Raw genomic sequence first — 96,028 nt, forward strand, 5'->3', positions numbered from 1 at the left:
CCATCCGTCAAACGTATAACCGGGGTTTGTCGTGGCTACTGGTGGTGTTGCCTTTTCATTAGGTGCAACATCTTGTGGGGCTACTGCTGTCCCTCCGTTTGCATTAAATGAAATTGTATAGATATACTTCGCATAAATAGTCATTGACCCAGGAACAGAATTATTCCAAGGGGTACTAAAAGCCTTCTCTAAAAACCATCCTTTAAATTTTGTACTCTCAGGATAGAAAGTAAGAATCGGATCAGGTAGAGTAAGAGTACCTTCAAATACCACAGTCTTTAATGGATTATTATAAAATGCTGGGCCATCAACTGTTTTTACATTTTTCGGAATTATGACGTTTTCTAATTCGTTAACGCTAAATATATTTTCTTCAATTGCGGTCAAATTTTCCGAAATCACTATGTCCTTTAATTTGTTGCGGCTAAATGCATGTCCACCTATAGTCGTTACACTATCTGGAATCGTTACATGCGTTAATTTGTTATTAGAAAATGCTCCGTAAGCAATAGTTGTTACACCATCTGGAATTGTCACGCTTTCTAAATCCTTACTAGCAAACACATTTATTCCAATTGATGTAACTTTTTTCCCACCTAACGTCTCCGGAATGTTTAAAGATTTCTCTGGACCAGTTGGACTAGTGTAGCCTGTAATCTTTACAGTCGTCCCATCTCCATTGTCATCATAGACAAACCCATTTTCAGTTGCAGCATTTACGGACAAGCTACTTAATAGTGCGGTTACTAATAATATCATGATCAAAAGAATACTTTCTTTCCGAAAAATACTACTTTTTATTTTTGACGCACAAACACTCCATTTACTTATCACTTTAATCTCTCCTCTAAACTATTCTCTGTTCGTAACCTCTCCATACACAACTTCCCTGAATTCATCTGTTCAAGCTTCTTTTATCCCCATCATTCGTCAAATAGTTGTTTCAAAGAAAGGTTAACATATGAAAATGAAAGAAAACTGAAAGAAAATAATAGACATGTGATAAATCTATTTGACGATACTATTTTTTATTAGAAATGGAAAAACGCTAAACATAATAGTTCAGCGTTTTCATCCCTCTTTATTTATTTTCTGTATCACTTGTAGATTGTAAGAAGCGGATCATTTCATCATAAGTATTTTCAGCCTGTGGGGTGTTCATAATAAACTGATATTCATGCCCTAGCTCCGCTTCCTCTTTCGAATAAAAAACAGCTTGTACAGGAACACCGATTTTCTCTAATTTTCTTTGCAATTCCATCCCTTGATCTTCAAACGAACCAACATTACCATCCGTTAAAAATGTACGCGGAAAATTACCCGAAATATGTTCAATGATAGAAGCATGATTGGCAGAATCGGATTCCAACCAGTTTTTATCATCTATATATGCCCAACCAACTCTCTTAAATATAAAACTAATAAGAAAATTATCACTAATTTCTCCAAAACGAGTTACATCATAAGGTCCACAAAATAGCAGTGCAGCTTTAATCGTTTCTGGCGGCACAACGCCTTTAATATCTACTAGCTTCGCGTAACTTTTATCCACTTGAATATTTACAAATTGACTAGCAATTTGAGCACCAGCAGAATCTCCTGCAAAGTAAATCTGCTCCATATCTATTCCATAATTCTTAGCTTCGCTCTTTATAAATGTATATACTTCATTTACTTGATGTAAAGGTGTTGGATAAGTAGCTCCTGGTGCTAGCTCATAATTCATATTAACGACTATATATCCTTTACTGGAAATTTGCACTGCGTACTCTGTAACATCTGCCTTATCTCCACCTAAAAAGGCTCCGCCATGCACCCAAAAAATGACTGGCAGTTCCCCTTCAAATTCCTTCGGTGTAATAATATCCAAATATCCTTCTTTATAATTAGATTCATAGGAAATATCCGTATATACCTTTGTCATGCGTTCTATTTCATCATAGTTATCCGGCTTCACCGCTACCCCTTTTTCAAATAATTTATGTATTAATAAAGCAGTCGGTTTTGGAGATACAACAAATAGCAAAATAGTTAATAGGATTAAAGATACTATGGAGATTGCTCCTATCTTTAATATTTTTTTCACCCCACCACACCTTTCTAAACAAGTACTTATCCCTCTACTGTATATCATTTAAGAGCACGAATTCAAAATTGTTTTAGAATCTGGTATTTACAATTACTCTTCCCTCACATCCTCAAAATCTTTGTAAACAATAAAATTTACTTTTGTCCCTTCGTTAGGCGCGCTTATGATTTGAAGACCTTTCCCAAATAGTCGTTTTAGACGAAGATCTGTATTCAACAAACCAATTCCTGATTGATTGCTTGGTGTTCTTTCCAGCAAACCTGTTAATACAGTTTCATCTATCCCGATGCCATCGTCTTCAACCGAAATTTCCACATATGTATCATAGTTTGAAATTCGGATTGTCAATTGACCGCCTGTTATACGCTTCATAATGCCATGACCTATAGCATTTTCGACCAATGGCTGAATCGTTAAGGAAGGAATCATTAGATCCAATCCCTCATCTATCTCCCATACCACACGCAAACGATCACCGAATCGCTCTTTCTCGATTAACAGATAAGCTTGAATTAGAGTTATTTCTTCTTCGATATGTGTAAGCTCATTCATATTATCAAACTGAAATTTCTTCCACAGCAAACGACTAAGAGCTTCCAAAACATTATTCATTCTTTTTAGATCGATTTCACTCAAAGCAATTACTGTATTCAATGTATTAAATAGGAAGTGGGGTTGGATTTGTGCTTGGAGCCAAGCTGCTTCCATTCGTAATCGCTCATGCATAGATCGTTTAACACTTGTCAAAGTACGAACTCTCGACCTTAATTCTAAAGCATCCACAGGTTTTGTTACATAATCATTGGCACCTGACAAAAAACCTTTTTCTATATCAGTTGACTGGCTTCTTGCAGTAAGCAAAAGTACCGGAAGTTCTGTCATTGAAAAAATTTTACGAATCTTTTGAGTTAGTTCATATCCAGACATTTGTGGCATCATGACATCTGAAATAACTAAATCCCATTCTTTTGCATGTAATGCCACCAATGCTTTTTCACCACTTGTTACTGTAAGAATTTCATAATGATCTGATGAAAGGATGCTGTTAATGACCTGCAAGTTAATCGGATCGTCATCTACAACCAGTATTCTTGGTAGATCGTCAACAAGTTCTTGTTGTGCTTCAAGTTGGCTTAAAGTCTCAGCGACTACCAATTTCACACTATCATCGGATGCGCTCACATCGTTAGCGATTGGTGCATCCGATATCGGTAAAGTAAAAGTAAATTCTGAGCCCGTCCCTAAAGTAGAGTGAGCTTGTAAAGTTCCCTCATGCAGTTCAACTAATTGTTTTGCAATGCCTAGTCCTAACCCAAGTCCTCCTTTAATCACTGATTCGCTGTGATGCCCTTGCTCATAAGGAGTGAACACATTTTGCATCGTTTCCTCATCCATGCCAATTCCTGTATCCAAAATAACAATGTGAGCATTCTTTCCTTTCACATACCCCTCGATTGTAATTTCACCTTCGTTTGTATATTTCACCGCATTATGAAGGAGGTTGAATACAATTTGGATTACCCGATTTTCATCCGCGAATAAAGGTGGAAAACTATCTGGAATACCATTGATAACTCGGATTGATTTTCCTTCCATCATAAATTGAAGCATATCTACTACACCCGAGATAACTGTCTGTATGAAAAAGGGCTTCAATTGTAGTTTAGGACCGCCTTCCTTTAGGCTCGTCGCATCGAGTAAATCATCTAACAAGAGTGACATGCGTCGCCCAACAGATAATACAACTTCCATATCACTTAAGCTTTTAGCTTCCAATGTCCCTCTCTCTCTTTCGAGCACTGCTTGCGACATATTCAATATGCCATGCAACGGATTGCGAAGCTCATGAGAGGTATTGGCAAGAAACTCATCTTTAAATTTATCTGCCTGCTGTAATTTCTTTGCCTGCTTTTTCGTTTCTACATGCAATTGATGATAATGCCTAAACCAAACGGCCGCTAAAAAAGCAACAGATAATATTAAGTCAATCGGATAGTACATTACTTTAATGCCTGTTACTGTAAAAATACCCGCCCATACAAAGTGATTGCCCATCGAAATAATGGACATTATCAATAAATAATTTCCATGATCAGTTGCAAAGGATACCCGGAGCAATGCGAACGCAGCGAGTAGCGCCGAAACTATCACGATTACAAAACACAAGCTTGAAATTTCAGAAAGGTAATGTAAAGGTAAAATAATAGTCAACAATGCCACTCCTCCGCAAAGAATAGCATGGTAATGAACATACTTGCGTAAAAGTGCTGGAAATTGAGGCTTCACACATTGGATGAGCGCATACGCCGAGGCTAGCATAGAAAGACAAGTTAGTTTAAATGCCCAATTATAACCAAGCGGAAGCCAGTCAAGTAGAATTTTTTCATCACTCGCCAATAGATAATAGAGCATCGTACCAACCGTTACTACGGCAAAGTAAAGTAATCTTTTATCCCTAAACCCTCCCAAGAATAACATACAGGCAAATAATGCATGCACTATAAATATGACAGATGTGATAAGTTGTAAGGTTTCAGAAAGCTTAACCTCTCGAGCAATTGCATCCTTCGTTCCAAATTTAACCGATCGAATCAGCCCACCTCTATCAGGTGCCTGAAAATTTGACGCTTGGATCACCACTTCAATCACACCATCATCGTTCATGAATAAAGACGAAGTGTAAGGGACATTCCATCCAACAGAATTTTCCTCACTCTCCCCGATTGTTCCCGACTTCTCTAGCAGCTGTCCGTTTGCATACAATTCTGATGCGCTTCGAACACTAGAAATCCGAATACCATAAATGGAATTACTCGCTGAATCAACGAGAATGCGTAAACGATATGAACCATAACCATATGTACTATGGTCTTCCGGGTTCAACAAAGTACCCCAATTTCCTGGAACGGTAATATACTGTGGATCTTTCGCATCGGTATCCTTGTTATCTATAAGCCATGTATAAGGTTGAAACTCCCATTCACCATCTAATGTGATCGATGGGTCATCTGAAAAATCCCAATTTCGCAAATCAAGTTCCCCATCAACAATTTGAGGTTGATCCGCATCTTCAAATGCTGCTATCCAAAATAAACGCAAAACCGTAAGTACCAAGACAAACAAAATTGCAATCACAAGTACTTTCCATATATAAATCGTATTTCTATTATATTCCAAAACAATCCAACTCCTAGTACCATCTCTTTATTTTTACTTTAGCATAAAGAGATTCGGGAGACTCCTTAAGTTTATATAAGAATACGACACCTGCTACATAAAAGTTTACTTTAAAAATGATATAATTCTAATAAGTATACTTTTAGATTTGGAGGATTATTTTGGAGATTGCACTCATTTTCATATGTATTATATTAGTAGCTTCTATATTGCAATCAAGCACAGGATTTGGTTTTTCTATAATGGCGACACCTTTTTTGTTAATGCTATTTCTACCTCAAGAAGCTATTCAAATAAACATTATTTTATCTCTAATTATTTCAGCGGCATTAATATGGAAAATACGAAATGATATCGATATCATTCTGTTAAAAAGAATTACTTTAGGCAGTATTGTAGGTGTACCATTAGGTATATTAATCTTTATATCGATTAACATTAATGTTTTAAAATTAGGAGTTAGTATACTTCTTTTACTATTAACTTTGTTATTAATATGCAATTTGAAGGTCAAATCCACGCCGTTCAGGGATTTCTTAGTTGGGGGAATTTCTGGAGTTTTGACGACCAGTATCGGTATGCCTGGTCCACCGTTATTGCTCTACTTTACAGGAACAGATACTGAAAAAGGAAAGTTAAGAGCAACTACTTTAGCTTTTTACCTCTTTATATATTTCATCAGCCTAGTAAGCCAAATCCTCTTCACTGGAACTAGCAAAATAATATGGCTATCAAGTCTCTACGCAATTCCCATCTTATTTATAGGTTTATTTACTGGCCAAATTATTTTCAAATGGATTAATCAACGGATGTTTAGAATCTTTACGTATATCCTTTTGATTTGTACAGGTTTTTTTCTTTTATTTGAAAGTTTAAGTTCTTTATAAATAATAGTGATGGCTATCGAATAAGGAAGTATTTTGAACGCAACTTTCTTTGTTTCAACTACTGATTGAATACTTAACGTCAGATAGAACTCATAGGTTAGATTGTCTTTATTTTTAAACCTTTATTTGCACTATAAGTGACTCATCCATACACTTTAAAAAAATACCCCTGTAATCATTAGTTGTTTCCAACGATTACAGGGGTAAAACATTTGTACTTATGAAGCAATTGATGTCTCGCAGCCTCTATTTTTCTTTACAAATAAATTCTAACTCTTCATTTCCCAAAATAACTTTCATATCAAATTCCTTCAAAAACCAGGAATTAACCTCATTAAAGTAAAAAGTAATTCCTTCAACTTCAGTCTTTACAGCGATGCTTCCTTCTTTTCCAACGGACATACCTAAAGAATAATTCGGATGTGCCGTCGGGATTCCACCGTAAAGTTGCATATAATATTGAACATAGTCGCCTTGTTCCAAATCCATTTCACTTTTATACCACTCAGCTGCTTCTTTACTTACCTCTAAATTCATCTTTTTTCCGCCTTTCCACTCTTACTTTTTATACGAAATGCCAATAGAAGACCTAAAATCCCTAGTACAGACGCCAACATAAACGAGTTTTGAATCCCTTCCATCGCTGCTTGTTTAGGCTCTAGAAGTGTTGTGTTTAAAGATGCATAACTCATGACAGAAATGAGTGTTGCAGTTCCAATCGATCCACCAACCATCCGAATGGTATTATTCATTGCTGTACCATGAGGAATGAGATGCGGAGGTAGTGCATTAATACCCGCTGTCATTAAAGGCATCATAATCATTGATATACCAACCATTAAAACAGCAAATATACTCGCAATCCATACAAGTGTTGCATCAAGTGACAAGTTAGCGTATAAAATCAATGCCGTCGTAATGAATGAAAAACCAGTGACTGCAAGCCATTTCCCACCAAATTTATCGAATATTTTACCGGTAACCGGTGACATAAAGCCCATGATCAGTGCCCCAGGAAGAAGCATTAATCCCGATTCAAGTGCAGTAAAGCTTGCGACATCCTGTGCGTAGATAGGTAATAATGTTTGAGTTCCTACCATAATGGCAAACACAAAGACGGACAATATCGTTGTAATCGTAAACATAGACGAGTTAAATACACGGAATTCCAACATTGGTTGTTTCAGTTTCAACTGTCTTGTGATAAATATAACTAATGCTACCAGTCCGACACTAATTGCGCCAATAGCTTGTCCGCTCGTCCAACCAGCTGTACCGGCAATACTAAATCCGTACAACAGACCTCCCCAACCAAAAGTCGAGAAAATGACAGATGCAAAATCTATTTTCACTTGCTTTTGTTCCGTTACGTTTTTCATTAAGAAAATTGCTAACACAAGAACGATTAAAGCAACTGGAAGTACCGTATAAAATAGAGAACGCCATGAATACTGAACAATAAGCCATCCTGCTAATGTCGGACCAATTGCAGGCGCAAAGCCTGTAACGAGACCAACCATCCCCATTGCAGATCCTCTTTTTTCAGGTGGAAAAAGAGTGAGCATAACCGTCTGCATTAACGGCATCATAATTCCTGCTCCCATACCTTGAATAATTCTTGCTACAAGTAACACAGAAAAACTTGGTGCGACTGCTCCAATGAGCGTCCCAATGGAAAAAACACTTAACGCTGCTATTAAAAGATGTTTACTCGAAAACCTTTCAATAAGAAATGCGGTGACTGGTATTAATATACCGTTCGTTAACATAAATGCTGTTGTCAGCCATTGAGCTTGGCTAGCATTAATGTGAAAATCATTCATAATAGGCGGAATCGCTATTATGATTAACGTTTGATTTAAAAGCGTAACAAAAGACGCTGATAATAAAATCCCAACAATAAGATTTCGATTAAATGATTTTTTTTCAGATAACATTTACTATAAACTCCTATCTATCTTACTTATTTTTTTAGTGCTTCACAAAATAATTGAATCGTATTAGTTAAAAAAGATTCTTCCCATTCATGCAAGAAATGGTCCTTCCACAAAGAGGTAGATGAAAAGTATCCATATAAAGTAGTTAAAAAAATAATTGCCTGCGCTTCTGCATTCGTCTCTTTCATTTGATTTTTCTCTTGCATAGAAGTGAAATAGGCGATGATTAAATTTTTAAGCTGCATCGTATTTTTAACAATCACATGATTTAGTTCTGGAAAATCACTTCTTTCTTGAATTGCAATTAAGAAAATGGCTCTATTTTTATTCATCGAATCGAAGTAAGACTTTGCGATTAATGTCAAATCCTTTTCCAAGTCCCAAACGATTTGATTGGAAAAAATTTCTTCAAAATATGGAATATAGGAAAATTTTTCTACCGCTGATTCAAAAACACCCATTTTCGTTTTAAAATGTCGAAAGACGGTCATTTCACTGACATCCGCCTGCTGCGCTATTTCCTTTATAGAAACCGCTTGAAAGCCTTTATCTTGCATTAATGTTAATGCTGCATGAAGTATTTTATCTGAAGTCTTTTGCATTCCGTTCCCTCCAATAGATCAATTAATGAGAGTTAGTGATAACTAACATTTTTACACAAAAAAATAGGAGTTATTCGTCGTAAATCCTATCCATATTAACAAAGGATGTATGATAGTTAAGCATACCTTTGATCCGTGTCACATGTATTCTTTCCCCTGCTAAATAACGATTAAAATCAAAGATAACCGGCATTTGATTGCCACCAATTGCAAACAAAGCTTTCCTATCTCTTGGAAGATAAGCAGATGTGTGTATAGTTCCAGCAGAAGCATCATATTTGTGAGCAAATATCTCTTTTTCTTTATCATTCAATAGCTGATATGCCGTGTATACATCTAAATTATCACTTCTCTGGCTCTCCAATTCTTTCTGCCTTCTTAACGAATCATCCGTTCGATAACGATTTTCTTCTGTTAATACTTCAAAATGGTTCGTACTAATATTCGACTTTCTCGCTATTACCTTTCTTGGTGAAGCTTCTACAACAAATGTTTCGCCACTCGAATCTATCAAAACATAACTAAATGATGTTCGATGAGGAATTTCCTTCAATAAAGCAATAGCTTCCTCTACATTAGCACAAGTTTCTAAAATAATTCGGCCAATCATATTACAAACAAATCCATTGTCTGATCCAACTCGATTAATAAAGTTATAGCCCATTGCAAGTCCTTTTTCATTCATCCCATCGGTACGTCCTGTTATTTGCATAGAAGGACCTATCGTTGCATATCCCGAATCCGTAGGTTGGTAAATCATATACCGCCCTTCATAATAACCTGGATGGCTATCATAATTTCGGATGATAAATTCAGAACCTGTTAAAATAGAGCATCCACTTTTCTCATACTCTACATAATAACCGCCAAATTCTCTTAGAGCATCCTCCATCGTCCAATTTAGCGCATCTGCCAACCCTTGCAGCTCATCCAACATACTCGGCATAAATCGAGAAAATAATTGAATCGCCTCTTGTGCATTAATCGTAAAATGACGTCGTCTTGTAATAGCCCATTGCTTTTCACGGTTAAATAAAATAGGAGACTCCTTTAACAGTTCACCTTGCCTATAACCGAAATCATAATGATTCCCTTTAAACTGAATAACATCGCTATAAACATGATTCATGTACTTATCCCCCTCACTAACCTCAACATCACTTTACCACTCAAATGATATATCCTCAACTAAATAGGCTTATATACTTTAGAAAAGAAAAAGAACCGATATATATGCCTTAGCACACGCACGGTTCAAATTATTTATCTTCGTCCAGCGAAAGCCCCCGCAGAACGGAGATAAAGCCTCCGGCGGATGTCACAGATTTTCAGAGGAGATTTTCGAGCAAGCTCGAAAAAATCTTGACGCAATTACGCCAATGCGTAATTGATTATGTTTTATGTTAATTGCATAGTTGTGACACACGTATTGTCACCTTTAAAAGTAGAGAGTTCAGATTCCACTGTTTTGCCGTCATAATCGATTTTTACTTGATATGTTCGATCACGCGGTAACCATAGATCGATAAAACCATTTTCAAAAGATGTAATCGTTTCATCCATCACTACATTGCCTTCTGCATCTTGAATATGCACATCAAAATCTTTTTCAACTAATTCTCCTTGGCATCCCGTCAAACTGTGGATACCACATTCATGCGTAGAGCTAACAAATGGTGCAATCGAAACAAAAAACTCGTCCTCTGGAAGATCGAAAGAAGTCTCTTTACCATTATCCGTCACAATCAATTCATGTGATGTAATAGAGGCAGTTACATCTTCAAAAGTACCAACACTATATGCATGAACCTTTTCTTTAATATCCTGTTTTCCCTCTTCATTTGGTGCGCTACTATCGCCGTTACAAGCTACTAAAACTAGACTTAGTACTAAGACAAATGCTAAAAACAAACCCTTTTTCATACATTATTCCACTCCAGTTTTTTTCTCATATTTACTAATCAAACTATTTTCATTTTATCATATCCCCACTTCAATAGTCCGTTTTCACCGAATGTTCACGAGTTTCTGAGCTTTGAAGCTCATTCATTTTTCACAAAATATCCACCATTAGATAAAAGTAACCCAAGCGTCCTTATACATTGTTTTATTTTAGATTCACTCTGAAACAAGGAAGTCCACCATGTAAAATAAGATAACAAACATAAAACGACCAAACCAATTCAAAAATGGTTTGGTCGTTTTTAACATTATGCTCTTGTAAGATTCGGCGAGCGTGAAAGCCCCAATTCGCAGACTTTTTTCAAGGTGCACATATTTTGGGTATCGTTTCCTACCTTATTTAATATAAAACCATCCCACCATCTACAAATAAAGTTGCTCCTGCAACATAACTTGCTTCTTGTGATAAAAGCCAGGCAACTGGTGCGGCAATTTCTTCCGAGTTACCAACTACACCACATGGAATTTTATCAATAATTTCTTTAGTGATTACTGGGTCTTCAAAAAACTCTGCATTCATCGGAGTAGCTATTGCATCGGGAGCAACACTATTTATTCGAATACCTTTACTTGCATATTCCCGTGCCAATGTTTCGGTCATCATTTTAATGCCCCCCTTTGAAGCAGCATAGTGTACAAAATTTGGTTTGGAAATTCTTTGATGAACACTAGATATATTGACGATACTTCCTTTTATATTATGCTTAAGCAAGTATTTAATCGTTTCTTGACATCCTAAGAATGCTCCACGCAAATTAATATTCATAATACGATCCCATTCATCTACCGGTAGGCTCTCAGACGAGTACTCAGATTGAATGCCTGCATTGTTAACAATCCCATGTAATGTCCCAAAATGGGAAACAGCTACGTCAACCAGTTTCTTTACTGTATCAACTTCACTAACATCCCCCCGACACGCCACAGCCTGTCCGCCAATTTCTTTTATAGCACTAACAACTTCATTTGCCAAAGATTCATTACTTTCGTCATGATAATCAACTACAACTTTACACTTTTCTTTGCCAAGACGAATTGCTATCGCTCGTCCAATTCCTTGCGTTGCACCCGTTACAATAAATACTTTGTCCTTCAAATCATTGTACATAAAAGAAAACCTCCTAATTTATTCGTTAAATTCATGTACTTTGCATTTCATCCATGACAATTTCATATCAAATGTTTTTGTTTCCTTAGCCTTAATTTCAATTGCTTCATCTTTTTGAATAGATTCCATTAACCCTTCGTGATGCGATGCGGAATTTGGTTCTACCCCCATAACATAGCAAGCTCCATAGAACGGATAGTTTTTAAGACCATTAAATTCTTGCCATAACCAAACATTAGGCATGATTTATTGATCCCACTCTACAACTACACTTAAATCCAATTGCCGATTGCTTATTGAATAGATTCCTCTATCTAAATCTTTTAAAATAGCAAAATCCGTCGCCTTATTTGAAGGTACAACACTTAGGTCACTAGATAGGTCTTCAATTGGCCAAGTATGCACACCCTTTTTTAAACGTGATAAAACTGCATCTTGTTCTGCAGACTCTATCGTTTTCGCTGGCATATCTAGTTCCTGGTCCAATAAATGGTTCACCGAAAGCAATATGCTGCCCCCACTCTACAAACAAATCTTGTTCACCATTATTTGTAATGCTTTCCTCCACACGAAGAGATTGCTCTGTCACATCTATCGTTACAATTCTTTCAATTGAATATGGAGTTTTATAAAGCCTTGTTGAAAACTTAATTACAACTATTAAATCCGTTTGATTAACAAATTCATACCTCCATGGAACTTGACATGCTTCGCCATGATAATTATAAGTAACACCATTATAAAAACTATCATCCCCAGCATTGGGAAACATAAGCTGCCAACCTCCTGGGTAATTCTGTAGCCAGCGCTCTTGAGATGTATGACAATAATTAGCGCGATTACCTAATTTCCAAATACCCAAGGACTTTCCCATTTATACAATCTCTCTATCTTAACTTTAGAATAAAGGTAACTTCTCAAATAAACTTAAATAAGAAAAGAAAAAACCATGATACATGCCTTTAGCACATTCACGGTTCAATTACTAGTTGGATTAAGTTAGCTGCATCGTTGCGATACATGCATTATCACCTTTAAAATTTGAAATTTCTGACTTCGCTATTTAATTTTTGGGTGCCAGGCACCCAAACAAAAATAGCCTACTGAATGTGTTTCCCATTCGGTAAGCTATTCGTGTATTCCCCTTTTGCTGGAAACCCCAAATTTAAAACTTCGCTTTGCGGCATACATGGCTTGGTCAGCATGATGCATAAGTGTTTGTCCATCCTCTCCGTCTTCAGGAAATTGACTGATACCAACGCTAAGCGAGATAGGTAAATCAGGATGGGTTGTTGTAATATGTTGTGAAAATGTTGATTGTAATTGTTCGATAAACTGATTCGTTAGCTGTTTGGAATGTACATCTCGTAGGAAAAGGACAAATTCATCCCCACCTAGTCGTGCAACATCTCCCGTATCCTTTACCGCATCTTGCAATATTTGTGCGGTAACTTGAAGCAATTCATCCCCTACTTGGTGACCATATGTATCATTTAAACTTTTGAAACTATCGATATCTATTAAAAGTAATGTAAGTGTTTGCTGTTCATTTCGACATGTTTCCATCGCTGCTTCTAATTGTATATTAAACAACCGCCGATTTGGTAAGCGTGTTAAGGTATCGTGGTAAGCGAGAAATTCGATTTCCCTTTGATATTGTTTTTGTAACGTTACGTCTTGGAGGATTAATAGAATATGCATTTGATTGTCCACCAATATATAATCTGCATTGACGAGCAATAAAAATTGAACATCATTATTTGAAATACTCAGAGCATAATCTTTAATTTCTTTTTCGGTTAAAAGCTGTTCCTTTAACATATCGTCTAGCAAAGCAAATAATTGCTCTTGTCGGAGATTCAAATTATCAAGCAATTTTGTTGCTGCAGGATTTGCATCATGAATGATCCCTTTAAAGTCAAGAAGCAGAATAGCGTCTGGATTTAAACGAAATAATTTTTCATAACGTTTATCGTACAAATTAAGAAAATCATGTTGTTTCATTATACGACGTAGGAAATAACACCAAACGATTCCAGCGTATATAAATAAATTGGGCGGTAGCATGTTTTCGTATGGAAAATAGCCCAATACAATATTTAATATAATCGCTACATAAACCGCTACTATCAGTTGCTGATAGATTGCCCGTTGTTCTTCCATTTTCGCCTTGGATTTTGCAATCAATAAAGGGATTAAGTAAAGAATATCTATGATAGTACCAACGGTAATGGCTATGTAATAGCTCTCATTATAGATTGGATATTTCCACATCCCCACTTCAAAAAAGTCCTGTGTAGAGACCAATTTACCACCAGTGAAAATATTTAAGATACCAAAAATCAGAGGTACATAAAATATATATGGATACAGAAAACGAGGCCAATTTGTATGAAGACCTGTAAATTTTATAAGAAAGTGAAAGCATAATCCAGGGATAATAAGACCTACACTAATTAGCCAAAGAGAAGAAAGCAGAGGACTATATTCTATCGAGACCTGATTTCTCACAAACTCTTCCGCAAATAGTAATAAAAAGCAAAAAGCAATAAGGCTTAGTAAAATGTGTTCCGTTTTTCTTTTATTGCGGAGAAGTAAATCCGCTGCCATATAAGTCAAAAATAAAATTGGCAGTCCGTGGGTCAACAGAAGTAGTAATGCCTCATTCAAGTCCATGCATCCATTGTCCTCCTTTCACAAGAAATGATATTTTCATAGTAACCTATCCCCGCAATTTATGTAAAGTACGAATGAGGACGTAAAGCAAGTCAAAAACGAGTGTTTTAGTATACAATGGTATTCATTTTTTCTTATTAGCACAAATTCAAAAAAAGGATAAACAACAGACGTGTTAAAAAGTGAAGAAAGAATTCTTCTAATGACTAGACTACCTCAAATGACGCCTTGGTAAAGTTTTACACATCCAAGCGAACTGCTCCCACGTTTCTTAATAATCGACTTGCAGAAATGAAAAAGTGGGACTGCCTATTGTCGAACACTCGATAATAGGTGGTCCCACTTTCTTAGACTGCTAAATTAATAACAGTCACTAGAGTCATGATGAACATTCACTTTGCGGTTTCTCGTCGAACAACCGGTGCCACTTCCGTCGCCAGCATTTCAATGCCTTCAGCGACCTTGGAAAACGGCAAACCTCCAATATCCATCTGTGCAATAAATCGTTGATGTCCAAATAATTCATGCTGGTGGAGAATCTTTTCGATAATTTGTTGGGGACTTCCGACAAATAGCCCAGTTTCGGGACTAGCCATATACTCGAAATCAGAACGGGACATCATCGTACCCATTCCTCGCTGTTTATTGATATATCCCCAATAATTTCCGTAATATGGATAAAATTCATCTTTTGCTTGTTGCGATGTTTTTGCGATAAATGTATGTCCTGTCACCGCTATTTTTAATACATCTTCCGCATGTCCTGCCTCTGCTCCAGCTTGGCGATACAAATCAACGAGAGGCTTGAATCGAATCGGATCCCCACCGAGTATGGCAAGAGCCAATCCTGTTCCTAGTCTCCCTGCCCGAATTGCACTTTCTGGCGTTCCTCCTACACCTACCCAAATCGGTAATTTCTCTTGGACTGGACGAGGCGCAATCATGGCATTATTTAGTGAAGAACGAAAAGATCCTTGCCAATTGACGATTTCATTGGTATTCAGTTGTTGAAGTAGCTGGATATTTTCCTCAAACAGCTCATCATAGTCGCTTAGATCATAGCCAAATAGCGGAAAAGATTCTACGAAAGCACCACGACCTGCAATAATTTCAGCACGGCCATTTGAAAGTAAATCAAGCGTCGCAAAGTCTTCAAATAAACGAACAGGATCAACCGTACTTAAAACGGTCGTTGCACTTGTCAATTTAATCCGTTTTGTATGTTGTGCAACAGCAGCAAGAACAACTGCCGGAGCCGACAATGCGTAGTCCAAGCGATGATGTTCGCCGACTCCAAAAATATCAAGCCCCACTTCATCTGCCAATTTCGCTGCCGCTACTACCTCTTGAAGACGTTGCTTAATTCCGATTTTCTTGCCGCTTTGAGGATCTGGACCAAGATCTCCAAACGTATAGATACCAATTTCAATACCTGATTTCTTTGTTTCATTTTGCATGAACATCATCTCCTAACTTCACATTATTTCACATTAATCAATTATGTCTCGGCTAAATAAAAATATGCCAAGAACCATCACAATTTTGAGTTGTGTTGGTACTTGGCAACAAAACAATTATCGCACAGTTTTTAAAGCTCCGCTCCAAGAAAGGACTTGGTCTATCATAGCGTTTGCGTTGTCCGCATGATAATCAGCAGGTTTGAACACGCTCATGTTTTCAAAGTCAGACATCAGGGAGAATGTAACTGCTGTACGTACGTCAGCAACTTGCAGCTCACCTAAGATCAGACGTAGGTTTTCATGTGCACGCGTGCCTCCCAAGCTACCATATCCAACAAATCCTGCTGCTTTATTGTTCAATTCTGGATTCAAGAAGTCTAGTGCATTTTTTAGTGCTCCACCAATTGCATGATTATATTCAGGTGTTATGAAAATATAGCCATCGAAAGAAGCCATTTTTTCTGACCAAGCTTTTATTTGTCCTTCCGCATCTGGGTGTGCGTATGCTGAACCTAAGAATGGAAGATTGTAGTTTGCAAGGTCTACAATTTCATACTCTGCATCATTGCGTTTTACCGCAAAATCATTTACCCATTTTGCTACAGCATCACCATTTCGTCCTTCACGCACACTACCTTGAACAATACCTATTCTTAATTTTTCATTTGTCATTGTATTTTCCTCCTCATTTGTTCTACCTAATAGTCTTTGTAAAAATCCCACTTTCATAACCACCTATACAATTTATTTCTTACTATGAAATTTTCTATTTAGCTTTTCCCATTAGTAGGAAATAATTTATTACCTAACGAGAAACGGGAACTGCTTGCAATAGAGAGAAAAATCGACATAGCGAGTAATGCTAGTTCCAATTCATACCCTGCCATTTGACCATTTCCAAGAAATCCTGCAGATATTTTTACTGAGAAAATTGCCCCTAGCATAATAACAGCAAACAATATGGAAATAATTCGTGTTCCAATACCAAGTATCAACAAGATACCGCCGATTAACTCTATAACTGCAACGACATAAGCTGTAAACCCTGGAATTCCAAGACTATCAAAAAAACCAACCGCGTTACTTAAGCCTCCTTGAAATTTAGATAATCCGTGAATGAAAAAAGTAAGACCTAAAATCACGCGTAAAATTACCGTACCTTCATCATTTTTATTCATTTTCTTTATTCTCCTCTACCTTCAATTACTTTACTTAAGTAACTATACTTCATTAAGTTACTTTATGTAAGCAACTATACCTTAGTAAGTTTTTATTGTCAAATAAGTTATTAGGTACTCATGATATTTGTCCCCGATTTGAAAAAGCCGTCCCTCTTTAAGTCAGCGCTGGACGGCTTTAATCATCTATCAATTATTATCAGGAACACACCGATTTTGTACTCTCCAATTCTCTATCGGAATTAGTGGAAAAGTTTTGTCTGAAAGCCTAAAAGATTTAGAACAGCAGGGAATTGTAAAACGAGATGTTATACCTGAAGTACCTGTTATTATCGAGTACTCCCTAACAGAAAAGAGTAGTTCATTATAACCAACATTGAAAGAAACAGGAAATTGGTCCCGGTCGTGGGTAGAGATAGAGAGCAAAGAAATATTAGGGAAAATTATGTTTTTATCTAACATAGAAACTCTTTTTAAAATTTTCCTGTTTTGATTTCTTCGGGAAGAACATTAAATTTTTATGTCTCAAGTTTTTATGATAAAAATATTCGGACTCAATTCTAAGTGATGTTAATTACTACTTATGAGATAATATAAGAACTAATGTTTCAATTACTGAAATCAAAGGGATGTTGTCATGAAACCGATCATCCTTGCTGAAAAACCTAGCCAGGAAAAAGCTTACGCAGATGCTTTTTCTGTTAAGCGACAAGATGGTTATCTAGAAATATTACCTTCTCCAATTTTCCCAGCTAGTGCCATATGTTTGACCCATGGGTATTCCACTAATTCTATTAATGCACTTAAATATTAGAGTGTACATAAACCTAAATTAGGACTTATAATTTTGTGCAATTTCAAAGTAAAAAGGGGTAGGAATTAAATTATTCCTACCCCATGTCCATTCTAGTTAAAAAACCTTAATAATAATTTTGATCGTATCTTCTTAAAACTTCAAGTGTAGATATTTGTACGAGATTTAGTCGAAATATCGAATCGAACCCATCCTATCATCAATTATAAATCCTTCTTTTAACAAAACCCTTCTTAACTGTAACTATTTAACAAATTCATTTACATTTTTAATGCTGATAGTCTTTTCCCCTATCATTCATACACGGTCACAATTACTCCATCCATATTGTTGCCTGAAATCTCATAATGGTGATTCACAGGTACCTTTATTGTCATTCCTTGATTTTCAGGATAATAGGAAACAATATATTTTTTCCCATCGACATTAACAGAAATGTCCTGTTCTTCTTTTAGGTAATCCAAGTATTCTTCCAAAACAAGTTTTTTTTCATACATAATTGCACTGTGTGGCAGACCGACATAGCGAATATGCCAAGGTTCATATTGTATTCCTGTAATATCAGTTTTATCTTTTGGATAACGTAAAATAAAGCCGTATTTCCAAGCATTTTTTGCTATCCACTTTCCTTCGGGAGCATCCTCCATTTTCATTTGAGTAGATCCTACATCAAGTGATAAACCTAAATTGTGTTCACTATAACCTGGCGGTAACGCACGGACAGAACCCATTTGTTGATAGAGCATATCTTGTTCCTCAAAACTACGAAATCCGCTTGTGGTGGCGAAAGCATGAAGTCCATCTTTTCCCGCGGCAGCAATCATGTCAGAGAATATACGTGCAATATCCTCTGACAAATAAATTTCACTCCCCAATAACACGTATCCCTCTGTCAATTCATTGTGACTAGATAAATTGACAACGTCCGATTTAATACTCTCTTCGTGAACTGGATATTCATTGTTGACCAAAAGTAAATTTCCTTGATAGATTTGCTCTTTTGTAATTTCTTGCTGTTGGATACTTTCGGAATCATCTTGATAATCTATAATGTCGTTTTCTTCCCGATCATATTGTTGAATCTCTACTTTGTCTTGAAAAATCGGTGTTATATAAATAAATGCAAAACCCAAACATGCTATCAAAAATAAAAAAAATCCCCACTTCTTCATTTATTGTTTCCTCCTTGATCTACTAATTCATAGAATAGGAAAAACTTCTTAAAAAGGAAGTGGGGTAAACTTTAAATTTTTCTTAAATTTATTGGAATTTTAAACTTGCTCGTTATTTGGTATATTATCATGCGGTAAACGGATTTCAAATATCGTACTTATTAGACTACTATCGGCAGAAATCGTTCCATTATGCTGCTCAACTATATTCTTTGCAATGAACAAGCCAAGACCTGTGCCATTTCCTTGCGAAGTTCTTGCTTTGTCTCCAGTATAGAACGCATTAAAGAGATGTGGGATTTCATCTGTAGGAATGCTATTTCCATAATTCACAACTTGAACTACCACTTCATCTGAATCGATAAAACCATTAATATCAACATACTGTCCATCGTCTCCATAACGAATTGCATTCATCATAAGATTTTCAAGCACACGTGCTATCAAATCTCCATCACCATAAATGGGTAGATGAGGCGTACTATTCACCCGTGCTATCAAATGATTTTCTTTTAATATAGGATACAATTCTTCCTTTAATTGATTAAGTAAGTTAGTTAAATTTATTCTCTTTTTTTCAATTTGTAGCATTCCATAGTTCATTTTTGTTATTTCGAATAATTCATCAATTAGACTTTCTAAACGTTGCGATTTAGTATACGCAATCGCTAAAAAATGTCTTTCTTGTTCTATAGTTAAACCCTCATCCTTTAGGATCAAATCCAAATATCCTAAAACAGAGGTAAGTGGAGTCCGCAAATCATGAGCTAAATTTACAACCAATTGATCCTTACTGCTTTCCGAAAAATCTCCTCGTTGAATCGCTTCTTTCAATTTCTCGCTTGCCAAATTAATGTCTTGCGCAATATCCCTAAATTCATCATTTGATTGGATATGTACCTTGTGTTTGAAGTCACCTCGGGCAAGGTAGTGAATTCCAGTTGAAATTTCATCAAAATAGGTAGAATAGGGCTTCGTTAGCAAATAAAAAAACAAGATTGCAAGCGGGATAAACAGCAACAAAAAGAAGTTAATGTCGCCTATGTTACGAATGAATATACGTAGTTGAGCCAACTGGTCCCCATAATCAACCGATGTCTGATAATACCATTGCATTCCTTTAAAGGTTAGATACGTTATGGCACCTGATAGAAGCATACTTAAACCAAATAAAAACACCATCTTTGAACGAAAACCGCGCATCATTTTAACCATTGAACGTATACCCTACTCCCCATACTGTCCTAATCCACTTGTCTTTTTGTTTATCTTCTGCAAGTTTTTTCCGAAGCGTACGTATGTGAACCATAACGGTATTACCATCTCCAAAGTATGATTCACCCCATACCTGCTGAAAAATATTTTCTACGCTGAAAACTTTCTTTGGATGACTTGCTAATAAATACAAAATATCAAACTCTTTCGGCGTTAGCTCAATGCTTTCATCAAATAGAGTAACTGTATGCTGATCAGGAGAAATAGCTAAACCACCATATTCCAAACATGTTTTATTTTCTGTATTTGTTTGATATTGATTTAGTTTCATAAAACGTCGGAGCTGAGCATTTACACGAGCAACCAATTCTATTGGGGCGAATGGTTTAGTCATATAATCATCTGCTCCAATTACCAATCCCTGCACTTTATCAAAATCAGATGTTTTAGCACTCAAAAATATGATAGGCATATTATGCTGTTCGCGTATGCGGCCGGTTACTTCATATCCATTCATTTTTGGCATCATAATATCCAAAATCAACAAATCAAACGATTGAGTCTCTACGGCACGAACAGCCTCTTGTCCATCCGATACTTTAATAACATGGTAGCCTTCCCTTTCTAAAAGGATGGCGATTAAATCAGCAATTTCCTCCTCATCTTCAGCAATTAATATCGAAATATCTCTCATTTTCCCACCCCTAAGTAAAGTTAAGTTAAATCCAATATATATCAAGCACTATCCGTTTTCTATTATTTCCTTTTTCAACAGGTTCGATTGTTATATTTTAAATCAAAATATCAAAGGTGACTAAAAATCATTATTCCCCTTAACCTTTCCCTTCAATTTATGCGATAATAATAGAACTAACGTTTCATCTCAAAAAGAAAAGAGGTGTGGTCATGAAACCGGTCATCCTAGCCGAAAAACCATCCCAAGCAAAGGCTTATGCGGATGCTTTTTCTGTCAAACGACATGAAGGTTATTTAGAAATCCTACCTTCCCCTATTTTCCCAGCTGGGGCGTATATTACATGGGGAATCGGTCATCTCGTTGAACTAAAAGAACCAAAAGCATATGATCCGAAATGGAATAGATGGTCACTTAAAAGCTTACCTATTTTGCCTGATCACTATGAATTTCAAATTGCAAAAGGAAAATTCAAGCAGTTTTCTATCGTGAAAAAGCTTATTCGAGAAGCAAGTACTGTCATTAACGCATGTGATGTGGACCGTGAAGGCTCGAATATTTTCTATAGTATATACAACCAAACGGGTGCAAAAGGAAAAACAATTAAACGATTGTGGATAAATTCACTCGAAGTCGAAGAAGTACGAAAAGGGTTTTCAAATTTACTAGATAACCAAAAAGACCTTCTCTTATACGAAGAAGCAAAAGCTCGCCAAATTAGTGACTGGCTTGTTGGTATGAACGGTTCACGATTGTATACATTGCTATTAAAAGAGCAAGGTATCCAAGAAGTGTTTCCAATTGGACGAGTGCAATCACCGACCATCTATCTAATCTATCAACGTCAATTAGAAATTGAGAACTTTGTATCAGAGCCATTTTTTGAAATTGAAAGCACTTTTACTGCAGAACGTGGTGTTTATAAAGGAAAAGCAAAGGAAAAAGAATCCAAAAGAGAAACGATTCGGGAACTGCTTGCCAAACATGAAATACTTCCTAATTCACCTGGAACGATTACTTCTGTGGAGCAATTAGATAAACGCATTCCACCTCCGCAGCTGCACTCGTTATCCACATTACAAGCAACAGCAAATCGCTTGTGGAAAACTAGTCCTGCAAATGTGTTAAAAACGATGCAAGTTCTTTATGAAAAGAAGCTAGTTACGTATCCACGTACTGATTCTAGACATATTACACCAAGTGAATTTGCATATTTAGCTGGACAAGTAAATGATTATCAACAACTTATTGGGCATAACTTTCCCGTTGCGTCACTCGCTCCAAAGAAACGTTATGTGGATAGCTCCAAAGTGCAAGAGCATTACGCCATCATTCCAACTAAAAAGATTCCTTCCGAGGCTATTTTAGGGAGACTATCTAGCATCGAAAGGAATATGTATGAGGAAATTGTTCGCACAACCCTTGCGATGTTTCATAGAGATTATGCATATACCGAAACGAAAGTGACAACTGACGTCAACGGACTTCCCTTCTTCACGACTGGAAAAACGGAGCGTGATAAAGGCTGGAAAGAATTATTTACAAAATCTGAAAAAGAGAAAGATGAACCGACACTTCCTCCACTTACAATGCAGGAAATAGTTCAAAGTGATATCTCAATAAAAGAAGGAAAAACACTCCCTCCAAAACCATACACAGAAGGTCAGCTTATCGCGATGATGAAGACCTGTGGAAAACTTGTGGATGATAAAAATGAAACCGAAATATTAAAAGAAGTAGAAGGGCTTGGAACCGAGGCAACTCGCAGTGGAATTATCGAAACGATTAAGCGCCACAGCTATATAGATGTTTCTAAAAACATTGTTTCCATTACAAATAAAGGACGTGTCCTTTGCCAAGCAATTGAAGGTAATCTACTTGCTAGTCCATCCATGACCGCAAAATGGGAAGCTTATTTAAGGAAAATTGGCAATGGAGAAGGTTCACAGGAACGTTTCCTTGGAAGTATCGCGAAATTTATCCACAGCTTATTAGAAGAAGTTCCGAAACAACTAGAGGCAAAAAAGATTACGATACAATTACCACCTTCTAAAAAAACTTCTTCCAAGTTTAATAGAGAGCCAATCGTACTTTGTCCACAATGCAAAAAAGGCTCTATCATTGCTCAAAAAAGTTTTTATGGTTGCACAGAATATAAAAATGGCTGTAATCAAACATTCAACGGCTACTTTTTGAAGAAAAAAATAACACCTAGCCAGATCAAGCTTCTATGTACAAAAGGCAAAACAAATATGATCAAAGGCTTCGTTGCAGAAAACGGACAAACCTTTAATGCAAGCCTTGCACTTGTAGAAGGAAAATATAAACTGGGGTTTTAGCCAAAAAAGACCGCCAAATTGGCGGCCTTTTTAAATCCATTTGTACAGAAATAGGAATATTTTTCCAACTAAAAATTTTTTCAGCCACTTTTCCCCATTAAATTTTAAAGCGATGTACCATTTCATTAAGCGAATCCGAAACAGTGTTTAAAGACTCTGCAGCCAATTGAATCTCTTCCATGGAAGCTAATTGTTGTTCGGTAGCTGCTGCAATTTCATGTGTATTTTCAGCGTTTTTCTTAGACAATAAAGAAACCTCTTCATATTTTTGTGCAACTTTTGTAAAATCAGAAGTCAGCTGCTCCGTGGCATGAGCAATTTCTTGCACTTTTCCAGATACATTGGAAATAGAATCGATAATCCCTTTAAATTGAACAGAGGTTGTCCTGGTTAAGCTTTTCCCATTATCTACATTCACTTTCACTAACTCGATTGTATGAACTGTTTCTGTCGTTGTTCCTTGAATGCGTGTGATTAATTCTCGAATTTGATTGGCAGATTTGCTAGACTGCTCGGCTAATTTCCGTACTTCTTCTGCTACTACTGCAAATCCTTTGCCATGCTCCCCTGCTCGAGCAGCTTCAATTGCAGCATTTAACGCCAGTAGATTTGTTTGCTCAGCAATTTCATTGATCATTGCTGTTATGTTTCCTATTTGAATTGCATCATCTGCTAATGAATTAATATTTTTATCTGTTTCCCCAACAGAATTATAAATGACATCCATAGAAGCAACCAACTGTTCCACTGATTTCTCTCCGCTGTCTGCCTGAAGACTTACTTCTCCAGTCAATTTTGCTACTTCTGATGTGCTGTGTGTCATATGTTGTAGTCTCTGCAATGAATTATCCACAGATGCGGAACTCTCTTCTAAAATCTGCGTTTGGTCACTTATACTGAAAGAAACATGTTGAATGTTCTCCGCAATTTGGTTCGACGATAATTTGGATTGCTCTGCACTAGCAATAAATTCTTCCGAAGTGGCCGCAGATTGTTCCGACGAAAGACTAATTTGTGAAATCATCACTCTTAATGAAGATAGGAACTGATTGAACGAACTAGCCACTTCCCCTAATTCATCCTTATTTTTCACTGCTATTTGCTTTGTCAAATCGCCATCACCATTTGCGATGTCATTCATTTGCTCTTTTAATTGCCCCAAAGGAACTAATATTGCTTTAAGGAGACCAATTACTAAAATGATGCCAAACACCACTGCTGCTAATGAAACTACAACCAGAATCGTCACACTTAAAGTAGATTGTTCTTTCAAGTTTTCACTTGCCAGATCAGCCTCTGAATCTAACAGTTGTACGAAATCGTTAAATGACGGGTCTAATAAATCTTTGCGAATTCTTCTTTCTTCTCCAAAATGAATTTCATTCGCTTTCGCTGGATTCATCTCGTTATTTTCGACGACTAACTGGGTCTGAGCCCAATACATGTCATAATTTTGTTGAATATCGTCTATTTGTTTCTTATATGTATCATTGCTCGTCAATTCTCTAAGTTGATTGAACTGTAATTGTATGTCATCTGACTTTTCCACCATTTGCTTTGCATAGCTTTGATCACCTGTAAGCAACAAAGCTCTTTCATCATTCGATAGTCCTGCAAGACGATATTGAATATGTTTCGTCGTCTTCTGCATTTCAGTCAAGTCATGCACAGCATTACTTTGTTTGATATTATCCTGTAAAGACCATGTTGCAAATCCACCAATAAGTAAGATGGAGAGAACTAAAATAGAAGTTACCAAAATAAGTCTTGCCTTAATACGCATATACTTTCTCCTTTTATTCACACTAAAATTTTGAACAATAAATTACTTATCGCTAGCCCTTACTAATCTTAGAAAATCTCCTTCACCCATAATTTCTATAGGAATACCTCGCGCGATCATCCCTTCTGCTTTTTGCATTTTTGTACTTTTAATGCCTTGTATATACTTTACTAAATCATTATCTCCAACAACTAGAACATTTGTATGAACATCGACACTACCTTTACAGACTGCTCCACAATTGACTGCTAATTGCGCCGCTTGCACCCTTGTCATCGATAGCATTCTTCCTGTAAATACAATATTAGCGTCGTATAATGGATGTCTTTTATTTGGCATACTATTTGTCGTTTCTAAAAACTGAATGGCAGTATCCTCTTTCTTATTCCTTGTACGTGGCGTTTGTTTTTTTACAGGCGTTGGAGTGCCTATTTTTAATTTGTACAAATTGGATAACTCCCGAACTGAATTTGTGCGACTTTTTTGCATGGCCTCGATTGTAATACGTGCCGCTGCTCGCGCATCTTCTAAAGCATCATGATGTCTTAACGAAATACCTAAATAATTCGCTACGGTCGACAGCTTATGATTGTATAAATTCGGCCAAACCTTTTTCGCCATTTGATAAGAGCATCCATACTCGAAAGCCGGATAAGACTCATGAAAGTTATCTAATGATGCTTTTAAAACGCTTATATCAAAGCTAGCATTATGCGCAATAATTGTTTGATTTTCAACGAATCCTTTAAAATCTGGCCAAAATTCTTCAAACGTTGGCGCACTCATCACCATATCTTCCGTAATTCCATGTATTTGCGTATTATAATAATGAAATTCACTTAATGGATTGATCAATGTATGTATTTCTTCTTTAATCTTGCCATTCTTTACTCGGACAATTCCAATCGAACATACACTTGTCCGTAAACTATTTGCCGTTTCAAAATCTATTGCGACGAAGTCCATTCGTGTCCCTCCTTTTCGAACGCATTTATATAGATTATCTCATATTTTTATGCTCAGATAAAATCCCTCACAGCAATTGGTTGGGGTCAAAATACCTGTTTACCACATAAATTGATATGAACGCCACATAAATTCACTTAAAGTACACATAAACCCTCCTAAAGTACACACAAAAAAAACCGCGAAATTAATCACGGCTAAAATCTACTCTATTTACTTCTGATCAAAATAATCTTTATTATCCCCATCGGAGAATTCTACTTCCAACTCAAAATTTGTATAATCCTCCACTTCGAAGGCCTTGGATACTTTTTCAATCACTTCATCTTTACTCATGTCTTTTGTTAACTCAAGCTCTTTAAATATCGGTTCCAATTCAGAGAATGCTTTGTCACCCTTTAAGTCCAATGGTTCCATTCGATTCACATATTCTGCTTCTGTTTCTGATACATCAATATCAAACGATGCTTCAATTGCATCTTTATGATCTTTTGTATCTACTTCCAAATCAAAAGAGCGAAATCCAAATTCAGTTTCTGCTGTGTCTGCATCTGGTGCATCCTTCACTTGTTCTTTATCTCCACATGCACTTAATAATAAAATCGCCGCTATTAACGCACTTCCATAAATCGAGTATTTTTTCATGATCAATCTCCTCTCAAGATGAATTCTTTTGGAGCTAATTCATGTATAACCAAAAAGAGTGATTTGTAAACAAATTTATGATTTATACAACTTTGAAAACAGGAATATCCACTTGTCTTTATTAGTCGATCTTGAACGAGAAATAAGTAGAGAAACTTGCGCCATCGCAATCGGTAAAGATGCTTTTTTTCGTAACGCCAAATATTTCGGCTGCCACTCGTCCGCATATTTTTCCTTGAACATTTTTAAGCCTTTGAAATGATAGACAGCATGGCCATACAAGAAAATCTGATAAGCAATTTTTTCGCTCAAGAATGAATACTTAGAAATACCTACGTTTGCCAATGGGGCCATACCAAGATTAAATTCCTGAAAGTTGTTTTCTTTACACCATTCAAACAGTTTAATAAATAAGTAATCCATCGTAGCTTTCGGGGCCGCTGAACTATACCTCATCAAGTCTACGGAAACCTTTTTATTGCCATCATATGCAGGCATTAAGTTAGCAAAAGCTACCGTTTTACCTTCTCCATTCACTACAATAGCTATCGGCACTGTTTGTAAATATTTCACATTAAACCACCCTAGAGAAAATCCTTTTTCTTTCCTTCCAGATAACCATTCATCTGACAAAGGCTTCAGACTTTCGACAAATTCCTGTGAATGTGGAGGCTGCATAATTTGAAGATTGTACCCATCTCTTTCTAGCTTATTTTTAGTTGCCCGTAAATTTTTCATCTTTTTCCCGGCAAGATCAAATGAAGGTAGCTCTACCAATGCTTCTTCACCTAATTTAAAGAAGTCATAGCCATTTTCATGGAGATACGAAAACATTTTGGAGGTTACTTGATAATAAACCGGTGTATATCCATACACATTAGCCCGATCATGGAATTCTTCAATCGCACCTGGAATATCTTTTTGCTCCCCAACTAAATCACCTAATACAATTAACTTATCGGAAAACTTTTGAAAAGAAAACATAACTGTTTTGGAATCATTCCAAAATATATATTTATCATGCAAAAAGATTAAATGAGAAACGACTGTACCTTCGTACTTTTCCAAATGCTCTTTAATTTCTCTTTCCAAATGAATCGATTGCTCAAATGGAAAATGACGTGGTCTACTTAACCAATACCCAACAGCCATTATCAAAACAGCAAGAATTAATCCCGCTATAGCACTATTAAACAAATCCGTTGATCCTGTTATAAAAAAGGGCTGTAGCTGCTTTGGAATATCTAAATGAGAAGAAGGTAAATTTGCGTAACCGATAAAAATAAACAAACCTAAAGTAATGGCTATCCCAAAAGTATCCACAAAAACTTTTCCCCATGTAAGCACAATATTCTCTCGATAAAAACGTCTTTTTGACATAAGCAAAATAATAAACACAACTAAAACAAAAATTGCTTCCTCATAGCTAAATCCTTTAGACAATGAAAAAACTGCTGCCGCGACTAATGTAACTGATGTTACATAAAATGCCCATTTTACCCGGTATTGAATGCCTCTCGTTAAAAGTAACAACGAAATACCAAAAGCGACAGTTAGTTGATGCGAAAGATTCATCACAGGTAAAGCCAGCATCTGATTGACAAATTTAATCCTGTTAAGCGCATCTGGAATAGCCGCTGATAATAGCAAAATCACACCTGTAAAAAAAACAAATGTCGTAACAATCCAATGACTAATATGCTGTAAAAGTATCTCTGGAATCTGATTTAGCTTTTGATTCATCTCTTCCCAGAAATAGAGCCCCAAAGAAACTAGGCCAATTAAAGCTGGAATTATAAAATAGCTTACTCTATAAAGTAGCAAAATCAGTAATGTTATTTCATTAGAAACACCAAGACCTTGCATACCTAATAAAAACATTAAATCAAATGATCCAATTCCACCGGGCAGCATGCTAATAATTCCCGCAAACGAAGCAACGATAAACGTTGCAAACAAACCTGTCATCGAAACGGAAATTCCAAGGAAGGAAGTAATCGTATAGATTAATAAAAAAGCAAAACTCCACTCCAAAAGAGAAATAACTGCTAAACTGAAAATCGTTTTACTGCTAATAATTTCTTGCGTTACATCACTTTTTTTCTTTTTAATACTAAATACAAGAACTGGGAAATATAATGCAAGCCCAACGAGAGCAAAGTGAATCCATTTTACTTCTTCAAATATCGGAGTTTTTATAATTCCAAGCAACGGTAACCAACTAAATAAGGACATTCCAGACAAATAAAACAGTGTAACTAATGCAATTCCTTTAACAAGTTCCTTTTTCCCATAACCATGCTGACCATAGAAAAAGGTACGAATCACCATTCCAGCAACTCCGCCAAATCCAATAAAATTCGACATCGTGTTAGCTGTCCAAGAATAGATTATTTTCTTTTTTACCGGTACTTCCATTTGCAAAAAACGGGTCAAGACAAAATCATAAAGAATCATTGGAGTCACGGATAGTATTCCTACAGCAATAATGATTAGTACTTTATATACCGCCAAATCAGTAAAAAGATTATCCAACATTCCAAAATCCAAATTTTTCAAAGCCTGGTTGGATTCGAAATAAAAAATGGCAAGCAATAAAAGAGGAATACCAATTTTTATCAAGCGTGAAAACCATCGTGTCTTCCAAAACTGCGTCATCATTTATCCACTCTTTTCTTTCAAATGATTCTCATTTCAGTTTAAACTTGTTCTTCTTTTAAATCTAGACGAAAAATGCCAAGCGAAACAATCTATTTCACTTGGCATTTCCTATTTTATTTGGCTTCATTCACTCGTGCATAGTAAATATTCAAATCATTATAATATTTATTCAACGAGGAAGGAGATACATTAAACCATTCCGCAATTTCTTTGATCGTCATAACCACCGGTTCAAATAAACCATTTTCTTGACCAAATCGAATAGCTCCAGCAGCAATCGCTACTTCTTTACGAGCTTTCGGCTGTTGCTCTACTAAATAATCTTCTACTACTTCTAAAAGTTTTACATAGTCTCGATTATTTTCCTGCAAGAACTCTATTGCTACTTGTAAAACATTTGCTTCAAAGTGTGTGTACTCTCCACCTTCGTAGCCGTTTTCTCCAAGTAAGCTCCAAAATGAAGTTCCATTTTCCTTTAAAAACGCAGAAGCAGACAATTCACTTTGTGCTTCATATTGCTTCGTAAAATTCACGAACACTTCTTGCTGATCAACAGGGAAGAATATTAAACTAGAAACGGCTAGATAATGATTCTCTTTCAACGTGCCATCTGGCAAAATGAAACAGTACATATTCGCACCAACAGAAACCGGCTTGTCGCTTTCGCGTCTTAGCTGAATCGTTTCCTTCGTCAAAATATGCGTTACCGTCATATAATCTTCCTCGACCTCTACAACTGCTCCAACAAATATTCTTGGCTCACTCCATTGTTCGATTACTTTCAAAATAGACGGACGAACCATTTTCTTTTGCAGTCTTTCCAAATAGCCTGTCCAAATATCAGGTCTGTGATGGAAAAAGAATTCATCTAGCACAATCGCTTCAATCATTTCATGTTCGAGATATTGTTTTAACGAGTTACTCCATGTTTGCACAAGTTCCGCAAACTCTGGAATGTCTTTTCTCTCTGGATACTCGTCATAAAACGCTTGTAAAATTCTTTCTACTTCTTCTGTTTGCACTTCTTCTATTGAAATGGACTCTTTCGTCTCACAACATTTTTTGTATTTCTTTCCACTACCACATGGACAAGGATCATTACGACCAACCACATTAACACGTCCCTTATCAAATTCTAGCTAAAATTTAGCTAAGTGTCTATTTTACCACGATTGACGCCAAATATTAAGGACCGAATGAATTGAGACGTTTTTCACAATAAACACGATTAAAATTTATTCCAACTAAACCTCACATTTTTCCAACTAAAAAATATTTCCCTATCAAAAACGTCATAGAATAATATATAAAAAACATTAATTACTAATATTTAACTTAATAAATCTCGGATTTGTAGCTATTTTTTACTTAGCAAGCAAAAAAGCGGCTGAAAATGACTAAGTCACTTTCAATCGCTTTCACATTATTGCGCCGTATATCCACCATCTAAAATAACCGCTTGTCCAGTCATTCCTTTAGCAGAATCACTCGCCATATATAAAGCCAAATCAGTAATTTCCTTCACTTCAAGCAATCGCTTTTGAGGAACAAGTGGATATAAAACTTCTTCCAATACTTGCTCCACTTGAATATTACGTGTCTTCGCTAAATCTTCAAATTGGTTTCTCACTAATGCAGTATCCACATATCCAGGGCATATTGCATTAGCAGTAATGCCATCCGCCGCCGCTTCTAGTGCTGCAACCTTTGTTAATCCAATCACACCATGCTTCGCTGAATTATATGCAGCTTTCCCTGCAAATCCAATAACACCATTAATCGATGCCATATTAATAATTCGACCGAATTTTTGTTTCCTCATATGAGGTAACGCATGTTTGATCGCGATAAAAGGTGCAGTTAACATAATTTTTACGAGTAATTCGAACTTCTCTGTTGGGAAATCCTCAATCATCGATACATGCTGCATGCCTGCATTATTAATAAGGAAATCAATACGACCGTAAGTCTCTACTGTAAAGTTAATCGCATTTTCAATGTCTGCTTCTTTCGTTACATCACATATAATCCCTTTTGCTCGTCCATTTAACTTCGCTGCAGCCTCATCAACCGCTTCTTGCGTTAAATCCGAAATAACTACATTTGCTCCTGCATCCGAAAATGCTTTTGCTATATCAAAGCCAATACCTCGTGCTGCTCCAGTAATAAACAAAACTTTTCTTTCCATCATATACCCTCCTAAATAGCAGTCCAGCCGCCATCTACTTTTATCGTTTCACCTGTTACAAAATTAGCTAAATCCGATGCTAAATATAAAACTGCTCCAGAAATATCCTTTGGTTGGGACAGCCCCTCTAAAAGTATACGTCTTTCCACATCTTCTTTAAATGCTTGATCCTCAAACATCTTTTCAGTAAGCTCTGTTTCAATAAAAGTCGGTGCAACTGCATTCACTTTAATACCAAGCTTCGCCCACTCTACAGCAAGTGCCTTCGTCATTTGCACGAGACCACCTTTACTTGAACAGTATGCAGCACGCTTATAATAGCCTACAAATGCCATTTGAGAAGCGATATTAATAATTTTTCCACTTTTTTGAGCAACCATATATTTTGCAACTGCTTGGCTAGCGAAAAAGACAGATTTTAAATTTAAGTCCAGTACAGTATCCCAATCCGCTTCCGTTACTTCTAGCGAAGGTTTAGCAATATTAACTCCTGCATTATTCACGAGTACGTCAACCGTACCAAATGTTTCAGCAGCCGTGTCAATCATCGCTTTTACATTGGCGATATCACTCAAATCACCTTGAATGGCAATACATTTATCATTAAAAACATGTAGTTCACTTAGTGCTTCATTCAAAACGGTTTGGTCCCGCCCAGAAATAACAACATTTGCATTCAACTTGGCAAAAGTCAGTGCAATATCTTTTCCAATGCCTTTACTTCCACCCGTTACGACAACTGTTTTGTTTGCAAGCTCAGAGAAAAATGTGCTCATTTTTTTCCCTCCCCTTTTAAATCATTTTTCAAGAAATGGATTAATGTTTGCTCACGCTCTGCATTTTTTTGCTCTGAAAAATCTGTACCCCACGAATAAAACCCTTCTCCGTTTTTATCACCAAACTTATTCTCTTCTACTAATTTTGTCAGCACCGTTCCTGACTTCTGATATGTACTTAAATCCTCAAACAAATAATTGGAGATTGCCGAAAATACATCTAATCCTCCCATATCCGCCGACATAAGTGGACCTGTCACAGGCAAACGACGACCAATACTATACGTCACTGCTGCATCAATATCTTCCTTCGTCGCAACACCCGCATCCAGAATCGACTGTGCTTCGCGGAATAGTGCATATTGCAGACGATTACCGATAAAACCTGGAATCTCTTTATTGAGTAAGATTGGTTGTTTATTCATATCCTTCATTGCTTGCATTGCACGCTCTACCGTTTGTGAATCCGTATTTTCCCCTTTGACTACTTCCACTAACGGGATCAAATGCCCTGGATTCCAAAAATGTGTTACGACAAAGCGATTTGGATGTTCCATTTCTTCTGCTAGCAAACTTGGTTTAAAGCCAGAAGTATTACTTGCAATGACAACATCCTTATCTACAAGGGTTTCGATTTTTTTGTACATTTCTTTTTTCATTTCCAAAACTTCTGGAATTACTTCTATGATAAATGTCGACTGTGCAATTACATCTTCCAATGAAATAGATAACTCGATATTTTGTCGAATGCGATTTGCTTCCTCTTGATCGAAAACATCATTGTCTGTCATCACTTTTAGCTTATTTTGTAAACCTTTATGTGCATTTTCAATATCTTTTTCATTAACCCCATAAACTTTCACTTGCATACCTGCCCAAGCAGCTGATAATGCGATAGAATGCCCCATTGTACCGCACCCAATAATTGATACGTTTTCCATAAACTCCACACCCTTTTCATTATTTCGTCTATAACTACATATACCCAACAAACTTATTATATAGTTTGTTGGGTATAAGTTTAATTGGATTACATAAAATTAAATTCCAAGACCAAATGAGAATAAAATTACCGCTAAAATAACACCTAAAATTGGCACTACTACAGTTAATGCTCCAAACGCAGGATATGCGTCTTTATGCGTTTCACCAGCAATAGATCGGATCGTTGTAACAACATATCCACCTTGTGGAAGTGAATCTAATGATCCAGATGCAATCGAAACAGATCTATGCAAGGCTTCCGCATTCACGCCTAGGTCCAAATAATGTGGTGCTAAAAGTGGTAATGCAATTGCTTGGCCACCCGATGAAGAACCTGTTAATCCTGCTATAACCGCAACAGCTAGTGCTCCACCTATTAAAGGACTACCCGGAATGTCTGTCATAAAACCTACTGCCGATGTAAATGCAGGTGTAGCTTTTACAACTCCACCAAATCCAACAACTGCTGCCGTGTTAGCAATTGCAACAACAGCACCCATTGCTCCATCTCCAAGAGCTTTCCCGAAGTTTTGGAAATACTTTCTGTTGATCAGGTATGTCGCTAAAATACCACCAGTTAAAGCGATGATTAAAGCAGAAGTTCCAAGTGAATCATGGAAGAAGAATGAAATTATTAATACGACTACTAATGGAATCATACTAAGCAGCGGATTTGGTAATTCCGTGCGAATTTCCCCTGTCGGATCTGTATCTCTGCTAACAAACTTCTCGCCTTTTGACGTTGCTTTTGTAATCATTTTTTTCAGCCACCAGTAACCAAAAGCAGCCATAAATACTGCAACGATAAAACTTACTTCCCATCCAGCATATGGAGAAGTTCCTAAAAACTCAATTGGAATCCAGTTTTGGATTTCAGGAGAACCTGCTGAAGTCATTGTGAAAGTTGTAGAACCGAAACCAAGTGCCGCTGGTATAAAGCGACGTGGTAAATCTGCTTGTTTAAATAAACTTAAAGCCATTGGATAAACAGAGAACGCTACAACGAACAGGCTCACGCCTCCATAAGTTAATACCGCACAGGCAATAACAACAGCTAGAGCTGCACGTTTCATACCAATTTTGCTAACAATCCATTGAGACACGCTATCAGCTGCCCCACTATCTTCCATTACTTTACCGAAGATCGCACCTGTTAAGAACATTAAATACCATGATGCGATGAATCCTGTAAATCCTGTCATATAGTTTGTTAAAAAGTTTGCCGCTCCCTCTTCAGCCAGTTGTGGAAAAAGTGGCAAGCCATTTAATAATCCAACAAGTAAAGCTGTAAGTGGTGCTGCAATAAGAAGGTTCATCCCTCTCATTGTTAAATAAATCAGCAGAGCTAATCCGCCAAATAAACCTATCATCCCTAACATTCAAGTTCCCCCAATACCCTTTATCAAATTTATCTTGACGTATTTGAATCCAGATTTTGTATCGAACTCTTTCGATACAAAATCTGTAACATCCGCCAAAGGCTTTGAATTATTTCTTTCCGTATCTTCTCACGCGAAGAAGTGCTTGTTCAGCATGTCCTGCAAAGTTTTCTAATTGACATAGACGTGCAGCATATTCCCCAATATATGCACTAGCTTCTGGAGTTACTTTTTGATACGTAACTGTTTTGATGAATTTACCTACCCATAGTCCTCCAGTGTAGCGAGCTGCACCTTTTGTTGGCAATGTGTGGTTTGTTCCAATTACTTTATCTCCGTATGCAACGTTTGTTTCTGGCCCTAAGAATAAGCAACCATAATTCGTCATATTTTCAAGGAAGTAGTTTGGATCTTCCGTTAAAATTTCAACATGTTCAAATGCTAAACGATCTGCTTCAATACGAGCTTCTTCAATAGAATCTACTAATAGAATTTGTCCGTAATCTTCCCATGAAACTCTTGCAACATCAGCAGTTGGAAGTGTTTGCAGTTGACGTTCAATTTCTTTCACTGTCTCATCTGCTAGTTCTTGCGAAGTTGTTATCAGTGCTCCTGGAGAAGTTGGTCCATGCTCACCTTGTCCTAAAATATCCGTAGCAACCATTTCAGCATCTGCAGTATGATCCGCAACAACTAATGTTTCTGTTGGTCCAGCGAATAAATCGATTCCTACACGGCCGTATAATTGACGTTTTGCTTCTGCAACAAACGCATTACCTGGTCCAACAATCATATCTACAGAATCTATTGTTTCAGTTCCAATTGCCATTGCTGCCATTGCTTGAATTCCACCTAATAAGTAAATCTCATCCGCACCAGCTAATGACATTGCTGCAATTGTTGCGTGTGGAATTTCTCCATTAATTGGTGGAGTACAAGCGATAACACGTTTTACTCCTGCAACTTTTGCTGTCAAAACACTCATATGAGCAGAAGCTACCATTGGATAACGACCACCTGGAATATAACAACCTACACTGCTAACTGGAATATTTTTATGTCCTAATATAACACCAGGAATATTTTCTACTTCTACATCATTTAATGAAGCCAGTTGTGCTTCTGCAAATTCTTTAATATTTTTTTGCGCAAATTTAATATCTTCAATCACTTCAGCTGGAACCTTAGAAACGATTTCATTTATTTGTGCTTCTGTTAAACGGAATGATTCAGGAGTCCATTTATCGAATTTTTCTGATAATTCTAGGACTGCTTGGTCTCCTCTTGTTTCTACATCTTTTATTGCTTCCGACACTATTTGAGAAACTTTAAAATCGTTTGCACTTACCTCTTCTTGTGGTTTACCTGCTTTTAATACTTTCACCATTGTTACTCCTCCTTTTTTTGAAAACGTATACATTTACAAAAATAAAATATTTGCATACGTATGCAAAAAGCTATAAGAGAAGGTTATTCTAAAATTCCATATTAGTCAACCCCTTTTTAAGTTGTTTTTCGCACAATTAACTCTCCATCTATCTCAATATTCTCTGAATATCCAGTATAGCTCTCGATTTCCCCCATTAAATATTCTACTGTTTTCTCAACCATTTCATTAATCGGCTGTTCCCAAGTCGTTAAATTATATGTCGGCCAAGATGCCATCTCAATATTGTCAAAGCCAATTACTTTTGTTTCAAGAGGGATGGAAATAGCATTTTCTCGTAGAGCATCGACAACCCCTAAGGCCATAATATCATTCGCCACAAAAAAACCAGCAGGTACTTGCTTTTTCTCTACTATTTCCATTGCTGTACGGTAACCACCTTCATAAGTATAGTCTGAAGTATACTTTGTATAGGAAATTTGATGCTTCTCAAGAATTGATGTGAAACCAATTTCACGTTCTCTACTAGTAGACGTATTGGCATTTCCTGAGATATAGACTAATTCCGAACAACCTTCGGCAATAAAAAAATTTGCAATTTCCTTACTAGCTTCTAAGTTATTACAGCAAACAGAATAAAACTTGTTATGCTCAATTTTTCGGTTAAAAAGTACTAACGGTATTTTATTTTCTTTGAAATCTTCCATTGCAGGTAAAGACAAAGATGCATCTGTAATAATAACTGCTGCAACATGATAATTTAATAATATTTCAATATCGTCCTTTTGAATTTCGTCATTATTTGTATGAACAAATAAAATACTATAGCCTAAATTTTTAAATGAAGATGTAAATTGTTTTAAAACTTGCGGGTAAAATGGATTTTCTACCCCCTTCATCACAAGTCCTATAATTTTTGTACGATTTGTAATAAGGCTACGTGCAAACTCATTTGGTCGATATCCTAATTCGTTCGCTGCTTCTAGTACTTTTCTCCGCGTTTTCGGTGAGACAGAAGCTCCTTCAAAATATACTCTAGAAACAGAAGATTGAGATACGCCCGCTAATTTTGCTACATCATTTGCTGTAACATTCTGCTTCACATGAAACACATCCTTTTAAACTAGTTTTTTTAAAACTATACTATTTATCTTTGCATATGCAAATAGAATAACACTCCATTTATCAAATTTAAAACCTACATTTGGAAGTATCACTGTATTTTATCTATTTTTTATCATACTATTAGATATATCAACTAAATAGTCAGATATCATTAAATTATACTTAAAATCGATAGTTACAAATAACTATAAAATAACCACTACGTCTGAAGGAGCATAAAAATGGTGTTTAATGAGAAGTCAGAATTACTTTATCGTTCTTTGTACGAATATAACCCTGATGTTGTTTATTTCGTAAATGAGTTAGGCCAGTTAATTCAAACTAATGATGAATTTTTTAAAGTCCTAGGATATTTAAACGAAACGGAAATACAGTCAATTGATTTATTACTTCCTTCTTCCCAAAAAAGCTTGTATACAGAAGCTTTTCGCAAATCTGTTTCTGGCATTTCACAAAGTTTTAATATTGAGTTTATACATAAAGATGGGCAAATAGTTATTATGGATCTTACACTTATACCAGCAAAATTAAAAGAAGGTATCCAAGGTATTTTCGGAATCGCCAAGGATATTACAAAATATATAGAGGCAGAAAAATTAAACAAGTACTTAGCAAATTATGATTTTCTTACAAAACTACCCAATAGAAGACTATTCCAAGAAGAACTGGATCAAAAACTAATCATTAGTCACACATTAAATCAAAAAGTAGCTGTTATGTATTTAGATTTAGACCGCTTTAAATATATTAATGACACGCTTGGTCACACTTTAGGCGATAAATTACTAGAGCAAATTGCAATCCGATTAAAGAAAAATCTCCGGAAAGATGCAATAATTGCACGTTTAGGCGGAGATGAATTCGGAATTTTATTGCCAGATTTTTATATGCAACAGGCGGAAGAACAGTCAAAAAGCATCATTAAATCATTCGATGAGCCGTTTCTTGTAGATAATTATAAACTTTTTGTTACGACAAGCATCGGAATCAGTATATATCCCCATGACGGAGAAGATTCACTCACTCTCATGAAAAATGCAGATTCCGCCTTATACAAAGCAAAAGAATTAGGGAAAAACAATTTCCAAGTATACTCTTCTTCTTTAAATGCACAAACGTACAAGATCTTTTCATTAGAATCCACCCTTCGAAATGCAATTGAACTAAATCAACTAGAATTATATTATCAACCTAAAGTTTGTTCAACTACTTATAAAATCATCGGTGCAGAGGCACTTATTCGTTGGAATCACCCGGAATGGGGACTTGTATCACCTAACGAATTTATACCATTAGCAGAAGAAACTGGTCTTGATAACGAAATTGGCAACTGGGTTAAACGGACTGCCTGCAGGCAAAACAAGCAGTGGCAAAATGCTGGATTACCGAAAATTCCAGTCTCTATTAATCTATCAGCAAATCGATTTTTAGAACAAAGCTTCCTCCCAAGTATAGTAACGACGTTGGAAGAAACAAAATTAGAAGCAAAATATTTGGAAGTAGAAATTATCGAAACGTCCTTATTAGAAAATGCAAAATCTGTTTTTTCTGTTCTCGATGAAATTCGGAGTTTAGGCATTAAAGTTGCTTTAGATGATTTCGGTACGGGCTTCTCTTCTCTTTCTACATTACAACGATTCAAAGATCGAATTGATATTCTTAAAATTGACCGTGCATTTATTAATGAATTAAGTGAATTGGAAACAGACGATTCCAATTTCATTACGAATATGATGATACAATTATCTCAACAATTTAATATGGAGGTAGTTGCTGAAGGGGTGGAAACTTCCGAACAACTGCATGTGTTAGAAGATTATAATTGCAATACAATCCAAGGTTACTTATTTTCCAAACCTGTACCTGCTGCTGATTTTGAAAAACTATTGCGAAAAGGAATATTAACGCCATTAGAAAGCAGTAGATCCGAAGAGGAATTTACCAATCAAGGCAAGGATTTTAGATTAGTATTAGAGCATCCTGTCATTTCATCTATGCGGTTAACTCAAATCCGAAGAAAAAAAGTCGAAATTGGTGCAATGGAAGTGTTGATGGAAGAAATTTGTACAAGAAGATTACGATTTTCATCCAATATCAAGCTAACAGTAAGTCCAGCAATTATTTTGGAGTTGAAAACGGTTATTTTAGGTGAAGCATTGAAAATGGTTGGTTCTATTTCTCAAGTAAAGGAACTAAAGTCTGGCGTTTATCAGTATGAATTAGAGTATATTATAAAAGAAAATGAGCGGACGAAATTAGCTTCCAGGTTAAATAAATTAAATGACCTTCTCCAAGAATCTCCACTCAATCCTACTAGTGGTTCTGTGCAAGTAGATAAATATGCATTTTTCAGTAAAAACTAGAAACATCTTAGCGACACTGTTTCCGGCTCACTCCAGGCTTCACATTGGGCTATACGATGAACGGGGAAACTTTTAAAGCTTGCTGAAAGTGGCTGCGTCACTTCCAACAAGCCTTTTTTCGGTCATCGTATGGCAAATGTTCGCCTCCCGCTCGCTAGAAAATTCCGTGCCAAGTTGTTAAATATTTTTGGCAATAGGAGAAGCAAGTCAGTTCTATCTACTTTGCAGGCCGCCAAAGATACAATTCTGGCGGCTATTTGTAGGTTTTTAGAAAGAGACACTTCTATATTTGGACAGAAAGTGGAGAAGTAGATGACAAATTCAACTAATACGAGTAGAGAGAACATGAATACACACCTATGAGCAAGATGGATGTAGTGAAAAGACGGCGACTCGGGCGAGAAAAGCGCGAGCTGAAAGCCCCGCAGTGCACAGTGACGAGGAGATTGAAGCCGTGCCCGTCGAAAGCGCCCGGCTTGTAACGGAATCCACTTCATCGATCCCTACTCTTAAAAAAGCAGTTGGAATGAACTTATTCCAACTGCCTTTTATCTTTGGCCTAAACAAATTTAATTCATTTTCGTAGCATGTGAAAGCAACTTCGCATTAGCCTCTGGATCTGTATTTCCAGTAATAAATCCACCAACAATTAGAACATCTACACCTGCTGATAGAAGCTCTGAAGCTGTCTTATCGGTCACTCCACCTGCAACCGCAATACGAATACCTTCCAAACCTTCTACTAACTGAAACAAAGAAGATGTCGCTAATTCACCATCTTGTTGCATATCTTTCCCAACGTGAAGACAGAAAAGTCTCGCACCAAGTGTATAAATTTCCTTCACTCGGTCAGCGTTTTCTATACCAAGTAGATCGATCATCACTTCTCCACCATACTCAGTTGCAACTTCTAAACATTGCTTGATCGTCGCATTCGGAGCGAATCCCATAACAGTCGTTATATTTGCACCTGACTTGAAAGCCTGTATACTTTCATGTTTTCCAGCATCACAAGTTTTCATATCCGCTACAATCGTCTTATCGGGAAAACGAACGTTTAATTCGCGAACAGCAGTCATGCCATACTCTTTTATGACACCTGTACCAACTTCAATCCAGTCAATATACTTTTCAGTTTTCTCCACTAAATTAATACAGTCTTCTATCGCCATTCTATCTAAAGCCAGTTGAATTTTAATCGTATCCATTACACACCTGAATACGCCATGAATCCGCCGTCAACAGGTACTGTAATACCGGTTACGAATCCTGAGTAGGAACTATCTACTAACCATAGCATCGTGCCTAATAAGTCCTCTGGCTTCCCAAACTTCTTCATAGGAGTGCTCGTTATTATTTTTTCAGATCTAGATGTGTATGTTCCATCTTCATTCAACAAAAGGTTTTTGTTTTGAGTTGTTAAAAAGAAGCCTGGAGCAATCGCATTTACACGCAATCCTGTTTCTGCGAAATGCACCGCCATCCACATTGTAAAATTGTTGATCGCAGCTTTTGCAGCACTATACGCTGGAACTTTTGTCATAGGAGAATACGCACTCATCGAAGAAACGTTTAAAATAATAGATGAATCATTTTTCAACAATTCACGACCAAAAACTTGGCTTGTTAAAAAAGAACCAGTAAAGTTTGTCGCAAATACTTGCGTAAATCCGTTTTCCTCTAAGTCAAAAAATGACTTCTCCGCCTTGTCACCATCATATGTCTCTACGGAAGTAACTGCGTCAGGATGATTTCCACCTGCTCCATTTATCAAAATATCCACTCGACCGAACTTTTCAACTATTAAATGACGCGCACTTTCTAATGAAGAACGATCAAGAACGTCTGCAGCGACAGCAATGGCTTCTCCACCATTTGCAACAATCGCCTCTGCAACATCTTTTCCTTTTTCCTCTGTACGATTTAAAATGGCTACTTTAACGCCGTGTCTTGCTAACTCTATAGCCATTCGGGAACATAATACTCCGCTCCCACCAGTAATGACTGCTACTTGTCCAGACAAGTTTTCGTGTATAGGTATCATTATTAATCCTCCTGTTTACTCACCTTAAAAGCATCCCATAAGCCATGAAGATACATAATTCCTAAAGCACGATCATATAAACCATATCCTGGACGGCATTTCTCTCCCCATAAATGACGACCATGATCCGGTCGAACATATCCGTCATAGTCAATTGCAGCAAGTTCTTTCACTACATTTGTAATATCTATTGAGCCATCTTCCGTTAAATGAGAAGTTTCGATAAAATCTCCATTATCGAATATTTTCACATTACGAATATGAGCAAAAGGTGAATATTGTGCATATTTCGAAGCTAAATCAACCATATTGTTTGATGGATTTGCACCAAGTGATCCTGTACAAAAAGTCAGACCATTCGATTTTGAATCTGAAATAGCTAGTAAGCGTTTAATGCCTGCTTCACCAGTCATAATACGAGGCAAACCAAAAATAGGCCATGGTGGATCATCTGGATGAATACCCATTCTAATTCCACACTCTTCTGCTACCGGCAGTATCGCTTGTAAGAAATAGCTTAGATTTTCCCATAGCTGCTCTTCATCTACTTCTTTATACGCTTCAAACAACTCACCAATGCGAGCCATTTTTTCAGGCTCCCATCCAGGTAAAGTTAAGTCGCTCGCATCAGCAACTGTTTTCACTAACTCAAGTGGGTCCAGCCCTTCTACTTTTGCTTTTTCATAGAATAATGCCGTCGATCCGTCTGGTAATGGATGGTACATATCTGTTCTTGTCCAATCAAATACCGGCATGAAATTATAACAAATAACCTTTACCCCAAATTTGGATAAGTTGCGGATTGTTTCTTTATAATTTTCTATAAACAGATCTCGCTCTGCATTACCGAGTTTAATCGCTTCATGAATGTTCACACTTTCCACAACATCTGCATGAAATCCAAAAGATTGAATATATTCTATTTCGGAACGAATCTCTTCCATTTCCCAAACATCACCAGCCGGTTTTGAATGAAGCGCCCAAACAATACCTTTCACATTCGGAATTTGCTTCACTTGTTCAAGTGTTACCGTATCATTTCCGCGTCCATACCAACGAAAAGTCATATTCATCTTTTGTCACCTCCAGTTTGTTCTATATATTGTTTCGCAAGTTCAGTAACAGCACTTGCACCATTTTGACGGTAAGCTTTCGTTAAGTCACTACCAATACCAACTGCCACCGCTCCAGCATCTAACCATGCATTCGCATTTTTCAATGAAATACCACCCGTTGGCATCACTCGTACGTTCGGTAATGGTCCATTTACAGAACTAATAAAGCTCGGTTCAAATTGATTCGCAGGAAACAGCTTGATGATATCGCATCCACTTTCAACCGCACGTAAAATTTCAGCAATTGTCATACAGCCCGGGAAATAAGGAACACTATATCGATTACATAGTTTCGCAATATTTTCATCAAAATTCGGACTTACAATAAATTGTGCACCATTTAATATAGCATCTCTTGCAGTTTCAGAATCTAGAACAGTCCCTGCTCCGATAACTGCATCTTCGTCTATTAATGCCTCAAAAACTTTTCTTACTTGTGGAGTTGTATAAGTTACTTCAATTGCATTAATACCACCTGCAATTGCTGCTTTTGAAACAGCAATTGCTTCCTCAAAAGAGCTACCACGGACAACTGCTACAACCTTCTCGTTTACAGCCTTTTTTATACTTTCATACTTTGGAAACATGCTCTTCCTCCTCACTCAAATATAATAACTGCTTTTCGAACTTTATCAGGATTATTTTCAACAAATGAAAATGCTTCATGCACATCATTAATAGAGAAACGATGTGTAATCAATCCATCGTGTCGTAACTTTCCTTCATTTAATAAAGCTACAACTTTTTCAAATTGCTTCGTTTGTAAACGTGAGCCAACAATTGTTAACTCTTTTTTCGTAATCGGCAATTGTTTTATTGCAGAAGGTTTTTCATCAAAACCTAGCACTACAACTGTACCTGCAACAGAAGCTACTTCCACGCCAAGTTCAAATGTAAAAGGCAAGCAAACAGCGTCTATTACTACGTTTGCTCCTTCTCCATTCGTTATTTGCTGCACTCGTTCAATGACATTTTCATTTCCAGCATCAATCACGAAATCTGCACCATTCTCTTTAGCAAACTCAAGACGTTCTGGGCTTAAATCTGTCATCATCACTGTTGCACCATTGATTTTTGCCATTTTTAAAATACAAATTCCAATCGGACCACAACCTTGAATTAGCACTGTGTCTCCTTTAGAAACACCACCACGCCAAACAGCCTGTGCCCCAATCGTATATGGTTCAGCTAATACAGCCTCATCGCAGTCTAAATTTGCATCAACAACATGTAGTTGGTTTTCAGGCAATACGATAAATTCACGCATGCCCCCATCTTCATGAACCCCAAAAACAGAAAGCTTGTCACAAACATTTGGTCTACCGTTACGACATGCATAACAAGTTCCACAAGATCGGATTGGTTCCACTACTATATGATCACCAACTTTTACATTACTTACTTCAGAACCTACCTCAACAACTTCTCCTGTCACCTCATGCCCAACAATACGTGGATAAGTTGCTAATGGATTCGTTCCGTGATAAATATGCATATCTGATCCACAAATACCGACTCTTTTTACTTTCACAAGTACGTCAGATGCCTCTTTTAATTGTGGCTTTTCAATATCGATTAACTGCAATTCTAACGCCTTTGGTATTAACACAGCTTTCATCAATCTATACACCTACTTTAATAGATTTGGTAAAAATAACGTAATTTGTGGAATATAAGCTACTAATAACAACACAATTAAACCAACGCCTAAAAACGGCATCAATTCCTTCGTTGTTTTCCCAATGGACACTTTTCCAATTTGAGATGCAACGAACAAACACACACCAACTGGAGGTGTAATTAATCCAAGAACTAAGTTCAATACCATCATTACCCCGAACTGTACTGGATCCATACCAACTTCCATTGCAACCGGTAATAATACTGGGAACAAAATTACTAATGCTGCGATCGTTTCCATGAATGTTCCTACGAATAGCAGTAATAAGTTAATCAATAAAATAACGATAATTGGATTATCTGAAATCCCTAAAATCACACTAGCTACCAATTGTGGAATTTGTTCACTTACCATAATCCAGCCAAACAAGTTTGCAAAACCAACTAATAGCATAATCGATGCTGTACTTGTCATTGAATCTAGCATAAGTGATGGAATCTTTTTAATAGGTAATTCTTTGTAGATAAAAATCCCTACAACTAATGCGTATAAAACTGCAATTACAGATGCTTCTGTAGGTGTGAAATATCCACCTAAAATTCCAAACAAAATAATTACTGTCATAAATAATGCCCAAAATGCACCTGTAAAGCTCTTCCCAATTTCCTTTAAGCTTTTACGCTCACCTTTTGGATAATTACGTCTTACCGAAATAATGTACGTGGGAATCATCAAACCAAACCCTAATAATAGTCCTGGTAAAGCACCTGCTAAAAACAAGTCTCCAATAGAGACAGATGCAAGCGTTCCTACAATAATCATTGGCAAAGAAGGAGGAATGATTGGTCCTACTGTAGATGAAGATGCCGTTACAGCAGCTGAGAATCCTGCCCCGTATCCTTCTTTTTTCATTGCTGGAATCATAATTGCACCAATACTAGATACATCGGCCAAAGCAGTTCCAGATATCCCTGCAAACCCCATGGAAGAACCAACATTCGCAAGACCAAGACCCCCACGAATATGACCAACAAAGTTATTTGCGAAGTGAATAATACGATCCGTTATACCACCTGCGTTCATTAAGTTACCTGCCAATATAAACCCAGGAATACATAATAATACGAAGGAGTTCAAGCCACCGAACATTTTTTGAGGAATAATAGTAAGTGGAATATCATTCATAAATAGATAAAATAGCGATGACAAACCTAAACTAAATGCAACTGGAACACCTAGAAAGATTAAAGCGAGAAAAGATAAGAAAAGTAACAAAGCCATCATAGGTCTTCACCTCCATAGTCTTGGGTGTAGTCTTGTTCATTGCGTACTAGGTCAACAATTTTCACGATAGAATAGATTGCTAAAAAGATAGACATAACTAATATTGCTCCATGAATAAGTGACATTTGAAATGGCATAGTTGCCGAAGTTTGATTATGCCCGATTAATGTAAATGTGTAACCTTCAAAAATCATGACAACACTTAATACTAAAATACTAATATAGATTACTACCTCATAATAACGTCGAAACTTATTCGACATTTTGTTCAATATTAAATCTACATTGATAAATTCATTTCTAATTAATGCTAGTGGTGCCCCAAAGCAAATGGCATATATAAATAAATAGCGTGTTAGCTCTTCCGTCCAAATGGCTGTATAAGGTAAGTATCTTGACATGATTTGGATAGTTACAGTGATTATTACTCCTGCAAGACTGATAACTGTTAGAAAGCCTAAAATTTTCTCAACTATTTTCCCCATGGTACACTGCCTTCCTTTCTATAGGAAAGGCACAGCTGACGATGATTGTCAGAAGTGCCTTTTCATGTATTACTTAGCGTTTAATATTTTTTCATACATTTCAAATTGCTCTGGTGATAAAGTAGATTTGATTGCTGGTAGCATGATTTCACGGAATGCATCTTGATCAACATCTACAAATTCCATCCCTTTTTCTTTAAGATCAGCTTCGATTTTCTCAATTGTTTCTGTGTATAACGCATCACCGAACACTTGCGCTTCTTTAGCTGCTTCTACTACTGCTTTTTGTTGGTCTTCATTTAATGCTGCAAATTGCTTGTTACCTACTAATACATAAATCCAAGAGTAAACATGTTCTGTACGGTTAACATATTTTTGCACTTCATATAATCCACCACTTTGGATTAAGTCCACTGGATTTTCTTGCCCACCAATTACACCTTGTTGTAATCCTGTAAATACTTCGTTAAAGTCCATAACTTGTGGTTTTGCTCCAGCTGCTTCCCAAACTTTTAAGAATAATGGTACGTTAGGTACGCGCATGCTGAAACCTTTCAAATCTGCAGGTGTTTCAATTTTGTCGTTAGACGTTAAGTTACGAGGTGCACGAGTATGATAGTAAAGTGGTGTTAATTTCACTTTTTCTTTAATATCAGCTTCAATTTCTTTCCCAACTTCTCCGCCAACAACTGTCTTCACATGTTCTAAATCACGGAATGCGTATGGTACAGCCATTAGCGCAGCTTTTGGTGCCCAGTTTTGCATCGTTTCACCAGAAATCACCATGTCCGCAGTTCCAGCTTCAATTGCATTAATCGTATCTGTTTCTCCACCAAGTGAATTATTTGGGAAAATTGAAATTTTAATTTGTCCATCTGTTTTTTCATCTACTAAACTAGCAAACTCTTCTGCCGTTTTATGCCAAATATGATTTTCATCAGCTAAGTGACCGAATTTCCATTTGATTACTTCTTCTTTTGAACCACTCTCACTACTTCCTCCAGAATTACAAGCTGCTAATAGAAGTGTTGCTGCTAGAATTCCTGAAAACAATTTCATTTTTTTCATGTGTGTATACCCCTTTTAATTTTATTTTTTTATTACGATTAACCACGGTTAGTACCCAAAATATGATTTAGAAATCCCCCCTTTCAAATACCTTATTCTGTTAAATAATCCATCACCGTTTTTGCAATTGTAATTCCATTTACACGATTCTTTTCTTCATTCATTTGTTCAATTTCTCCTGGTATATACACTTGAGAAAACCCGGGAGCGGGTTCAGATTGATGTAGCTCATCGATCATCTGGTCCATATTTGTTAAAAAGGTTTCTAAGTCTGTAAAGTTTGCAGGATTGATGACGCAGAAATAATGTCCTAATTTACGTTTTTTATCTAAGTCACCGTACATTTTTCCAATATGCGGGCCAAATGCGGCACCTGCGAGCAAACCTGAAAAAATATCTACAATTAGCGATAGTCCATATCCTTTAGGCCCACCAAATGGTGTTAAAGAAACAACCTCCGCTGGATCCGTTACCCCTTGTCCATTTGCGTCAACTCCCCATCCTTCAGGAATTGACTTACCTTCAGCTTCGAATTGCAATACTTTTCCAAGTGCAACTGTCGATGTCGCCATATCTAAGATGAATGGTTTATGTCTTTTTGCTGGTATTCCGTATGCAATTGGGTTTGTCCCTAAGAAAGACGACTTCCCTCCAAACGGAACAACAATTTTATCTGTATGCGTCATTGCTATACCGATTAAATTTTCTTCCGCCGCTTTTTGTACAAAATAGCTAAGTGCTCCACAATGACTACTGTTCATGGCAGTCACCATACCTACTCCATTTTCTTTCGCCATTTGTATCGCATGTTCCATCGCAGTATCTCCAATGACATGACCAAAACCGTGGTCACCGTCAACGACACCAGTCACAGGACCTGTTTGATTGAATGTAATATTTGCAATTGGATTAATACCACCAGCTTTTAAACGATTCACATAATGCTCTGTTCTTAAAACACCGTGCGAATTAACATTTCTTAAATCCGCATGAACAAGAATTTCTGCTACTTTTTCTGCATGTGCTTCTATAAGACCAGCGGAAACTAATTTTTGCTTCGTATATTGCTGGGCTTCTTCATGATTTATCGTAACCGTCGACATTGTAATTCCCCTATTCCAAATTGCTATGCTTTTTTTTCATCTCTTCATTCAAGAGCTGGTTATCAAGGCTATCAATAATCGCTGCATCTAATAGTAAATGTGCTGCCTGATCAAATTGGTTGCCTAATGGTTGAATCGTTTTAGGTTCACCTTCTAATCGATGCTTTGTAGCCGCTGGAATTAGTAAGCCCTCATACGTATCAAGCACTTCGGCATTTGTTGTAACAAGAAAAATATGAGTTCCAACTTTTGAAGCGCTTTCTAAGATATTTAATGTACTTGCTGTTTTCCCTGATCCCGAGATAACAAGCAATACATCCGATTTTTCTATCGCTGGAGTGGTTGTTTCGCCAATAACATATACTGTTTGGCCACTATGCATAAGCCGCATGGCTATTGCTTTTGCGATCAATCCTGATCGCCCCTCACCACTGAAGAAAAAACGTTTTTTTTGTTTAAATAAATCGACAAGCTTGTCGTATTCATCCTTTTTAATATTCGTGCAAACATCCGTCATTTCCATAAGAATCATAGAAACTGTGTTCATACATTCACCTCTCAATAATTACTTCCTCATGAATAAATGCATTCACTTCTTGTAAATAAGGAAGTCCTTCATTGTCACCTGAGACAGTTGTTACAAGAGCTCCGATACCATTTGCGAACTTCAATGTTTCTGCTGGTGAATAGTTATGTAGATAGCCGTATACAAATCCAGCATCAAAACCATCTCCCGCACCTACAGTGTCTATTGGTCGAACTTCAAATGCACTTACTTTTGTCCATATATTATCTCGATATAATCTAGAACCATTTTCCCCGTCTTTAATTACCAAGTTAGCAATCTGATACTTTTTAGAAAATGCTTCTAGCTCTCCTTCAGAATCAAAGCCAGTTATTAATTTAACTTCGTCTAGACCTGTCAACAATATATCCACATACGGGAAAATTTTTTCATATGTCTCTCTTGCCTCTTCAATAGTCCAAAGCTTTAATCGAATATTTGGATCAAAAGAAACTGGCACAGACTTTTGCTTCGCTATTTGTAAAATTCGTTCCACAATCTCAAAATTTCGTTTATCGATTGCTAAGAAAACACCCGTTAAATGCACTAAACTAATATCATCTAAAATATCATCCGAAATATCTTCTTTTTTAAGCGTTAACATTGGAGAATGATGACGATAATAAAAAGTTTTCCCAGCACCAGATCCGTTTATTTCCTTAAAATTCACAGAAGTTGGATGGTCTTCAACAAACTTAACTTGTGAAACATCTACCCCTTCACCACGAGCGAAGTTATAAATAACTCGGCCAAACTCATCATTTCCTAATCGGCTTACCCATCTTGGATTGAGTCCTAATCTTGCACAACCAATTGCAAAGTTAAGTTCCGCACCTCCGAGTTTTCTTTCAAAGTGAGTAACATAACGAAGCGGTCCAGATGTTACAGGATTCATCGTAATCATTGCGTCTCCAACCGTTAAAACTTTATAATTGTTTGACATTTACTATTCTCCTAACCAGTTATACTGAATTCCGTTCTATCAAAATCGGCGTGTAGCGTTTCGTTTCATAAGATTCTTCTAAAGTTTCTGTCCCCATCAACTTCAACAATTTTTTCACGGCTTCTTTTCCCATTTCAAAAGTAGGCTGTTTGATAACAGTGATTGGCGGTGTGAAAATTTCTAAAAATGGAGAATCATCCACTGCAATAATACTCACATCTTGTGGAACTTGAATTTCTTTCTCTTTAATAAACTTAAGTAACTCAACTAACGACAAATCATTGGTTGCAAAAAAGGCTTCAGGTCTATCCGAAGAAGACCAAACTTCCTCCAGTCTCTTTCTTATATCTTCTCGCTCTACAGCTATAATCCATTCCGGCTTAAACTCAATCCCTTTTTGAGATAAGGCTTGTTTAAATCCATTAATACGCTCCACACGAGGTGTTACATTACGGATAATGGAAGTTGCTACTATTGCAATTTTTTTCCTGTTTTTTTGAAGAATCGACTCCACAGCAAGTTCCGCTGCCTTTTTATTGTCTAGTAATACAGTTGGATACATTGGCTCATCAATTTTTCTATCGATAAAGACGATTGGGAAGTTTGCTGCCTTTAGTCGTTTATATAAATCAGCATTTCCGTTTGTTGGAAGAATAATTAGACCATCCACTTGCTTCGCCAGTAGCATATCAATATAATCTCGTTCTTTCTCTGGATCATCATCTGCATTACAAACAAATAGATGGAAATGATTTACCCCACATTCATCTTCAATCGCGCGAATCGTTTCTGTTGAAAACGTATGAAGTATATTCGCGACGATGACACCAATAGTGGCAGATTTTTTTTGTTTCAAACTTTTCGCTATAAAGTTTGGAATATATCCAAGCTCATTTACCGCTTCTCGGATTCTCTCTTGAGTTGACTCAGCCATATACTCAAATCGATTATTAATAAATTGGGAAACTGTGCTCTTCGATACACCTGCTTTAAGCGCTACGTCAGCCATTGTTACATTTTTCATAAGAATCCCCTTCTCAAAACATATACTAAATCGGTTTACTAAATCGGTTTAGTGAAAGTATACAATGAAAGCCTTTTCAAAATCAACACCTATTTTTATAATATTCTAATTTGACTAGATTACACTGAATTGTTACTCTAACTGACTAAAAAGCTTGCTGAAAGCGGCTTTCGAGCTTAAAATATGCAAAATAAAAAATACCAAAACATTGATTTAACAACGTTTCAGTATTTTCGATTTCAAGTAATTTTGTTGCAAAGGGGGACTTATTGGGCAGAGAGGTTGCGATTGATCGATTATCCACAAAGATCGATTGATTCTTAGAAGAGATTGATCGATTTGATCGATTCGACCGATTCCAGCTTCCCCAACGTAAAAAGCGGATAGACCAATTTTTTCACATTTCCCCAACCACTCTATTTACCTCATCCGTTAAATCAAGTGATTCTAGTAATTTAATAATAATGTTCGATACTGCCTCATCATAGTCTGGGGCTAATATACACCAATAATGTGCGTCCCGTACAAAAGCTAACTTTTCTACTAAATTTGCTGCGTTTAAATAGTGTGCCATTCTTTCCAATTCTAGCTCATCGCAGTTTCTATTTGCTGCAAATGAATAACTGCTCCCATTACTTTGTCCCATAATACCAAGTCCATCTAACGTTTGCATCGCTATTTGCTCTGCTCTCTCTAACTTTATTTGATGAAAATAATGGAAAATATTCACTTGCTCAGTTGAAAAAGATTGTTTTAACCGGTTGTAAATATGCGCGCGCATAGTTACCCAATCTACAGGAGTTTCATTAACAAATTCTTTCATTGCTTCACTTATATTCTTTTCATCTTGAATCGCCCAAAATCCCTCGAGCATTTCTACATAAGGCACAGCCAAGGCCAAGTTCATAAATTCTTTAAAGTTTCTCGCTATATATCTGATAGGCGGATCATTCGTCGGTGAAACACAAACAATTGGTGCATCCATTAAATCCGAAACCAATCCAAAATCAGTCAAAAAACCAAGGTGGATACCATCACCACCTGTTTCTGCGAAAGGAATTAAATCTGGTGGTGTTATGGAATAAGGATGGAATTCAACTATTGGTATTAACCCTATCATCGCAAGTGACAAGTCTACTTTTTGTAAATCTTCTTCAAGCTCTATCAACTGATTAATCTCTTTCGGTATATCGTAAGATCCATATAATCTTTTTAATGCTTTACCCACAACTAATCTTCCCCCTTTCTTCGCATCTTTAAATTCTTTATTCGACTTATAGTATGAATCTCCTTCATTAAGCTATAAAGAGAATAGAAAAATAATTGGGAGGCCCGACTTTGTGCACATGCTTTACTACAACCAGTGGATTATCCTATCCTTCTAAAATTAATTCTGCAATTGATTCATTCTTCCTTAATTTTGTACAAAAATAAATCAGTATTTGTTTTTTGTCCATTGAAAGAGAAAACTATTTCATCTACTCTAATGAATGATAATAATAATCATTATCATTCATTAGAGTAGAATTGATTTGGAGGAAATATAATATGAAGAAATTACAACAAGTTGGATTTTTCTTTTGTGTATTGCTTATAGTAGGAATATTAACTGCATGTAACTCACAAAAAGAAGAATCAAAAAAAGACCAAAATAACGAATCAAATCTGAAAGAGGAAATTGTTGAACAAACTCGTTCTTATAAAGACTACATAGGTCACGAGGTGGATATCCCTGTTTCGCCTGAGCGAGTTGTTTATCACGGAGAGAATTATGGTGATCTTTTACCGCTAGATGTAAGTGCAATTGGTGCAGCTTATTCTTGGATTACAGACCATGTTTTTGAAGAAAATGTACAAAATGTAGAAGATGTAGGATTTCCTATCAGTTTAGAAAAAGTATTAGAGTTAAAACCTGACCTTATTATTATTGCAAATACAGATGAAAAGGTTTTCGAGCAGCTTTCTAAAATTGCACCTACTTTAGTCTTCGATACTTTTGCACCAGTAGATGAACGCATAGTAGAACTTGGAGGCATACTTGGCAAAAACGAGGAAGCAACTAAATGGCTTAATGACTACAAAGTCAAAGAAGAAGAAATGTGGAAACAACTCACTGAACAAGGGGTTCTAAAACCGGGAGAAACCGCTTCTGTTTTCACCTATTATCCAGGAGACCGTTTATTCGTAATGGCGGCTACAGGACTTTCACAGGTTCTTTATCACCCAGATGGATTTAAACCAGGAGATAAAATTCAGCCAATCCTAGATGCGGGAAAAGGATTTGAAGAAATATCACTAGAACTTCTTCCTGAATTTGCTGGCGATCGAATTTTCATTCTGACACCAGAAACAGATGAAGCTAAACAATCAACAGAAGATATGATCAATAGTCCGGTGTGGAATGGATTACCTGCTGTAAAAGATGGAAAAGTGTACACCCTCGATCTTCTAAAAACATCTAGTGACGCATCCACAAGAGACTGGTTGTTAGACGAGATTCCTACGATACTAAAAAAATAGTAATTAAAGAGGTATTTCAGCTTTAGTTGAAATACCTCTTTATCTTTTATACAATAGTAATTGATAATCATTTTCAATTACGTAAAGGAGTGATATAACTAATGAACTCAATATCAATCCCCCCTAATACATCGTACATTTTTCATTTATCTCAAATTGACTATATTACTTGTTCATTAAATACAATCTTACAAAATATTACGGCTCTACAGCATACGTTAGTTATTTTTATAGGAAACGACCATGGCAAATTAACAATTGATGACAAGCCATACCTTATAACACCATTCAAAAGTTTTTTACTTACTCCTGGATCCGTCATGGACTTGATGGATTCGACTATGAACAAGTTCAGCTATTATAAACTTTCATTTACTGTTATTCAGATTGAGCAACAAATACCATTAACTTATACCGATAAATTATTTTCAAATCAAGTTGAATACACTGTCTATCCATTTACCCGCTTCAGTCGACTAGCCAAAGAACTGTATAAATTAAAGGGTAACGAAGATATTCAAAACCATTTAAAACATCAAAACCTATTCAATGAGTTACTTGGCGTGTTACTTGAACATCAACATCACATAAAAGATCACCAAGATACATCTAAAACAGTAGAGCAAACAATTGAATATTTGCACGAAAACTATCATCAACAACTTACGATTAGCCAATTAGCAATCCTTGCTGAAGTTCCACATTGGCAATACAGTACAATATTCCAGACAGTAACAGGTCAGAAACCCCTTGATTATCTAACAAACTTAAGAATAAAACATGCGAAGGAACTACTTCAACAAACAAATGAACCATTAAGAAATATTGCCCAGCAGGTTGGATTCAATGATGAATATTATTTTAATCGTCGCTTTAAACAGGTTGTAGGCATACCTCCTAAACAATTTGCTCGTATGAGGAAACAAAAGGTTATTGTGAAAGATTGGACTGGTCATGAGGTAGAGATTCCTTCTTTCCCGAGAAGAATCATTTACCATGGGGAAACTTTTGGTGATTTATTAGTTTTTGATGTACAGCCTATTGGTGGATACAAGACGGATATTGATAAATCTTTTTATAAAAGCTATGTTCCATATGTACAAGATGTTGCTTTTCCAATAGATATAGAAAAGTCTTCTAAACTTAATCCTGATTTAATCATCTTTACTAACTCGGATGAAAAACAATATAAAAAAATCGCAAAAATAGCTCCTACAGTTACACACAACTCATGGGGAACTCTAAATGAGCGAATATTAACATTAGGAAAATGGTTAGGCAGAAAGCAAGAAGCTGAGGATTGGCTTGCCCATTTTAATCATAAAGAAAATATGATGTGGCAAAAACTACAATCCACATTAAAAAATGGGGAAACGGCTTCTGTGTTTGTTTTTGATCATGGTAAACGCTTATTTGTTATGGGAAGTACTGGCCTACCAACATCCCTCTATCATCCGTTTGGTTTCCAACCAGGTGAGTTGATAAAAAAAATAATAGATGAAGAAGAAGGATACAAAGAAATAACAATAGATTTACTAGGCGACTATGCTGGAGATCGTATATTTATGCTACTTTCTGAAAATCTAGAATCTAGATTAGCAACAGAGGAACTGATAAAAAGCCCTTTATGGAACAACCTTCCAGCCGTAAAGAATGGGTATGTCTACTTAGTAGATGCAACTAAATGGAATTCCGGAGATGCCTTTACACGAGAAAAACTTCTTGGGGCATTACCACGCTTACTAGGCCACATATCTTAAATTTTCAAGCAACCTTAAAATACTGGATAATTACATATCATCTGAACTCTGTAATTATCCAGTATTTTTATTGCTTATTTATTTCACTTTAGAATGTCTATTAGCCATATTAGCTGTAAGAGATACTACACGATTTGCTAATGAGAAATTGTTCCCCTGTCTCTTTCAAACGTAAATAAAGAATATCACCATCATTGTCTAATTCAAAAAGTTGATCCACATGGAATATTCCATGTGAAAGCTTGCTACTATATAAGGAAATTGCTACGGCAACTGCCACTTGTGCTGTAATGGAAGATTCATTTTCTCCATGCAAAGTTACTCCTAATTTACTTTCTACACCTGCTTTTAATCCTTCGGCATCAACCTTCACTGCATATTGTGCAGATCCCATTCGTATCGAGCTCAGCATTTTTACTAGCAAAGGACGTACACTTTTTTTGGAAAGCAGCTTCGTCAAACCAATTCTGCGTAACATGTGCAATGCAGTAGTCACTAGACGGGAATCAAAACATAATCGTGTAACTACAGATTTTACATCTAATGTTTTTGTAAGCGACTGTTGATCGGAGAATGGAAAACGATATGCTTCTCTGTGTCCTAACTTCTCCCCAAAGTATGTAGTTCTTCCATCTGTGAAGCTACTTACATACTTCAGTTTGCTATTCTCCATTACTTCAAAAACGGAGTTAAGATTATCTACGGTCCATTCAATAGCTGCCTTTCCATGACTATCACCTAAACCGAGCATAATAGAAATATTGATACAATTTGTTTGTTCGAATAAATTTTTAAGTTGTTGAGCTAACAAATTCGTCAAACCTGGTGCCAAACCAACACTCATCACTCCTGTCGCAATATTCGATTCGTTTCTTAACTGTTCTAATTTTTTTAAGAAAGACCCATTTGCAGAAATATCCACATAATGTATACCGCTCTCCATGCATTTCCTAGCAAAAGCAGTGTCTTCTTGATCTATACACATAATTACTAGCCTCGTTTGATCTAGACAGTTCCAATCATTTATACTGGTAGCTATTAACTCCAAGGGCTTTACCTTTCCGTATGTTGACTGACAAAACTGCTCCGCCCGGTCCAGACTTCTTCCTGCTGCGTATATATCTCCCGGAAATTTCTCAGCTAATGTCCTACAAATTTGTCCTCCCACATGCCCATATCCTCCAACGACAACAATGTCTTTTTTCATTTTTTATTGTCACCGCCTTCTTTTATAGCAAACCATCCGTCTACTAAATAGGCGCTAAAAAATCGAGTAATATTCTTGAAACCCTCCCGCTGCAGTAAAGACTCTATTTCGAGTGAAGGATGCATGTGGATTGACGCACCAATAGATTCTTCAAACCTATTCCACTCCTCAATTGGTACACCATTTGAAAGCATCTGGTTTTTCCATGCCCTCATCTGCCACATAAATGAATCAGAACTTGGATCTCTATTTATAGTTGCTATAAAAAATGGGGCACCCTCATCCAGTCTTTCTACTATACTCCTTAGTAAAACCTTCTTTCGTTCCATATCAAGAAAATGTAGTACTAACATACAAGTAGCTGCAGAATATTTCTTGCTCTCTTTCAATTTCCCCACTTCTCCTTGAACAAGCTTTACCTTTATGTTTTTACTCGAAATAGCTAATCTCTTTCTTGCTAATTTCAACATGCTTTCTGAAGTATCGACACCTGTAAATACCCAATCTTTATGCCTTCCCCCAAGAGTAACTAATTCTTGACCTCCACCTGCACCAACAATATGAATATCTACATGCCTTTCCCCCAAGTGCTCTACTAATAGACAATCCATCATATCGTGTAACATTTCATAACAAGGAATTTTCAAAGTTATTTTTTCTTCGTATTTATCCACATGTGGATGATCCCAATCCAGATTATTCATTTCTTCCATTGTTACACCTCTATTCTTAGTCATACCAAACTTACTCACATTACCTTTTGCTACAACTACATATTAATAATTTCTCTGTTAATATCATCTTCTCTTTCCTACACCTTTTCTTTTAGGTAAAATTAATTAATAATCATTCTCAATTATAATGATGAAAATAGACAATGCTATCCCACAAACATGGGATTTTACAAAAGAGGATTGTATAGAACTATTCAAGGGGACGGTTAGAATAATGAATGAACAATTAAAACAGCCAAGTAAAATTTTTATGCAACGATTACACAGTTTAGAGAGCAAATCTACTTCTTCCCAACATTATCGGAAATCCCTTGTAACTGAATTACGTAAAGTGATTTCGTTCGATTACTCTTGTTTTACAATGGTTGACCCAAGCACACTACTATCAACGGGAGCTATATCAGACGATTTAGTGGAAGAAATGCATTCAAAGATATTTGAATACGAATATTTAACAAATGATTTTAATCAATTCGAACAGCTAGTCCAATCTAAAGAAACTGTAGCAATATTAAGTGAAGCAACCGATGGAGTATTGCATAAGAGTGAACGCTATAGAATGGTTTTACAGCCTAGTGGATTTCGTGACGAAATGCGTGCTGTATTCATAAGTGAGGGTCAGTGTTGGGGATTCTTAATACTTTTTCGGAGAGATCATCAACCTTTATTTATAGATAATGATCGCATTTTACTTTCATCTATTACGCCAATTGTTGGAAAATACTTACGCAAACTACGACTTGAACTTCCAGAAAAAAAAACAAATCCTTTGAATCAAGAAACCGGTATTTTGATTTTATCTAGTAGTCTTTATCCTTTATCCTATAATTCAGCTGCACAAAAATGGCTATCCACCCTTCGGGATTGTGAGAATATAGATGACACTATACTCCCTAGACCTATTAGAGCAGTTTGTTCACGTGCTCTCGAAAATGCTACAATACAATCAGAGAAAACATCTATAGCTAGGGTGTCTTTATCTATTCCAAATCAGTCTTACCTCACTATACAAGCCAGTTGCCTAGATAGTTTAGATCAATCTACACAAATAGCAGTATCCTTTGAGCATGCGTCACCTTCTGAGGTAATGATTCTCTTATCGGATACCTATGAACTGTCGAAACGTGAAAAAGACGTCCTTTATTTTATTACTAAAGGCTTTTCAACTAAAGAGGTTGCAACTTCATTATGTATCTCTACTTACACCGTACAAGATCATTTGAAATCAATTTTCTACAAAACAGACGTTTCAAGCAGGAGAGAGTTAATTTGGAAGATGTTCACTCAATATGTTTAGAAATAAATTATGTATAACGATCTTACTCATCTGAATAATTTTTTCGTATAGATAAACTTGAAGCGTCACACTTTTTATAAAAAATACGACTAGACACATACCCTTACAGGCACTTTCTAGTCGTATCTTATTCAAACCTAGTTTGGTAAATTTTTTTAATAAGTTAAGATAAAGTAAGAACAAATAGCAGTATAGCGTACTTACTTAGAAATATTACTTTTTATTTTCTGATAAAACCTTCACTATTGTTTCAAGTTGAAGCTCTAGCGAGTACGGATCTTCCATTACAAATTCATCACCAAACTCACCATATATATAAACCTGTCCCTTCTTAACTGCCGGAACTCCCTTCCATACAGAACTGCTTAAAATCTCCTCTGCATCTTTTTTAGAATTCACATATACAAATACATGATCTCCCAAATACTCAGGCAACACTTCCAAAGAGACATTCTCAAACCCTTCCTTCATTTCTAACGCCTTCTTTGTAGGAGGCAATTGTAGCATTTGGTAAATTGTTGTACTGCCATAGTTACCACCCTCTGCAGCCAAAACATACATTGCTTTTTCACTTAATTGCACTACAGAAACTGTTTCTCCTTCATTAATGATGCCTTCAATTTGCTTTCTGGCATGCTCAACTTTCTGTTCGTACTCCTCAATCCACTTATCTGCTTCCTGCTCCTTTCCAAAAATTTCGCTTATTCTTTTGAATTTTTCAATCGGGCTCGCGGTAGACAAGCCTTCCCAGTATGGCAGGAAGACAGTTGTACCAATTTTTTCATATTGTTCAATATTATCTTCTATTGAACCTATTATTAAATCAGGTTCTAAATCAATCAATTTCTCTGCATTCATCGGGAATCCGCCTAAACTTTCAATATTTGACAAGATATCTTTGGAAATACCAGCTTTATCTATCCATGCTTCTGTCAACATGCCTTCTCTCACACCAACAGGGATAATTCCTAACTTTAATAACTGCCCCATATATTGGTCTGATGCAACCCTCTGTGGTTCTGCTGGAACTTCTATATCACCTTTCAAAGTAGATACTGTTCTCGTCTTTACTTGGTGTCCAACATTGGAATTCTCTGAATTCTTTTGGCTTTCTACGCTATTTGCAGTTACTTGCGAACTTCCACTTGTATTCGTTATACCACCTGTGCAAGCACTTAACAGTAGTGTTAAACAAACTAATAGAGTTGCCATCGACGTTCTTGTTCTTTTGTTCATTGGTAAATCTCCCTCATCTCCATATTGATAATGATTATCAATATCAATATATCTTTGAGACTTACTACCAACAATGGAGTATCCATGGACAATTACAGGACTATCTCCTGTTTTCATACGATTCATTTCTCGCATTCTATACTGGGTAGGTGAAATTCCTTTTTTCTTTTTAAAAAGGCGGCTGAAGTAATATACATCTTCGTATCCAACACTTGCTGCAACATCGCGTAAGGAAGCATCTGTTTCCACTAAAGATTTTGATGCTCTCTCAATTCTAGTTCGAATTAAATAATCAATTGGACTATAACTCGTATTCTGTTTGAACAAAGCTGATAAATGTGGTGCACTATAGCTAAAGGTTACTGCAAGAGATTCTAAAGTAATTAGTTTAGAGTAATTTTCTTGAATGTAAAATTTCACCTGAGTTGTCAGATCTGGTTCTTTCACTTCAATCCCATATCTATGTAGTTCTAACAAAATACTATACACAAATTGATAGAATAGCGATTTTATGTGAAACGTATTGAGTGAACTCATCTTCTTCCACTCTTCTTGCATCGTTTGAACCTTTTGATATAAGGAAATTGGATAGCTCGGTGAAAAGCTATACTGCTTTTGAAATGGATTATTCAGTATTAAAAGGTCTACCCATCTTTTATTACCCACTGAGGGAATAAAGGCTTTATAAAAAATTAAATAATATTCAAACTCTTCATCAGCTGACTCTATATCGATTATTGCTCCTTTACCCGAATGCATGAGTTGCATTCCTTTTAAAATGTATTCAGTATGATCTAACACGACTCGAGCACTTCCACGTGTTGAAAAAAGAAAGATACTGGATGGGAGTCTATAAGAACGAAGCTCCTCCCCTATTTTAAGTACTACATGACGTACATCCAACACTTTAATGGTCGCTTGATTCCAAAGCAAAATATAATCATTGGTAGTCTTTTCATTCATTGAATTTCCTCCAACTATGCCTGTAATTACATTAAATACTTCAATCGAAAATTTTTCTCAATGTTAATAGGATGAATGATCGTTTTTCAAGAATAATAATACACGCAACTTAACCATAATCCCTCTATTCTTAATCTAAGTCCAATAGGAGAGGGTGTTTAAAATGCAGTAAAAGAGCCCCCATGACGATAACATGGGAGCATTTCTTCTATTCTTTAAGACTTGTAAGCCAAGTAGTTAATTCATCAATCTGAGCAAGGACAGCAATCGGATCATAATACCATGATCGTTCTTCTGGCCAAACATAGAGGCGATCGTTCTTAACCGCTGGAAGACTACCCCAAACAGGATCTGCCTTGAAGTCTTCAACCGTTCGATTATTGGAAGTCATAATGATATAATCACCAGCGTAACCAACTATCATTTCCTCAGAGAGTTCTGCCCATTGTTTCTCCATAATTTCGTCTGCAACACCATTGGGTGGCTTGCGTCCAAGAGCCTGATAAATCGGCTGTCCACCACGTCCGAAGTTATCACCATATACCCATGTTGACTTTCCACCATCCTCCATAATAGTGAAGCTTGCATCATCAGCAATAACAGCATCCACTTTTCTTTTAGCATCCGCAATTTTCTCATCGTATTCGAGTAGCCATGTCTTTGCTTCCTCTTGTTTATCAAGTAAGTTGCCAAAGTAGGTGAGCTCTTCGTGAACTCCCTTCAAATCACCGTAGGGAATAACAACGGTAGGTGCTATTTTACTTAACATTTCATAGTTATCGCCATTTGCAGTAATAATTAGATCTGGGTTAAGGGCAAGGATATTTTCTACAGATGGCTTTCCGTATACCCCAGTATCTGAAACTCCCGTAAGCCCCTCTTTGAAATAATAGTTCTTGATTGTTAGTTCCGGTGCTCCCACTGGTATAATATCCAAAGCTATCAGACTGCCTAAGTATTCTTCTGCTACTATACGCTGAGGTTTAACAGGAATTTCAATCTCTCCATTTATTGTAGTAATTGTTTTCACTTTAATATCCTCGCTAGTACCTGTGCTCTCGGTTGTCTTCTTTATTTCTTCGCTCTTTTTACTTGGAGCTGTACCTGTCTCCCCACAAGCTGAAAGAACTAGAGCTAGAAGAAATAATATCAAGAGGACTAACCCTATCTTCTTTTTATAATCATATTGTTGTAAATGCATTTGTAAAACCCCCGCCTTCAATAATGATAATCATTCTCATTTATTATTGTAAGATGCCTTCGCTAAAGTGTCTATGCATTAAAGTAATCTGTTACCATTCATTTTTATGATGTTAACAATCTCATTAGTTCATATACTTGAGCCTGAGAAGACAACGGATCATAGCCGAAGAACAAATCAGGCTTATCTATCAAATAAACTTGATTTTGTTTGGCAGCTTCCATGCCCACCCAAGAGGAAGACTGAAAGAGACAGCTCATACGCTTCTTTCCCTCTAGAGATGAAGGCATTCCCGTAATAAAGATGTAATCAGCAGGATAGTCTACTATAGCTTCAATCTCCATCTCAATGTAGCCCCTATTTTCAATGCCATGGTTAAGTAGGGAGTCAGGGGGACTAAATCCAATATCTTCATACAAAATTTGACTACCTCTACCGTAGCTACTGTTAATACAGTAAGCCGAACTTGTACCAATCTCCCATATGATAGCCGTCCCTCGCCCTCCTAGCTGGCAATCTAATTTTTGATTAAAGTTCCAAATCATTTCATCGTAATCCGCAATCCATGCTTCTGCTTTCTGTTGCCTTCCCACAATATCAGCTATGATACGGAATTGCTCTCTCCAGCTCATGTCCATAAAAGGAAGTTCAACCACCGGGGCAACTGATAGCAAGGCTTTGTTCTCTCTTGTTGATTTATAATCCAGGATTAAGTCTGGATTAACAGCAGCGATATTCTCGTATATTGAGGCTTCGTTATTTTCCCATACATTTAACTTTTGCTTTGGACTCACTTGCTTCAAACTTTCCATCCAAGTGGAATACACACCTAGCTCCGGGGTAATACCCAATGCTAATAGACTAGCAGTGTGATTAACGTTAAGGGCGACCACTCGTTTGTGTTTATTAAAATAAGAAGTAGGTGAAAGTCCAACCACTTGCTTAAACTTTCTACTTAAATAAGTACCTTCTTTATAGCCGACCTCTTGTGCCAATTCATCTAATTTAGGCATCTCATGTAAGAGCCTTTTTTGGGATGCCCGAATTCTTATCAGAGAAAGATACTCATTGAACGTTCGACCTGTCCCCTGACGAAAAGCACGAGATAAGTGCTCTGGGCTTACGTGTGCCAGTGAAGCCATCTGTTCTCGCGTCAAATCTTCCTTATAGTGAGTGTCAATATAACTTATTACTTGTTCAATCCAAGGACTTACCAACAATTGCTTTTCATTTAACTCTTCATGAAATTCTGCCAATAGTTCGATGAACAGCTGTTGTATGTAGAAAGGTCCTCTATCACTTTGGTTTTTCCATGCATTTTCAAATTCTCTTGCTAATCTTATTACTTTAGATGAATGTTTACTAGGTTCGCCATTCTCTAAAACAAGTGGTTTGGAACCATCTGTAGTTAAACAGCGATAACCAATCAGAATTCCCTGAAGAGGAGACGGGGTACATGATTTTAAATGATATTCTATTCCAAAAGAGGGGTCGCAGAGTAATATACTCCCACGTGAAACTACATGCTGTTTATCATTTTGACTAAGTAAACCATTCCCTTCTAAAATGATAAGGATTTTAGGAAATGACTCTATTTCATTAAAGGATGTATCTTTGAATTCTTCTATTCTTCTCAAACTCATAGGAATATAGAACGTAAGAGGTTGTAGTGGCTTCCTCTCTGAAATAACGTTGGTCATGAATATACTCCTCTCCACCTTGTTATAAATTATTTGGAATTCATAAAAGATTTCTTACTCTATACGATTATGCTGACGCATTTCAAATACATCGAAATTATTCTATACTTGCTTACACCATTACTTTCATTGCTATATTTACTTCTTTCCTGTGAATCAGAAGTTTTCTAAAAAACAGTAAAAAACCGGGTGCCTCCAGCCCGGTTTTCAACTCCCTATTAACCTCTTACTTCTCTATAATTGTCGTCATTCAAACCAATTTTCTTATTCTTCTCTTTGAATCGGATATTGTGTGAGGAAACATACGCCACTTTTGGTGCATCTGGTTCAATATGTAACTTAGCACTATTTAACGCAAGTACTCCATCCGTAAACGCTCCAGCAATCAACCTTACCTTGCTCTCATGGTCAATGAAATCTCCTGCTCCATAAATACCTGGGATATTTGTTTCCCGTTTATTATTCACAACAGCTACATCATTCTCCATTTCCAAGCCCCATTCAGCTAAAGGGCCATAATCACACTTCAACCCATGATTAACGATGACTGCGTTCACATTGATTCGCTCAACTTCACCTGTTTCGATGTGAGAAATGGACACATGGTCTATAGAATCCCCATTACCATGTAACTGAACTACTTCAAAAGGCGTACGCACATCTACTGAAGACTCTCTCATTTTAAGAACATTTTTCTCATGTCCCCCAAATTCATCTCGTCTGTGAACAACTGTTACACTTGCAGCTATTTGCTCAAGTTCATTTGCCCAGTCAACTGCTGAATTTCCGCCTCCAGAAATTAGTATATTTTTGTCTCGAAATACCTCTAATTCCTGTACTGTATAATGTAAATTTGTTACTTCATATCGATCCGCACCTTCGATTTCTAGCTTTTGCATAGTTAAAACACCGTAACCAACAGCAAGAATAACCGTTTTTGTATGATGCTTTTCACCAGATGCTGTAGACAAAATAAACGTTTCGTCTTCTAGTCTTTCCATTCCTACTACTTGCTGATTTAACACGATCGTTGCATCGAAAGTTTTTGCTTGCTCTTCCAACTGAGAGATTAGTTGTTCTCCTAAAATAGGTGTAACTCCACCTACATCCCAGATCATTTTTTCTGGATAAATGAGCATTCTTCCTCCTAGCTTTGGTCCATATTCAATAATCTTTGTTTTCAAATCACGCATTCCACTATAAAAAGCAGAATACATCCCTGCTGGCCCGCCACCAATAATTGTTACATCATATAACTCTAACTCTTCCTTCACATTATTTCCCCCATATTTAACCAATTTTATCCCTCTAAACCCCAAATTGTGCTTGGTGAAGTCTTCTATAAGCTCCTTTTACAGCTAGCAACTCATCATGATTACCTTGCTCCACAATGCCATCCTCCGTCACAACAATTATGCGATCTGCATTTTTAATCGTTGCTAAACGATGAGCAATAACAAGCGTAGTACGTCCTAGTGATAATTCCGTTAAGGCTTGTTGAATTGCCACCTCTGTTTCTGTATCAAGTGCTGACGTAGCCTCATCCAAAATAAGAATCGATGGGTTTTTAAGAAACATACGAGCAATAGAAAGGCGTTGTTTTTGTCCACCAGACAATTTGACTCCACGCTCTCCAATCAATGTGTCCATCCCTTCTGTTTGTGAAAGAATTATATCTTCTAACTGTGCTCTTTTTGCTGCTTCCCATATTTCTTCTTCTGAAGCTCCAAGCTGCCCATAGGCTATATTTTCTCGAATCGTTCCATCAAAAAGGAAAACATCCTGCTGAACAATTCCTATTTGAGAGCGAAGGGACTCAAGTGTCATTTGTCTTGTCTCAATACTATCAATCATTAATGAGCCGCTGTTAATGTCATAAAAGCGTGGCAAGAGGCTACAGATAGTTGTTTTTCCAGCACCTGATGGTCCAACAAGGGCTACTGTTTCTCCAGCGCGAATTGTTAAATTAATGTTATCCAAAACATTCTCTTTGCCTTCATAACTAAACGAAACATCTTTGTACGTTATATTTCCTTTTAAATGCTGAACTTTAATTGCACCTGGGGCATTCGCTACATCTGGTTCTGTATCAAGCATATCAATATAACGCTTAAATCCTGCAATTCCTTTTGGATACATTTCAATTACAGCATTGATTTGTTGAATAGGAGCTAAAAATACATTTGATAAGAGAACAAAAGCAATAAACTCTCCATATGTCATCTGTTTATTAATAACAAAATAAGTTCCGCATAGCAGAACGAATAACGTTACTATTTTCATAAGAATATAGCTAACGGAAGAATTCCAAGCCATAATACGATAAGCAATAAGCTTTGATTGACGAAAGCGACCATTGTTTTCATTGAATTGAGCAATTTCATGCTCTTCATTGGCAAATGCTTGAACAACTCTCATGCCACTAACATTATTTTCTACACGTGCATTAAAATCAGCGATATCTGCAAAAAATCGATTGAATGCTAGCGTCATCTTTTTACTGAAATATAAGGATAAACAAATAATCAGCGGAATAATAATAAATGTAAGAACGGCCAATTGCGAATTTATTGAATACATTAAAGCAAATGCACCAGTGAGTGTCATAATGGCGATAAACAAATCTTCAGGTCCATGATGTGCAATTTCACCGATATCCATTAAATCATTCGTCATTCTTGAAACTAAATGCCCTGTTTTATTGTTATCAAAGAAGCGGAACGATAATTTTTGCACATGAGTGAAAAGCTCCTTGCGCATGTCGGTTTCTATATTAATTCCTAGTTTATGTCCCCAATAAGTGACAACGTAATGGAGAGCTGAACTAATAATGTATATCCCCAATAATGATAGACATCCCCATAGAATAAAATTCCAGTTTGAACTAGGTAATAGATCATCCACTACGCGATTAACCGCTAGTGGAAAAGCAAGTTCCAATACAGCAGCGATGATTGCGCAAGAAAAGTCTAGAATGAATAGACCTTTATATGGTTGATAGTAAGAAAAAAAACGCTTTAACAATGTCTACCACACTCCCAAAAGTTTGTAGAGGTGTTATTTTCTACATCCTGAAATTTTTCATTGAGAAATACCACTTACCTAATTAACAGATCTAAAATATACTTTGAAATTGATAATCATTATCATTGTAAAAAGTTTAACATATAACTCTATTTCTAATAAATGGACAAAATCAAGATCTTTTTTGTACAAATTTTGAATTTATTCTGATTGAGTAAGTAAATAAACAAAAAGAGACTTTTTCTGACATCTATATAGAAGCAGAGTCAGCCTCTTACTTAAGCATTCAATTTAAGACCATTTCAATTAACTCATTTTTCACTCTTTTTCTTTGCCACAAGCATATCTACAACCTCTTCAGCTTGAGCAAGTACAGCAATAGGGTCATATGGCCAAAACCTTTTTAGATCGAGGTAGAAAACATGATCGTTTTTAACAGCATCCAGCGATACCCATACATTATCCTTTTTGTCTAATGAACCACCCTTTGATTCATCCAAAAATATATAATCACCTGCGTAGTCTGCAAGTACCTCGTATGATATCTGTTTAAAAGTTTCTCCAGTATCTATCAACTCGTTTTTTATACGTTCTGGAGGGGTTAGTTGGAGTTGTTTGTAAATTGCTTGTCCTCCTCTGTAAATACCATCTCCATAAAGATAAAAGTCCTTACCAAAAGCACCAAAGATAGAAACAGTTTCATTTTCATCTATTACTTCGTTGATTCTGTCTCGCTGTTTTTGAATATTGCTATCGAAACTAGCAAGCCAATCTTCTGCATCCTTACCTTTCCCTAGCATCTCTCCAATAGCTCTTACTTCCTCATGAACATCTCTATATGTTTCGTATGGAATAATTACTGTTGGAGCTATTTTAGAAAGTTTGTCAAATGTGCTCTTTTCAGCATCAGCACTAATTATTAGATCTGGGGTTAAATTCAATATGGCTTCTACAGAATTTTCTCCTGTGCTTTCAATCCCTGCTATTAAATCTTGAATATGTACATTTTCAAGATCGCTATCAGTAGCACCAACTGGCTGTTCTCCCAACAGAAGTAATGTAGGTAAATAAGCATCCACTACAATTCTTTTAGGATCTGCTGGTATTTCAATATCTCCATGGATCGTTGAGACAATTCTCGTTTGCGGTTCCGTTTTCTTATTTTGCTCTTTTCCAGATGCTTGTCGTTCGCTATTACTACAACCAACAAAAATGACTGATAGTAACACGAGTATTACACAAAATATAAAATTTGATTTATTCATGAATATCTCCCCTTTTTATTGATAATGATTTTCATTCTCAATAAAAGGGTATCAACTGTGATATTGGAAGTCAATATAAATATTTTCAATCCGTTTGTATTACAAAATAAAAGAGAAGCTGTTCAATGCTTCTCTAAACTTTTATTCTTTTAATCTGGATAATAAATATAGGAAATACGGAGCCCCTATTACGGCGACCACTATTCCAGCTGGAATCTCAGAAGGTTGTAAAATCCAACGACCAATTGTATCAGCTACTAAGACTAAAAGACCTCCTGCTAAAGCTGAAGCTGGGATTAGAAATTGATGTCTAGATCCTACTAATTGTCGTGCTAAATGCGGGGCTATTAATCCGACAAAACCAATGCCTCCACTTATAGATACACTAGCTCCAGCTAATCCAACAGCCGCAGCTAGTAACACACGTCTCTCTTTTTCAATAGATGCCCCCAAGCCAGTAGCTGTTAAGTCCCCTAGATTTAGCACATTTAACACTCTTGCTTTTGTAAACACAAATGGGATTAATATAAGAATCCACGGCAGTAAAGAAAGGACGAATTTCCAATTCGATCCCCAAATACTGCCCGCTAGCCAAGTAGCTACAAACTGATAATTCTCTGGGCTTAAACGAAGTGTTAAAACAATCATGACAGAACTGATCCCTGCTGCAATCGCAACACCTGTCAGTACCAATCTCATAGGTGAAATTCCTTCATGACGCTTATAAGCTAGCGTATAAATAATAATGGCCGTTAACCCCGCACCCAAAAACGCTAAAATTGGAAGTAAAAAAATTGGAACAGCTGTTGTTGAAGGAAAAAATGATATGAAAAGCATGACAGCTAGTCCAGCACCTGCGTTAATCCCAAGTATTCCAGGGTCTGCCAAAGCATTACGGGATATCCCCTGTAGAATACAGCCAGATACAGCAAGTCCCATACCAACAAGTACTGCAATTACAATACGTGGCAATCTAAATTCAAATAGAATAAGTTGTTGCTTTTCATTCCCATATCCAAAAAATGTTTGAATCACCTCAGTGGGTGACAACTTAATATAACCAGTATTCATACTAATAAAAAAAGCAATAACAATAAAAAAAGCTAAAATACCGACAATAAACAAATTTCTCTTCTTTGCCTTATGTTGGCTTTTTGACATAAAAGTCGTCATTTCCTTCACAACTCTTTACCTCCCTTTCGTGCAAGATACAAGAAGAAAGGAACCCCTATAAACGCAATTAATGCACCAATTGGCGTTTCGTATGGAGGATTAATCATCCTTGCTGCTAAATCTGCTAATACGACTAGAAGACCACCAAGTACAACTGAGCAAGGTATAATCCAACGATAATCGTGACCAACTAGATATCGAGTAAGATGAGGAACGATTAATCCAACAAATCCAACCGCACCAACTACAGAAACAGCTGCTCCTGCCAAAACTAGCACAATGAGCATCCCAAAAAGCTTAATAGTCTTTGTTCGTTGACCAAGTCCAATAGCCACCTCTTCACCAAGACTCAACAAAGTGATAGATCTTGAAAGAATAATTGCACCTATCATGGCAACGATGATCCAAGGAGACATAATTTGAAGGTTAATCCATTTTGTTCCTGATACCCCTCCAGCATACCAAAATGCTAAATCTTGACCTATTTGAAAGTAAAGAGCAATACCTTCACTAAGTGCACCTAATAATGCGCTTACAGCTGCTCCTGCAAGTACAAGACGCATAGGTGTCAAACCGCCTCTTGATAGGGAACCAACTCCATATACGATTCCAACACCTAAACCAGCTCCCAAAAAGGAATACATGATTAAGTACATATACGGAAGTCCTGGAAAAAATGCAAAACAAAGCGCAAGCATAAATGCCGCTCCTGCATTTAAACCCAAAAGACCAGAATCTGCTAGCGGATTTCTAGTCATACCTTGCATAAGTGCACCGGCTACCGCGAAACATGAACCCACTATTGCTGCTCCAAGAACACGCGGCATACGTATATCTCGTATAATTTGATGTGATGTTATTTCTGGTTCAAAGTTAAACACAGCAGTCCAAACTGTAACTAGCTTAATATCCGCAGCACCAAATGAAATGGAAAGACCAATTGCAATAAGTAAGGCAAATATTCCTCCAAACAACACAACCAAAGCTATTACTGGATGTGTGTGTTTTTTTATTTCTTCTAATTTTTCTATTTCTGTAAATTCTGCTGATCTAATAGACATACTTTTCCTCCCTATAACCGACCCTATTTCCTTTTATAAAAAAAGAGAGTTACTCATTCTTTTGATACAATTGATACGATAGACATATAGGATTATTACTAAATGGACAAGTTGCCATTCTTGCATCTATATTAAATACACTCTGTAGGTTTGGGAAAGTCATCACTTCTTCTGGGTCGCCTTCCTTTATTAGTTTGCCACCCTTCATTGCAATCATATAATGCGAGAAGCGTGAAGCGTGATTCAAATCGTGAAGAACCATTACAATTGTTCTACCTTCCTCTTCATTTAACCTTTGTAAGAGCAGTAAAATATCCAGTTGATGCGCTAAATCTAAGTATGTAGTTGGCTCATCCAGTATTAATATTTCAGTTCCTTGTGCAAGCGCCATTGCAATCCATACACGCTGTCTTTGACCACCAGACAATTCCTCAACTGGACGGTCTTTGAACTCATTTAAGCCTGTTACATCAATTGCCCAATATATATGCTTATAGTCTTCTTTGGTTAAAGTACCCAAACCATTTTGATGCGGAAAACGACCATATGAAACTAGTTCAAACACTGTAAGACCACCTGGTGCAGTAGCGGATTGTGGTAAAATAGCCATTTTCTTTGCTACTTCCTTCGTTTGTAACTGATGGATCGCTCTTCCATCAAGGTACACAGCACCACTTTTTGTTTTTAATAGCCTAGAAATAGCCTTTAACAATGTCGACTTTCCACATCCGTTTGGTCCAATTATTGTCGTTATTTTTTTTTCAGGTATAGATACACTTAAGCCATCAATAATTAGTGTACTCGTATAACCTATTGCTACTTTATCTACATTCAGAACTGGCATTATTGTGCGCTTCCTTTCTCTTTTCACTTTCTCATCAAAACTGAATTTACCGTTTCCTTTTGAATATGTTTTTTCATTATTAAAAATAGGTTCTATCTATACTTTATAGCTTTGATATAAATCTTTTCACATCAAACCATAACTTAATGTTCTAATCCTACTCCCTTTCATGACAGTAATATTCTAAATTTTACGGTCGGATCTTATTTTGTTAGTTAATCGTATATACAAGTTTAAAACTAGTTAACCTTAAATGATAATGATTATCAATTTCAATAGTTAATTCTAGATACTTTATTAGCTATTGTCAACAGAAATTAACAGAGTAGTATATTAATATATTTCAAGAAATTATAGATAAATAAGGATAGTTTTAAAATAAAACTACATTCTAAAGTTTTTATGATAAAGTTTACCTTACAAAGATAAGATTCTTTTATAAAGAGAAATTAAGTGAATACTAATAGTTTGGATGCTATAGTAAACTGCATACCACCTCATGGGAGCGATTCAGACATTCAACGGGGGAAACAGAACATCACAGAAGGAAGCAAAGTGTTAGAGATTGGTTGTGGACAAGGTGATACAACAGCAGCCTTAGCCTATTTAGTAGGAGATACTGGGTTCGTCCATGGAATAGATATTGCATCACCTAATTACAGAAGCCCAGTCACTTTAAGGAATTCTATTGATTTCAAAAAACTCAAAATTAGGAAAACATATGCATGTTGATTTTGAAACAGACATACTCTCTCCAAAGGTCGATTTCCCTGAAAAGTCTTTTGATTATATTTTTTTAAGCCATTGTTCATGGTATTTAAAATCCTCGGAAGAGTTTTTAAACATTTTGAAAAAAATAAAAAAATAAGGAAAAACGTTATGCTTTACAGATTGGGATACACGAGTTGCAACAAGCGAACATATCCCTCACTTTTATCTGTACTCATTCAAGCTCAATATGAGTGTTTTAAAGAAGATAGTAATTTAAATGTTCGAACATTGTTTACACCAAAAGATATTCAAATTCTTATCGAAAGTGCTGAATGGCAAATCGTATCTGAAAAAACAATCGATTCTTCTCATCTTTCAAACGGGCGCTGGGAAGTTGAACAAATATTAAGCAACTATCAACTGGATTATTCTCTGCCTACTAATTTTAACGAGCTTATCCAATCACAAATTAGTCTATTAGAAGCTGCAATAAATACTACCTCTATCAAACCTATGTTCACCTATTCATTTTTGGCAAAATAATAAAGTAAGTGAGGTAATAGCATGGAAGAATTAACTACGGAAATACTAAGATTTCGGGATGATCGTGGATGGGGTGCAAATCATGATGCACGCAGTTTAGCTATATCTGTTTCTTTGGAAGCAAGTGAACTATTAGAACACTTTCAATGGGTCTCACCAGAAGAGGCGATACATGCGGATAAACAAGGGATTGCCGATGAGGCAGCAGATGTATTAATTTATCTTCTGCAACTTGCAAATGTTTTAGAAATTGATTTAAAAGAGGTCGCACAGCAAAAAATGCTGAAAAATGCAGTGAAATACCCAATTCCAGTAGAAATAAAATAGTCTTCGGTAATATCATAAATCAATAATGGAGGCATGCTATGAATTACTTCATAATATGCCCCCATTTATTATTTTAAAGTACCTGTACTAATGATAGTTACCTCTACTGAGACATCCCATTCTAACTTACTAATTATTTCTTTTGTTTGTTCCGTTGTCCACTTACCATTATAATACATTCGGAAGTTTTCACTTAATCCTATTGGGTCCACTTTTAGTTCTTTTAGCTTCTCTAAAAATTTTCCGATGTCTCTTTTAATTTCTGCATCTATATCTTTCTCTAGTTTAACAATTGCTTCTTTTTTGTCTAAATCCCTTTCTCGAGCTCCCTTATACTCAGCCAAAGTTCCACTTACTTTTAAAGTAATACTCACCTTTGGAGATTCAAAGTTTTTATTGCTTTTTATTTTTACCTTACTGTGAATCAAATCTAACAAAAGAATTTCCTTACCATAACTTTCATGATTCATGGAAAGATAAAGTGGCGCAATTTTTTTACGACCTTGCAACGCTTGAATGATTAGAGCATCTTGTGGGGACAATATTTTAATCATTTTTTCTTCATCAAATAATGCAACACCATTCAATTCTATTAAACCATCTTTTCCTTCTATACTCGGCATAATTGTATCGATAACAGGATTGGTCTGCGTATACATAAAATCATGAAAATTTGTGTTTGGATTAAACGCAGTATTCATTTTTGCTTGCAACAAATCACTTAAATAAAAATTAATAGCTGGTTTGTCTGGATACTCAGCTCTTAATATTTCTTCGGCATTCCCTTTAACGACAGCAACTAGCACCTTATTGGCAACTTCCGCATTTCTATATAAGCTTCGAATCACTTTGGTCGCCTGTCCACTACGGGCTGATTCTTCGTCCACTAGCACAACACGCAGTTGATTTAAAATAACCTTTTTGTGTGAATTTTTTTCAATTTCCACCATTCCTTCTGACATTAACTCTGTGACGACTGAATAGATTTGAGTCTGTTTTTTTGCCTCTTTTGAGTATTGAGGAATAGCTACTGTCAATTTCATTTGATCTTCATCAATATAATCAAGTGATAAAGATCCAACCAAACCAACATCTTCCAAAGGTACTTTTTGCTCTTTTTGAGAACATCCAGCTAGGCTTATTGCAACAAGAACAATAACACTTACTACATATTTCCCTGTCATTTAGCGCACCTGCTTTTTCTTTATTAAATGGACTACAATCAAAAATAATGGCCAGAGTATCATCAGAAAAGAAACATAAAATATATTTTCAAATAACTTTTCTTTATACTCCCTCTCAATTGGTATCATCATTACCAAAAAAACAGCCGCAACTAATATATAGGAATGATAATGCTTACTTTTTGATAACAAAGATTCTAATGATTTCTTTGAAGCCCATAAATAACCGGCAGTTGTAGATAAGACGAGAAATATCCATAATGTTACCCCTAAAACATCGATTCTTTCTACAAAAGATAAATTTCCAGCTTTTAACAAGTTTAATACAGAGTAATCAATATGCTTTAGTTGCCACTCTGAATAATACATAACACTTACAAGAGTAGTGATGAAGTAAATAGTTATACTAATCCATACGCCTATTACAGTATGTTTAAACGCTTTTTTTTGACTGATAATATACGGAAAGTAAACCATGATCAGTTCATATCCGAGTATGGACATAAAGCCTTTTCTCATAGCTCCCTCCAATTCGGTCCAATTAAAATTAAACAAAGGAAAAATATGACTTAACTCCCCTTTTTCTATGGACCATCGCAAGAAAAATAGTAAGAGAATCGTTAGAAAAAAAGACATTATGCAAAAACGAGCAATTGATTTAATGCCTCCATTTACTATATAAACAAGTACTAATAAAAAAAATACAATCGGTAAAGTAATAGAATGCTCTGCAAGTGCTGTTGTTTGCATCAATAGCATGTAATTATCAATTAGTGATGCCAAAATGAAGACAAAATAAACAATAAATAGTGAATTTACAATTTTCCCCATCCACTTCCCTAATACTTTTTCATTTATACTGAACAAATTTTCTTGCGGGTATTTAGAGTTAATCCAAATCATAGGCCATAGTGTGATGGTTGCCATAATGCCAAACACTATTGGTAACATCCATTGACTATAGCCTACTGCACTAATTTTTTGAGGAAGTGATAAGAGTCCTGTACCAATTATTAAATTTTGCGCCAAAAAAACAACGTGATATCCATTCAAAACTTTACGCTTATCCGTATTCACTCTATATCACCTCAAAAGGAACATTCTACTTTTTCTGTGCTCTAGATATCCCCATTTTTTCTTTTAAGTAGGATGTAGGAAATCTAATTAAACTATTTAATAAATCGGAGGCTTTTCTCGGTATGATTGGTGTCATAAATGGTGTATCTAAAGAATTTATAATTAATAAATGAGAAATTAGCCAAGCAAACGCAAGCATTTGCCCGAAAAGTCCAAACAATCCAGCTGACAAGATAAAAATGTATCGAATAAATCGGCTTGTATTACTCATGACAAAGGTTGGAGATAAAAAAGAAAGTAAAGCAGATATTGCAACTAAGACAACTAGTATATTACTCACAAGTCCCGCTTCAACTGCTGCAGTTCCAATAACGATACCTCCAACGATACCAATTGTTTGTCCAACTTTCGCAGGCATCCGAGATCCGGCTTCTCTTAAAACTTCTATGATTAGTTCTATAAATAACACTTCCAGTAATGGTGAAAAAGGTACTTTGCTTCTAGATTCCTGCAAATTGACTAAAAGTTCATATGGCAGTATTTCGGGATGGAATGTTAAAGTCGATATATACATTGGTGTCATCATAATCGTTAAAAAGAAGCCCCCAAAACGAAGCATTCGAAGGAGCGATGTTGTAGTCCAACGATTATAATAATCTTCAATAGATACGAACATTTCGAAAAATGAAGTTGGACATATGACGACTTCTTGACTATTATCCATCAAAATGACAATTCTTCCATCCAGCAAATAATGCATAGCCGTATCTGGTTTTACAGTCATATAAAACTGTGGAAAAGGAGAAAGTGGGTTATCTTCTATTAATTGTTTTAAGATAGATATATCCGGATACCCAGGATAGTCAAGTTTATCAATTCGACTTTTCACTTTTTCTAAATTCTCTTGATTGACAATATGCTCCATATACAAAATAGACATTTTTGTATTTGTTTCAGTTCCAATAATTCGATCTTCATTTTTCAACTTAGGGTTTTGAATTCTTCTTTTTATTAATGAAATATTCGTTTGTAGGGATTCTGTAAAAGAATCCTGAGGTCCCATAACGGTGGATTCTACTTCAGAAGTCGAAATTGCACGCGTTGAAACACTAAATGTATCCATGGAAAGCAATAAGTTTTTTCTGTGGAAATATAAAAGTGTATGACCCACGACGATATTAGATACAATTTTTTCAGTATCTGTTGAGTCTATCACTTCAGCATCTTGATGAATTTGGTTTAGATGATTAGCCAAAGGTGTAAAGATCATATTTTGCATAGTCATGTTTTCTACTAAAGAGCTACAATGAATTATTGTCACAATTCCTTCTACTGTTGCTATATCTTTAAGCACTACATCACTCATATGTTTTACATGCTCTTTTATTTGATTGATCGTTTGTAACGCTTTTTGGTTATTAGCTCTCTCTTCACTTTGTACTTTTTCATATGAACTAGTCCCCATTTTGGCACGCAAAAGCTTTCCAATTTTCATAAGTACCACATGCCTTTCTACAGTTCATATACCAAATTTCTCCAAATTCTTTTTAGATGCATACAGTTATTCTGTCCATTTTTCACGCTTCGTATTCGTACTGTTCTTTGCTGGAAAGCCCACTTATAAAATTAACATTTTATGGTCGTAAAGCCATTAGATATTACTAGATTAAACCACCTAAATGACATATTCTTAGTGAGGCTTATGTAAAGATAACTTTATTAAGACTAAAAAAATTCTAGGAGAACATATATGAAAAAAGTATTATCTACCGTATTAGCAATAGGAATTATCGGAGCAAATTTAATTACTCCTTTTATGAATGTTGAAGCAGCTTCTGTTTCAAAAGCCGAATCTTTAGTGGCCACAGCAGAACAACATGCCGGTGGTTTGAAATGGCAAATTTCTTATGAGTTAACAAAAGAAATTAAACAACCTGATATGAAAGTTTTTAACTTAACAAAAAATGCTTACTTAGCTGCAAAGCAAGAGCTTTCTAAAGTAAGCGCAAATGATAAAGTGAAGTTAGAAAAACGTTTAGAAGATAATGTTGGAATTCATTATAGCCGAGCTATGGGTTATATTGATGCACTTACTTCTGGAAATAAAATAGTGGATAAGACTACTCAATATAATAAATTATTTGCTGAGAGTCCAACATCTGATGCAACTGAAAAGAGTTACCATGAATTGTCTAGCGAGATTCGTAAACAAGCAATTTTGCTATATCGCGTTTACGGAAAATCAACACGTGATGCAATACTTGCTAAATACAAAACTCCTGGAGAAAAAGCACTTAACGCTACAAAAGAAGTGATTACTGCGAAGATGAGCTTAGATACTTTGGATCGTTTGATTAAAGAAACAGCGGATCAAAAAACAGTAGAAGCACAAGTGGCTAAATTCTCTGATTCACTTGAATTGATTCAAGATGAAGAAATTTACTTTGAGCTATACGATGCATATCAAACTAGCATTAGAAAAGATGCAAACTTCTTATCACAAGAAAAAGAGATTGCTGAATTCTTTAAAAAAGCAGATGAAATTGCAAATGAAAAAGACGTTGAAAAAGTCTTAAGTCTATATGATTCAGCATATCCTGGCTATGCAGATTTAAAAGAAGCAATGGAATCCACATTCAAAGACTTTGATGTAGTTTATGAAACAACTGACTTAGAAGTTCAATACATCGTAGATGGTGTTGCGATTGTTATTCAAGATCAAAAATCAACTATCGACAAAAAAGATGTAGTTGAAAATACATTCGTTTACCTTTTGAAAAAGGATGAAGCTGGAAACTGGAAATATCAAGATATTATGGAAGCAGAATAATAGTTAAATACTGCAATCACTCGTAAATACGGGTGATTGCAGTTTTTTTATGAATAATTTTGGTCTCTGTCTACTATCTATAAGAGGAAGTAAAAATAGTACACGGGGGTTTTATTTAAATGAACAAAAAGTTTTTGATTGCCGGATTAAGCCTAGCCTTGTTAGGCGCACCATTTTCACAAAGTAACACTGTGCTAGCAAAAGAACAGGAAAAGGTCGGACACACTACAAAACAGAATAACGAGTTATCTAGCAAACAGGCGCTCAGTTTGACAATTGAATGGAATAAAGCAATCAGCTATGTGCAACGTGGCGGGGATTACAAAAAAGGAGAGTATAAAACCTTTTCTTATAATAAAAAAACGTATCGTTACTTATCAAGTCAAATCGACACAAAGAAAGAGTTAAAAGCATACTTAGAAAGGTTTTTAACTTCTTCTGAAGCTGAGCAATTTATAAAGAATCGTGGAATTATTGAATACAATGGAAAATTAGCACAAGTAGAAGCGGATATCGGGTCTTTATTGCAATGGGAAAAAGCAGCAGCAAAGTATATAAAAGCAGAAAAGAATACCGTTTCTTACCGATTAACTGTGCCTGTATGGAATACAAATGAGAAGAAAGATTTCATTGTTGAATATCAATACGTAAAAAACGTGGGATGGAGAATAAGTAAAGAACCTACACAAGAAAAAAGCACAGTTATGACCGATAAATTAGCGATCGAACTAGCAACGAAATTTGCAAAAGCCACACTACATGTTCAAGCGGGTGGGGATTATGGACCTGGTGAATATAAAACATTTCCTTTGAATGGATATACGTACCGTTTCCTATCCAGCAAGATTGATACAAAAAGCAAATTGATGACCTACCTAACACAATCGATGACACAATCTGCTGCAGAGCAATTTATAAAAGACCGTGGGATCATTGAATATAAAGGAAAACTTGCTCAGATTGATGCAGACGGCGGATCTACAGCAATATGGGCAAAAGCCACGGCAGAATTTATGAAAACCGATAAAAATACGATGTTTTATCGAGTAACAGTACCTTTTGGAGAGACTTTAGAAAAACAAATGTATATTGTGGAGTATCAATATGTGGATAAAGTTGGGTGGAGAATTAGCAAAGAAGCTTATTCAGACTTAGAAATCTCTAGTAATACTAACCCTATTTCAATCCTTTTCAATAATTTACTTAGCAATTCAAAAGTGGCGCAAAATCAGTTCCTTCCATACTCCTCTTTTTATGTGGACGATTTTAAAAATGGAGTAAAAAAAATAAATATCGTTCAGTTAACAGAAATCGGTAGAAGTAGTTCACAAGTAGAGTTTTTAGCGACTATTAGAGTAGAACTGGAGAGTAATTATAGTGGTCCTTTAATGTATGGCGAAAACAAAATGTACTTTACCGTTCAACCAACTGGCTATATGGAATTTAAAATCGACCAGATTGGGATTGTGAATATGTATTAAGTGATTTTCAGAAAAACGAGGTTCTAAACAATGAAAAATTGTTTAGAACCTCGTTTTTGTTATTTTATTTCTACTTCAACTTCTTCTTCAATCCATGACGGGTATTGATTGATATCTAAACGAATTGGGTTTGTAAACGGTGCTGTTGGTATTTCAAATTCGAATTTTGTTTCGTTTTCAGAGATTTTAATATTTCTCCCTTCTACATAATAACTAGGATACGCTGCAGGTCCATATTCCTTATAGTGGATGGCAAATTCTTTTCCATCCGCATCTACAAATTTAAAGAAATTATAAATTCCATTCTCAGAGTTTATTGAAAAACTAGCTTTTCCATCCTTCACTTGTAAATTAGAAAAAATAGATTCCGAAGGCTCTTTTATAATTTTTTCAGATTCAGTATCAATTAAAATATAAGCCTCTTCCTTATCCATCGCTGTAATTTTTCCAAATGATAATGTTAGCTTTTCCGGGTCATGAAAATAGAAACTTTCTTGAAGAGGTATCTCCCATACATGACCTTCAGGAGATGATTTATAAGAATTTCCTGTCATAGCTGACCAAGTTCTGCCCTTTTCATCTACGAGCTTTAATTCATCAAATGCTCTCGAAGAAAGAAGTTTTTTAGAATTTTTATGATTTTCCTCTAATATTACAGTTGTGCGTACTGGATCGACTATTAACATTTTTACAGTAATACGTTGCCCCTCAATTGTAACTTCTTTATTCACAAAGATATCCTTACTTTCTACATCCATCGGTTTATACGTAAATGGAATTTTAAAATTTTCTATCTTATCCCCATATTGCACACCAACCTTCCATGAAAGATCTTCTTTAAGTCTAACTCGGTCAATTTGCTCGTACATACTAAAAAAGTCCATTCCTTTTTTAGGTGTTAATGGCATTATTGTTCTATTTATCTTAACTCTATATTGAGGTTGCATTCCCGACCACAATTCATAATATTTTAGATAAAGTGAACTCAAATCTACTTCTTCCGAATGAACAGAGTAAAATACGATGATTCCTTTACGATCAGCAATTACCCCATCAAGTGTTACCGTAATCCCATTTTTTTCTTGCGAAAGATTCAATGGTTGATAAAAGTCATTTTCAACCGCAGCGTTCAATCCTTTATCCTGCTTTATGAGCGCTACAACTCGATCCATTCCTGGTATCGCTGCAACGGTTTTAGCAAATGTAGGAGAAACAGAGATAGATGTGACAAATGAAATTAGAAGTATTGCAGCAATTACTAGTGACCAGACACTTCGTTTTTTAATAATACGTTTTTTTAACGTTCGCTCATTTTTTGCTTTTTCAAATCCATTTCGTACAGCATCATTTAGCTTCTCCATCGGCATTTCTACTTGATCAATTGACTTTTTCCACTGCTCCAGTTTCTTTTCTTCCTCCTCAAACACGTTTCATCTCCCCTTTCTCCTCAAAACTTGTTCTTAATGCACGCAATGCTTTATGTAATCGTGTTTTAATCGTTCCTTCTGGTGTATTCCACATCACTGCAATGTCTTTTATTTTGACGTCTTCAAAATATTTTAAGTGCAATAATTCTCTTTCGTAATCAGATAAACTGCCTAAAGCTTCTTCTACTTCTAAAAAGGTAAAATCTTCACTCACACTTTGCATACTCGTGATTCGATCTTTTGGCACTTCTCGTTTACTTTTCTTTAAGGCATCTTGGCAATAGTTCATCATAATCCGAATTAGCCATGTCTTAAAATAAGCTGGCTCTTTTACTGTTTTTATATTGCGATAAGCTCGATAAGTCACTTCTTGAACTGCCTCAAGTGCATCTCCTTCATTTTTCAAATAAGAAATAGCCGTTCGATACAATGCTTCTTGATAACAATGGAGGAGCTCTAAAAATGCCTCTTCATCACCTTTTATCGCCTTCTCTACCATTTTTCTTTCGCCCAAGACCTCACCTCGTTTCAATTGTCCTTACTTATTAGACATGTAACTACGAAAAAAGTTTTACAAAAATAAAATATGTATATTCCAAGAATACGGTTGGAAGTAAAGTAAACATCTTCAAATAAAAATTAGGAGTAAATTTAATTTCCCATGCCATATTAATAAAGAACGCGAAATTGAAAAGGAGAGGTTATATGGGCAGAGACAATAAACAAGGCAAAAGTAAGAACAAAGATACACTACCACAAACACCTAAAAGCCAAAAAATAAAACCAAACGATGTGCAAGAAGAATTTGCTAGTGAGTTTGCTGAGCTCGGAGCAAACATGTCTAAGAAAAAACAAAAAAAGTAAATACGATAAATGAACAAATCCCACTGGTGAATGTGACAAACCAGTGGGATTTGTTTATTCAAATTGGCATATTTCCACCATTTTTTTGCGTAAAACAGTCATTCTCTTACTTATCTAAGAAAATATTACCACGAATGAATTATTTACACCTGAAATAGGGTATACTAGTATAGGTAGTCTAAAAATGGAGGAGGTATTATATGTCTGTTGCTAGTGAAGCATCCAAAGTGAACCTTGATTTTCTAGTGAATGATTTAGGTCTTCGCCAAGTATCTAATACTACCTTATTTCGCAAAGGTAAATTTTTTGTCATTTCCCCATCTGTTCAAAACAAATCCAATACATTTGAACTCGGTGAATCCATCATGAAAAAGTTTGATTCAGAAACTGATGACGGCTATTTACTTGTACGTATTAAAGACAAGTTCCTAATGGCAAAACTTCAACCTTTTCAAAGAAAAATCATGGACCCTTCAACACAAAAAACAACAAAAAGTAAACCTGCTTTTTGGAAGTTCATCGTTATTGACTCTATTGTTCCTCGTATAGAAAATAGCGAGAACCGTGATTTACAATATAACATTCAAGCACCAACTAATAGGCAGTTAGTTTCTTTTTTCAATAAAGCATAATAACTTGAATTCTATTCAAGTAGATAAACCAAAGGAGTAATGCACATCACTGAGGCAATACTCCTTTTTTCAATATTAATATTAATTTAAGAGTGATCAGGATCTTTTTTCAATTGTTTTTTTCGGATGGCATATACGGCTACCAGCAAAAGAGGTAAAAACACTCCAATCGAAAATGAAAAGTATAAACCTGTTGTCGCATTCCAATTTTGTAGGTAGACGACATTTGGATAGATTACAAGAGAAAGGACTACGCCAATCATTCCTAATGGTATTGTTAAAGGGCGGTAATCTTTCAAATTAAAAATTTGTGCAATCCCTAAAACGGAAGCATAAAAATAAATGGTTGCCTTAAAATAGATGCAGATAATCCATAGTGCAGCCATTATTGCCTCTACTCGGTTCACAAAACTCCCAATTTTTATCTTTTTTGCTAATCCATAACCTGGAAACATCTGTCTTGCGGTTGAATCAGCGCCTAATACGAAAATACACGAAAGTGTGATGATAATAATGACTAGTCCACCTATTAAATTTCCAATTAAAAAAGATTTCTTAGCGGATTTAGGTTGGTTAATAAAGGCAGGAAAAATCATTAATAAAACAATAGCATTGACTGAAGTTACTTCAATTAAAGATAAGGATGATTGAACAATGGTTTTTGTCCCTGCCTCAAATACAGGCTGTACGTTTTCAAACTTGGCTTCAGGTAAAATAAATAGCACTAAAAAGAGATAAAGAAAGAAGAAAAAAAAGATTAATATTTCAGCAGAACGAGCAATTGTCTCTAATCCAAGACGGACTCCCATCACGATAATTATCGCCATAAGGATATTAAGAGCTGCCATTGGAGTATTTGGCATCACATGTGTGGTGAGGAATGTCCCAGAATAAAACAAAAGACCTGATGTATAGATAAAAGACATGAATACAAATAGAAGTGATACGGCCTTACCTACCCATTTCCCTAAGATCTTTTCATTAACCTGGATAAAGGTAAGATGAGGGAACCATTGTGCAAGTGTACAAAATAGCCATATAACTAATAATCCGATTCCCGTACCGAATATCGCAACAATCCAAGCATCTTGCTTCGCTTCGGCCGCTAAAACTGATGGAACAATTAAGATGCTCGTACCAACCGTAAATAAGATAACTAAAACTAGAAATTGGTACGAATTTATTTTAACGTTTGGCAACATATAATTTCTCCACATTCAATTTAGTTGGGATTTACCTAAATAAAATCAATTTAAGAATGATCAGGATTTTTTTTCAATTGTTTTTTTCGTATTGCATATACGATTACCATCAAAAGAGGTAAAAAAATTCCGATTGTTAATGAAAAATAAAGTTCAGTAGTCGTTGAAAATTTTTGTTGATATATAACATTAGGGAAAATAACAAGCGACAGAATAACGACAATCAGCCCTAAAGGGTAAGTTAATGGACGATAATCTTTTAAATTTAATATTTGTCCCAACCCAAAAATGGATGCATAAAAATAAAGAACCATCTTAGTAAAAAGACAAATTAGCCATAGTGCAACCATCGTTGCTTCGATACGGGTCACGAAATTCCCAATATTCACTTTTTTAGCTAGTCCATAACTCGGATACATCTGCCTTGCGGTTAAATCAGCACCTAAGACTAAAATACATAACATTGTAATAATGATGACGACTAACCCACCTATTAAATTTCCAATTAAAAAGGTTTTCTTAGCAGATTTAGGTTGGTTTATAAAGGCTGGAAAAATCATCAATAGACAAACAGCATCGACTGAAGAAGTAACGATTAAGAATAACGATGATTGAGCGATACTTTTAATATCCGCTTCCAATATAGGCTGGATGTTTTCAATTCTGACTTCAGGTGAGATAGAAACTACTAATAAAAAAAAGAGAAGAAAGAAAACTGCAATAAATATTTCTGCAGAACGAGCAATAGTCTCAAGTCCAAGACGAACTGCCATTACTAATACAATCGCCAAAAGTGTATTAGTAGCTGCCATTGGTGTGTTCGGCATTACATGTAAAGTAAGAAATGTTCCAGAATAATACATCAGCGTGGCAGTAAATAAAAAAGTTGCGAATACAAATAGGAGAGAAAGGGCTTTACCTATCCACTTTCCAAAAAGAAGTTCATTTACTTGAACATACGTGAGCTTTGGAAACCAGAAACCTATTTTAGTGAATAGCCATATAATCAATAGACCGATTCCCGTACCAATTATTGCGGCAATCCATGCATCTTGCTTTGCATTTTCAGCTAAGTCAGATGGGAGGATTAAGATGCTCGTACCAATCGTAAATAAAATAACTAAAACTAGAAATTGGTACGAACTTATTTTAACGTTCTGCATCATATTATATTTCCCCACCTCACTTTTCGGTCTAATTTACCTAACGAATTAGTGCATCATGTAATGGCTTAAAAATGAAAGTTAGAAGATCATTTGGATTCGGTATAGATTTCCCCATGCTATGCGCCATACCTAGGCCAACTCCAATCGCAAGAAGCATCGAAAACACAATCAATTCTTTTTTGTACTTTTTTTCTAAAAGAGATGGAACTTCAATAAATAAGATAATGGCAGCTACTAAGAGTATTCCCACGCTTTTCAGCACGATTAGTTAGTCCTTTCTTTTTTCGACTACAGAATTACTTACTGTTCCAGTTTTAATAATTTTCACATCCACTTTTGTATTCACCACCAAGTCAATAAAATACTCATTCCACTCCTTTTTCATCGTTTTCCATTCTTTCGGATTCGACCGATGAATAGCATTACCAAATCCAAATATGTCTGCCTCATATTTTTCTTGTACGCTCGTTATAGAATCTTTAATCGTCTTTTCCACTTCTTTTTCGTAGATTTTCTCTAGCGCTTCTAATGATTCAGGTATAGTAATATCAATTGGACATTCTATCGCACCTACATTTGCCTCAATCTGAATACCGATATCCACTTCCGGAATTCCATTTTTAACATTTCCTTTCACATCTGATTTGAAACGAAGAACTTCTAAATTTGCTTTTCCCTCTTCGGGGCAAGATATTGTTCCTACCGTACTTTTCACTAGATTCATGATGTCACTATACGCTCGGCTTTCATCTTCTGTAAGCCAACCAACTAGTTTATCATCTTTAAAAGCTGCTAAATCATCAAATTGAATATTAGCTGCTGGAGTGACTGTTTCCACATTCTGTTTACTAGATCCTTTTTCTATCTGTCCTGTTGCTACAAGCCCAGTTAATACGGCTTCTTTTCCATCACTTCGGAGATTTATTATTAGCTGATCTAATGTAACACCCACCGTAGCTGCCCAGTTTTCTTCAGATGTTTTTAGTGTGTTAAACATTTTATTGGCTGGTATGCTTTCTAACGGCGTTTGTATATTCAATAATTCTTCCGCTGTAGAATCCTTCGCTATAACAACATAGAAATCCGATCTAAATTCCCAATCCCTTGATATTAAATCTAAAGGGTTTCCAATACCTTCCTTAGCCAAAGATTCACCTAATATAAGTATCCGCAGATGTCCTGGATATATTTTTCGAGGGGACCCTTTTGTCATTTTTCGGATGGCTTCATATACCGTTTCTCCTCTCCCTTGAACAAGAGTTACCGGTGATCCCCCCTTTCCACCACTTGCCGAAACTTCTGCAGGTACAACGACTTGAGCCGAAACTAGGTACTCGTCTTCTAATTTATCTATCCCTATGGCCATAGTTATGGCTAGCTCGTTTAATTCCCTCCGATTCCAACAACCTGAAAGAACAACGCTAAGAATAAGTAAAATAACAATGCCTTTTTTCATAGATTAAACCCCTTGCTATTTCTCATTGTCCCTTTTCAGGCTCAGGTTTTGCAGATGCAGAATTTTGCTGCCTGTCTATATTTTCTTGACTGATTAAATGTGGACGAGTCCGCATTTTCCAAAGAGGAAAACGAACAAAAGTATCCTGTTGACCATCAGCATTAAATGGAGCTATTGGTGACATATAAGGAACACCGAACGAACGCAAACTGCATAAATGTAAAACAAGTGCAATTAAACCAACAGTAATTCCAAATAAACCAAATGAAGCAGCAAGTCCCATAAATACAAAGCGTAAAATTCTAATAGTCATCCCCATATCGTAAGTAGGTGTAACAAAGCTTGCAATAGCTGTCATAGAAACGACGATAACCATCGCTGCAGAAACTATACCAGCTTCCACCGCTGCGGAACCAATAACAAATGCCCCTACAATTGACATAGCTGATCCAACCGCTTTTGGCATCCTTATACCTGCTTCACGCAAAATTTCAAAAGTGATTTCCATTATGAGTGCTTCAACAAATGCAGGGAATGGGACACCCTCTCGCTGCGCTGCTAGGCTAATAAGGAGTGCAGTCGGTATCATTTCATGATGAAAAGTAGTAGCCGCTATAAATACAGCAGGAGCAAGTAATGCAATTGTGAATGAAAAAAAGCGGAGGATTCGAATCAAACTAGTAAGATCTGCACGTTGATAATAGTCTTCTGCAGATTGAAAGAATTGTACAAATAAAGCAGGGACAATCAAAACAAATGGTGTACCGTCGATCAAAATGGCTATTCGCCCTTCCAACAGCGCTGCAGCTACTACATCAGGACGTTCCGTATTATATACTGTTGGAAAAGATGAATTATTTGCATCCTGAATCAATTCTTCGATATTTCCACTTTCAAGTATTCCATCGATGTTAATACGATCCAAACGTATACGAACTTCTCCCACTATTTCGTCACTTGCAATCCCTTTAATGTACATTATTTCAATGTTCGTTTTCGTACGTATTCCAATTACTCTACTTTCCATCCAAAGTTTAGGATCTTTTATTTTCCTACGAATTAATGCGGTGTTAACCCGCAGATTTTCTGAGAATGCTTCCCTAGGACCTCTTATTACTGTTTGGGTCGAACTTTCCGTAACTCCACGATCAACCCAATGTTTGTTTCCAATGATTAGTCCATTTGAATACCCATCGATTAAAAAAATTACATCCCCTGATAAAAGGGCATTCAATAGCTCATCAAAATTGGTTACATCTTTAACTTCTCCTACAGTCATGGCAAAATCTTTTAATGTGTTCATAAGTTGTGGATTAAGAGTAAGCTTGCTTTCTACTTCTGTATTTTTAATATCTAGCATTAACGACTCCAAAATGAAGTTTTGTATAGAAGGTGCATCGCTTAAACCGTCTGTATATATAATTCCTGCTTTAAGGACTCCTCCTTTACCGATTCGAATTTCTCGAATTATAGTATCAGAACTTCCACCTAGCGTACCCTTTACGATTTTTATATTATCTTGAAGCTTTGTTTGTAATTTTTTTATTTCATTAGACTCCTCCGTATGACTTCTCGGAGGTGTAGTGGATTTTAACGGATCATTTTTTTTCTTACTAAAAAGTCCCATAGTATCCCTCACTTACTATAATAAGTTTTTGTATGCACTTATTAAGTTTGTCCAAATCTATGTAAAAATATCCTTTTCATTATTTTTGAACTTTTCCTGTTTCATGTACGTCTATTTAATACGGAAAAAAGAGGAGCGAGTATTTGTGGAAGATTCGAAGGATTGGTTAGCAGAAGAACTCAAAAAAGTAGAGATTTGGGAGAAAGACCAAAGTGATTTATGGTTTTGGGAAAAGCTCGGACGTCTACCATTTAAATTTATCGATAAGTGGACTCCTACTTTCATCCAAAACAAGATTGGTCTACTTATAGATGAGCTTGGGCAGTATGTCCAGACCGGTGGAAGTTATTTAAGCTCGACCTCTAAAGTCACCTCTTATTACCCGAAAGAAGTTGTACAAACATTAGAAGACGTAAAAAACCTATTCGTCTCCACAATGGACAGCGCAGTGGACGGACTAACGAAAAACAGAAAAAACCTAGCAACTGTACAAGGTGCTAGTACTGGAATTGGTGGCATTTTCACATTAACAATCGATATCCCACTTCTTTTAGGTTTACAATTAAAAACCTTACAGGATATTGCAATTTGCTATGGATATGATCCAAATGATAAAAAAGAACGTTTGTTTATCGTAAAATGTCTTCAATTTGTTTCTGCTGATATTGTTGGAAAACAAACGATCTTATCTCAGTTGTCCATGTTTGACAGCCAAGATGAAGTAGCTAAGCGTGAGGTACTTTCAGAAATGCAAGGTTGGCGCGAAGTTGTTTTCTCCTATCGGGATCAATTTGGCTGGAAAAAACTATTTCAAATGATACCTATTGCCGGTCTAGTATTTGGAGCTTTCATCAATCGTTCCGCAATCAATGATATTGCGGAAGCTGGCAAGATGCTTTATCGTAAAAGAAGAATTTTGGAAAGACTCCAGAATCCTACGATCCAATAGAATAATAAAGACTTATGCCATCTTATCCCTGATAAAATGGTATAAGTCCTTTTTTATACTAAAAATCAATGATTTGCGGAGCCTTTCCTATCTTATTCATAACATGCATTTGTGTTGGGGTTATTTTTAGAATGATGAGTTTTGGATCATCAGGCCCATCGAACCAACCCTTTAAATGCTTGTTCCATACTTTTTCTTTCATCCCTTCTTCTTGTGACTCCTCGACCGTCCCTTCAATTTCTAAAAAAGCGTCTCCAAATCCTTTCCCTTCATATCCTAACAGAATATGTGTATTTGGATTCTTTTGCAGCTCTTCCACTTTATGCGTTTCTTTACTTGTTACCGTGTACAAAATAAACTCCTCGTGAAAAAATGTCATATAACGAGAATGGGGTTTATTTTGCTCAACCGTTGACATTACACCAATCAAACTATCGTTCAAAATTTTTAATGCAGTCTCTTTTGCAGTCTTCGTCATTTATAAGATTCTCCTCTCAGAACAATACTCTCTATTATTCCTTTGGAGATAAGAATTAAACCAACCTTTTAAAAATAATCACCATGTTTTTAGAAATTGAACCGTACGACTATGTCCTTTTTCCAACAAATCTGCTTTCATTTTTTCACTAAGATCGAATTGAGTAGCACTATAATCCTCCACGGGAATAAAAATAACATTCTTTTCAAGTTTACGAGAAATATAACGTTCATCATGTGCATTTTTCATCGTCGAAAAAAGTGCTTCGAACAATTGCAAACCATTATTAATTTGATGTCCTGGTTTTTCCTCCGAACTAACACTTAGCTTCAAGCCTACTACGGGTCGTTCTTTAAGGATCGATCCATTATCAAATATCCACATTGGGAAATTACTTAATACTCCACCATCTACGACAATTGTGTCTCCTGACCCTATTTTCAACCGAACTGGCTCAAAGAAATACGGAATGCTGCAACTCATACGTAAAGCACGTGCAATTGGAAAACTACCCGGTGAAACACCATACTTCTCTAAATCATCTGGTAAAACAATCATTTTGCCATTTGTTAAATCAGAAGCTACTAACTTTAATACTCCAGGCTCTAAATCTGAAAAAGTGTAAACTCCTTTTGCTGCTAGCTTCTCTAAAAACCAATTTTCTAAAGCTTTCCCTTGATATAAACCAAGCCTCCAATAAAGATTAATCCATTTCATAAATGGTATCGGAAGAATCGTTTTACGGGCATCTAGTAGAGTCAGCATGTCTAATTCATCTAATAGTTCTTTAATTTCTTTTCCAGTATATCCCGCTGCTACAAACCCTGCTAAAATTGCACCAGCACTCGTTCCAGCTACTCGTTTAAATTGATATCCCTTTTCTTCTAGTGCTTGCAGTGCCCCAACTAAAGCAAAGCCTTTCAAACCTCCTCCAGAAAACACGCCATCTATTAACATACATGACTCTCTCCCTTTTCATGTCGTTCTTACACTGTAAGAAAAAAAGAGAGAATTTAGAACTAAAATCGGCCGTATTTTACTTTTTTCTACAAAAAACACCGAATCCTAAATGATTTTAGAATCCGGTGTTTTTGCTATAAATTTAATCTGGAAGGGTTATTTTTGTTGATTGGCTTCTCTTTATCGTCGTAATCATTACTTTTTTTCGCTATTTTATTTTTGCCTCTGATGTCCAAATCGTCTGGACTTAGATCATATCCATATCCAAATTCTTCGCGATCTAATGTGTTTTTCTTCTTATTTTCATCTTTCATGAAAGTTCACCTCCATGAAAGATAACTTGTGCAGTTTTGTCGATTTTATTCTACCTATTTAACCAATTATATTTGTTGCTTCATTTTTTCTTTAAGCAATCGGAATACTTCCTGTAGCTTCTCCTTAGGTAAAGCGGCATATTGATCGCCAATGCTTACTTCGTATCCACATGACTCCCCAATTACTTCTTTTAAATAACTAGTTAAGCCAATTCCAGTTGCTTCGAATATTTCTATTAAAATAGGCTCCATTTGTTCTTTTTGTGCATGGAAATGAACATGGAACATATTCGAAACAGGCACTAGTGGCAAAGTTGATACCGCAGGGCAAGCATTAAAAAGTTCTGCAAGCTCTTTCGCTTCTTCATAGTACCCATGCATGTTCTCTGATCTTCTATCAAAATAATAATCCGCACTCACAATATACGGATATAAACTGATTAAATCTCCACCATGTCTTCTTTTCCAAATTTTTGATTCCTCCGTAAATGTTTGGTCACCTGCAAGAATTGCTCCTGCAATCGCGCCAATTCCTTTATAAAAGGATACGTAGACACTATCAAAAAGGCTACACACTTCGACAGCCGTTTTTTGATAGTATGGCAGTATTTCAAGGAGTCTTGCACCATCTAAGTGCAACTTAATGCCTTTATTGCGACAATAAACAGATATTTCTTCAAGTGTTTCATAGCTTGGTAACTGCCCGCCAATTTCACGTTGAGGTAACTCGAGCAAGATGCAGGCAACTTCTTCTTGCATACTCACCACGTCTTCTAACGTTATTAAACTGTCTTTATCCGCCAATAAAACGGATTCTATTTGATGTAATTCCTTTAATCCATCTTGCTCATGAATTTCTAGATGGCATAATGGATGATAAGCTACTTTTTTAATCCCTTTTTGGTCACACCATATGCGCAAACCTATTTGCTGCGCCATTGTACCACTTGGAAAAAATACAGCTGCCTCTTTTCCTAAATACTTTGCCATCTTCACTTGGAAGTCTTCAATAACTTTGCCACTACCGTAAATATCACTGTCTAATTGTCCATCAAGCCCTTGAAACACTTCTTGCAGCACTTCAAAATTTCTTTTTCCATGACCCGCTACTTGGTACTTTGTTTGCATAAAAGCCTCTGTTAAAGTTTTTGCTTCGCTCATCTCATTCTAACCCCTTTTTTTCGTCCCCTGTTTTTTCGTTCCCTGTGACAGACACAACTACCATACTATTCTGATATTTTAACATAAACAATATTATTAAAGAAAAGTTTCGTTTGAAATTGCTTTTCAAAAGTTTTTTTTTGTGTAAAAAGGGAAGAATAGAAGTATTCACTACTAAAAGGAGGATTTCCATGACGACAAATAAATATGAAAAAATCCACAAAGAGATTTCAGGACAAACCCAAAACCAGCAACCTGGTATCGAAGAAGAAATGTCCCCTGCTCCTATTTTTGATGATAAAAACTACACAGGTTCAGGAAAATTGAAAGGGAAGGTAGCGCTTATTACAGGTGGAGATAGTGGAATTGGTCGAGCAGTTTCTATTGCCTTCGCCAAAGAAGGGGCAAATGTCGCCATTGTTTATTTGGATGAAAATGAACAGGTAGATGCTGATATGACTGTAAAGTTAATAGAAAAGCACGGAGTCAATGCACTCAAGCTCAAAGCAGATCTAAGCGATGATGAAAACTGTCAAAATGCAGTGGATCAGGTGATTCAAGCATTTGGTCAACTCAATATATTAGTAAATAATGCTGGAAAACAATTTCCCACAAAAGATTTTTTACAAATTACACCTGATCAATTACAAGACACATTTTCTACAAATATCTATTCCATGTTTTATTTAACACAAGCTGCACTCCCTCATATGTCAAAAGGAGACACGATTGTAAACACTTCTTCGATTACAGCGTACCGTGGATCTCCTGACCTTATTGATTATTCCGCAACAAAAGGAGCTATCACTTCTTTCACCCGTTCCCTTGCATTAAATTTAGTTGAAAAAGGAATTCGCGTAAATGCCGTAGCACCGGGTCCTATATGGACTCCGCTAATTCCTGCATCTTTTGATAAAGACAAAGTTGCAAAACATGGAGATAACACTCCAATGACTAGAAGCGGGCAACCTGCCGAACTTGCGCCTGCCTATGTATTTTTAGCGTCTTCTGATTCAAGTTACATGATCGGCCAAACTATCCATGTAGATGGTGGAGACTTTATAGGTTCGTAGACTTTTTTGTTCCCTGTGACGCAAACAATTCTACACTTTTCCGACATTGGTCTACAATTCATTATAGGAAGAAGCAGCCAATGTAAGGTTTGGCTGCTTCTTTTATTTCTTATATATTATCGGCGCCTCTCTAATTTCGGATTGAGTATCTTCGTCCGATTCTTGCTTGTATGCAAGGCAATATTCACAATAGCTTGCATTGCTTTGTTCATAAGTTCGAGATAATAGCTTGTTTAATGTCTCTAGATCTAAAAAGGCAGGGGCTTGTTTTGTTTTATTCCAATAATATGGAAAAGAGCTATATGGGTATAGTTCTAAATGGGTGACCTTCGGTATAGTCGTGTCGATAGGGTTACGATGAATATAAATACTGACGTTTAGTAATCCACGTAAAGAGCTGACTCTTTTTGCAAAAAAAACGCTTTTGATAAATCAGACCAATATGATTATATCGCTTCGCATTGGACGTACTGTATCTTTTATTGATGAGACTCATGATTTTGCTCAGAGGTGCTTCATTTGATTTGATCAAAATATGATAATGGTTTGTCATGAAACAAAATGCTAGCATGCTGAACTAATAGTTATTATGTATATGTTGGAAAGCACGCATAAGTTCAAACATATCTTCCTTTTTTCGAAAATGTTTTGTCTATTGTTAACTCGCATAATAACATGATAGTAATAATTGGGATGAAGTTTCTTTTTCTTGTCACTTGACTATCCTTGCCCACTTTTGCTTCTTTGCTCCTTTGCTTAAAATTTAAATGACTTATTTTAAAATGTAAATTGTTTAAAAAGGAAAACAATGACGTTTTGAAGGTGTAAAAGGGACAAAAAAAAGAAAAAACCTCTCCAAAATTCAATTTTGGACGTAAAAATGCTCAAAAAAATTTTGTCCCTGTGTTGAAAACAATTCAGAATTGTGTTAAACACAGGGACGCTAAAAAACTATTCTGAACGACGAGATACTTTTTTTCCATCATATGAGTAAATAGCTCGCTGATTTGCTACATACGTTTCTATATGTGTTGTTCTCCCCCATAACTGATAAATATATGGAAGGACATTTTCTAAATAAGGGGTATCCAATTCTATCCCTTCATAACCATGCTTTAAATACAGCTCACCATTTCGGCAATAATCCCCATCTTCCACTACAATATACGGGAAACTTCCATTCACTCGCATCGAAATAAGTTGATCTCGCACTTGTTCATAGTCTTTATCCGTAATTTGATAATTACCTTTCTTTTTTTCAAACAAATATAAATCTTCCTGTTTCACTAACTCTTTCGTTAAGTAATTCCGGATAAAAGAAATATCTGATTCAATCTCTCTCACTTCAAATATTTTTTCTCTCCCTGATTTCGCTTTTATCCCTAACTTTTTCATTTCTTCCGTTGGATCATCGTATCTTTTTTCAATATCTTCATATATTTTTATCCCTAAATAATATGGGTTTATAGACGTTTTCGATGGTTGAACAACGTTCGCATTTAAAGAAGCGAATTCGATCGTTTCAGCAGTCGTTAAATCCATCTCACGTAAAATTCGTTGATGCCAATAAGAAGCCCAGCCTTCGTTCATAATTTTCGTCTCTAACTGTGGCCAAAAATAAAGCATTTCTTCTCGCATCATCGTTAAAATATCTCGCTGCCACTCTTCCAAGTCTCGGCTATATTCCTGTATAAAAAGTAATAGATCCTTTTCTGGCTGCGGAGGAAACTTCTTTCTTTTTTGAACGACTGATCTCGCATCTTTTTTAGGTTGATCCAAGTTCCATAAATCATCGTATGGCGTTTTTCTTATTTCTATTTCTTCTAGCTCATCTAGGTTATAATTCAACAACTTTGGTCGTACAATAGATGGGTCAATATGTTCTTGAATCGCTAATACAGCATCTAAGAAATACTCTACCTCTTCTTTGCCGTACAGTGCTTCATAATTCGCAATTCGTTCGGCTGTTGCCGTCATACTTTCAACCATATCTTTTCGTGTATTGGAAAACCGAATATTATTTTTGAAAAAATCGCAATGGGCAAGTACATGGGCGATAATCAGCTTGTTTTGCGTAAGGCTATTTGTATCCAATAAAAAAGCGTAACAAGGATTCGAATTGATAACCAACTCATAAATCTGACTTAACCCAAAATCATATTGCATCTTCATTTTTTGAAATTGTTTACCAAAGCTCCAATGAGAAAAACGCGTAGGCATTCCGTATGCACCAAATGTATAAATAATATCAGCAGGGCAAACCTCATAACGCATTGGATAATAATCAAGGCCGAATCCTGATGCAATTTCCGTTATCTCAGCGATTGCACGATGAAGATCCGTTTCCATCAATTGAATCACTCCCTATTTCAAACAGCATTTTTTTGAAATAAACTCTTCAACGCCTCATACACATCTCTATTTTCCTTCAACACATAATGGCGAAACTTTGGATTTTCTATTTTTTTATACGTGGCCATCAATGTTGAGTATCTGCTATGTTCATTCACTTCTCCATATCCAAACATACTGGAAACTTCCATCAGTTCATTCACTAACTTCATACACTTCTCATTATCGTTTGTCATATTCTCTCCATCTGAAAAATGCACTGGATAAATATTGTAACGTGCTGGATTATACTTTTTTTCAATAAGCTCCAGTGCCTTCTGATAAGCAGACGAACAAATCGTCCCGCCACTTTCACCTTTTGAAAAAAAGGCTTCTTCCGTGACAACTTTCGCTTCTGTATGATGCGCGATGAACTCAATTTCCACCGTTTCATATTTCGTCCGCAAAAACTTCGCCATCCAAAAAAAGAAACTTCTTGCGATATATTTCTCAAAAGTACCCATCGATGCGCTCGTATCCATCATTGCAAGAACTACTGCTTTTGACTCTGGCTTCAACACTTCATCCCATGTTTTAAATCGTAAATCATCATTGTGAATCGGTGAAATATCAGCCTTACCTTTCAGGGCATTTCGCTTAATAGCAGTTAAAATCGTCTGCTTCTTATCCAGATTTCCCATAAGTCCTTTTTTACGTATGTCGTTAAACTCAATTTTATCGGTCGTAATATCTGCTTGTTCTTTTTGTTGCAAATTCGGTAGCTCCATCTCGTGAAAAAGGACTTTCTCAATTTCAGCTATTGTTACTTCTGCCTCATAATAATCTTGACCCGCTTGATCCCCAGCCTGCTTTCCTTGACCAGAACCAGCCTGCTCTTCCCCTGGGCCACGTGCGATTACATCCCCTACTTTACTATCACCATTCCCTTGCCCAATATGCTTTGACGAGTCGTAGTTATACCGGATTTTGTACTCATCTAGCGAACGGATTGGTATTTTAATAACTTCTTTACCATTCGACATAATAATACTTTCCTCACTAATCAAGTCCGGTAAATTATTCTGAATAGCTTCTTTTACTTTATCCATATGGCGTTGCTGATCTTGGTACCCCTTTCTATGCAAGGACCAGTTTTCCTGTGAAATGACAAATTGATTTTCCGTATTGTCGTTCATTTCCATCAACACCTACCTATTATTTGAAAGTTTTTGATTTCCTTATAATATGCAACGATGAACAAGTTCTTGCATTCCATTGTTAAATAAAAAACCATGTCTGTTGATTATTCTATTTTTAGAAAATGCGCTAATAGAAATAAAGAACGCTCTTTAAAACTAAACCACTCGTTTTCGACTTACTTTACATAAAGTGCGTCTTAATGAATAGCCACTATGCCTCCGCGCTTGCCGC

86 protein-coding genes and 1 pseudogene are annotated in these 96,028 nt (G+C 36.1%); 17 read left to right on the top strand and 70 right to left on the bottom strand.

The window, feature by feature from the left end; all coding sequences use genetic code 11:
- The 3 genes from RUH95_RS16625 to RUH95_RS16635 form a co-directional block, all read right to left on the bottom strand.
- Window positions 1-834: leucine-rich repeat protein (locus tag RUH95_RS16625; protein WP_313894020.1), on the bottom strand; the 834-nt coding region annotated here is incomplete at its 3' end.
- Window positions 835-1,081: 247 nt separating this feature from the next.
- Window positions 1,082-2,086, bottom strand: a complete 1,005-nt coding sequence (locus tag RUH95_RS16630; protein WP_313894021.1) for an alpha/beta hydrolase — start codon at window positions 2,084-2,086, stop codon at window positions 1,082-1,084.
- 93 nt (window positions 2,087-2,179) lie between these two features.
- Entirely contained in the window at window positions 2,180-5,266 is a 3,087-nt protein-coding gene (locus RUH95_RS16635; RefSeq protein WP_313894022.1) for an ATP-binding response regulator, read from the bottom strand.
- Between the two features lie 161 nt (window positions 5,267-5,427).
- Here RUH95_RS16635 and RUH95_RS16640 point away from each other — a divergent pair, with 161 nt between their 5' ends.
- Window positions 5,428-6,153 (top strand): sulfite exporter TauE/SafE family protein, encoded by a 726-nt coding sequence (locus RUH95_RS16640; RefSeq protein WP_313894023.1) that lies wholly within the window; start codon window positions 5,428-5,430, stop codon window positions 6,151-6,153.
- Between the two features lie 246 nt (window positions 6,154-6,399).
- On the opposite strand, the gene RUH95_RS16645 is transcribed toward RUH95_RS16640, so the two are convergent.
- The 12 genes from RUH95_RS16645 to RUH95_RS16700 form a co-directional block, all read right to left on the bottom strand.
- On the bottom strand, window positions 6,400-6,690 hold the full coding sequence (locus tag RUH95_RS16645; RefSeq protein WP_313894024.1) for a HesB/YadR/YfhF family protein: 291 nt from the start codon (window positions 6,688-6,690) through the stop codon (window positions 6,400-6,402).
- The gene (locus RUH95_RS16650; protein ID WP_313894025.1) at window positions 6,687-8,090 is read right to left on the bottom strand and encodes an MDR family MFS transporter; all 1,404 of its coding nucleotides are present in this window, start codon (window positions 8,088-8,090) and stop codon (window positions 6,687-6,689) included. Before RUH95_RS16650 ends, RUH95_RS16645 begins: the two co-directional genes overlap by 4 nt.
- Before the next feature lie 26 nt (window positions 8,091-8,116).
- Complete coding sequence (locus RUH95_RS16655) at window positions 8,117-8,692, bottom strand: TetR/AcrR family transcriptional regulator (protein ID WP_313894026.1); 576 nt, start codon at window positions 8,690-8,692, stop codon at window positions 8,117-8,119.
- 70 nt (window positions 8,693-8,762) lie between these two features.
- Window positions 8,763-9,821, bottom strand: coding sequence for a C45 family autoproteolytic acyltransferase/hydrolase (locus tag RUH95_RS16660; RefSeq protein ID WP_313894027.1), 1,059 nt, complete (start codon window positions 9,819-9,821; stop codon window positions 8,763-8,765).
- Window positions 9,822-10,090: 269 nt separating this feature from the next.
- The gene (locus RUH95_RS16665; protein WP_313894028.1) at window positions 10,091-10,615 is read right to left on the bottom strand and encodes a CueP family metal-binding protein; all 525 of its coding nucleotides are present in this window, start codon (window positions 10,613-10,615) and stop codon (window positions 10,091-10,093) included.
- 379 nt (window positions 10,616-10,994) lie between these two features.
- Window positions 10,995-11,762 (bottom strand): SDR family oxidoreductase, encoded by a 768-nt coding sequence (locus tag RUH95_RS16670; protein WP_313894029.1) that lies wholly within the window; start codon window positions 11,760-11,762, stop codon window positions 10,995-10,997.
- Between the two features lie 18 nt (window positions 11,763-11,780).
- Window positions 11,781-12,005, bottom strand: coding sequence for a hypothetical protein (locus tag RUH95_RS16675; RefSeq protein WP_313894030.1), 225 nt, complete (start codon window positions 12,003-12,005; stop codon window positions 11,781-11,783).
- Window positions 12,006-12,147: 142 nt separating this feature from the next.
- Entirely contained in the window at window positions 12,148-12,534 is a 387-nt protein-coding gene (locus RUH95_RS16680) for an aldose epimerase family protein (protein ID WP_313894031.1), read from the bottom strand.
- A gap of 356 nt (window positions 12,535-12,890) precedes the next feature.
- Entirely contained in the window at window positions 12,891-14,438 is a 1,548-nt protein-coding gene (locus RUH95_RS16685; protein ID WP_313894032.1) for a sensor domain-containing diguanylate cyclase, read from the bottom strand.
- Between the two features lie 392 nt (window positions 14,439-14,830).
- Window positions 14,831-15,895, bottom strand: coding sequence for an LLM class flavin-dependent oxidoreductase (locus RUH95_RS16690; RefSeq protein ID WP_397469519.1), 1,065 nt, complete (start codon window positions 15,893-15,895; stop codon window positions 14,831-14,833).
- A gap of 117 nt (window positions 15,896-16,012) precedes the next feature.
- Window positions 16,013-16,570, bottom strand: coding sequence for an NADPH-dependent FMN reductase (locus tag RUH95_RS16695; protein ID WP_313894034.1), 558 nt, complete (start codon window positions 16,568-16,570; stop codon window positions 16,013-16,015).
- 98 nt (window positions 16,571-16,668) lie between these two features.
- Entirely contained in the window at window positions 16,669-17,076 is a 408-nt protein-coding gene (locus RUH95_RS16700) for a DoxX family protein (protein WP_313894035.1), read from the bottom strand.
- A 125-nt stretch (window positions 17,077-17,201) separates the two neighbouring features.
- On the opposite strand from RUH95_RS16700, the pseudogene RUH95_RS16705 reads away from it, so the two are divergent.
- Both RUH95_RS16705 and RUH95_RS21580 read left to right on the top strand, forming a co-directional pair.
- Window positions 17,202-17,569, top strand: a pseudogene (locus tag RUH95_RS16705) (winged helix-turn-helix transcriptional regulator).
- Between the two features lie 144 nt (window positions 17,570-17,713).
- The gene (locus RUH95_RS21580; protein WP_313894036.1) at window positions 17,714-17,890 is read left to right on the top strand and encodes a hypothetical protein; all 177 of its coding nucleotides are present in this window, start codon (window positions 17,714-17,716) and stop codon (window positions 17,888-17,890) included.
- Between the two features lie 293 nt (window positions 17,891-18,183).
- On the opposite strand, the gene vanY is transcribed toward RUH95_RS21580, so the two are convergent.
- The 3 genes from vanY to RUH95_RS16725 form a co-directional block, all read right to left on the bottom strand.
- Entirely contained in the window at window positions 18,184-19,062 is an 879-nt protein-coding gene (gene vanY / locus RUH95_RS16715; protein WP_313894037.1) for a VanY-A/VanY-F/VanY-M family D-Ala-D-Ala carboxypeptidase, read from the bottom strand.
- 99 nt (window positions 19,063-19,161) lie between these two features.
- On the bottom strand, window positions 19,162-20,277 hold the full coding sequence (locus tag RUH95_RS16720; protein WP_313894038.1) for a sensor histidine kinase: 1,116 nt from the start codon (window positions 20,275-20,277) through the stop codon (window positions 19,162-19,164).
- The gene (locus RUH95_RS16725) at window positions 20,270-20,971 is read right to left on the bottom strand and encodes a response regulator transcription factor (RefSeq protein ID WP_313894039.1); all 702 of its coding nucleotides are present in this window, start codon (window positions 20,969-20,971) and stop codon (window positions 20,270-20,272) included. Before RUH95_RS16725 ends, RUH95_RS16720 begins: the two co-directional genes overlap by 8 nt.
- A 212-nt stretch (window positions 20,972-21,183) precedes the next feature.
- Between RUH95_RS16725 and RUH95_RS16730 the strand changes: the two genes are divergently transcribed.
- Window positions 21,184-23,310: a type IA DNA topoisomerase gene (locus tag RUH95_RS16730; protein WP_313894040.1), complete on the top strand. Its 2,127-nt coding sequence runs from the start codon at window positions 21,184-21,186 to the stop codon at window positions 23,308-23,310.
- 97 nt (window positions 23,311-23,407) lie between these two features.
- On the opposite strand, the gene RUH95_RS16735 is transcribed toward RUH95_RS16730, so the two are convergent.
- The 11 genes from RUH95_RS16735 to RUH95_RS16785 all read right to left on the bottom strand — a co-directional run bounded on the left by RUH95_RS16735 (window position 23,408) and on the right by RUH95_RS16785 (window position 37,182).
- The gene (locus RUH95_RS16735; RefSeq protein WP_313894041.1) at window positions 23,408-25,093 is read right to left on the bottom strand and encodes a methyl-accepting chemotaxis protein; all 1,686 of its coding nucleotides are present in this window, start codon (window positions 25,091-25,093) and stop codon (window positions 23,408-23,410) included.
- A gap of 42 nt (window positions 25,094-25,135) precedes the next feature.
- Window positions 25,136-26,059, bottom strand: coding sequence for an exonuclease domain-containing protein (locus RUH95_RS16740; RefSeq protein WP_313894042.1), 924 nt, complete (start codon window positions 26,057-26,059; stop codon window positions 25,136-25,138).
- Window positions 26,060-26,272: 213 nt separating this feature from the next.
- On the bottom strand, window positions 26,273-26,704 hold the full coding sequence (locus tag RUH95_RS16745; protein ID WP_313894043.1) for a YusW family protein: 432 nt from the start codon (window positions 26,702-26,704) through the stop codon (window positions 26,273-26,275).
- 75 nt (window positions 26,705-26,779) lie between these two features.
- Complete coding sequence (mprF, locus tag RUH95_RS16750) at window positions 26,780-29,365, bottom strand: bifunctional lysylphosphatidylglycerol flippase/synthetase MprF (protein ID WP_313894044.1); 2,586 nt, start codon at window positions 29,363-29,365, stop codon at window positions 26,780-26,782.
- Window positions 29,366-29,478: 113 nt separating this feature from the next.
- Window positions 29,479-30,477 carry a YecA family protein gene (locus RUH95_RS16755; RefSeq protein WP_313894045.1) on the bottom strand — a complete coding sequence of 333 codons (999 nt, stop codon included), beginning with the start codon at window positions 30,475-30,477 and terminating at the stop codon, window positions 29,479-29,481.
- A gap of 311 nt (window positions 30,478-30,788) precedes the next feature.
- Entirely contained in the window at window positions 30,789-31,556 is a 768-nt protein-coding gene (locus RUH95_RS16760) for a 3-hydroxybutyrate dehydrogenase (RefSeq protein WP_313894046.1), read from the bottom strand.
- 8 nt (window positions 31,557-31,564) lie between these two features.
- Window positions 31,565-32,329, bottom strand: a complete 765-nt coding sequence (locus tag RUH95_RS16765; RefSeq protein ID WP_313894047.1) for an SDR family NAD(P)-dependent oxidoreductase — start codon at window positions 32,327-32,329, stop codon at window positions 31,565-31,567.
- Window positions 32,326-33,270 carry a 3-hydroxyacyl-CoA dehydrogenase family protein gene (locus RUH95_RS16770; RefSeq protein WP_313894048.1) on the bottom strand — a complete coding sequence of 315 codons (945 nt, stop codon included), beginning with the start codon at window positions 33,268-33,270 and terminating at the stop codon, window positions 32,326-32,328. The genes RUH95_RS16765 and RUH95_RS16770 overlap by 4 nt, the downstream gene beginning before the upstream one ends.
- A 99-nt stretch (window positions 33,271-33,369) precedes the next feature.
- Window positions 33,370-34,692: a GntP family permease gene (locus RUH95_RS16775; protein ID WP_313894049.1), complete on the bottom strand. Its 1,323-nt coding sequence runs from the start codon at window positions 34,690-34,692 to the stop codon at window positions 33,370-33,372.
- A gap of 109 nt (window positions 34,693-34,801) precedes the next feature.
- Window positions 34,802-36,079, bottom strand: coding sequence for a histidinol dehydrogenase (gene hisD, locus RUH95_RS16780; RefSeq protein ID WP_313894050.1), 1,278 nt, complete (start codon window positions 36,077-36,079; stop codon window positions 34,802-34,804).
- A 116-nt stretch (window positions 36,080-36,195) separates the two neighbouring features.
- Complete coding sequence (locus RUH95_RS16785) at window positions 36,196-37,182, bottom strand: LacI family DNA-binding transcriptional regulator (protein WP_313894051.1); 987 nt, start codon at window positions 37,180-37,182, stop codon at window positions 36,196-36,198.
- Window positions 37,183-37,425: 243 nt separating this feature from the next.
- On the opposite strand from RUH95_RS16785, the gene RUH95_RS16790 reads away from it, so the two are divergent.
- Entirely contained in the window at window positions 37,426-39,567 is a 2,142-nt protein-coding gene (locus RUH95_RS16790; RefSeq protein ID WP_313894052.1) for a putative bifunctional diguanylate cyclase/phosphodiesterase, read from the top strand.
- 569 nt (window positions 39,568-40,136) lie between these two features.
- On the opposite strand, the gene hxlA is transcribed toward RUH95_RS16790, so the two are convergent.
- The 13 genes from hxlA to RUH95_RS16855 form a co-directional block, all read right to left on the bottom strand.
- On the bottom strand, window positions 40,137-40,775 hold the full coding sequence (hxlA, locus tag RUH95_RS16795) for a 3-hexulose-6-phosphate synthase (RefSeq protein WP_313894053.1): 639 nt from the start codon (window positions 40,773-40,775) through the stop codon (window positions 40,137-40,139).
- Complete coding sequence (locus RUH95_RS16800) at window positions 40,775-41,611, bottom strand: SDR family oxidoreductase (protein WP_313894054.1); 837 nt, start codon at window positions 41,609-41,611, stop codon at window positions 40,775-40,777. Before RUH95_RS16800 ends, hxlA begins: the two co-directional genes overlap by 1 nt.
- Before the next feature lie 2 nt (window positions 41,612-41,613).
- On the bottom strand, window positions 41,614-42,684 hold the full coding sequence (gene uxuA, locus RUH95_RS16805; RefSeq protein WP_313894055.1) for a mannonate dehydratase: 1,071 nt from the start codon (window positions 42,682-42,684) through the stop codon (window positions 41,614-41,616).
- Window positions 42,681-43,313, bottom strand: a complete 633-nt coding sequence (locus RUH95_RS16810) for a bifunctional 2-keto-4-hydroxyglutarate aldolase/2-keto-3-deoxy-6-phosphogluconate aldolase (RefSeq protein WP_313894056.1) — start codon at window positions 43,311-43,313, stop codon at window positions 42,681-42,683. The genes uxuA and RUH95_RS16810 overlap by 4 nt, the downstream gene beginning before the upstream one ends.
- A gap of 11 nt (window positions 43,314-43,324) precedes the next feature.
- Window positions 43,325-44,344, bottom strand: coding sequence for a zinc-binding alcohol dehydrogenase family protein (locus RUH95_RS16815; protein WP_313894057.1), 1,020 nt, complete (start codon window positions 44,342-44,344; stop codon window positions 43,325-43,327).
- Between the two features lie 12 nt (window positions 44,345-44,356).
- A complete protein-coding gene (locus RUH95_RS16820; protein ID WP_313894058.1) occupies window positions 44,357-45,631 on the bottom strand; it encodes a TRAP transporter large permease in 1,275 nt (424 codons plus the stop codon).
- Complete coding sequence (locus RUH95_RS16825) at window positions 45,628-46,116, bottom strand: TRAP transporter small permease (RefSeq protein ID WP_313894059.1); 489 nt, start codon at window positions 46,114-46,116, stop codon at window positions 45,628-45,630. The genes RUH95_RS16820 and RUH95_RS16825 overlap by 4 nt, the downstream gene beginning before the upstream one ends.
- A 69-nt stretch (window positions 46,117-46,185) precedes the next feature.
- Window positions 46,186-47,184: a TRAP transporter substrate-binding protein gene (locus RUH95_RS16830; protein ID WP_313894060.1), complete on the bottom strand. Its 999-nt coding sequence runs from the start codon at window positions 47,182-47,184 to the stop codon at window positions 46,186-46,188.
- Window positions 47,185-47,276: 92 nt separating this feature from the next.
- Window positions 47,277-48,287: an ureidoglycolate dehydrogenase gene (gene allD / locus RUH95_RS16835; RefSeq protein ID WP_313894061.1), complete on the bottom strand. Its 1,011-nt coding sequence runs from the start codon at window positions 48,285-48,287 to the stop codon at window positions 47,277-47,279.
- Window positions 48,288-48,297: 10 nt separating this feature from the next.
- Window positions 48,298-48,834: a 6-phospho-3-hexuloisomerase gene (gene hxlB, locus RUH95_RS16840; protein ID WP_313894062.1), complete on the bottom strand. Its 537-nt coding sequence runs from the start codon at window positions 48,832-48,834 to the stop codon at window positions 48,298-48,300.
- A gap of 4 nt (window positions 48,835-48,838) precedes the next feature.
- Window positions 48,839-49,795: a sugar kinase gene (locus tag RUH95_RS16845; RefSeq protein ID WP_313894063.1), complete on the bottom strand. Its 957-nt coding sequence runs from the start codon at window positions 49,793-49,795 to the stop codon at window positions 48,839-48,841.
- A 19-nt stretch (window positions 49,796-49,814) separates the two neighbouring features.
- Window positions 49,815-50,819, bottom strand: a complete 1,005-nt coding sequence (locus RUH95_RS16850; protein WP_313894064.1) for a LacI family DNA-binding transcriptional regulator — start codon at window positions 50,817-50,819, stop codon at window positions 49,815-49,817.
- Window positions 50,820-51,216: 397 nt separating this feature from the next.
- Complete coding sequence (locus RUH95_RS16855; RefSeq protein ID WP_313894065.1) at window positions 51,217-52,047, bottom strand: hypothetical protein; 831 nt, start codon at window positions 52,045-52,047, stop codon at window positions 51,217-51,219.
- A gap of 320 nt (window positions 52,048-52,367) precedes the next feature.
- Between RUH95_RS16855 and RUH95_RS16860 the strand changes: the two genes are divergently transcribed.
- Window positions 52,368-53,339: an ABC transporter substrate-binding protein gene (locus tag RUH95_RS16860; RefSeq protein WP_313894066.1), complete on the top strand. Its 972-nt coding sequence runs from the start codon at window positions 52,368-52,370 to the stop codon at window positions 53,337-53,339.
- A 101-nt stretch (window positions 53,340-53,440) separates the two neighbouring features.
- Window positions 53,441-55,099, top strand: coding sequence for an ABC transporter substrate-binding protein (locus RUH95_RS16865; RefSeq protein WP_313894067.1), 1,659 nt, complete (start codon window positions 53,441-53,443; stop codon window positions 55,097-55,099).
- Between the two features lie 109 nt (window positions 55,100-55,208).
- On the opposite strand, the gene RUH95_RS16870 is transcribed toward RUH95_RS16865, so the two are convergent.
- Entirely contained in the window at window positions 55,209-56,306 is a 1,098-nt protein-coding gene (locus RUH95_RS16870) for a saccharopine dehydrogenase family protein (RefSeq protein ID WP_313894068.1), read from the bottom strand.
- A complete protein-coding gene (locus RUH95_RS16875) occupies window positions 56,303-57,019 on the bottom strand; it encodes a class I SAM-dependent methyltransferase (RefSeq protein WP_313894069.1) in 717 nt (238 codons plus the stop codon). The genes RUH95_RS16870 and RUH95_RS16875 overlap by 4 nt, the downstream gene beginning before the upstream one ends.
- Before the next feature lie 235 nt (window positions 57,020-57,254).
- On the opposite strand from RUH95_RS16875, the gene RUH95_RS16880 reads away from it, so the two are divergent.
- Window positions 57,255-58,337, top strand: a complete 1,083-nt coding sequence (locus RUH95_RS16880) for a helix-turn-helix transcriptional regulator (protein WP_313894070.1) — start codon at window positions 57,255-57,257, stop codon at window positions 58,335-58,337.
- 213 nt (window positions 58,338-58,550) lie between these two features.
- Here RUH95_RS16880 and RUH95_RS16885 read toward each other — a convergent pair whose 3' ends face one another.
- The 9 genes from RUH95_RS16885 to RUH95_RS16925 form a co-directional block, all read right to left on the bottom strand.
- On the bottom strand, window positions 58,551-60,536 hold the full coding sequence (locus RUH95_RS16885; protein WP_313894071.1) for an AraC family transcriptional regulator: 1,986 nt from the start codon (window positions 60,534-60,536) through the stop codon (window positions 58,551-58,553).
- Between the two features lie 208 nt (window positions 60,537-60,744).
- Window positions 60,745-61,737 carry an ABC transporter substrate-binding protein gene (locus RUH95_RS16890; protein ID WP_313894072.1) on the bottom strand — a complete coding sequence of 331 codons (993 nt, stop codon included), beginning with the start codon at window positions 61,735-61,737 and terminating at the stop codon, window positions 60,745-60,747.
- Window positions 61,738-61,841: 104 nt separating this feature from the next.
- Entirely contained in the window at window positions 61,842-63,437 is a 1,596-nt protein-coding gene (locus RUH95_RS16895) for an ABC transporter substrate-binding protein (protein ID WP_313894073.1), read from the bottom strand.
- Window positions 63,438-63,655: 218 nt separating this feature from the next.
- A complete protein-coding gene (locus tag RUH95_RS16900; RefSeq protein ID WP_313894074.1) occupies window positions 63,656-64,711 on the bottom strand; it encodes an NAD(P)/FAD-dependent oxidoreductase in 1,056 nt (351 codons plus the stop codon).
- A gap of 34 nt (window positions 64,712-64,745) precedes the next feature.
- Window positions 64,746-66,461, bottom strand: a complete 1,716-nt coding sequence (locus tag RUH95_RS16905) for an ABC transporter ATP-binding protein (protein WP_313894075.1) — start codon at window positions 66,459-66,461, stop codon at window positions 64,746-64,748.
- 311 nt (window positions 66,462-66,772) lie between these two features.
- Window positions 66,773-67,726 (bottom strand): ABC transporter substrate-binding protein, encoded by a 954-nt coding sequence (locus RUH95_RS16910; protein WP_313894076.1) that lies wholly within the window; start codon window positions 67,724-67,726, stop codon window positions 66,773-66,775.
- Between the two features lie 141 nt (window positions 67,727-67,867).
- The gene (locus RUH95_RS16915; RefSeq protein WP_397469520.1) at window positions 67,868-68,887 is read right to left on the bottom strand and encodes a FecCD family ABC transporter permease; all 1,020 of its coding nucleotides are present in this window, start codon (window positions 68,885-68,887) and stop codon (window positions 67,868-67,870) included.
- Between the two features lie 17 nt (window positions 68,888-68,904).
- Complete coding sequence (locus RUH95_RS16920) at window positions 68,905-69,960, bottom strand: FecCD family ABC transporter permease (RefSeq protein ID WP_313894077.1); 1,056 nt, start codon at window positions 69,958-69,960, stop codon at window positions 68,905-68,907.
- A gap of 49 nt (window positions 69,961-70,009) precedes the next feature.
- Window positions 70,010-70,804, bottom strand: coding sequence for an ABC transporter ATP-binding protein (locus RUH95_RS16925; protein WP_313894078.1), 795 nt, complete (start codon window positions 70,802-70,804; stop codon window positions 70,010-70,012).
- Window positions 70,805-71,257: 453 nt separating this feature from the next.
- Here RUH95_RS16925 and RUH95_RS16930 point away from each other — a divergent pair, with 453 nt between their 5' ends.
- The 3 genes from RUH95_RS16930 (at window position 71,258) to RUH95_RS16940 (ending at window position 72,385) form a co-directional block, all read left to right on the top strand.
- Window positions 71,258-71,536 (top strand): methyltransferase domain-containing protein, encoded by a 279-nt coding sequence (locus tag RUH95_RS16930; RefSeq protein ID WP_313894079.1) that lies wholly within the window; start codon window positions 71,258-71,260, stop codon window positions 71,534-71,536.
- Between the two features lie 147 nt (window positions 71,537-71,683).
- On the top strand, window positions 71,684-72,058 hold the full coding sequence (locus RUH95_RS16935; RefSeq protein WP_313894080.1) for a hypothetical protein: 375 nt from the start codon (window positions 71,684-71,686) through the stop codon (window positions 72,056-72,058).
- A gap of 21 nt (window positions 72,059-72,079) precedes the next feature.
- Window positions 72,080-72,385, top strand: a complete 306-nt coding sequence (locus RUH95_RS16940; protein WP_313894081.1) for a nucleotide pyrophosphohydrolase — start codon at window positions 72,080-72,082, stop codon at window positions 72,383-72,385.
- Between the two features lie 68 nt (window positions 72,386-72,453).
- Here RUH95_RS16940 and RUH95_RS16945 read toward each other — a convergent pair whose 3' ends face one another.
- The 3 genes from RUH95_RS16945 to RUH95_RS16955 are packed head-to-tail and all read right to left on the bottom strand — an operon-like array spanning window position 72,454 to window position 76,141.
- Window positions 72,454-73,569, bottom strand: a complete 1,116-nt coding sequence (locus RUH95_RS16945) for a Ger(x)C family spore germination protein (protein ID WP_313894082.1) — start codon at window positions 73,567-73,569, stop codon at window positions 72,454-72,456.
- Window positions 73,570-74,646 carry a GerAB/ArcD/ProY family transporter gene (locus RUH95_RS16950; protein ID WP_313894083.1) on the bottom strand — a complete coding sequence of 359 codons (1,077 nt, stop codon included), beginning with the start codon at window positions 74,644-74,646 and terminating at the stop codon, window positions 73,570-73,572.
- Window positions 74,647-74,671: 25 nt separating this feature from the next.
- On the bottom strand, window positions 74,672-76,141 hold the full coding sequence (locus tag RUH95_RS16955) for a spore germination protein (RefSeq protein ID WP_313894084.1): 1,470 nt from the start codon (window positions 76,139-76,141) through the stop codon (window positions 74,672-74,674).
- A 255-nt stretch (window positions 76,142-76,396) separates the two neighbouring features.
- Here RUH95_RS16955 and RUH95_RS16960 point away from each other — a divergent pair, with 255 nt between their 5' ends.
- Window positions 76,397-77,476, top strand: a complete 1,080-nt coding sequence (locus RUH95_RS16960; protein WP_313894085.1) for a hypothetical protein — start codon at window positions 76,397-76,399, stop codon at window positions 77,474-77,476.
- 119 nt (window positions 77,477-77,595) lie between these two features.
- Complete coding sequence (locus tag RUH95_RS16965) at window positions 77,596-78,957, top strand: DL-endopeptidase inhibitor IseA family protein (protein WP_313894086.1); 1,362 nt, start codon at window positions 77,596-77,598, stop codon at window positions 78,955-78,957.
- Window positions 78,958-79,016: 59 nt separating this feature from the next.
- Here the strand turns inward: RUH95_RS16965 and RUH95_RS16970 are convergent, their stop codons facing one another.
- Together RUH95_RS16970 and RUH95_RS16975 are read right to left on the bottom strand one after the other, a co-directional pair.
- On the bottom strand, window positions 79,017-80,384 hold the full coding sequence (locus tag RUH95_RS16970; RefSeq protein WP_313894087.1) for a DUF4179 domain-containing protein: 1,368 nt from the start codon (window positions 80,382-80,384) through the stop codon (window positions 79,017-79,019).
- Window positions 80,377-80,898, bottom strand: a complete 522-nt coding sequence (locus RUH95_RS16975; protein WP_313894088.1) for a sigma-70 family RNA polymerase sigma factor — start codon at window positions 80,896-80,898, stop codon at window positions 80,377-80,379. Before RUH95_RS16975 ends, RUH95_RS16970 begins: the two co-directional genes overlap by 8 nt.
- Window positions 80,899-81,089: 191 nt before the next feature.
- Between RUH95_RS16975 and RUH95_RS16980 the strand changes: the two genes are divergently transcribed.
- Both RUH95_RS16980 and RUH95_RS16985 read left to right on the top strand, forming a co-directional pair.
- Complete coding sequence (locus RUH95_RS16980) at window positions 81,090-81,248, top strand: YfhD family protein (RefSeq protein WP_313894089.1); 159 nt, start codon at window positions 81,090-81,092, stop codon at window positions 81,246-81,248.
- A 200-nt stretch (window positions 81,249-81,448) separates the two neighbouring features.
- The gene (locus RUH95_RS16985) at window positions 81,449-81,880 is read left to right on the top strand and encodes a hypothetical protein (RefSeq protein ID WP_313894090.1); all 432 of its coding nucleotides are present in this window, start codon (window positions 81,449-81,451) and stop codon (window positions 81,878-81,880) included.
- Between the two features lie 86 nt (window positions 81,881-81,966).
- Here RUH95_RS16985 and RUH95_RS16990 read toward each other — a convergent pair whose 3' ends face one another.
- The 5 genes from RUH95_RS16990 to RUH95_RS17010 are packed head-to-tail and all read right to left on the bottom strand — an operon-like array spanning window position 81,967 to window position 87,331.
- Complete coding sequence (locus RUH95_RS16990; protein WP_313894091.1) at window positions 81,967-83,082, bottom strand: GerAB/ArcD/ProY family transporter; 1,116 nt, start codon at window positions 83,080-83,082, stop codon at window positions 81,967-81,969.
- A 50-nt stretch (window positions 83,083-83,132) separates the two neighbouring features.
- Window positions 83,133-84,248 (bottom strand): GerAB/ArcD/ProY family transporter, encoded by a 1,116-nt coding sequence (locus tag RUH95_RS16995; protein ID WP_313894092.1) that lies wholly within the window; start codon window positions 84,246-84,248, stop codon window positions 83,133-83,135.
- A gap of 37 nt (window positions 84,249-84,285) precedes the next feature.
- On the bottom strand, window positions 84,286-84,510 hold the full coding sequence (locus RUH95_RS17000) for a hypothetical protein (protein ID WP_313894093.1): 225 nt from the start codon (window positions 84,508-84,510) through the stop codon (window positions 84,286-84,288).
- A 6-nt stretch (window positions 84,511-84,516) separates the two neighbouring features.
- Window positions 84,517-85,704 carry a Ger(x)C family spore germination protein gene (locus tag RUH95_RS17005; protein ID WP_313894094.1) on the bottom strand — a complete coding sequence of 396 codons (1,188 nt, stop codon included), beginning with the start codon at window positions 85,702-85,704 and terminating at the stop codon, window positions 84,517-84,519.
- A gap of 22 nt (window positions 85,705-85,726) precedes the next feature.
- Window positions 85,727-87,331 (bottom strand): spore germination protein, encoded by a 1,605-nt coding sequence (locus RUH95_RS17010; RefSeq protein ID WP_313894095.1) that lies wholly within the window; start codon window positions 87,329-87,331, stop codon window positions 85,727-85,729.
- A gap of 145 nt (window positions 87,332-87,476) precedes the next feature.
- Here RUH95_RS17010 and RUH95_RS17015 point away from each other — a divergent pair, with 145 nt between their 5' ends.
- Window positions 87,477-88,280: an EcsC family protein gene (locus RUH95_RS17015; RefSeq protein ID WP_313894096.1), complete on the top strand. Its 804-nt coding sequence runs from the start codon at window positions 87,477-87,479 to the stop codon at window positions 88,278-88,280.
- Window positions 88,281-88,338: 58 nt separating this feature from the next.
- On the opposite strand, the gene RUH95_RS17020 is transcribed toward RUH95_RS17015, so the two are convergent.
- From RUH95_RS17020 to RUH95_RS17035, 4 genes are all read right to left on the bottom strand, one after another.
- A complete protein-coding gene (locus tag RUH95_RS17020; RefSeq protein ID WP_313894097.1) occupies window positions 88,339-88,758 on the bottom strand; it encodes a pyridoxamine 5'-phosphate oxidase family protein in 420 nt (139 codons plus the stop codon).
- Between the two features lie 78 nt (window positions 88,759-88,836).
- The gene (locus tag RUH95_RS17025) at window positions 88,837-89,715 is read right to left on the bottom strand and encodes a patatin-like phospholipase family protein (protein WP_313894098.1); all 879 of its coding nucleotides are present in this window, start codon (window positions 89,713-89,715) and stop codon (window positions 88,837-88,839) included.
- 137 nt (window positions 89,716-89,852) lie between these two features.
- Window positions 89,853-90,032, bottom strand: a complete 180-nt coding sequence (locus RUH95_RS17030) for a hypothetical protein (RefSeq protein ID WP_313894099.1) — start codon at window positions 90,030-90,032, stop codon at window positions 89,853-89,855.
- Between the two features lie 66 nt (window positions 90,033-90,098).
- Window positions 90,099-91,193 (bottom strand): threonine aldolase family protein, encoded by a 1,095-nt coding sequence (locus RUH95_RS17035; RefSeq protein WP_313894100.1) that lies wholly within the window; start codon window positions 91,191-91,193, stop codon window positions 90,099-90,101.
- Window positions 91,194-91,384: 191 nt separating this feature from the next.
- Between RUH95_RS17035 and RUH95_RS17040 the strand changes: the two genes are divergently transcribed.
- Complete coding sequence (locus tag RUH95_RS17040) at window positions 91,385-92,266, top strand: SDR family oxidoreductase (RefSeq protein WP_313894101.1); 882 nt, start codon at window positions 91,385-91,387, stop codon at window positions 92,264-92,266.
- Between the two features lie 352 nt (window positions 92,267-92,618).
- Here RUH95_RS17040 and RUH95_RS17045 read toward each other — a convergent pair whose 3' ends face one another.
- From RUH95_RS17045 to yhbH, 3 genes are all read right to left on the bottom strand, one after another.
- The gene (locus tag RUH95_RS17045; protein WP_313894102.1) at window positions 92,619-92,837 is read right to left on the bottom strand and encodes a transposase; all 219 of its coding nucleotides are present in this window, start codon (window positions 92,835-92,837) and stop codon (window positions 92,619-92,621) included.
- 380 nt (window positions 92,838-93,217) lie between these two features.
- Window positions 93,218-94,615, bottom strand: coding sequence for a SpoVR family protein (locus RUH95_RS17050; RefSeq protein ID WP_313894105.1), 1,398 nt, complete (start codon window positions 94,613-94,615; stop codon window positions 93,218-93,220).
- Window positions 94,616-94,635: 20 nt separating this feature from the next.
- Entirely contained in the window at window positions 94,636-95,793 is a 1,158-nt protein-coding gene (yhbH, locus tag RUH95_RS17055; RefSeq protein ID WP_313894103.1) for a sporulation protein YhbH, read from the bottom strand.
- Between the last annotated feature and the right edge of the window lie 235 nt (window positions 95,794-96,028).

The sequence above is a fragment of the Psychrobacillus sp. genome (assembly GCF_032154225.1).
Lineage (GTDB): Bacteria > Bacillota > Bacilli > Bacillales_A > Planococcaceae > Psychrobacillus.

What these genes read in the sequence shown, in the direction of transcription:
- RUH95_RS16765 (WP_313894047.1), bottom strand. Translation starts at nt 32,329, where the DNA reads ATGAGCACATTTTTCTCTGAGCTTGCAAACAAAACAGTTGTCGTAACG.
- RUH95_RS16920 (WP_313894077.1), bottom strand. Translation starts at nt 69,960, where the DNA reads ATGTCTATTAGATCAGCAGAATTTACAGAAATAGAAAAATTAGAAGAA.
- RUH95_RS17010 (WP_313894095.1), bottom strand. Translation starts at nt 87,331, where the DNA reads ATGGGACTTTTTAGTAAGAAAAAAAATGATCCGTTAAAATCCACTACA.
- RUH95_RS16770 (WP_313894048.1), bottom strand. Translation starts at nt 33,270, where the DNA reads ATGGAAAACGTATCAATTATTGGGTGCGGTACAATGGGGCATTCTATC.
- RUH95_RS17040 (WP_313894101.1), top strand. Translation starts at nt 91,385, where the DNA reads ATGACGACAAATAAATATGAAAAAATCCACAAAGAGATTTCAGGACAA.
- RUH95_RS16680 (WP_313894031.1), bottom strand. Translation starts at nt 12,534, where the DNA reads ATGTTTCCCAATGCTGGGGATGATAGTTTTTATAATGGTGTTACTTAT.
- RUH95_RS16955 (WP_313894084.1), bottom strand. Translation starts at nt 76,141, where the DNA reads ATGAAAATTGGAAAGCTTTTGCGTGCCAAAATGGGGACTAGTTCATAT.
- RUH95_RS16810 (WP_313894056.1), bottom strand. Translation starts at nt 43,313, where the DNA reads ATGTTTCCAAAGTATGAAAGTATAAAAAAGGCTGTAAACGAGAAGGTT.
- RUH95_RS16940 (WP_313894081.1), top strand. Translation starts at nt 72,080, where the DNA reads ATGGAAGAATTAACTACGGAAATACTAAGATTTCGGGATGATCGTGGA.
- RUH95_RS16860 (WP_313894066.1), top strand. Translation starts at nt 52,368, where the DNA reads ATGAAGAAATTACAACAAGTTGGATTTTTCTTTTGTGTATTGCTTATA.
- RUH95_RS16980 (WP_313894089.1), top strand. Translation starts at nt 81,090, where the DNA reads ATGGGCAGAGACAATAAACAAGGCAAAAGTAAGAACAAAGATACACTA.
- allD (WP_313894061.1), bottom strand. Translation starts at nt 48,287, where the DNA reads ATGTCGACGGTTACGATAAATCATGAAGAAGCCCAGCAATATACGAAG.
- RUH95_RS16685 (WP_313894032.1), bottom strand. Translation starts at nt 14,438, where the DNA reads ATGGACTTGAATGAGGCATTACTACTTCTGTTGACCCACGGACTGCCA.
- RUH95_RS21580 (WP_313894036.1), top strand. Translation starts at nt 17,714, where the DNA reads ATGAAACCGATCATCCTTGCTGAAAAACCTAGCCAGGAAAAAGCTTAC.
- RUH95_RS16720 (WP_313894038.1), bottom strand. Translation starts at nt 20,277, where the DNA reads ATGGTTAAAATGATGCGCGGTTTTCGTTCAAAGATGGTGTTTTTATTT.
- RUH95_RS16995 (WP_313894092.1), bottom strand. Translation starts at nt 84,248, where the DNA reads ATGATGCAGAACGTTAAAATAAGTTCGTACCAATTTCTAGTTTTAGTT.
- RUH95_RS16730 (WP_313894040.1), top strand. Translation starts at nt 21,184, where the DNA reads ATGAAACCGGTCATCCTAGCCGAAAAACCATCCCAAGCAAAGGCTTAT.
- RUH95_RS16885 (WP_313894071.1), bottom strand. Translation starts at nt 60,536, where the DNA reads ATGAATGAAAAGACTACCAATGATTATATTTTGCTTTGGAATCAAGCG.
- uxuA (WP_313894055.1), bottom strand. Translation starts at nt 42,684, where the DNA reads ATGAATATGACTTTTCGTTGGTATGGACGCGGAAATGATACGGTAACA.
- RUH95_RS16870 (WP_313894068.1), bottom strand. Translation starts at nt 56,306, where the DNA reads ATGAAAAAAGACATTGTTGTCGTTGGAGGATATGGGCATGTGGGAGGA.
- RUH95_RS16650 (WP_313894025.1), bottom strand. Translation starts at nt 8,090, where the DNA reads ATGTTATCTGAAAAAAAATCATTTAATCGAAATCTTATTGTTGGGATT.
- hxlB (WP_313894062.1), bottom strand. Translation starts at nt 48,834, where the DNA reads ATGAACACAGTTTCTATGATTCTTATGGAAATGACGGATGTTTGCACG.
- RUH95_RS16990 (WP_313894091.1), bottom strand. Translation starts at nt 83,082, where the DNA reads ATGTTGCCAAACGTTAAAATAAATTCGTACCAATTTCTAGTTTTAGTT.
- RUH95_RS16830 (WP_313894060.1), bottom strand. Translation starts at nt 47,184, where the DNA reads ATGAAAAAAATGAAATTGTTTTCAGGAATTCTAGCAGCAACACTTCTA.
- RUH95_RS16925 (WP_313894078.1), bottom strand. Translation starts at nt 70,804, where the DNA reads ATGCCAGTTCTGAATGTAGATAAAGTAGCAATAGGTTATACGAGTACA.
- RUH95_RS17025 (WP_313894098.1), bottom strand. Translation starts at nt 89,715, where the DNA reads ATGTTAATAGATGGCGTGTTTTCTGGAGGAGGTTTGAAAGGCTTTGCT.
- RUH95_RS16960 (WP_313894085.1), top strand. Translation starts at nt 76,397, where the DNA reads ATGAAAAAAGTATTATCTACCGTATTAGCAATAGGAATTATCGGAGCA.
- RUH95_RS16880 (WP_313894070.1), top strand. Translation starts at nt 57,255, where the DNA reads ATGAATGAACAATTAAAACAGCCAAGTAAAATTTTTATGCAACGATTA.
- vanY (WP_313894037.1), bottom strand. Translation starts at nt 19,062, where the DNA reads ATGAAGAAGTGGGGATTTTTTTTATTTTTGATAGCATGTTTGGGTTTT.
- RUH95_RS16690 (WP_397469519.1), bottom strand. Translation starts at nt 15,895, where the DNA reads ATGCAAAATGAAACAAAGAAATCAGGTATTGAAATTGGTATCTATACG.
- RUH95_RS16735 (WP_313894041.1), bottom strand. Translation starts at nt 25,093, where the DNA reads ATGCGTATTAAGGCAAGACTTATTTTGGTAACTTCTATTTTAGTTCTC.
- RUH95_RS16645 (WP_313894024.1), bottom strand. Translation starts at nt 6,690, where the DNA reads ATGAATTTAGAGGTAAGTAAAGAAGCAGCTGAGTGGTATAAAAGTGAA.
- RUH95_RS16725 (WP_313894039.1), bottom strand. Translation starts at nt 20,971, where the DNA reads ATGAGAGATATTTCGATATTAATTGCTGAAGATGAGGAGGAAATTGCT.
- RUH95_RS16845 (WP_313894063.1), bottom strand. Translation starts at nt 49,795, where the DNA reads ATGTCAAACAATTATAAAGTTTTAACGGTTGGAGACGCAATGATTACG.
- RUH95_RS16815 (WP_313894057.1), bottom strand. Translation starts at nt 44,344, where the DNA reads ATGAAAGCTGTGTTAATACCAAAGGCGTTAGAATTGCAGTTAATCGAT.
- RUH95_RS16700 (WP_313894035.1), bottom strand. Translation starts at nt 17,076, where the DNA reads ATGAATAAAAATGATGAAGGTACGGTAATTTTACGCGTGATTTTAGGT.
- RUH95_RS16745 (WP_313894043.1), bottom strand. Translation starts at nt 26,704, where the DNA reads ATGAAAAAATACTCGATTTATGGAAGTGCGTTAATAGCGGCGATTTTA.
- RUH95_RS16965 (WP_313894086.1), top strand. Translation starts at nt 77,596, where the DNA reads ATGAACAAAAAGTTTTTGATTGCCGGATTAAGCCTAGCCTTGTTAGGC.
- RUH95_RS16655 (WP_313894026.1), bottom strand. Translation starts at nt 8,692, where the DNA reads ATGCAAAAGACTTCAGATAAAATACTTCATGCAGCATTAACATTAATG.
- RUH95_RS16665 (WP_313894028.1), bottom strand. Translation starts at nt 10,615, where the DNA reads ATGAAAAAGGGTTTGTTTTTAGCATTTGTCTTAGTACTAAGTCTAGTT.
- RUH95_RS17030 (WP_313894099.1), bottom strand. Translation starts at nt 90,032, where the DNA reads ATGAAAGATGAAAATAAGAAGAAAAACACATTAGATCGCGAAGAATTT.
- RUH95_RS17020 (WP_313894097.1), bottom strand. Translation starts at nt 88,758, where the DNA reads ATGACGAAGACTGCAAAAGAGACTGCATTAAAAATTTTGAACGATAGT.
- RUH95_RS16790 (WP_313894052.1), top strand. Translation starts at nt 37,426, where the DNA reads ATGGTGTTTAATGAGAAGTCAGAATTACTTTATCGTTCTTTGTACGAA.
- RUH95_RS16825 (WP_313894059.1), bottom strand. Translation starts at nt 46,116, where the DNA reads ATGGGGAAAATAGTTGAGAAAATTTTAGGCTTTCTAACAGTTATCAGT.
- hisD (WP_313894050.1), bottom strand. Translation starts at nt 36,079, where the DNA reads ATGGTGAAAGTATTAAAAGCAGGTAAACCACAAGAAGAGGTAAGTGCA.
- RUH95_RS17045 (WP_313894102.1), bottom strand. Translation starts at nt 92,837, where the DNA reads ATGCTAGCATTTTGTTTCATGACAAACCATTATCATATTTTGATCAAA.
- RUH95_RS16945 (WP_313894082.1), bottom strand. Translation starts at nt 73,569, where the DNA reads ATGACAGGGAAATATGTAGTAAGTGTTATTGTTCTTGTTGCAATAAGC.
- RUH95_RS16800 (WP_313894054.1), bottom strand. Translation starts at nt 41,611, where the DNA reads ATGATACCTATACACGAAAACTTGTCTGGACAAGTAGCAGTCATTACT.
- RUH95_RS16660 (WP_313894027.1), bottom strand. Translation starts at nt 9,821, where the DNA reads ATGAATCATGTTTATAGCGATGTTATTCAGTTTAAAGGGAATCATTAT.
- RUH95_RS16775 (WP_313894049.1), bottom strand. Translation starts at nt 34,692, where the DNA reads ATGTTAGGGATGATAGGTTTATTTGGCGGATTAGCTCTGCTGATTTAT.
- yhbH (WP_313894103.1), bottom strand. Translation starts at nt 95,793, where the DNA reads ATGAACGACAATACGGAAAATCAATTTGTCATTTCACAGGAAAACTGG.
- RUH95_RS16760 (WP_313894046.1), bottom strand. Translation starts at nt 31,556, where the DNA reads ATGATGGAAAGAAAAGTTTTGTTTATTACTGGAGCAGCACGAGGTATT.
- RUH95_RS16915 (WP_397469520.1), bottom strand. Translation starts at nt 68,887, where the DNA reads ATGTCAAAAAGCCAACATAAGGCAAAGAAGAGAAATTTGTTTATTGTC.
- RUH95_RS16670 (WP_313894029.1), bottom strand. Translation starts at nt 11,762, where the DNA reads ATGTACAATGATTTGAAGGACAAAGTATTTATTGTAACGGGTGCAACG.
- mprF (WP_313894044.1), bottom strand. Translation starts at nt 29,365, where the DNA reads ATGATGACGCAGTTTTGGAAGACACGATGGTTTTCACGCTTGATAAAA.
- RUH95_RS17035 (WP_313894100.1), bottom strand. Translation starts at nt 91,193, where the DNA reads ATGAGCGAAGCAAAAACTTTAACAGAGGCTTTTATGCAAACAAAGTAC.
- RUH95_RS16850 (WP_313894064.1), bottom strand. Translation starts at nt 50,819, where the DNA reads ATGAAAAATGTAACAATGGCTGACGTAGCGCTTAAAGCAGGTGTATCG.
- RUH95_RS16820 (WP_313894058.1), bottom strand. Translation starts at nt 45,631, where the DNA reads ATGATGGCTTTGTTACTTTTCTTATCTTTTCTCGCTTTAATCTTTCTA.
- RUH95_RS17050 (WP_313894105.1), bottom strand. Translation starts at nt 94,615, where the DNA reads ATGGAAACGGATCTTCATCGTGCAATCGCTGAGATAACGGAAATTGCA.
- RUH95_RS16695 (WP_313894034.1), bottom strand. Translation starts at nt 16,570, where the DNA reads ATGACAAATGAAAAATTAAGAATAGGTATTGTTCAAGGTAGTGTGCGT.
- RUH95_RS16890 (WP_313894072.1), bottom strand. Translation starts at nt 61,737, where the DNA reads ATGCATTTACAACAATATGATTATAAAAAGAAGATAGGGTTAGTCCTC.
- RUH95_RS16740 (WP_313894042.1), bottom strand. Translation starts at nt 26,059, where the DNA reads ATGGACTTCGTCGCAATAGATTTTGAAACGGCAAATAGTTTACGGACA.
- RUH95_RS16865 (WP_313894067.1), top strand. Translation starts at nt 53,441, where the DNA reads ATGAACTCAATATCAATCCCCCCTAATACATCGTACATTTTTCATTTA.
- RUH95_RS16875 (WP_313894069.1), bottom strand. Translation starts at nt 57,019, where the DNA reads ATGGAAGAAATGAATAATCTGGATTGGGATCATCCACATGTGGATAAA.
- RUH95_RS16935 (WP_313894080.1), top strand. Translation starts at nt 71,684, where the DNA reads ATGCTTTACAGATTGGGATACACGAGTTGCAACAAGCGAACATATCCC.
- RUH95_RS17005 (WP_313894094.1), bottom strand. Translation starts at nt 85,704, where the DNA reads ATGAAAAAAGGCATTGTTATTTTACTTATTCTTAGCGTTGTTCTTTCA.
- hxlA (WP_313894053.1), bottom strand. Translation starts at nt 40,775, where the DNA reads ATGGATACGATTAAAATTCAACTGGCTTTAGATAGAATGGCGATAGAA.
- RUH95_RS16910 (WP_313894076.1), bottom strand. Translation starts at nt 67,726, where the DNA reads ATGAATAAATCAAATTTTATATTTTGTGTAATACTCGTGTTACTATCA.
- RUH95_RS16985 (WP_313894090.1), top strand. Translation starts at nt 81,449, where the DNA reads ATGTCTGTTGCTAGTGAAGCATCCAAAGTGAACCTTGATTTTCTAGTG.
- RUH95_RS16895 (WP_313894073.1), bottom strand. Translation starts at nt 63,437, where the DNA reads ATGACCAACGTTATTTCAGAGAGGAAGCCACTACAACCTCTTACGTTC.
- RUH95_RS16675 (WP_313894030.1), bottom strand. Translation starts at nt 12,005, where the DNA reads ATGCCTAATGTTTGGTTATGGCAAGAATTTAATGGTCTTAAAAACTAT.